The sequence below is a fragment of the Streptomyces kryoterrae genome (genome assembly GCF_054072135.1).
In genome coordinates this window covers 3,443,056-3,556,004 of sequence record NZ_CM133358.1, presented here as the reverse complement: position 1 = coordinate 3,556,004, position 112,949 = coordinate 3,443,056, and the positions used below count along the sequence as shown (strand labels likewise).

Annotated in this window: 101 protein-coding genes and 4 pseudogenes (2 of these 105 only partly in view); 65 read left to right on the top strand and 40 right to left on the bottom strand. The window is 69.6% G+C overall.

Annotated elements, in window-relative coordinates; all coding sequences use genetic code 11:
- The 3 genes in view from ACW4TU_RS15000 to ACW4TU_RS14990 are tightly spaced (at most 23 nt apart) and all read left to right on the top strand, a layout consistent with a single transcriptional unit that may run on beyond the window.
- Positions 1-558, top strand: partial view of a MarR family transcriptional regulator gene (locus tag ACW4TU_RS15000; RefSeq protein ID WP_457428314.1) — the 3' portion only. Its footprint begins 462 nt before the window's first position; 558 of the gene's 1,020 nt are visible here — the last part of the coding sequence; the start codon falls outside the window, past its left edge; its stop codon occupies positions 556-558.
- Between the two features lie 23 nt (positions 559-581).
- Positions 582-980 (top strand): roadblock/LC7 domain-containing protein, encoded by a 399-nt coding sequence (locus ACW4TU_RS14995; protein ID WP_457428313.1) that lies wholly within the window; start codon positions 582-584, stop codon positions 978-980.
- 8 nt (positions 981-988) lie between these two features.
- The gene (locus ACW4TU_RS14990; RefSeq protein ID WP_164315719.1) at positions 989-1,417 is read left to right on the top strand and encodes a hypothetical protein; all 429 of its coding nucleotides are present in this window, start codon (positions 989-991) and stop codon (positions 1,415-1,417) included.
- Positions 1,418-1,511: 94 nt separating this feature from the next.
- Here the strand turns inward: ACW4TU_RS14990 and ACW4TU_RS14985 are convergent, their stop codons facing one another.
- From ACW4TU_RS14985 to ACW4TU_RS14965, 5 genes are all read right to left on the bottom strand, one after another.
- Positions 1,512-3,842 carry an ABC transporter permease gene (locus ACW4TU_RS14985; protein ID WP_457428312.1) on the bottom strand — a complete coding sequence of 777 codons (2,331 nt, stop codon included), beginning with the start codon at positions 3,840-3,842 and terminating at the stop codon, positions 1,512-1,514.
- On the bottom strand, positions 3,839-4,540 hold the full coding sequence (locus ACW4TU_RS14980; RefSeq protein WP_457428311.1) for an ABC transporter ATP-binding protein: 702 nt from the start codon (positions 4,538-4,540) through the stop codon (positions 3,839-3,841). The genes ACW4TU_RS14985 and ACW4TU_RS14980 overlap by 4 nt, the downstream gene beginning before the upstream one ends.
- Positions 4,537-5,064 carry a PadR family transcriptional regulator gene (locus ACW4TU_RS14975; protein ID WP_457428310.1) on the bottom strand — a complete coding sequence of 176 codons (528 nt, stop codon included), beginning with the start codon at positions 5,062-5,064 and terminating at the stop codon, positions 4,537-4,539. Before ACW4TU_RS14975 ends, ACW4TU_RS14980 begins: the two co-directional genes overlap by 4 nt.
- Before the next feature lie 217 nt (positions 5,065-5,281).
- Positions 5,282-5,560 (bottom strand): type II toxin-antitoxin system antitoxin, encoded by a 279-nt coding sequence (locus ACW4TU_RS14970; protein WP_457428309.1) that lies wholly within the window; start codon positions 5,558-5,560, stop codon positions 5,282-5,284.
- Positions 5,557-6,492 (bottom strand): SPFH domain-containing protein, encoded by a 936-nt coding sequence (locus ACW4TU_RS14965; protein WP_457428308.1) that lies wholly within the window; start codon positions 6,490-6,492, stop codon positions 5,557-5,559. Before ACW4TU_RS14965 ends, ACW4TU_RS14970 begins: the two co-directional genes overlap by 4 nt.
- 256 nt (positions 6,493-6,748) lie before the next feature.
- On the opposite strand from ACW4TU_RS14965, the gene ACW4TU_RS14960 reads away from it, so the two are divergent.
- A complete protein-coding gene (locus ACW4TU_RS14960; protein ID WP_457428307.1) occupies positions 6,749-9,190 on the top strand; it encodes a transglycosylase domain-containing protein in 2,442 nt (813 codons plus the stop codon).
- A 106-nt stretch (positions 9,191-9,296) separates the two neighbouring features.
- Here the strand turns inward: ACW4TU_RS14960 and ACW4TU_RS14955 are convergent, their stop codons facing one another.
- The 3 genes from ACW4TU_RS14955 to ACW4TU_RS14945 form a co-directional block, all read right to left on the bottom strand.
- On the bottom strand, positions 9,297-11,630 hold the full coding sequence (locus ACW4TU_RS14955) for a SpoIIE family protein phosphatase (protein WP_457428306.1): 2,334 nt from the start codon (positions 11,628-11,630) through the stop codon (positions 9,297-9,299).
- A 280-nt stretch (positions 11,631-11,910) separates the two neighbouring features.
- On the bottom strand, positions 11,911-12,603 hold the full coding sequence (gene fomD / locus ACW4TU_RS14950) for a cytidylyl-2-hydroxypropylphosphonate hydrolase (protein ID WP_457428305.1): 693 nt from the start codon (positions 12,601-12,603) through the stop codon (positions 11,911-11,913).
- Positions 12,604-12,676: 73 nt separating this feature from the next.
- Positions 12,677-14,062: a class II fumarate hydratase gene (locus tag ACW4TU_RS14945; protein ID WP_457428304.1), complete on the bottom strand. Its 1,386-nt coding sequence runs from the start codon at positions 14,060-14,062 to the stop codon at positions 12,677-12,679.
- Between the two features lie 157 nt (positions 14,063-14,219).
- On the opposite strand from ACW4TU_RS14945, the gene ACW4TU_RS14940 reads away from it, so the two are divergent.
- On the top strand, positions 14,220-14,741 hold the full coding sequence (locus ACW4TU_RS14940) for a SigE family RNA polymerase sigma factor (RefSeq protein WP_457428303.1): 522 nt from the start codon (positions 14,220-14,222) through the stop codon (positions 14,739-14,741).
- Positions 14,738-15,235, top strand: a complete 498-nt coding sequence (locus ACW4TU_RS14935; RefSeq protein WP_457428302.1) for a hypothetical protein — start codon at positions 14,738-14,740, stop codon at positions 15,233-15,235. Before ACW4TU_RS14940 ends, ACW4TU_RS14935 begins: the two co-directional genes overlap by 4 nt.
- A gap of 64 nt (positions 15,236-15,299) precedes the next feature.
- On the opposite strand, the gene ACW4TU_RS14930 is transcribed toward ACW4TU_RS14935, so the two are convergent.
- Positions 15,300-16,967 (bottom strand): fumarate hydratase, encoded by a 1,668-nt coding sequence (locus tag ACW4TU_RS14930; protein WP_457428301.1) that lies wholly within the window; start codon positions 16,965-16,967, stop codon positions 15,300-15,302.
- Positions 16,968-17,217: 250 nt separating this feature from the next.
- Here ACW4TU_RS14930 and ACW4TU_RS14925 point away from each other — a divergent pair, with 250 nt between their 5' ends.
- Both ACW4TU_RS14925 and ACW4TU_RS14920 read left to right on the top strand, forming a co-directional pair.
- Positions 17,218-17,901 (top strand): DUF1707 SHOCT-like domain-containing protein, encoded by a 684-nt coding sequence (locus ACW4TU_RS14925; RefSeq protein WP_457428300.1) that lies wholly within the window; start codon positions 17,218-17,220, stop codon positions 17,899-17,901.
- Positions 17,902-18,189: 288 nt separating this feature from the next.
- Positions 18,190-18,561 (top strand): WhiB family transcriptional regulator, encoded by a 372-nt coding sequence (locus tag ACW4TU_RS14920; RefSeq protein WP_457428299.1) that lies wholly within the window; start codon positions 18,190-18,192, stop codon positions 18,559-18,561.
- A gap of 235 nt (positions 18,562-18,796) precedes the next feature.
- On the opposite strand, the gene glpX is transcribed toward ACW4TU_RS14920, so the two are convergent.
- The gene (gene glpX / locus ACW4TU_RS14915; protein WP_457428298.1) at positions 18,797-19,831 is read right to left on the bottom strand and encodes a class II fructose-bisphosphatase; all 1,035 of its coding nucleotides are present in this window, start codon (positions 19,829-19,831) and stop codon (positions 18,797-18,799) included.
- A 176-nt stretch (positions 19,832-20,007) separates the two neighbouring features.
- On the opposite strand from glpX, the gene ACW4TU_RS14910 reads away from it, so the two are divergent.
- A complete protein-coding gene (locus ACW4TU_RS14910) occupies positions 20,008-20,490 on the top strand; it encodes a DUF4245 domain-containing protein (protein WP_457430108.1) in 483 nt (160 codons plus the stop codon).
- Between the two features lie 91 nt (positions 20,491-20,581).
- On the opposite strand, the gene ACW4TU_RS14905 is transcribed toward ACW4TU_RS14910, so the two are convergent.
- The 3 genes from ACW4TU_RS14905 to xseA all read right to left on the bottom strand — a co-directional run bounded on the left by ACW4TU_RS14905 (position 20,582) and on the right by xseA (position 22,784).
- A complete protein-coding gene (locus ACW4TU_RS14905; RefSeq protein WP_457428297.1) occupies positions 20,582-21,172 on the bottom strand; it encodes a malonic semialdehyde reductase in 591 nt (196 codons plus the stop codon).
- Between the two features lie 148 nt (positions 21,173-21,320).
- On the bottom strand, positions 21,321-21,566 hold the full coding sequence (locus ACW4TU_RS14900) for an exodeoxyribonuclease VII small subunit (protein WP_457428296.1): 246 nt from the start codon (positions 21,564-21,566) through the stop codon (positions 21,321-21,323).
- A 9-nt stretch (positions 21,567-21,575) separates the two neighbouring features.
- Positions 21,576-22,784 (bottom strand): exodeoxyribonuclease VII large subunit, encoded by a 1,209-nt coding sequence (gene xseA, locus ACW4TU_RS14895; RefSeq protein WP_457428295.1) that lies wholly within the window; start codon positions 22,782-22,784, stop codon positions 21,576-21,578.
- A gap of 186 nt (positions 22,785-22,970) precedes the next feature.
- On the opposite strand from xseA, the gene ACW4TU_RS14890 reads away from it, so the two are divergent.
- Both ACW4TU_RS14890 and ppgK read left to right on the top strand, forming a co-directional pair.
- Positions 22,971-24,008: a 4-hydroxy-3-methylbut-2-enyl diphosphate reductase gene (locus ACW4TU_RS14890; RefSeq protein WP_457428294.1), complete on the top strand. Its 1,038-nt coding sequence runs from the start codon at positions 22,971-22,973 to the stop codon at positions 24,006-24,008.
- A gap of 29 nt (positions 24,009-24,037) precedes the next feature.
- Entirely contained in the window at positions 24,038-24,784 is a 747-nt protein-coding gene (ppgK, locus tag ACW4TU_RS14885) for a polyphosphate--glucose phosphotransferase (protein ID WP_457428293.1), read from the top strand.
- Between the two features lie 71 nt (positions 24,785-24,855).
- Here ppgK and ACW4TU_RS14880 read toward each other — a convergent pair whose 3' ends face one another.
- A complete protein-coding gene (locus tag ACW4TU_RS14880) occupies positions 24,856-25,248 on the bottom strand; it encodes a DUF6542 domain-containing protein (RefSeq protein ID WP_457428292.1) in 393 nt (130 codons plus the stop codon).
- Positions 25,249-25,634: 386 nt separating this feature from the next.
- Here ACW4TU_RS14880 and ychF point away from each other — a divergent pair, with 386 nt between their 5' ends.
- The 4 genes from ychF (at position 25,635) to ACW4TU_RS14860 (ending at position 32,075) form a co-directional block, all read left to right on the top strand.
- Entirely contained in the window at positions 25,635-26,723 is a 1,089-nt protein-coding gene (gene ychF / locus ACW4TU_RS14875; RefSeq protein WP_457428291.1) for a redox-regulated ATPase YchF, read from the top strand.
- Positions 26,724-27,000: 277 nt separating this feature from the next.
- Positions 27,001-27,390 carry an ATP-binding protein gene (locus ACW4TU_RS14870; RefSeq protein WP_457428290.1) on the top strand — a complete coding sequence of 130 codons (390 nt, stop codon included), beginning with the start codon at positions 27,001-27,003 and terminating at the stop codon, positions 27,388-27,390.
- A gap of 456 nt (positions 27,391-27,846) precedes the next feature.
- Complete coding sequence (locus ACW4TU_RS14865) at positions 27,847-30,006, top strand: DEAD/DEAH box helicase (RefSeq protein WP_457428289.1); 2,160 nt, start codon at positions 27,847-27,849, stop codon at positions 30,004-30,006.
- A gap of 656 nt (positions 30,007-30,662) precedes the next feature.
- Entirely contained in the window at positions 30,663-32,075 is a 1,413-nt protein-coding gene (locus ACW4TU_RS14860) for a DUF6351 family protein (protein ID WP_457428288.1), read from the top strand.
- 25 nt (positions 32,076-32,100) lie between these two features.
- Here the strand turns inward: ACW4TU_RS14860 and ACW4TU_RS14855 are convergent, their stop codons facing one another.
- Entirely contained in the window at positions 32,101-32,655 is a 555-nt protein-coding gene (locus ACW4TU_RS14855; RefSeq protein ID WP_457428287.1) for a hypothetical protein, read from the bottom strand.
- Positions 32,656-32,830: 175 nt separating this feature from the next.
- Here ACW4TU_RS14855 and ACW4TU_RS14850 point away from each other — a divergent pair.
- Positions 32,831-33,232, top strand: a pseudogene (locus ACW4TU_RS14850) (histone H1-like repetitive region-containing protein); the annotation flags it as partial.
- Between the two features lie 63 nt (positions 33,233-33,295).
- Here the strand turns inward: ACW4TU_RS14850 and ACW4TU_RS14845 are convergent.
- Positions 33,296-34,552 carry a cytochrome P450 gene (locus tag ACW4TU_RS14845; protein ID WP_457430106.1) on the bottom strand — a complete coding sequence of 419 codons (1,257 nt, stop codon included), beginning with the start codon at positions 34,550-34,552 and terminating at the stop codon, positions 33,296-33,298.
- 345 nt (positions 34,553-34,897) lie between these two features.
- Between ACW4TU_RS14845 and ACW4TU_RS14840 the strand changes: the two are divergent.
- Positions 34,898-35,040, top strand: a pseudogene (locus ACW4TU_RS14840) (hemerythrin domain-containing protein); the annotation flags it as partial.
- 112 nt (positions 35,041-35,152) lie between these two features.
- On the opposite strand, the pseudogene ACW4TU_RS14835 reads toward ACW4TU_RS14840, so the two are convergent.
- Positions 35,153-35,440, bottom strand: a pseudogene (locus tag ACW4TU_RS14835) (NAD(P)-dependent dehydrogenase); the annotation flags it as partial.
- Positions 35,441-35,764: 324 nt separating this feature from the next.
- Here ACW4TU_RS14835 and ACW4TU_RS14830 point away from each other — a divergent pair.
- The 3 genes from ACW4TU_RS14830 (at position 35,765) to ACW4TU_RS14820 (ending at position 37,291) form a co-directional block, all read left to right on the top strand.
- On the top strand, positions 35,765-35,995 hold the full coding sequence (locus tag ACW4TU_RS14830) for a DUF5133 domain-containing protein (protein WP_457428286.1): 231 nt from the start codon (positions 35,765-35,767) through the stop codon (positions 35,993-35,995).
- Positions 35,996-36,133: 138 nt separating this feature from the next.
- Positions 36,134-36,319, top strand: coding sequence for a hypothetical protein (locus ACW4TU_RS14825; RefSeq protein WP_457428285.1), 186 nt, complete (start codon positions 36,134-36,136; stop codon positions 36,317-36,319).
- A gap of 135 nt (positions 36,320-36,454) precedes the next feature.
- The gene (locus ACW4TU_RS14820) at positions 36,455-37,291 is read left to right on the top strand and encodes an oxidoreductase (RefSeq protein WP_457428284.1); all 837 of its coding nucleotides are present in this window, start codon (positions 36,455-36,457) and stop codon (positions 37,289-37,291) included.
- A 29-nt stretch (positions 37,292-37,320) separates the two neighbouring features.
- Here the strand turns inward: ACW4TU_RS14820 and ACW4TU_RS14815 are convergent, their stop codons facing one another.
- Positions 37,321-38,436, bottom strand: a complete 1,116-nt coding sequence (locus ACW4TU_RS14815) for a threonine synthase (protein WP_457428283.1) — start codon at positions 38,434-38,436, stop codon at positions 37,321-37,323.
- Between the two features lie 246 nt (positions 38,437-38,682).
- On the opposite strand from ACW4TU_RS14815, the gene ACW4TU_RS14810 reads away from it, so the two are divergent.
- The 6 genes from ACW4TU_RS14810 to ACW4TU_RS14785 all read left to right on the top strand — a co-directional run bounded on the left by ACW4TU_RS14810 (position 38,683) and on the right by ACW4TU_RS14785 (position 45,418).
- Positions 38,683-39,888 (top strand): DUF4190 domain-containing protein, encoded by a 1,206-nt coding sequence (locus ACW4TU_RS14810; protein ID WP_457428282.1) that lies wholly within the window; start codon positions 38,683-38,685, stop codon positions 39,886-39,888.
- A gap of 193 nt (positions 39,889-40,081) precedes the next feature.
- Complete coding sequence (locus tag ACW4TU_RS14805) at positions 40,082-40,834, top strand: GntR family transcriptional regulator (RefSeq protein ID WP_457428281.1); 753 nt, start codon at positions 40,082-40,084, stop codon at positions 40,832-40,834.
- 354 nt (positions 40,835-41,188) lie between these two features.
- A complete protein-coding gene (locus ACW4TU_RS14800; RefSeq protein ID WP_457428280.1) occupies positions 41,189-41,380 on the top strand; it encodes an SPOR domain-containing protein in 192 nt (63 codons plus the stop codon).
- A gap of 38 nt (positions 41,381-41,418) precedes the next feature.
- A complete protein-coding gene (locus ACW4TU_RS14795) occupies positions 41,419-41,859 on the top strand; it encodes a (deoxy)nucleoside triphosphate pyrophosphohydrolase (RefSeq protein WP_457428279.1) in 441 nt (146 codons plus the stop codon).
- 147 nt (positions 41,860-42,006) lie between these two features.
- Positions 42,007-42,438 carry an ATP-binding protein gene (locus ACW4TU_RS14790; RefSeq protein WP_457428278.1) on the top strand — a complete coding sequence of 144 codons (432 nt, stop codon included), beginning with the start codon at positions 42,007-42,009 and terminating at the stop codon, positions 42,436-42,438.
- 241 nt (positions 42,439-42,679) lie between these two features.
- Positions 42,680-45,418 (top strand): SpoIIE family protein phosphatase, encoded by a 2,739-nt coding sequence (locus ACW4TU_RS14785; protein ID WP_457428277.1) that lies wholly within the window; start codon positions 42,680-42,682, stop codon positions 45,416-45,418.
- A 51-nt stretch (positions 45,419-45,469) separates the two neighbouring features.
- Here the strand turns inward: ACW4TU_RS14785 and ACW4TU_RS14780 are convergent, their stop codons facing one another.
- Positions 45,470-47,038, bottom strand: coding sequence for a hypothetical protein (locus tag ACW4TU_RS14780; RefSeq protein WP_457428276.1), 1,569 nt, complete (start codon positions 47,036-47,038; stop codon positions 45,470-45,472).
- Between the two features lie 173 nt (positions 47,039-47,211).
- Between ACW4TU_RS14780 and ACW4TU_RS14775 the strand changes: the two genes are divergently transcribed.
- Positions 47,212-47,517: a hypothetical protein gene (locus ACW4TU_RS14775; protein WP_457428275.1), complete on the top strand. Its 306-nt coding sequence runs from the start codon at positions 47,212-47,214 to the stop codon at positions 47,515-47,517.
- A 62-nt stretch (positions 47,518-47,579) separates the two neighbouring features.
- Here ACW4TU_RS14775 and ACW4TU_RS14770 read toward each other — a convergent pair whose 3' ends face one another.
- From ACW4TU_RS14770 to ACW4TU_RS14755, 4 genes are all read right to left on the bottom strand, one after another.
- Positions 47,580-48,374, bottom strand: a complete 795-nt coding sequence (locus tag ACW4TU_RS14770) for a succinate dehydrogenase/fumarate reductase iron-sulfur subunit (protein ID WP_457428274.1) — start codon at positions 48,372-48,374, stop codon at positions 47,580-47,582.
- A complete protein-coding gene (locus ACW4TU_RS14765; protein WP_457428273.1) occupies positions 48,371-50,311 on the bottom strand; it encodes a fumarate reductase/succinate dehydrogenase flavoprotein subunit in 1,941 nt (646 codons plus the stop codon). Before ACW4TU_RS14765 ends, ACW4TU_RS14770 begins: the two co-directional genes overlap by 4 nt.
- Positions 50,312-50,331: 20 nt before the next feature.
- A complete protein-coding gene (locus ACW4TU_RS14760) occupies positions 50,332-51,090 on the bottom strand; it encodes a hypothetical protein (RefSeq protein ID WP_457430104.1) in 759 nt (252 codons plus the stop codon).
- 137 nt (positions 51,091-51,227) lie between these two features.
- Complete coding sequence (locus ACW4TU_RS14755) at positions 51,228-51,518, bottom strand: hypothetical protein (RefSeq protein WP_164315677.1); 291 nt, start codon at positions 51,516-51,518, stop codon at positions 51,228-51,230.
- Between the two features lie 420 nt (positions 51,519-51,938).
- Here ACW4TU_RS14755 and ACW4TU_RS14750 point away from each other — a divergent pair, with 420 nt between their 5' ends.
- From ACW4TU_RS14750 to ACW4TU_RS14720, 7 genes are all read left to right on the top strand, one after another.
- Positions 51,939-54,251, top strand: coding sequence for an ABC transporter family substrate-binding protein (locus ACW4TU_RS14750; RefSeq protein ID WP_457428272.1), 2,313 nt, complete (start codon positions 51,939-51,941; stop codon positions 54,249-54,251).
- A 146-nt stretch (positions 54,252-54,397) separates the two neighbouring features.
- Positions 54,398-56,305, top strand: coding sequence for a translational GTPase TypA (gene typA / locus ACW4TU_RS14745; RefSeq protein ID WP_457428271.1), 1,908 nt, complete (start codon positions 54,398-54,400; stop codon positions 56,303-56,305).
- A 723-nt stretch (positions 56,306-57,028) separates the two neighbouring features.
- Positions 57,029-58,663: a peptide ABC transporter substrate-binding protein gene (locus ACW4TU_RS14740; RefSeq protein ID WP_457428270.1), complete on the top strand. Its 1,635-nt coding sequence runs from the start codon at positions 57,029-57,031 to the stop codon at positions 58,661-58,663.
- Positions 58,664-58,808: 145 nt separating this feature from the next.
- Complete coding sequence (locus ACW4TU_RS14735) at positions 58,809-59,741, top strand: ABC transporter permease (RefSeq protein ID WP_457430102.1); 933 nt, start codon at positions 58,809-58,811, stop codon at positions 59,739-59,741.
- Complete coding sequence (locus ACW4TU_RS14730; RefSeq protein WP_457428269.1) at positions 59,734-60,675, top strand: ABC transporter permease; 942 nt, start codon at positions 59,734-59,736, stop codon at positions 60,673-60,675. Before ACW4TU_RS14735 ends, ACW4TU_RS14730 begins: the two co-directional genes overlap by 8 nt.
- 11 nt (positions 60,676-60,686) lie before the next feature.
- Positions 60,687-61,739: an ABC transporter ATP-binding protein gene (locus tag ACW4TU_RS14725; protein WP_457428268.1), complete on the top strand. Its 1,053-nt coding sequence runs from the start codon at positions 60,687-60,689 to the stop codon at positions 61,737-61,739.
- Positions 61,732-62,880, top strand: a complete 1,149-nt coding sequence (locus tag ACW4TU_RS14720) for an ABC transporter ATP-binding protein (RefSeq protein WP_457428267.1) — start codon at positions 61,732-61,734, stop codon at positions 62,878-62,880. Before ACW4TU_RS14725 ends, ACW4TU_RS14720 begins: the two co-directional genes overlap by 8 nt.
- A 95-nt stretch (positions 62,881-62,975) precedes the next feature.
- Here the strand turns inward: ACW4TU_RS14720 and ACW4TU_RS14715 are convergent, their stop codons facing one another.
- The 6 genes from ACW4TU_RS14715 to ACW4TU_RS14690 form a co-directional block, all read right to left on the bottom strand.
- On the bottom strand, positions 62,976-63,488 hold the full coding sequence (locus tag ACW4TU_RS14715) for a DinB family protein (RefSeq protein WP_457428266.1): 513 nt from the start codon (positions 63,486-63,488) through the stop codon (positions 62,976-62,978).
- 306 nt (positions 63,489-63,794) lie between these two features.
- Positions 63,795-64,820, bottom strand: coding sequence for an ABC transporter ATP-binding protein (locus tag ACW4TU_RS14710; protein WP_457430100.1), 1,026 nt, complete (start codon positions 64,818-64,820; stop codon positions 63,795-63,797).
- A 17-nt stretch (positions 64,821-64,837) separates the two neighbouring features.
- Positions 64,838-65,836 (bottom strand): ABC transporter ATP-binding protein, encoded by a 999-nt coding sequence (locus ACW4TU_RS14705; protein WP_457428265.1) that lies wholly within the window; start codon positions 65,834-65,836, stop codon positions 64,838-64,840.
- Positions 65,833-66,762: an ABC transporter permease gene (locus ACW4TU_RS14700; protein ID WP_457428264.1), complete on the bottom strand. Its 930-nt coding sequence runs from the start codon at positions 66,760-66,762 to the stop codon at positions 65,833-65,835. The genes ACW4TU_RS14705 and ACW4TU_RS14700 overlap by 4 nt, the downstream gene beginning before the upstream one ends.
- Positions 66,759-67,823, bottom strand: a complete 1,065-nt coding sequence (locus ACW4TU_RS14695) for an ABC transporter permease (RefSeq protein ID WP_457428263.1) — start codon at positions 67,821-67,823, stop codon at positions 66,759-66,761. Before ACW4TU_RS14695 ends, ACW4TU_RS14700 begins: the two co-directional genes overlap by 4 nt.
- A 32-nt stretch (positions 67,824-67,855) precedes the next feature.
- A complete protein-coding gene (locus tag ACW4TU_RS14690; RefSeq protein ID WP_457428262.1) occupies positions 67,856-69,709 on the bottom strand; it encodes an ABC transporter substrate-binding protein in 1,854 nt (617 codons plus the stop codon).
- A gap of 331 nt (positions 69,710-70,040) precedes the next feature.
- Between ACW4TU_RS14690 and ACW4TU_RS14685 the strand changes: the two genes are divergently transcribed.
- From ACW4TU_RS14685 to ACW4TU_RS14675, 3 genes are all read left to right on the top strand, one after another.
- The gene (locus ACW4TU_RS14685; RefSeq protein WP_457428261.1) at positions 70,041-71,102 is read left to right on the top strand and encodes an ABC transporter ATP-binding protein; all 1,062 of its coding nucleotides are present in this window, start codon (positions 70,041-70,043) and stop codon (positions 71,100-71,102) included.
- 13 nt (positions 71,103-71,115) lie between these two features.
- Positions 71,116-72,234, top strand: coding sequence for an ABC transporter ATP-binding protein (locus ACW4TU_RS14680; protein WP_457428260.1), 1,119 nt, complete (start codon positions 71,116-71,118; stop codon positions 72,232-72,234).
- 142 nt (positions 72,235-72,376) lie between these two features.
- The gene (locus ACW4TU_RS14675) at positions 72,377-72,754 is read left to right on the top strand and encodes a VOC family protein (protein ID WP_457428259.1); all 378 of its coding nucleotides are present in this window, start codon (positions 72,377-72,379) and stop codon (positions 72,752-72,754) included.
- 13 nt (positions 72,755-72,767) lie between these two features.
- Here ACW4TU_RS14675 and ACW4TU_RS14670 read toward each other — a convergent pair whose 3' ends face one another.
- From ACW4TU_RS14670 to ACW4TU_RS14650, 5 genes are all read right to left on the bottom strand, one after another.
- Positions 72,768-73,352, bottom strand: a complete 585-nt coding sequence (locus ACW4TU_RS14670; protein ID WP_457428258.1) for a Uma2 family endonuclease — start codon at positions 73,350-73,352, stop codon at positions 72,768-72,770.
- A 30-nt stretch (positions 73,353-73,382) separates the two neighbouring features.
- Positions 73,383-74,429: an ABC transporter ATP-binding protein gene (locus ACW4TU_RS14665; RefSeq protein ID WP_457428257.1), complete on the bottom strand. Its 1,047-nt coding sequence runs from the start codon at positions 74,427-74,429 to the stop codon at positions 73,383-73,385.
- 8 nt (positions 74,430-74,437) lie between these two features.
- The gene (locus ACW4TU_RS14660) at positions 74,438-75,421 is read right to left on the bottom strand and encodes an ABC transporter permease (RefSeq protein ID WP_457428256.1); all 984 of its coding nucleotides are present in this window, start codon (positions 75,419-75,421) and stop codon (positions 74,438-74,440) included.
- Positions 75,422-75,540: 119 nt separating this feature from the next.
- Entirely contained in the window at positions 75,541-77,316 is a 1,776-nt protein-coding gene (locus tag ACW4TU_RS14655; RefSeq protein ID WP_457428255.1) for an ABC transporter substrate-binding protein, read from the bottom strand.
- 66 nt (positions 77,317-77,382) lie between these two features.
- Entirely contained in the window at positions 77,383-78,411 is a 1,029-nt protein-coding gene (locus ACW4TU_RS14650) for an ABC transporter permease (RefSeq protein WP_457428254.1), read from the bottom strand.
- A gap of 280 nt (positions 78,412-78,691) precedes the next feature.
- Between ACW4TU_RS14650 and ACW4TU_RS14645 the strand changes: the two genes are divergently transcribed.
- From ACW4TU_RS14645 to ACW4TU_RS14625, 5 genes are read left to right on the top strand one after another with little or no spacing between them, the layout of a single operon-like run.
- Entirely contained in the window at positions 78,692-80,335 is a 1,644-nt protein-coding gene (locus ACW4TU_RS14645) for a peptide ABC transporter substrate-binding protein (protein ID WP_457428253.1), read from the top strand.
- Between the two features lie 54 nt (positions 80,336-80,389).
- Positions 80,390-81,313 carry an ABC transporter permease gene (locus tag ACW4TU_RS14640; RefSeq protein ID WP_457428252.1) on the top strand — a complete coding sequence of 308 codons (924 nt, stop codon included), beginning with the start codon at positions 80,390-80,392 and terminating at the stop codon, positions 81,311-81,313.
- Positions 81,306-82,301 carry an ABC transporter permease gene (locus ACW4TU_RS14635; RefSeq protein WP_457428251.1) on the top strand — a complete coding sequence of 332 codons (996 nt, stop codon included), beginning with the start codon at positions 81,306-81,308 and terminating at the stop codon, positions 82,299-82,301. Before ACW4TU_RS14640 ends, ACW4TU_RS14635 begins: the two co-directional genes overlap by 8 nt.
- An 8-nt stretch (positions 82,302-82,309) precedes the next feature.
- A complete protein-coding gene (locus ACW4TU_RS14630) occupies positions 82,310-83,302 on the top strand; it encodes an ABC transporter ATP-binding protein (protein ID WP_457428250.1) in 993 nt (330 codons plus the stop codon).
- On the top strand, positions 83,286-84,374 hold the full coding sequence (locus ACW4TU_RS14625) for an ABC transporter ATP-binding protein (protein ID WP_457428249.1): 1,089 nt from the start codon (positions 83,286-83,288) through the stop codon (positions 84,372-84,374). Before ACW4TU_RS14630 ends, ACW4TU_RS14625 begins: the two co-directional genes overlap by 17 nt.
- A 172-nt stretch (positions 84,375-84,546) precedes the next feature.
- On the opposite strand, the gene ACW4TU_RS14620 is transcribed toward ACW4TU_RS14625, so the two are convergent.
- Positions 84,547-86,664, bottom strand: coding sequence for a S9 family peptidase (locus ACW4TU_RS14620; RefSeq protein ID WP_457428248.1), 2,118 nt, complete (start codon positions 86,662-86,664; stop codon positions 84,547-84,549).
- 174 nt (positions 86,665-86,838) lie between these two features.
- Here ACW4TU_RS14620 and ACW4TU_RS14615 point away from each other — a divergent pair, with 174 nt between their 5' ends.
- The 8 genes from ACW4TU_RS14615 (at position 86,839) to ACW4TU_RS14580 (ending at position 93,310) form a co-directional block, all read left to right on the top strand.
- Entirely contained in the window at positions 86,839-87,033 is a 195-nt protein-coding gene (locus ACW4TU_RS14615) for a hypothetical protein (RefSeq protein WP_006375723.1), read from the top strand.
- Positions 87,034-87,667: 634 nt separating this feature from the next.
- Positions 87,668-87,997: a DUF6247 family protein gene (locus ACW4TU_RS14610; protein ID WP_457428247.1), complete on the top strand. Its 330-nt coding sequence runs from the start codon at positions 87,668-87,670 to the stop codon at positions 87,995-87,997.
- 164 nt (positions 87,998-88,161) lie between these two features.
- Positions 88,162-88,845 (top strand): hypothetical protein, encoded by a 684-nt coding sequence (locus ACW4TU_RS14605; RefSeq protein WP_457428246.1) that lies wholly within the window; start codon positions 88,162-88,164, stop codon positions 88,843-88,845.
- 20 nt (positions 88,846-88,865) lie between these two features.
- A complete protein-coding gene (locus ACW4TU_RS14600) occupies positions 88,866-89,876 on the top strand; it encodes a hypothetical protein (protein WP_457428245.1) in 1,011 nt (336 codons plus the stop codon).
- Positions 89,877-89,933: 57 nt separating this feature from the next.
- Positions 89,934-90,242: a hypothetical protein gene (locus tag ACW4TU_RS14595; RefSeq protein WP_457428244.1), complete on the top strand. Its 309-nt coding sequence runs from the start codon at positions 89,934-89,936 to the stop codon at positions 90,240-90,242.
- Between the two features lies 1 nt (position 90,243).
- A complete protein-coding gene (locus ACW4TU_RS14590; RefSeq protein ID WP_457428243.1) occupies positions 90,244-91,518 on the top strand; it encodes a WXG100 family type VII secretion target in 1,275 nt (424 codons plus the stop codon).
- A 77-nt stretch (positions 91,519-91,595) separates the two neighbouring features.
- Positions 91,596-92,519 (top strand): hypothetical protein, encoded by a 924-nt coding sequence (locus tag ACW4TU_RS14585; RefSeq protein ID WP_457428242.1) that lies wholly within the window; start codon positions 91,596-91,598, stop codon positions 92,517-92,519.
- Positions 92,520-92,563: 44 nt separating this feature from the next.
- Positions 92,564-93,310, top strand: coding sequence for a hypothetical protein (locus ACW4TU_RS14580; RefSeq protein ID WP_457428241.1), 747 nt, complete (start codon positions 92,564-92,566; stop codon positions 93,308-93,310).
- An 853-nt stretch (positions 93,311-94,163) separates the two neighbouring features.
- Here ACW4TU_RS14580 and ACW4TU_RS14575 read toward each other — a convergent pair.
- Together ACW4TU_RS14575 and ACW4TU_RS14570 are read right to left on the bottom strand one after the other, a co-directional pair.
- Positions 94,164-94,376, bottom strand: a complete 213-nt coding sequence (locus ACW4TU_RS14575; RefSeq protein WP_457428240.1) for a DUF397 domain-containing protein — start codon at positions 94,374-94,376, stop codon at positions 94,164-94,166.
- Entirely contained in the window at positions 94,373-95,248 is an 876-nt protein-coding gene (locus ACW4TU_RS14570) for a helix-turn-helix domain-containing protein (RefSeq protein WP_457428239.1), read from the bottom strand. Before ACW4TU_RS14570 ends, ACW4TU_RS14575 begins: the two co-directional genes overlap by 4 nt.
- Before the next feature lie 158 nt (positions 95,249-95,406).
- Between ACW4TU_RS14570 and ACW4TU_RS14565 the strand changes: the two genes are divergently transcribed.
- The gene (locus ACW4TU_RS14565; RefSeq protein ID WP_457428238.1) at positions 95,407-95,868 is read left to right on the top strand and encodes an ATP-binding protein; all 462 of its coding nucleotides are present in this window, start codon (positions 95,407-95,409) and stop codon (positions 95,866-95,868) included.
- Positions 95,869-96,134: 266 nt separating this feature from the next.
- Positions 96,135-99,656, top strand: a complete 3,522-nt coding sequence (locus tag ACW4TU_RS14560) for an NACHT and WD repeat domain-containing protein (protein WP_457428237.1) — start codon at positions 96,135-96,137, stop codon at positions 99,654-99,656.
- A gap of 8 nt (positions 99,657-99,664) precedes the next feature.
- On the opposite strand, the gene ACW4TU_RS14555 is transcribed toward ACW4TU_RS14560, so the two are convergent.
- Positions 99,665-99,964, bottom strand: coding sequence for an NIPSNAP family protein (locus ACW4TU_RS14555; protein ID WP_457428236.1), 300 nt, complete (start codon positions 99,962-99,964; stop codon positions 99,665-99,667).
- A gap of 350 nt (positions 99,965-100,314) precedes the next feature.
- Between ACW4TU_RS14555 and ACW4TU_RS14550 the strand changes: the two genes are divergently transcribed.
- The 11 genes and pseudogenes from ACW4TU_RS14550 to ACW4TU_RS14500 all read left to right on the top strand — a co-directional run bounded on the left by ACW4TU_RS14550 (position 100,315) and on the right by ACW4TU_RS14500 (position 109,923).
- Entirely contained in the window at positions 100,315-101,295 is a 981-nt protein-coding gene (locus tag ACW4TU_RS14550; RefSeq protein WP_457428235.1) for a helix-turn-helix domain-containing protein, read from the top strand.
- 5 nt (positions 101,296-101,300) lie between these two features.
- A pseudogene (locus ACW4TU_RS14545) lies at positions 101,301-101,700 on the top strand (hypothetical protein).
- Between the two features lie 122 nt (positions 101,701-101,822).
- A complete protein-coding gene (locus ACW4TU_RS14540; protein WP_164315643.1) occupies positions 101,823-102,026 on the top strand; it encodes a toxin-antitoxin system HicB family antitoxin in 204 nt (67 codons plus the stop codon).
- Positions 102,027-102,079: 53 nt separating this feature from the next.
- Positions 102,080-102,328 carry a hypothetical protein gene (locus tag ACW4TU_RS14535; protein WP_457428234.1) on the top strand — a complete coding sequence of 83 codons (249 nt, stop codon included), beginning with the start codon at positions 102,080-102,082 and terminating at the stop codon, positions 102,326-102,328.
- A 45-nt stretch (positions 102,329-102,373) separates the two neighbouring features.
- Positions 102,374-103,273, top strand: a complete 900-nt coding sequence (mshB, locus tag ACW4TU_RS14530; protein WP_457428233.1) for an N-acetyl-1-D-myo-inositol-2-amino-2-deoxy-alpha-D-glucopyranoside deacetylase — start codon at positions 102,374-102,376, stop codon at positions 103,271-103,273.
- Complete coding sequence (locus ACW4TU_RS14525; protein ID WP_457428232.1) at positions 103,270-103,725, top strand: DUF6113 family protein; 456 nt, start codon at positions 103,270-103,272, stop codon at positions 103,723-103,725. Before mshB ends, ACW4TU_RS14525 begins: the two co-directional genes overlap by 4 nt.
- 156 nt (positions 103,726-103,881) lie before the next feature.
- Positions 103,882-106,293 carry a hypothetical protein gene (locus ACW4TU_RS14520; protein ID WP_457428231.1) on the top strand — a complete coding sequence of 804 codons (2,412 nt, stop codon included), beginning with the start codon at positions 103,882-103,884 and terminating at the stop codon, positions 106,291-106,293.
- Positions 106,294-106,458: 165 nt separating this feature from the next.
- Positions 106,459-107,397, top strand: a complete 939-nt coding sequence (locus tag ACW4TU_RS14515) for an ABC transporter ATP-binding protein (RefSeq protein ID WP_457428230.1) — start codon at positions 106,459-106,461, stop codon at positions 107,395-107,397.
- Positions 107,394-108,134 (top strand): ABC transporter permease, encoded by a 741-nt coding sequence (locus ACW4TU_RS14510; RefSeq protein ID WP_457428229.1) that lies wholly within the window; start codon positions 107,394-107,396, stop codon positions 108,132-108,134. The genes ACW4TU_RS14515 and ACW4TU_RS14510 overlap by 4 nt, the downstream gene beginning before the upstream one ends.
- Positions 108,131-109,309 carry a sensor histidine kinase gene (locus ACW4TU_RS14505; protein WP_457428228.1) on the top strand — a complete coding sequence of 393 codons (1,179 nt, stop codon included), beginning with the start codon at positions 108,131-108,133 and terminating at the stop codon, positions 109,307-109,309. The genes ACW4TU_RS14510 and ACW4TU_RS14505 overlap by 4 nt, the downstream gene beginning before the upstream one ends.
- Entirely contained in the window at positions 109,306-109,923 is a 618-nt protein-coding gene (locus ACW4TU_RS14500; RefSeq protein ID WP_457428227.1) for a response regulator transcription factor, read from the top strand. The genes ACW4TU_RS14505 and ACW4TU_RS14500 overlap by 4 nt, the downstream gene beginning before the upstream one ends.
- A gap of 87 nt (positions 109,924-110,010) precedes the next feature.
- Here ACW4TU_RS14500 and ACW4TU_RS14495 read toward each other — a convergent pair whose 3' ends face one another.
- Both ACW4TU_RS14495 and ACW4TU_RS14490 read right to left on the bottom strand, forming a co-directional pair.
- Positions 110,011-110,874, bottom strand: coding sequence for a transglutaminase-like and tetratricopeptide repeat-containing protein (locus tag ACW4TU_RS14495; protein WP_457428226.1), 864 nt, complete (start codon positions 110,872-110,874; stop codon positions 110,011-110,013).
- A 17-nt stretch (positions 110,875-110,891) separates the two neighbouring features.
- Positions 110,892-111,887: a GNAT family N-acetyltransferase gene (locus ACW4TU_RS14490; protein WP_457428225.1), complete on the bottom strand. Its 996-nt coding sequence runs from the start codon at positions 111,885-111,887 to the stop codon at positions 110,892-110,894.
- Positions 111,888-112,028: 141 nt separating this feature from the next.
- Between ACW4TU_RS14490 and fdxA the strand changes: the two genes are divergently transcribed.
- Together fdxA and ACW4TU_RS14480 are read left to right on the top strand one after the other, a co-directional pair.
- The gene (gene fdxA, locus ACW4TU_RS14485) at positions 112,029-112,355 is read left to right on the top strand and encodes a ferredoxin (protein WP_006375731.1); all 327 of its coding nucleotides are present in this window, start codon (positions 112,029-112,031) and stop codon (positions 112,353-112,355) included.
- Between the two features lie 112 nt (positions 112,356-112,467).
- Positions 112,468-112,949 carry the beginning of a bifunctional succinyldiaminopimelate transaminase/glutamate-prephenate aminotransferase gene (locus ACW4TU_RS14480; RefSeq protein ID WP_457428224.1) on the top strand. The gene runs 613 nt beyond the window's last position, so the window shows 482 of its 1,095 coding nt (coding positions 1-482); the start codon lies at positions 112,468-112,470; its stop codon lies off the right edge, out of view.

Below are 112,949 nucleotides of genomic sequence, written 5' to 3'. Positions count from 1 at the left end.
CGCCTCCTCCAGGACGCCAACCGCAAACTGGCCGCCCTCGCCGCCCTGCCCCACCCGGTACGCCCGAACCGTGAGCGCCCGAGCCCGAACCCGAGTTCGGCGCCGGTCGCCGTGAGCGAGGGACAGCTCACCCCCGTACAGCAGGAGTTGCTGGCCCAGGCCGACGGGCGCCGGACCGCTCGTGACCTCGCGTTCCGTACCGGTCGGGGGGTGTACACCGTGACGGTCGAGCTGGCGCGGATGCTCGGTGCCGGGCTCCTGGAGTGCGCCGAGGGGGCCGCGCCGCTCCCGGTCGTACGGGTGCCGGAGGAGGGGCTGTGGAAGCGCAGGCCGCCCGCGCCGCCACCACCTCCCTCGCCCCCGTACGTCGACCCCGCGGTGGTCACCGCGCTGGCCGCCGTCCTCGCCGCCGACGCGCAACCGCAGGCTCCCGCTCCCGCACTGCCCCGCCGCGATCCCGGCGCCAGTGGCATCACCGAATCTCTCGCCCCGGAAAAGCGCGGGACGAGCTGGAAAGGGTTCTTCCGCATGCGGAACGGAACTCATGGCAATTCCTAGAAGCCCATAGGGGAGTTGAATACATGGACCACAAAGCGCTGGCCATGGAAATGCGCGACCTGCGCGAAAAAGTGGACGGAATCACCGACACGGCGATAGCCGCGACCGACGGACTGCTCATAGCGGCGGACACCGCCGCGTCGATCGACCCGGAAAGCCTCGCCGCCATAGCCGCCGCGGGACTCGGCCTCGCCCGCCGGGCCGCCCAGGCGACCGGCCGGGGCACCCTGCGCCGGACGGTCACCTACGGCAGCCAGGGCTGCGCCGCGTTCTACGCCGTCGGGGACACCGCGCTGATGGTCGTACTCGGCGACGAGGGCGTCGACCTGGACCGGCTGCACCGTGCCACCCAGCCGGCGCTGCGCCGTATCGGCTCGATCCTCACCGCGGCGGACCCCGCCGTGGCGACCGAAGGAGTGTGAAGGAAAGGATGGGGACGAAACGCATGACCACAGGCTTCTCCGACCAGGTCATGAGCCTGGTCAAAGCGCTCCGCACCGATGCCCCCGAGTGTGTCGCGTCGGGGGTGGTCGACATGTCCACCGGGATGCTGCTCTCGTACGAGACGATCGACAACCATCCGCCGGAGGTCCTCGACCTGTTGGCGGGCGCGACCCTCGACCTGTTCCAGGGCCGGACGGTCGTGATGATCGAGGACGTGTTCAAGGAACGGCGGGGCACCCCGAGCGACCAGCACTTCTTCCAGGAGATCCTCGTCAACAGCGAGAACCTCACTCACCTCTTCGTGCGGCTGAACGAGCAGCAGGACGTCGTCGCCGTGGTCGTCTGCCGCAAGGCGGTCAACGTCGGCATGCTCTTCGCCCAGGTACGGCGGGTGGTCAAGGAGTACAGCCTCTGACCGGCTGAACGCGGACGGGCCCGCTCCCCAGGAAACCGAGGTCCCGGGGAGCGGGCCCGTGCGGAGGGCGGGCGCCGGTTGTGCGCGGGAGGCGCTACTCCGTACGCAGGCCCTCCGGCCGCATCAGCCGCAGCAGCGGCGGCAGACTCAGCACCGTCACCAGCAGCACGACGCCCGCGCCGATGCCGGTCATCATCAGTACGGCCGCCCAGTCGACGTGGACCGACGTGTTTGTCATCTTCAGCAGGACGACGCCCAGGGTCAGCCCGACCCCCGACGACAGCACGAGCCCCAGTCCGATCGGGATCGCCGTCTGCCACAGCACCGACAGGCTCAGGGTGCGCCGCCGGGTACCGAAGGCGACCAGGGACGACAGCAGCTTCCGGCGCTCGCGCAGCTGCTCCAGCTGGGAGACCAGCAGGCTCACCCCGATCAGCAGCAGGACGCAGGTGGCGCCGACGAAGAGGCCGGTGCGGATCGAGTCGAACTGCTTGGTGCGGTCGCTCGACGTCCAGGTGTCGGGCACCGTGAGGGGGTCGATCCGCGCCGCCGTGTTGCGGACCCGGTCGGGGGCGTCCGCCACCTCGGGGTCGAGGCCGATGAAGATCCGTCCGACGGACTCCGCCACGGTCGACCTGGGCAGGGCGCCCGGCGTGGCCAGGAGACCGCCGCGCTCGACCCCGGACGGGTCCTCGCGCACACCCGCCTGCTTGAGGACCGCAGGCACCGTCCAGGCGACCGACCGATTCGCCGACTGCGTGTAGTCCGGGCTGATCCACAACTCCCGGCCCGCCTTGACCAGTCGGGGCGTCTCCGTGTCGTACTCGGCGCCCCGCACGGTGAAGACGTCGCCGTCGTGGCACGAGGGCAGACGGCCCACCTCACGCAGCGTCGCGCAGTCGCCGATGGTCATCTCGACGTAGCTTTCCGGGGACCTGGCCTTCTCGCCGACCGAGGCGAAGGACAGCACGGAGATCTTCCGTACCCCCTTGGTGCCGGCGAGCTCCTGGGCAGCCGAGGCCATCGAAACGTTGCCGGGAACGCTGAACTGCATCTGGGCCCGGTCGAGGTCCAGGTTCGACGCGGTCGTGTAGCGGCCGGAGACCCCTGCGAAGAACATCTGCAGCGCGATGGCGCCGGCCACCGCCACCGCGATGCCGTTCACCATGCGAGCCGCCGTACCACTGCTCAACTGGAGCCGCCGGACGGCCAGCTGCCAGGAGAGCCCGCCGGAGCCGAGCCGGGCGACGGCCGCCTCGACGACCCAGGGCAGGAGCGCGGTCACCCCGACGAGCAGCAGCGTGACACCGGTGATGACGAGAAGGTCGTTGAACTGCCCGGCCTCGTTGCCCTGCCCGATCATCGGGGAGAGCGCCGCGACCCCGCCCAGCGGCATCAGCAGCCGCCACCACAGCCGACGGCGCGGCGGCCGGGCCGTACGCACCACGCCGAGGGGTTCGATCACCACGCCGCGCAACGCGAACAGGGTGACCAGCACCGCGGACACCGGGACGGCGACCCCGACCAGGACGGCCAGCGCGGGCGCCGGATTCAGGTCGCTGGGGAAGACGCTCACGTCGAGGATCTTGACGGAGCCGGCGACCTGACGGCCGATCAGGAAGAAGACGGCGCCGAGGACGAGCCCGACCGCGGCGCCCGCGAAGGCCTCGCCCGCGGCGATCCGCCGGGTCATCATGCCGTCGGCCCCGACCAGCCGCAGCGCGGCCAGCCGCCGGTCGCGCCGCTCACCGCCGAACCGTACGGCCGTGGCGATGAAGACGCCGACCGGCATCAGCAGCACCACGAAGACGACGAGGGTGAGGAGGAGCAGAACGGGGTCCATCCCCTCGGACGTCGCATGCAGATCCCCGAACCGGTCGATCCGCGTCACCAGACCGCTGCCGAAGTGCGCCGCGAGCCCCTCGCCACCCCGGTAGTAGGAGAGCTCGGCAGGGCCGACGAGCCCCGACTCGCCGATGGTGCCGACGATCCGGTCCGGCAGCCGCTCCCGCAGCAGTCTGCCGTCGTGGGACTTCAGCAGCCGTTCGAGGGCGGGGGAGACGAACATCTCCCCGACCGCGGGAAACCCGTCGATCCCTGGCGGCAGGGGCGCCCGTACCCCCTCGGGGTCCAGAATCCGCCCGCGCAGGTCGTCCGAGCCGTAGGTCGTGTCGACGACCGCGACGACCAGCGTGTTGTCGGCCTTCGGCATCTGCTTGTCGACATACATGATGTTCGTCCGGGCGCTCTCGCGCTCGTGCCGGGCCGCCATGGCGTTCGGGAAGGCGGTCGTCAGCAGCAGCAGCGCCACCCCGAGCCCGACCCCGACGGCCGTCAGCAGGACCCGCCCCCAGCCCTCGCGCCCGCCCGTGAAGGCGAACCGGACCCCCAGGACCAGGTCCCTTGCCCACTGTCGAACGCTCATACGACGCGCTCCATGTCCCGCGACTTACCGTCCCGTACGACGATCTCGCGGTCCGAGTAGGCGGCCACCCGTGCCTCGTGCGTGACGAGCACGACGGCGGCGTTGGTCGACCGGGCCGCCTCGGTGAGCAGCTCCATCACGCGCTCGCCGTTGAGGGAGTCGAGGGCGCCGGTGGGCTCGTCGGCGAACAGCACCCGTGGGCTGGTGACCAACGCCCGTGCGACAGCCACCCGTTGCCCCTGGCCACCGGACACCTCGCCGGGCCGCTTGCCCTTGAGGTCGTCGACCTCCAGCCGCTCCATCCAGGACAGCGCGGTCCGCTCGGCCTCCTTGCGGGAGGTCCCGTTCAGACGGAGCGGGAGCGCCACGTTCTCGACGCAGGTGAGTTCCGGCACGAGCTGCCCGAACTGGAACACGAACCCGAACTCGGTGCGCCGCAGCTGACTCCGCTGCCCGTCGCTCATGCCGGCCATCTCGCGCCCGTTGTACGTGATGGACCCCGAGTCGGGCGGCACGATCCCGGCGAGACAGTGCAGCAGGGTCGACTTGCCGGACCCGGACGGGCCCATCACGGCGACGACCTCGCCGGGATGGATCGAGAACTCGGCGCCGTCGAGCGCGTTGGTCGGGCCGTACGCCTTGCGCAGTTCGCTCGCGACGAGCAGGGAACCGGGAGGAGCGGTCTTCGGAGTGGTCATCGGGACGTCACCGCCAGAGCGAGCTTGTCGAGACGCGCGGCGGTCAGTTCCAGCCAGCGCAGATCGGCTTCGAGATGGAACAGGGCGTGGTCGCAGACGAGCTGGTCGGCGAGGTCGCCCCGGCGCTTGCGGTCGGTGAGGATGCGCATCATCCGCAGGTGCTCGGCGCGCTGCGTGTCGAGGATGTCACCGGCGTTGCGGTGCGTGAGCAGCGCGAGGACGACCTTGGTGTAGAGGACCGACTGCAGATACGGCTCGGGCTTCTCGGGCGTCGCGAGCCACTGCCCGACGTCGGTGATCCCGGCGTCGGTGATCGCGTACCGCTTGCGCTCGGGCCCGTCGCCGGCCTCGATCCCGTCGACCTCGACGAGCCCGTGCTTCAGCAGCCGGGACATCGTCGAGTAGACCTGCCCGTAGTGCAGCGGGCGATCCTGACCGAACTTCTCGTCAAAGGCCCGCTTCAGGTCGTAACCGTGTCGGGGGCCGGACTCCAGGAGTCCCAGAAGGGTGTGACCGATGGACATGGGGAGGACTATACGCACGGGGTATACGTGGTGTGTATACATGCTGTGTATAGATCATGGGAGGGGGTCGGCCGACCGGGCGAGTGCGCAGGTGGGGGCCGATTGTCACGGTTCTGTCACCAGGCGCTTTCGTGGGACGGTCACCCCGGCGCCGGGTGAACCCTCTCGGCGCCGGACGGGGGCATCCAGCCCGTCCGGCGCTTGAGGGCGAGGCCCTTCAGGCCGACGGGGGTCTGGGGGCGGAGCCCCCGGGTGGCCGCCCGCGCCGAGGGATCGGCCCCGCTTCCCCGGGCAGCCTCCCCGCCTCCGCCAGCGCCCGCCGCAGCACGAACTCGATCTGCGCGTTGGCCGAGCGCAGCTCATCCCCGGCCCACCTTGCCAGTGCCTCGTACACGGCGGGGTCCAGCCGCAGCAGCACCTGCTTACGCTGCTGCTGCGGCCGGCGCGCGGGACGTTCGGGGTTCTCGGCGGCCGAACCCCCGGAGGGATCGCTCACTGGTACAGGGACCCCGTGTTCACGACCGGCTGCGCCGCACGGTCGCCGCACAGCACCACCAACAGGTTCGACACCATCGCCGCCTTCCGTTCGGAGTCCAGCTCCACGATGTCCTGCTCGGCGATCCGGGCGAGCGCGGCCTCGACCATCCCCACCGCGCCGTCGACGATCAGCCGCCGCGCCGCGACGACCGCCCCCGCCTGCTGCCGCTGGAGCATCGCCGAGGCGATCTCGGGAGCGTACGCGAGGTGGGTGAAGCGGGACTCGATGATGTGGACGCCGGCCGCCGCCACGCGCGCGTGCAGCTCGACGGCCAGCTTCTCGGTGATCTCCTCGGCGTTGCCGCGCAGCGAGAGCCCGTCCTCCTCGTGGGCGTCGTACGGGTACTCGATGGCGATGTGCCGGACGGCCGCCTCGGTCTGGGTGGCGACGAACTCGATGTAGTTGTCCACTTCGAACGTCGCCTGCGCGGTGTCCTTGACCTTCCAGACCACGACCGAGGCGAGCTCGATCGGGTTGCCGTAGGCGTCGTTGACCTTGAGGACGGCCGTTTCGTGGTTGCGGACCCGGGTGGAGATCTTCGTGCGCGAGGTGAAGGGGTTCACCCAGCGCAGCCCGTCCTGCCGGATCGTCCCCCGGTACCGCCCGAAGAGCTGGACCACCCGGGCCTCGCCGGGCGCCACGGTGTTGAGCCCGCGCAGCGAGATGAGGGCGGCGACGAGAACGACGGCACCCCCGACGGCGAAGCCCGGGTTCACCGAACCGGCCGCGAACAGGATGACGGCGGCCAGGAGTCCGACCAGTCCCAGCAGCAGGGCGAGCCCGCCCCCGATGCTGTGGGCCGCGAACTCCCGGACCTGTGGGTCGGGCATGTCGGGTAGATCGACGTCGACATCGGGATCGGTCGTCGGAGTGGAGTCGTGTGTGGTCATGGGTGGTGCCCCCCGTTTCGTGACTGTCCTGGCCGCCGCGGCCAGAACCTAGCAGCCTTCTAGCTAAGTGATATCACTTTAGCGCTTACGGCAACCTTCCGCACCCCCCAGTAGTCGGTTCCAGTGGGGCAGGTGCTGATTGTCACGTCCGGAAAAGGGGGGATCGAAAGCTCGTCGTCTTATCTGCCGGTGTTAGTTTTCTGAGCTGACCTGTGCCATGAACCTGTGCGAAGAAGGAAGCGGAGCGAAGCGACCCATGGGACGAGCGGACGAGAGACGAGCGCGGCAGCATCGCGGTGGCCGCCGCGCGGCGCCCAGGCGTTCCTCCAGGGATGCGTCGACCGACACCGGGACCGGAGCGGAAACCGGTACCGAGGGCGGGCTCGCGACCGCGACCGAGCCGGTGACCGAACCGGTGACCGGGGGCAGGGCGGCGAGCAGGGCGGCGGCGCGCGGCAAGAGTGCCAAGGGCGGCAAGAACGGTAAGAGTTTCCTCCGCCGGCTCTTCACCTGGAAGAAGATCCTCGGCGCGTTCTTCGGCTTCCTGCTGCTCGGCATGGGCGCCTTCATGGTGCTGTACCTGACGATCGACGTGCCCGCCGCGGGCAACGACGCCGCGAAGCTGCAGAGCAACGTCTTCAAGTACAGCGACGGCACCGCTCTCGCCCGTACCGGCACGGTCAACCGCGAGATCGTGGATCTGTCCGAGGTGCCCAAGAAGGTCCAGCTGACCTTCGTCGCCGCCGAGAACAAGTCCTTCTACAAGGACTCCGGCGTCGACCTCAAGGGCACCACCCGCGGTCTGATCAACACGCTGTCCGGCAAAGGCAAGCAGGGTGGTTCGACGATCACCCAGCAGTACGTCAAGAACTACTACCTGGAGCAGGACCAGACCATCACGCGCAAGCTGAAGGAACTGGTCATCTCGCTGAAGGTGGACCAACAGAGGTCCAAGGACTACATCCTTGCCGGCTACATCAACACCAACTACTACGGCCGCGACTCCTACGGCATCCAGGCCGCCGCCCAGGCCTACTACCGCGTCGACGCCAAGAAGCTCACGGTCGAACAGGGCGCGTACCTCGCCGCGTTGCTCCAGGCACCGAGCCAGTACGACTGGGCCGTCGCCTCCGACACCGGCAAGAAGCTGGTCACCGCCCGCTGGAACTACGTACTCGACAACATGGTCGGCGAGGGCTGGCTCGGCAAGTCCGAGCGTGACGCCATGAAGTTCCCGGTGCCGAAGGACCCGAAGGGCGCCCCGGGTCTGGAGGGCCAGACCGGCTACCTCGTCGAGGCCGCCAAGGACGAGCTGGCCAAGCAACTTGTCGCGCAGGGCACGGCCAACGACACCGACGACGCCAAAGCGCTGGTCAACGCGGGCGGTTGGACGATCACGCTCAACATCGACCGCAAGAAGCAGACCGAGCTGGAGCAGGCCGTCAAGGGCCAGCTCACCAGCAAGCTCGACGCGAAGAAGCGCAAGGTCGACGGCAACGTCCAGGCCGGTGCCGCGTCCGTCGACCCGAAGACCGGACGGGTGCTCGCGCTGTACGGCGGCACCGACTACTTCAAGCACTACATCAGCAACGCGACCCGGCGCGACTACCAGCCCGCGTCCACCTTCAAGCCGATCATCCTCGCGGCGGCCATGGAGGAGAAGGCGCGGACGCAGGACGGCGATCTGATCAACCCGAACACCATCTACGACGGCACGAGCGGCCGGCAGGTCGTGTCCGACGGCAAGAAGGTCGGCTTCGGTCCGCCGAACGAGGACAAGGCGGACTACGGGGACGTCACCGTCCAGACCGCGATGAACAAATCGATCAACTCGGTGTTCGCGCAGATGGGCGTCGATGTCGGGATGTCCGAGGTCATGAAGGTCGCGGACGAACTGGGCCTGGACACCAAGGGGTTGCAGGCGGTGCCCGCGCAGACCCTCGGCACGATGGGCGCGAGCCCGCTGGAGATGGCCGCCGTCTACGCCACCCTCGACAACCACGGCCGCAAGGTCACCCCGGCCGTCATCAAGTCGGCCGAACACAAGGACCGTACGGTCGAGTTCGACTCCCCGATCGGCGAGCAGATCATCAGCCGTGAGGCCGCCGACACGGTCACCTCCGTGCTGACGGGCGTGGTCGACGACGGTACCGCCAAGGCCTCGGTGGCCCAGGCGAAGAACCGCAAGGGCCAGCAGGTGGCCGGCAAGACGGGTACCTCCGACGAGAACAAGTCGGCCTGGTTCACCGCCTACACGCCCGGTCTCGTCACCTCGGTCGGTCTGTTCGGCGAGGACACGAAGGCCAACAGGCAGGTGTCCCTGACGGGCGCCACCGGCCTCATCCCGGGCAGCGGCCGGATCAACGGCGGTGGCTACCCGGCGAAGATCTGGGCGACGTACACCTTCGGCACGATGGGCAAGGTGACCAAGTTCGACCTGGACACCACGCTGGGCGCGGGCGTGAAGCCGACGGCGTCACCGACCCCGACCAAGTCGGATACGCCGACCCCGACACCGACTCCGACCAAGTCGGATACGCCGACTCCGACCCCGACACCGACTCCGACCCCGACACCGACTCCGACCCCGACTCCGACCCCGACCCCGACTCCGACCCCGACACCGACGACCTCGGCCCCGTCGACCCCGGCGGGCGGTATCTCCTTCAGTCCGCCCGAACCGGACGACGGCCAGTAGGTACGTACGGTACGCGGCGCACCTACGAGAGAGGGGGCTCCCGGTGATCACCGGGAGCCCCCTCTCTCATACGTACAGGCGTCAAACGTGACCGCTCACGTCCGGCTCAGGTCCGGTTCAGCTCGAACCAGACCACCTTCCCCGTGCTCAGCCGGGTCGCGCCCCAGCGCCGGGCCAGCCGGTTGACGAGATACAGTCCCCGGCCGCCCTCGTCCGTGGCCCGCGCCTGTCGCAGCCGCGGCAGCTGCGGCACGTCGTCGCCGACCTCGCAGCGCAGTACGTCGGTCCGCAGCAGCCGGAGCGTGATCGGCTTGGTCGCGTAGCGCACCGCGTTCGTCACGACCTCGCTGACCAGCAGCTCCACCGAGTCAGTCAGGTCCTCCAGGCCCCAGCGGGACAGCGCGCGCCGGGCGAGCCGCCGGGCCCGGCCGGGCGCCGCGTCCTCCGGGTCCAGATACCAGTACGCGACGTCGCTCGGCGCGATGCCGTCGAAGCGGGCGGCGAGCAGCGCGATGTCGTCGTCCCGGTCGCCCGGGCCGAGCATGTCGAGAACCTCGTCGCACAGGGCCTCAAGGGGCGGCGGATGGTCGGGGCCGGTCAGCTGGGCGGTCGCGGCGAGCTTCTCGCGCAGCTGCTCTATGCCGGTCCACACGTCCCGCAGCCGGGACTCGACGAGCCCGTCCGTGTAGAGGAAGAGGGTGGCGCCGGCGGGCGCGTCCAGCTCCACGGCCTCGAAGTCGACACCGCCGACCCCGATGGGCGCGCCGGAGGGCACCTTCAGCACCTCGGCCCGGCCGCCCAGGTGCAGCAGGACGGGCGGCGGGTGGCCGGCGTTGGCGATGGTGATCCGGTGCGACACCGGGTCGTACACCGCGTAGAGGCAGGTCGCCATGCGGTCGGTGCCGAGGCGCTGGGCCTGTTCGTCGAGGTGGTGCAGGACCTCCTGCGGGGGCAGGTCGAGCCCGGCGAGGGTCTGCGCGGTCGTCCGCAGCTGGCCCATGATGGCCGCGCTGGTCATGGAGTGCCCCATGACGTCGCCGACGACGAGCGCGACCCGGCTGCCGGGCAGCGGGATGGCGTCGTACCAGTCACCGCCGACGCGCGCGGTCTCGGCGGCGGGCAGGTACCGGGACGCCAGCCGCACACCCGTAGGCCGCGGCAGGGTCTCCGGCAGCATCGTGCGCTGCAGCTCGTCGGCGATGTAGGCCTCGCGGCCGTACAGCACCGCCTTGTCGATGCCGAGGGCGCTGTGGGTGGCGAGCTGGGCGGCGACCAGCAGATCGTCCGTCTCGAACGGGATCCGCTCCGGGCGGCGCAGGAACAGCGCGGCCCCGATGACCCGCCGTCGGCCGCGCAGCGGGGCGAGGATCGCGCGCTGGCCGTCCGGTACTTCCAGTTCGCAGCCCTCGCCGAGCAGTTCGGGCAGGGCCGCGCGGGCGGCGGGCGCGTCCGCGAAGACGGGCCGGACGCCGCGCAGCACCTCGGCGAGCGCGCCACCGGGACGTACTTCGCACAGTTCGGCGCTGACCGGGGACAGCTCGGGCGGTGGCGGCTGGGGGACGGCGGAGGTGGCCAGGAAGCCGTTCTCGGTGTCCCGGTCCTGCGGCAGCCGGTCACTGCGGCGCAGGCGCAGCACCAGCGGGCCGGTGGGCCGCTCGTCGCCGACCGGCAGCGGGTCGCGCAGATAGACGAGGATCGTGTCGGAGAACGTCGGCACGGTCGCCCGGCACAGCCCCATCACGATCTCGTCGAGGTCGATGCCCCGCGCGATACGCCGGGTGGCGGCACCGACGAACCGCAGCCGGTCGCCGTCCCGCCGCATCGGCAGGGGAGTGCCGACGGGGTTGCCCTGACCGGAACGCCGGTCCTTGCCCACGAGGACGCTCACGGCCGGGTCGGCGCTGTTGCCGTCGGCGGGCCCGTTCACGCTCGCGTGGTGCTCCGTCGCGTGGTTCTCCGCGCCCGGGCGGGCCGTTTCGGCGCCCGGCTGGACCGGGATGCCGTCCGGCGCCGGACGCGGGCGGTGCGCGTCGGGCTCGGTCGAGGACGGCTGCTCGGGCTGCGAGTGCTCGGGCCCGGGGGTGGCGGGGGGACCGGCGGGGTTGGGGCCGGTGGAGCCGGACGTACCGGTGCCAGTACCCGAGCTGGATGCCATCGCGACTGTTCCCGCCTCTGTTCCCGCTGTGCCCGCGTCGTGCGCGGCTCTACCGGCGCCACCGACGGTCTCGGGGCTCTCGGAGCCTGTCACGGAGCCGGGGGCGGTCTCCAGTCCACCGGCGGCCCCTCCCTGCCCTGTCGTCTGCTTCGGCAGAGGCTGAGCCGCCGCCTCCGGGGAACGCGGAAGCGCCCCGCGGGTGTCCGCGGGGATGTCCGGCCGGCCGGTGCCCGGCCGACTGCGCTCGTGCGAGGTGGGTTGCTCCGTCACGCGTGTCGAATCCATCCGTCCGGGGCTGCGCGCTGTACACGCAGTTGGTCCCGCCGACTTCCCGATACCCGGAATACGTGCCCCAGGAACGGAAAACCGGCGTGGTCAGAGGTTGTTCCTGGTGCACCGGCAGGCCCTGGTCGGCCTGGACCGGTGCTGCCCTCGTACCCCTCGATCACGTCCTGCCGCCCCTCGGTGACGTATGGTCAGGCCCGGCGCATGTTCCGGCAGTTACGGTTGTGCGCCCTTGCGGAGGACGATCCTACGGTTGTGTACCGGGGGCGCATCAAGGGTCTCACGACGACATGTGCGCGGGTGTACGGTCCCAGTCCTCCGGCAGTGACGGTACAGCCCATGACGGATCCGGGCGCCAGTGCTGCCAGCCATCCGCGAACGGCGCACCCCAGTCCTGGATGACCTCCACCGCCGAACGCCCCGCTTCCCTTACCCGCGCGGCCAGTTGGGCGTCCATCAGCCCGGCCTGCTGGGCCTGCGCGAACTCGTCCTCGTCGCGCCATTCCCAAGTCCGGTCGGGATTCACGGTGATGTCGAGGAAATGGTCCTCGGAGTCGACCCCGCCGGCCCAACGGGCGAGTGGTTCCTCCAGGTTCACGTACCAGTTCTTGAACCGCCAGCCCGGCTCCCAGAAAAGCCACACCGACCAGGGCTCGGCGGGCCGCGCCAGCTTCAGCACCCCGGTGCCGAACCAGCGGTCGCGCTGCACGGTCCGGGGCTTGGTGTACCGCGACTCCAGCGGCTCCACATGCACGGGCGTACCGTCGGCGAGCACGGGCTTGACACACTCGGTACCCGGCGCCATCCACACGGCGAGCACCTCGGGATCGTCCCGTACGACGGTGACGGGACGCACGATGTGGAAACGCTCGCCGGAGTTCTCGCGATACCGCCAGAGGATCTGACTCCCGGCGGACCAGTACGCCGCCGATCCGCCCGCTTCCACTTGTCTCACCGCTCCGTCGTCTGTCATGGAGAGATATTAGGTGCCCCGGGCATACGACGCTGCGGTGCGCGTCACGGTTCTCGCCAGTGGCCGGATGACGTTACGGGCGCGTCATCCGCAGGACATCAAGCGCCGTGTCGAGCTGCTCGACGGTGAGATCACCGCGCTCCACATACCCCGATTCCAGGACGACTTGGCGAATCGTCTTCTTCTCGGCGAGCGACTTCTTGGCCACCTTGGCCGCTTCCTCGTAGCCGATGTACTTGTTCAGCGGCGTGACCACGGAGGGCGAGGACTCCGCGTACTCACGGGCCCGCTCCCGATGGGCGACGATCCCGTCGACGGTCCGATCGGCGAGCAGCCGCGAGACGTTGGCGAGCAGCCGCACGGACTCGAGAACGTTCTTGGCGATCACCGGCAGCATGACGTTGAGCTCGAAGTTCCCGGCGGCACCGGCGGTGGTGACGGTGACGTCATTGCCGATGACCTGCGCGGACACCATCAGCACGGCCTCGGGAAGCACGGGATTGACCTTGCCGGGCATGATGGACGACCCCGGCTGAAGATCGGGCAGGCTGATCTCGGCGAGCCCGGTCCTGGGCCCGGAGGCCATCCACCGCAGATCGTTGGAGATCTTCGTCAACCCCACGGCGATGGTCCGCAGCTGCCCACTGGTCTCGACGATCCCGTCCCGGGCGCCCTGTGCCTCAAAATGATCGCGAGCCTCGGTGAGGGGCAGCCCGGTGGAGCGGGCGACCTCCTCGATCACGGCGGCGGAGAACCCGGGAGGCGTGTTGATCCCGGTCCCCACGGCGGTGCCACCGAGCGGCAGCTCGGCGAGCCGGGGCAGGGAGGCACGCAGCCGCTCCACGCCGTACCGCACCTGGGCGGCGTACCCCCCGAACTCCTGCCCGAGCGTCACGGGCGTGGCGTCCATGAGGTGCGTACGCCCCGACTTCACGACGTCGGCGAACTCCTCGGCCTTGCGGGTGAGGGCGTCGGCGAGGTGGTCGAGGGCGGGGATCAGATCGCGGGTGACGGCGGCGGTGGCGGCGATGTGGATGGAGGAGGGGAACACGTCGTTGGACGACTGCGAGGCGTTGACATGATCATTGGGGTGTACGTCCCTGCCCAGCCGCTCACTGGCGAGGCTCGCGATGACCTCGTTGGCGTTCATGTTGGACGAGGTGCCGGACCCGGTCTGGAACACGTCGACGGGAAAGTGCTCGTCCCAGTCACCGGCGGCGACCTCGCCGGCGGCCTCCTGAATGGCGTCGGCGATGTCCTTGTCGACCACACCGAGCTGGGCGTTGACCTTCGCGGCGGCGCCCTTGATACGGGCGAGGGCCTCGATGTGCGCGCGTTCAAGGTGTTGTCCGGAGATGGGGAAGTTCTCCACCGCGCGCTGGGTCTGGGCCCGCCACTTCGCTTCGGCGGGGACGCGTACTTCGCCCATGGAGTCGTGCTCGATGCGGTAGTCACTCATGCCCTGTACAGCGAACGGGAGGGCCGGGATGTTCCGCGACGCGGCCGTTCGGCTGCCACCGTACGGCCCCGACGTCTGTGACCCAGGTCACGGAACGACGGTGCAGCAGACGAGGCGGTATCCACGTCGAGGACGGGTGACAGGAAGGGAGGAGCGTGTGGAGTCGGACTTTCAGGCTTTCGTGGCCGCGAGATCGACGGCGCTGTTCCGCGGCGCCCTCGTCCTCACGGGCAACCGTGAGGCGGCGGAGGACCTGGTCCAGGAGACCCTGGAGCGGGCCTGCCGCAAGTGGCGCGTCATCGCCGCGAAGGATGCTCCGGACGCCTACGTACGGCGGATCATGGTGAACCTGGCCAATGACCGCTGGCGGAGGTTCCGCCGCCTGGTCACGACCTCCGACCCGGCAAGCGGCGACCGCGCCGCCCCGGGGGACGAGTTCGGACAGGTGGACAGCCGGGACCAGTTGGTGCGCGCTCTGCAGCAACTGCCCATGCGGATGCGCACGGTCGTGGTGCTGCGGTACTTCCACGACCTCTCCGACACCGAGATCGCGGCCGACCTGGAGATATCGCCCAGTACGGTGCGCTCCCAGCTCGCCCGGGGGATCGAGAAGCTCAGAGGTCAGATCCCCACCCCCTCCGCCCCTTCGCCACAACGGCACACGGAAGGAATCCGATGACCTCGTACGGCGACGCACGGCCTTCCGGCCGCACACTCTTCGAAGAGGAACTGATGAACGCCATGAACCAGTACGCGAACTCCGCCGAGGCGCCCGACTTCGACGCGCCCCGGATCGAGCGCCGCACCCGGCGCCGCCGGACCGTCGGCATCGCCGCCGTCGCCGCCGCCCTCATCGCGGCCGGCGGGGGGACGGCCCTGGCCACCTCGGTCGTCGGCAGCAGCAGCTCGACCCCGGCGGCGACGAGCACGGCCAACAAGAGCGACGCCACCACCATGCTGTACGGCGAGAACCCGACCATCCCGATCGACTTCGCCGGCTGGAGCCTGGACGGGGCCAAGAACTACGTGGAGAAGACGCAGACGAAGCTCGGCACCGTCACCGAGAAGGCAGTGAAGGGCTGCAAGCCGAACTCGGTGCTCGGCGTCTCCCCGCACGCCCCGGCGATCGTCCACAACGGCGACACGGTCAGCTTCACCGTCTGCGCCGGCTGACCAGGTCCTGAGCTGATACGACGCCCGCCCCTGCGTCAATCAGGGGCGGGCGCCCGTCACAGGATCACACCAGACCCGGCCCCCGCACCGGAATCGACGTGAACGTCGGCTGCGGGGCGGGGTTTTGGAAGAAGTCGTTGCCCTTGTCGTCGACGACGACGAACGCCGGGAAGTCCTCGACCTCGATCTTCCACACCGCCTCCATGCCGAGCTCCTCGTACTCGACGACCTCGACCTTCTTGATGCAGTCCTGGGCGAGCCGGGCCGCCGGGCCGCCGATCGAGCCCAGGTAGAAGCCGCCGTGGGCGTCGCACGCGTCGGTGACCTGCTTGCTGCGGTTGCCCTTGGCGAGCATCACCTTGGAGCCGCCCGCCGCCTGGAACTGCTCGACGTAGGAGTCCATGCGCCCGGCGGTGGTCGGTCCGAACGACCCCGACGCGTACCCCGCAGGGGTCTTCGCCGGCCCGGCGTAGTACACCGGGTGGTCCTTCAGGTACTGGGGCATCTCCTCACCCGCGTCCAGCCGCTCCTTGATCTTGGCGTGCGCGATGTCACGCGCCACGACCAGCGGCCCGGACAGCGACAACCGCGTCTTCACCGGGTACTTGGTCAGCTCGGCCAGGATGGCGTCCATCGGCTGGTTGAGATCGACCCTGACCACGTCCGACGCCTCGTCGAGGTGTTCGTCCGTCGTCTCCGGCAGGAACCGCGCCGGGTCGGTCTCCAGCTGCTCCAGGAAGACACCCTCCGCCGTGATCTTCGCGACGGCCTGCCGGTCGGCGGAGCAGGACACGGCGATGGCGACGGGGCAGGAGGCGCCGTGCCTCGGCAGCCGCACCACACGCACGTCGTGGCAGAAGTACTTGCCGCCGAACTGCGCCCCGATCCCGATCCGCTGCGTCAGCTCGAAGACCTTCTCCTCCAGCTCCTTGTCCCGGAAACCGTGCCCGAGCGGCGATCCCTCGGCCGGGATCTCGTCGAGGTAGTGCGCGGAGGCGTACTTGGCGGTCTTGAGCGCGTACTCGGCGCTCGTGCCGCCGACCACGATCGCCAGGTGGTACGGCGGACAGGCGGCCGTGCCCAGCGAACGGATCTTCTCCTCCAGGAACTTCATCATGGAGGCCTCGTTCAGGACGGCCTTCGTCTCCTGGTAGAGGAACGACTTGTTGGCCGAGCCACCGCCCTTGGCCATGAACAGGAACTTGTAGGCGCCCCCGTCGGTGGCGTACAGCTCGATCTGGGCCGGCAGGTTGGAGCCGGTGTTCCTCTCCTCCCACATGGTGAGCGGAGCCATCTGCGAGTAGCGCAGGTTCAGGTTCAGATACGCGTCGTAGATGCCCTGGGACAGGGCCGCCTCGTCGCCGCCCGTCGTGAGCACGTTCTGTCCGCGCTTGCCCATGACGATCGCCGTGCCGGTGTCCTGGCACATGGGGAGGACGCCCGCCGCCGCGATGTTGGCGTTCTTCAGCAGGTCCAGGGCCACGAACTTGTCGTTGTTCGACGCCTCGGGGTCGTCGATGATCCGCCGCAGCTGCGCCAGGTGGGCCGGCCGCAGATAGTGCTGGATGTCATGGATGGCCTCGGCGGCGAGCTTGCGCAGCGCCTCCGGCTCGACCTTGAGGAACGTCCGCCCGTCCGCCTCGAAGGTGGAGACACCCTCGGAGGTCACCAGCCGGTACGGGGTGGTGTCCTCTCCCATGGGGAGCAGATCCGTGTACGCGAACTCAGGCATCTCGCCCATTCCTCACTCGACGAAGACAGCGGCCAGCCTTCATCGGCGGGCGCCCACCAGCGTAGGACCTGCCGGAGGCGAGAAGCTTGTTAGGTAGGACTCAGTTGAGAAGGAGGCAGCTCGAACGAGGCTGCCCGTCCGACTGTCCGTCCACGCGCCGGTCCGTCCACCGCCCGCCTGTCCACATGTCCGTCCACATGTCTGTCCACACCCCTAGTCGCGATCTATCGCGTTTGGGTACGCTGCTTCCGTGGACCTTCAGAAGCAGACCGAACTCCGTGCCTCGGACGCCGACCGTGACCGCGTCGCGGACCTCCTGCGTGAAGCGCTGGCCGAGGGCCGCCTCACGCCCGACGAGCACTCCGAGCGCGTCGAGGGGGTGCTGAGCGCCAAGACGGTCGGCGAACTGGAGGTCTTCGTACGGGACCTGCCCGCCGGCCACCAGTCCCACGTGCCCCGGGCCGCGGCGTGGGGATACGCGCCCGCGCCCAACCGCCCCACCCCGGGCGCGATCCCGCTCGACCCCGACGACAACGTGGTGGCGGTCTTCAGTGCCGCCGTCCGCAAGGGCCGCTGGCGCGCGGGACGCCGTATGCACGCGTACGCGATCTTCGGCAGCGTCGAGATCGACCTCAGTGAGGCGATATTCGAGTACCAGCAGGTCGTGATCAAGGCGATCTCGGTCTTCGGCAACGTCGAGATCCGCGTCCCGGAGAACGTCTCGTTGCGCGGCACCGGTGGCGGTGTGCTCGGCAACTTCGAGGTGAGCACGCTGGATTCGGGCGATCCCGACGCTCCCGTGGTCTATGTGGACGGGCTGGCGATACTCGGCAACGTCGAGGCGAAACCCAAGCGGGGCAAGATGATCGCGGACATCCTCGACCGCGTCTCCCACAAGGTCGACAGGAGTTTGCGCAAGCACCTGGACCGTTGACGGTTGTGAATTCGGTCGCATCCGAAGCGATTCGGTCAGGTCACGACGCCTCGACAGTGTCCTGGAACCTCAGCGGTTGGGAACTCAGTGCATAGGCGCGCGCACAGCGGGTAGGGCTTGCTGCATCGTCTCTTGGAGGGTGCCGTGGGCTTCACGCGGAGCCCGGTACGCCCGGCAAGCGCGCGCCTTGCGATCGCACGCCCCGGACGCTCCGGACCCGTCGCCCCGGTCCACGTGGGCCCCACGGCTCCCTCCAGCTCGCGAAGAAGCCGTCGTCAGGAGTAGACCGTGCTGCATCCGCCGCATTCGTCCCTGCAGGTCGCTGCCGTTCCGCCTCAGCGGGTGCCAGTGCGAGAGAGGGACCAGGACGCCCCGTGGCATACCGAGGCGGTGTGCCGGCGCGACGAGGCGGGTCTCTTCTTCGCCCCTTCGAAGGAACCGACCGCGGCCCGGCTCTCCCGGGAGCAGGCGGCCAAGCGGGTGTGCGGCGGCTGTCCGGTCATGGTCGAGTGCCGTGAGCACGCGCTGCTGCAACCCGAGCCGTACGGCGTCTGGGGCGGCCTCACCGCGGCCGAACGCCGTGTGGTCCTTGCCAGGCGCCGCCGCCGCGAAATGGAACTCAAGAAGGCCGCCCGCGGCACGATAGCGGCGGCGGGCTGACCTCCCCGGGCCAAGCCGGTCATGGGAAGGGGTCGCCCTCTCCGCACAGAGGGCGACCCCTTCGCACACGTATGGGCTCTTTAGCGCGGGGCCGCGAGCGCGAGGTTTCAGGAGGGCGCTCGCTGGACGCGCCCGACAGGGGCGCGGGGTGTGACATTGTGCGGCTCCGCCGCGTGGGCGCGACAAGTCACAACGAACCCGCACCCACCCACAGCCCGAAGCCCTCTACGCCGGACTACTTGGCGCGACTGAAGTCGATCGCGCTGTACGCCCGCAGCTTGCTCAGCCGGTGCTCGGACGAGATCTGCCGGACCGTCCCCGACTTCGACCGCATCACGATCGACTCCGTCGTCGCCGTCTCCGACCGGTAACGGACCCCGCGCAGCAGCTCGCCGTCGGTGATCCCGGTCGCGACGAAGAACACGTTCTCGCCGGAGACCAGGTCGTCGGTCGTGAGCACGCGGTCGAGATCATGTCCCGCGTCCACCGCCCGCTGCCGCTCCTCGTCGTCCTTCGGCCACAGCTTGCCCTGGATGGTGCCGCCGAGGCACTTCACGGCGCAGGCCGAGATGATGCCCTCGGGCGTACCGCCGATGCCCAGCAGCAGATCGACGCCGGTGCCCTCGCGCAGGGCGAGGATCGACCCGGCGACATCGCCGTCGGAGATCAGCTTCATGCGCGCGCCGGTCTCCCGGATCTCCTTGATGATGCCGACGTGGCGCGGCCGGTCGAGGATGACGACGGTGACGTCCTCGGGCGTGACCCGCTTCGCCTTGGCGACCCGGCGGATGTTCACCGAGACCGGCGCGTTGATGTCGACGAAGTCGGCGGCGTCCGGCCCGGTGACCAGCTTGTCCATGTAGAAGACGGCGGACGGGTCGAACATCGACCCGCGGTCGGCCGCCGCGAGGACCGCGATGGCGTTCGTCATGCCGTTGGCGGTCAGCGTCGTACCGTCGATCGGGTCGACGGCGATGTCGCACTCGGGCCCGGTCCCGTCGCCGACGCGCTCCCCGTTGAAGAGCATGGGCGCCTCGTCCTTCTCGCCCTCACCGATGACGACGACGCCGTTCATCGAGACGGTCGAGACGAGGGTCCGCATGGCGCGCACCGCGGCACCGTCGGCGCCGTTCTTGTCACCGCGGCCGACCCAGCGGCCCGCGGCCATCGCGGCGGCCTCGGTCACCCGGACGAGTTCAAGGGCGAGGTTGCGGTCGGGAGCTTCGGAGGGGACTTCGAGTTCGGACGGCAGATGATGATGCTCGGTCATCGAGACGCACCTTTCTGATACGGCGACGGCCGGATGAGGGTGTTGGCCACGACTCTATCGTTAGGCAGACAAAATGAGCAGGGGGCCCCACGGATGAGCGGACCGGTGCACCTGCGACGATGGGGAGCGTGGCAGGTTCGAACGGCAAGAACGGCAAGCAGAAGACGGCCCGGGACATGATCCTTTCCCTGGCCCTCATCAGTCTCGCGGCGGGAGTGATCTATCTCTTCATCCCGCACGACGACTCCGCTCCCGACCTCAAACGGGTCGACTACCGCGTCGAGTTGCTGACGGCTCGCCGCGCCGCGAGCTACCCGGTGGCCGCGCCCCAGGGCCTGTCGGCCGACTGGAAGGCGACCTCGGTGCGTTTCTCCGGCGAGGACTTCGACAGGTGGCATCTCGGCTTCCACGACTCCGAGGGTGAATACGTGGCGGTGGAGCAGTCCGCTCAGAAGCCGTCCGTCTTCATCGACGACGCCACCCAGGACGCCCGGGAGACGAAGGTCACCCAGCGCATAGGGGACGCGACCTGGACGCGGTACGAGGGCGAGAGGTACGATGCGCTGGTGCTGCGCGAGAAGGGTTCCACGACGGTGGTGGCGGGCACGGCGTCGTTCGACCGCCTGACGAAGATGGCCCAGGCCCTGAGGACCACGTAGCACCAGCCGGCGAGCCAGGCACGCGGGCGTGAGTCATGAGTGAGGCCCCCGGCACGAGCCGGGGGCCTCACTCATGAACGCGTCGTATACCTCAGACGGTGGTGACGACGTCGTCGTACGCCAGCCGCGGGGAGCGCGGGTACCAGGCGTCGGCGCCCGGGTTGCCGATGTTGACGACGGCCAGCGGGGTGTGGTCGTCGTCCAGGAACTCCTTCTGGATGCCCGCGAAGTCGGCACCGGTCATCGGGCCGGCGGCGAGGCCGGCGGCCCGCACGCCGATGATGAAGTACGCGGCCTGCAGGGCGGCGTTCAGCCCGGCGGCACTCTCACGGGCGGAACGCTCGCTGAAGAAGAGGTCCTTGGCCTGGGGGAAGGCCGGGAAGAGGGTCGGCAGCTCCTCGTGGAACTCGTTGTCCGCGGAGAGGATCGCGACCAGAGGCGCGGCGGCGGTCTTCGCCTGGTTGCCCTCGGCCAGGTGCTGCACGAGGCGCTCGCGGGCCTCGGCGGAGCGGACCAGGGTGATGCGCAGCGGGCTCTGGTTGAAGGCCGTGGGGCCGTACTTGACCAGGTCGTAGATCGCCTGCACCTGCTCGTCCGACACCGGCTCGTCGGTGAAGGTGTTCGCGGTACGGGCCTCGCGGAACAGCAGGTCCTGGGCGGCGGGGTCAAGAACGAGGGACATGGCAACCTTCTGTAGACGAGCGTCGGATCCGGCGGGATCGGCTGACGACATCGACAGTACTCAGTGAAAGTTCAAGTTTCAACAAAAGGCGGCGGATGGTGATCTGCTTCACAGGAAACGAGGGGCGGGACGGCCGCCGGATCACGGATCAGCCGGAGCCGGAGTCGTCCTCGTCGCTCCCCGCCTCGGACGGTTCCTCGGCCAGGGCCGCGTCGAGCCGCTTGCGCGCCCCCTCCAGCCACTGCCGGCACACCTTGGCCAGCTCCTCGCCGCGCTCCCAGAGGGCGAGGGACTCCTCCAGCGTCGTACCGCCCACCTCCAGTCGCCGTACGACGTCGATCAGCTCGTCCCGCGCCTGCTCATAGCCGAGCGCCTCACTCACGTTGCTGGTCATGCGCCCACCCTAGACATCGACTCGGACAGTGAACTCACCCTCGGCGACCCGCGCCCGCAACGTCTCGTCGGCCGCCACCTCACCCGGATCCCGGACCACGTGCCCGTCGGCCTGCTGCAGCACCGCGTACCCGCGCCGCAGGGTCGCGGCGGGGGAGAGGCCCACCACGCGCGCGTGCGTGTGGGACAGCTCGGAGTCGGCACGGTCGAGGAGATGGCCGAGGGTGCGCCGAGCCCGTTCGACCAGGGAGACGACGTGGTCGGCCCGTTCGTCGATCATCCGGTGCGGATCCTCCATGGAGGGCCGGGCGAGGGCGTGCGCGAGCCCGCGCTCCTCCCGCTCGACGAAGGCGTGGACGGACCGCCGGGCCCGGTCGAGCAGCAACCGCACCCGCTCATACTCCTCGCCCACATCCGGTACGACCTTCTTGGCGGCGTCGGTGGGAGTGGAGGCCCGCAGATCCGCCACGTAGTCGAGCAGCGGGTGGTCGGGCTCGTGCCCGATGGCGGAGACGACGGGCGTACGGCAGGCGGCGACCGCCCGTACGAGCTGCTCGTCGGAGAAGGGCAGCAGATCCTCCACGCTTCCGCCGCCCCGGGCCACGACGATCACATCCACCTCGTCGAGGTCGTCCAGCTCCTTCACGGCCTGGACGACCTGGGGTACGGCGTGCACGCCCTGCACGGCGACGTTGCGCACCTCGAAGCGGACGGCGGGCCAGCGGCGGCGGGCGTTCTCCAGAACGTCCCGCTCGGCGGCGGAGGCCCGCCCGCACACGAGCCCGACGAGGTGCGGCAGAAAGGGCAGCGCCTTCTTCCGCTCGGCGGCGAACAGCCCCTCGTTGCCCAGGGCCTTCTTCAACTGCTCCAGCCGGACGAGCAGTTCCCCGACCCCGACAGGCCGTATCTCGGTGGCCCGCAGTGACAACTGCCCCCGGGGCGCGTACCACTCGGGCTTGGCGAGTACGACGACGCGGGCGCCCTCGCTCACCACATCGGCGACGGTGTCGAACACCTGGCGATAGCAGGTGACGGCGACCGAGATGTCGTGCGAGGGATCACGCAACGTCAGAAACACCACGCCGGCACCGGGCCGCCGCGACAACTGGGTGATCTGCCCCTCGACCCAGATGGCACCGAGCCGGTCGATCCACCCCCCGATGAGCCGCGACACCTCACCGACGGGCAGCGGAGCGTCAGCGGACGTATTGAGACCCATGCGCCGAGACTAACGGCCATGACTGACAGCGCCGGCCGGCATCTCCAGCCCGTCCGGCGTTTGAGGACGAGCGCGTCAGCGCGAAAGGGGGGTCCGGGGGCGCAGCCCCCAGGGACGGGACGGGACGGGTAGAGGCGGCGGGGGCGAAAACAGCACAATCCTCAACGCACCCCGCGCGGCCTTACGATGGTTCCCATGACCGCTTCGCCTGGCCGCCGTGTCCTGCTCGCCGCCCCTCGGGGCTACTGCGCGGGCGTGGACCGCGCCGTGATCGCCGTCGAGAAGGCCCTCGAACAGTACGGGGCCCCCATCTATGTCCGGCACGAGATCGTGCACAACAAATACGTCGTGCAGACCCTCGAGAGGAAGGGCGCGATCTTCGTCGAGCGCACCGCGGAGGTCCCCGAGGGGTCCATCGTCATGTTCTCCGCGCACGGCGTCGCCCCGGTCGTGCACGACGAGGCCGCCGCGGGCAGGCTCGCGACCATCGACGCGACCTGCCCCCTCGTCACCAAGGTCCACAAGGAAGCGGTCCGCTTCGCGAGCGAGGACTACGACATCCTCCTGATCGGTCACGAGGGCCACGAGGAGGTCATCGGCACCTCCGGCGAGGCCCCGGACCACATCACGCTGGTCGACGGCCCGAAGGACGTCAGCAAGGTCGAGGTCCGCGACCCGTCGAGGGTCGTGTGGCTGTCCCAGACCACCCTCTCCGTGGACGAGACGATGGAGACCGTCGACGCCCTCAAGGAGAAGTTCCCGCAGCTGATCTCCCCGCCGAGCGACGACATCTGCTACGCCACCCAGAACCGCCAGCTCGCGGTGAAGCAGATGGGCGAGGAGGCGGAGCTGGTGATCGTCGTCGGCTCCAAGAACTCCTCGAACTCGGTCCGGCTGGTCGAGGTCGCGAAGCTCGCCGGCTCCCGCGCGGCGTACCTCGTGGACTTCGCCGACGAGATCGACGAGGCCTGGCTGGACGGCGTGTCGACGGTCGGCGTCACCTCGGGCGCGTCGGTCCCCGAGATCCTGGTCGAGCAGGTCCTGGAGTGGCTTGCGCAGCGCGGCTTCGAGGACGTGGAGCTCGTCAAGGCGGCCGAGGAGTCCATCACGTTCTCGCTGCCGAAGGAGCTGCGCCGAGACCTGCGCGCGGAGGCGGCGGAGTTGGTGGCCCAGCGCACGGGTACCACCGCTGCCGAGGCCGCTACGACCCCCTCGGGCGGATGACTGTCAGTCCTACGCCGTAACGTAGAGCCATGCACATCTTCGGCGTGGACATCGGCGGGTCAGGGATCAAGGGCGCCCCTGTGGACCTGGACAGGGGCGACCTCGTGGAGGAGCGCTTCAAGGTGCTGACCCCGCACCCGGCCACACCCGACGCGGTGGCGGACGGCGTGAAGGAGGTCGTCGACCACTTCGGCTGGACGGGTCCGGTCGGCATCACCTTCCCGGGCGTGGTCACCGGCGGCTCGACGATCCGCACGGCGGCGAACGTCGACAAGAACTGGATCGACAAGGACGCGCGCGCGTTGCTGAGCGACCGGCTGGGCGGCCTCCCGGTGACGGTCCTGAACGACGCGGACGCGGCGGGCGTCGCCGAGATGCGGTTCGGCGCGGGCCGCGACCGCAGAGGCACGGTCGCCCTCCTCACCTTCGGCACGGGCATCGGCAGCGCCCTCTTCGTCGAGGGCGTCCTGGTCCCGAACACGGAACTGGGCCACCTTGAGCTGCACGGCCACGACGCGGAGACCAGGGCGTCCACCAAGGCCAAGGACGACAACGAACTGACCTGGGAGCACTGGGCCCACCGCGTCCAGAAGTACCTGGCCCATGTGGAGATGCTGTTCTCCCCGGAGCTGTTCATCATCGGCGGCGGCGTCAGCCGCAAGTCCCAGAAGTTCCTGCCGCTGATCGAGGGCATCAAGGCGGAGATCGTCCCGGCAGAGCTGCAGAACAACGCGGGGATCGTGGGCGCGGCGATGCGGGCGTCCAAGGAGGCGTAACCGGGGGAGGGGAGACGGGGGACGGGCGGCGCCATGGGAGCCCTGGTGGGGCAGCCGGCGAACCCGGCGCCTCACACGGGCATACGGGTCCGTCCCGGCCGCCGGTTCATCAGGCGGACCTTCCGGACGGTCGCGATGACGCCCGCGACCAGCGTCCCCCCGTACAGCCATCCGGCCTCGGTGGCGAGCGCGGTGACGATGCCCATCAGGTGGGAGAAGATCCCGCCGTCACCGTCGGCCACGGGCAGCAGGCCCACGGTGAAGGCGATGGGCACGACGACGGGCGCCGTCACCAGGTCCGCGCCCCGCACCCAGGCCGCGGTCAGCGCGCACACCGGCAGGAACAGCACGCCGTACGCCGTCGCGGACGCCCCGAACAACAACTGGTCGAGGCAGCCGAGCGCGAACATCAGCGCGGCGCAGAACAGCCCGCCGCCGAGACCGGTGAGCCGGGGGTTGGGCATCCGCCGCAGAGCCTGCACGAACGGCGGGGCGGACCGCCGGGCAGTGGCCGGGGGGCGCCGGGACCCGGCCGCCGGCTGCCCTGTGACACGGCCGCCGCGCGGGTCCGGCGAGGCGCCGCGGCCCGGCCGGGCGGGGCCGGAGTGCGGGGGACGGTGTCGGATCCTGTGTTGCTCCACTGGACCAACCTAGGTCGGCCCGTGCACGGAACAGCCCCTCAGACACGCCGAACAGATACCGAACCCACGCCCGACAAGCGCCCATGACACGCCGACGGACCGACCTTGGCCAAGCGTTCGATACGCCGCCGGGCGGGGGTGACGGCAGCCCTTAGACTGAGGGATCGTCTCCACCCTCCTCACCCTCCTCTCGTACGGGAAGTCGCAACGTGTCGCTCACGATCGGAATCGTCGGTCTGCCGAATGTCGGCAAGTCGACCATGTTCAACGCCCTGACCAAGAACGACGTGCTGGCGGCCAACTACCCGTTCGCCACGATCGAGCCGAACGTCGGCGTGGTCGGTGTCCCGGACGCGCGCCTCGCGAAGCTGGCCGAGATCTTCTCCTCCCAGAAGATCCTTCCGGCGACCGTCGACTTCGTCGACATCGCGGGCATCGTGAAGGGTGCCTCGGAGGGCGAGGGCCTGGGCAACAAGTTCCTCGCGAACATCCGTGAGTCCGACGCGATCTGCCAGGTCATCCGTGCCTTCCAGGACGAGAACGTCGTGCACGTCGACGGCAAGGTCTCGCCGAAGGACGACATCGAGACGATCAACACCGAGCTGATCCTCGCGGACCTCCAGACCATCGAGAAGGTCCTGCCGCGCCTCCAGCGGGAGTCGCGCATCAAGAAGGACATCGGGCCGAAGGTCGCCGCGGTCGAGGCGGCGAAGGAGATCCTGGAGAGGGGCGACACCCTGTTCTCCGCAGGCATCGTCCAGGGTTCCGGCAACGAGGAACTCCTCCACGACCTGCACCTCCTCACCACCAAGCCCTTCCTCTACGTCTTCAACGTCGACGAGGACGAACTGGTCGACGAGGACTTCAAGGCCGAGCAGCGCGCCCTGGTCGCCCCCGCCGAGGCGATCTTCCTCAACGCCAAGCTGGAGGCGGACCTCGCCGAGCTCGACGAGGAGGAAGCGATGGAGCTCCTGGAGTCGGTGGGCGTCGAGGAGCCAGGCATGGCGACCCTGGCCCGGGTCGGCTTCGACACCCTGGGCCTGCAGACGTACCTGACGGCCGGCCCGAAGGAATCCCGCGCCTGGACCATCAAGAAGGGCGCCACCGCCCCCGAGGCCGCCGGAGTCATCCACACCGACTTCCAGAAGGGCTTCATCAAGGCGGAGGTCATCTCCTTCGAGGACCTGGTGGAAATGGGCTCGGTGGCCGAGGCCCGCGCCAAGGGCAAGGCCCGTATGGAGGGCAAGGAGTACGTGATGCAGGACGGGGACGTGGTGGAGTTCCGGTTCAACGTCTGAGCGGATGGAACAACACCACGTTGGTGGCTTTGGCAAACATGCAGCTCAAACGGGGTCCGACTCTTCGGAGTTGGGCCCCTGGGTTTTTCCCGTGCTGGGATAGCGGTGGGATGCCACCCTCTACCGGGCCCACCGCAGGGACGAAATGCGCGCCGCCCACGCCGAGTTCACCCGGCGTCTGCGCGAGGCCGGCTGGGAACCCGGTGACACACGGCCCCCGGAAGACACCGGGAGCTGACCAGGCGCCGCCTACGCGAGAGCCCCGCCGTCCGTCACCGTGAACGCCGTCCTGCACGGCCACGTCTCCGGCCGGGACTTCCACCTCCGCGTCCACGTGGCGCGACGCTCCGGGACAGTCCGCGTCGGAGTCACCGACACCCGCAGTGAACGCCTTCCGCCCCGGCCGGGCGTGGCTCGTCCCGTTCCGGGCGCCGAGGAAGGCGGTCGGGGGCTCCTCCTGGTCGCTCACCTCGCCGCCCGCTGGGACTGGCACCTGCGAACCGACGGTCCGGGCAAGACGATCTGGGCGGAGTACGAGCTCCCCGGGCGTGACCACGCGCGCGGGTGTGCGGTGGCGACGCCCGGCCGGGAACGCCTGCGGCCGGGAGTCGCGGAGCACCTCGCCGCGCTCCCCGATGTCACGGTTCTCGGTTCGGACCTGCCCTGACGACGACCTTCGCGCCGGCCGAGCCCGCCACTCGTGCCCGCGACGAGCTCATCGTCACCTGGAGCGGGAAGGCCAGCCGTTTCCTCCCGCCCGACGCGGACGAGACCGCACACCAGGCAGCCGATCTTCTCAGGCGGGACGGACCGCCGTCGGGGTCGTCGGGATCCGCCGCGGCCTGACCACGGGTGCTGTCACCCGACGTTGTCCATCAGCTGAACGATACGTCCGGCTGGTAGCGGCTCGACCCTCCCGTCACGCGAGGGAGTTGCTTCTCGCTGGTTCCTGGAACGCCGCCGCCGGGCCGGGCAGGCCCTGATCACTTGTCGGGTGTGAACAGCTCCAGGCGGGGTCCGATCGATCCGCAGCGCCCCGTGAACGTCCGTCGGGAGCGGCTGGAGTGGTGGAGTGGTGGAGTGGTGGGAGGATGCGGCGAGGGCGGGCAGAGGGGCGGGATACGTGGGGCGGGGCGAGCGGGAGACGGTCGCGGGGGGAGCGCGGCTGTACGAGGCGGCGCAGGGTGTGGTCGGTGATCACAAGAAGGCGGTGGAGGCGGCTCGGGCGGCGCTGAAGCCGATCCACGACGCGGCGGTGAAGCGGGAGCTCGACGCCATCCCTGTCGTCCGGCTGCAGGACGTCACCGAAGGGCGGCTGCGGCTGGGGAGCGTCGAGAAGAGCGGACTGCGCACACTGGGCAGTGTTCTCGAAGCGGGCCCGTACCGGCTGCGACAGATTCCCGGTGTCGGGCAGCGCACCGTCGACCAGATGATCGCCGCCGCCCGCCGGCTCTCCGAGGCCGTGCACCAGACCGTTGCCGTCCACATCGACGTGGACCGGCCGGAACCACGCACCACCGCGCTCGTCATGGCCCTGCACGTACTGGTGGAGGCCGGCCCGGACGCCCGCCGTGCGGTCGACAGGGCCGCCGTCCTGTCGGAGCGGCTCGGTCCGTTGCTCGCCGACGCGGGGCCCGCCGCAGGACGGATCCGGATGCTTCTGGCGGGCCAGGAGAAGAAGGCCCGCGCGTTGGCGGCGGTCACCGAGATCAGGTCGCTGGTGGACGAGGCGGAACGGGCGGGCCTGCCCGGGCTGTTCGCCCAGGCATCGGTGGACCTGCTCCGGGGGCCCTCGTCCGACATCGCGGCCTGGGTGGACTTCGAACTCCGCTCGGCCGAGTACTACAGCCTGCTCGCCGAGGTCTCCGGGCGGCTGCCGGACACGGGCGCCGCCGAGGGCTTCCTGCCGGACGAGATCGCCGAGCGGGTACGGACCCAACACCTCGACGACGCGCACCGGCGGGTCTCCCTGCGCGGTTACCAGGCGTTCGGCGCGCGGTTCGCGCTCGCGCAACGCAAGGTGATACTCGGCGACGAGATGGGCCTCGGGAAGACCATCCAGGCGATCGCCGTGCTGGCACACCTGGCCGCCGAGGGGCAGACCCACTTCATGGTGGTCTGCCCGGCAAGCGTCCTGGTCAACTGGACACGGGAGGTCGAGGCCCGCAGCGCCCTGCGGGTCATGGTGCTCCACGGCCCCGATCGGCACTACGCGTTCGCCGACTGGAAGGGGCGGGGCGGGGTCGCGGTGACCACGTTCGACGCGCTGCGCGGGTTTCCCGTACCGGGCGGCGGAGAGGTCGGTCTGCTCGTCGTCGACGAAGCGCACTTCGTGAAGAACCCGAAGGCCAAGCGGTCCCAGGTGGTCGCCTCGTGGACGGAGCGCTGCGGGCGCGCCCTGTTCATGACCGGAACCCCGATGGAGAACCGGGTCGTCGAGTTCCGCGACCTGGTCCGGATGCTCGACGCCGACGTAGCTGATTCCCTGGGTGAACGGGACGCGTTGGCCGGATCGGTCGCCTTCCGCAAGGCCGTGGCCCCGGTCTATCTGCGGCGCAACCAGGAGGACGTACTGACAGAACTCCCGAGTCTGCAGCAGACCGACGAGTGGGAGGAGCTGAGCGCGTCGGACGAGGAGGCTTACCGCGACGCCGTGCGCGCCGGCAACTTCATGGCGATGCGCAGGGCCGCGTACCTGCGCCCCGAGAAGTCGGCGAAGCTGGAGCGGCTCCGGGAGATCGTTCAGGAGGCCGGTGAGAACGGGCAGAAGACGGTGGTCTTCTCCTATTTCAAGGACGTACTGGGAGTGGTGGAGGAAGCACTCGCGGCCCAAAACGCCGACGGCACTCCGGTGTTCGGCCCGCTCACCGGAAGCGTCCCGGCCGGGCGGCGGCAGCAGATCGTCGACGACTTCACCGGTGTCCCGGGCCCCGCGGTGCTCCTGGCGCAGATCCAGGCGGCGGGCATCGGCCTCAACATGCAGGCCGCCTCCGTGGTCGTCATCTGCGAACCCCAGATCAAGCCGACCATCGAACACCAGGCGGTGGCCCGGGCCCACCGGATGGGGCAGGTCAGGCCGGTTCGCGTGCACCGGCTCCTCGCCACCGGGGGAGTGGACGAACGCATGGTGAAGATGCTGGAGGCCAAGACACGTCTGTTCGACGCGTACGCCCGTCGCAGTGCCGTCGCCGAGGCCACCCCGGACGCGGTCGACGTGTCGGACACCGAGCTGGCGCGCCGGATCGTCGAGGAGGAACAGGAGCGTCTGGGTATGACCGGGTGAGTCGTGGGGCCCGATGACTCGCGACTCGCCCGGCAGCGCGGTGCTCGACGAGTGCCCTGGCTGGTCGAGCGGGATCAGGAATTCGGTTGGGCCACCGGTCCGCGAGTCCCTGTCGCGTCTGATGCCCGATGACGAGTGGCCCGAGACCGAAGCGATCGGCTGTCGTACGAGACGCTCGCGCTCCGGGACGAGGGCCGGCGACCGGTGGCGCACATCCCGGCCGACGAGGCCACGGCGACCGCCCTCGATCGCCCTCGACCGCCCTCGACCGCCTCGACGGCCGTAGGCCGGGAGCGCTGCGGGCGGTGAGCGGCTGACCTGCGCGGACGGGACCCCGTAGCGCGCTGCGGTCCCGTCCGGCAGGCAGCCCCCGGCAGCCCGCCGCCTACCTCGGCGAGGCCGCCTGCCCCCACCCGCCCCGTCGGCCTTCGGCCTCGCCAGGGGCGTCGTCGCCGCACGCAAGGCGATTCCGGGCCTCTCGGGCGAGTTCGGTACCGACTCGCCCACTCGCACCAGCAAAGTTGTGCATTATCTTGACGGCCGCAAGAAATAAGCCCTACATTCCTCCACGTCTTCGTTCAGTGCACTGAGTACTGAGCACCTGTTCGGTCCCGCTCCGTAAACCGTCCCCCCACCCCCCCACCAGGAGCCGCTCCATGCCCGCAGGCACCCGCCCCCGCACTCGCCGCACCGGTTCGCGTATCGCCCTGGCAGTCCTGGCCACGCTGACCTCGGTGGCGCTCACCACCCTCCCCTCCTCGGCCGCCCAGCCGGCCGCCGCTGTCACCGGCCACCTCACCGGCACCCTCGCCGACGGCGCCACCTGGATCGCCGACGTCCCCGACGACTGGAACGGCACCCTGGTGGTGTTCAGCCACGGCTTCGGCCCCACCATCGCCAGGAACGCCCCCACCGAGGCCGTACGCGTCGAACTGCTCGCCCAGGGCTATGCGCTGGCCGGGTCGTCGTACGACCCGAACGGCTCGATGTGGGCCCTGAACAGCGCCGCACGGGACCAGTTCGCCACCCTCGACGCCGTCGCCGCCAAGATCGGCGAGCCGACGCGCACCCTGGCCATCGGCAGTTCGATGGGCGGCCTCGTCAACGCGCAGCTGGCCCGGGACGGCGGCGGGATCATCGACGGCGCGCTCGGTCAGTGCGGCCTGGTCGCGGGCGCCACCGACCTGGACAACTACCAACTGGACGCCGAGTACACGATCGCCCGTCTGCTGCTGCCCGAACAGGACGTGAAACTCGTACGGTTCGGCACCAACGCCGAGGCCGCCGCCACCGCCGGCCTGCTCACCAAGGCGGTCACCGCCGCCCAGGCCACCCCGCAGGGCCGCGCCCGGATCGCGCTGGCCGCCGCCTTCCTCAACCTGCCCGCCTGGGCGCCCGGCAAGGACCGGCCCGCCGCGACCGACTGGGCGGGCCAGCAGGAGCAGCAGTACGCGTGGTTCGCGCAGGGCATCCTGTCGTTCGTCGAGGGCGGCCGGTACGCCATCGAGCAGTCCGTCGGCGGCAACAACTCCTGGAACCGGGGCGTCGACTACGGCCGTCTGCTCGCCGGTTCCGTACACGCACCCCAGGTCCGCGCCCTCTATCAGGCGGCCGGCCTCGATCTCCGCGCCGACCTGCGCACGCTCACCGAGGGTGCCACGATCACCGCCGATCCCGCGGCCGTCCGTACCGCGCGACGAACGTCCTCCGCCGGTCAGGGACTTGAGGTGCCCCTGCTCGACATCCACACCACCGCCGACAACCTCGTTCCGGTGGAGCAGGAGACACGCTTCGCCGCGCGGGTGCGCGCCTCGGGCGACGGTGCGCTGCTGCGGCAGGCCTACGTCGAGCGGCAGGGCCACTGCACGTTCACCACCGCCGAGACCGTGGCCGCCCTGCACGCCCTCGAACACCGCGTCGACACCGGCCGCTGGGACGACGTCGCCACCCCGGCCGCGCTCCAGCGCTCGGCCACCGCGCTCGGTCTGGACGGGGCGGCTTACGTCCCGTACCGCCCGGCGCCGCTGACGGTCGGCCGTGACGGGCCGGCGCGCACGGCTCGGCACTGACGGCGAGGGCCGGGGCGCCGATCGCTCAGGAGCCTGACGACCCCTGGGACGCGGTCAGGGCCTCGGCCCGGGGCGGCTGGAAGGTCTCGTCGACCTGGCGCAGGCGCAGCTGTTCCAGGGTGTCCAGTTGCCGGTCGGCGCGGCCGAGGAGGCCGTCGAGGTGTACGGGGTCGAGGCGGTCGTCGGTGTCGGCCAGGCGGCGCAGCGTCCGCCAGACGGCGGCCTTGCCCTCCACGCCCAGCCGCAGCAGCTCCAGTTCCAGCACGGGGGCGAGCGGAGAACGCCGGACGATCCGGCCGTTGGGCTTGAGGCGACCCGCACGCTCGGCCAGCCGGCCCGCGACGATCTTGTAGCGGCGTACGGGGATGTCGAGCGACCGCATGATCCGCAACAGGTCGGCACGGTCCTCGGCGATCTCGTCGGAGATCGGCCCCACGGCGTCGGCGAGTGCCGGGTCCCGCTCGGCCTCGGACTCGGCCAGCGACCGGGACCGGTCCGTGCCGACGGTGGCTCCGGCGAGATGGTCGTTGAGGTAGATGCCGAGCAGATCCGTGTCCGTTCGGTTCGGGCGGTCGTACATGGGAGCACTTCCCTTGGGGTCGAAAGCACGCCGGCGTGACGTGCGACGCCCGCCGAGTACCCCGGGACGTGCGGTCACACTGCCGTGAATCGGTCACCGGCGGCTGGGGTGACTCGCCGAAGGCGGGCGCGGCCGTGACCGCCGGCCGCCGACTGAACCGGGGCACGGCCGCCGACTGACCGACAGAGGCCCGCCGCGGGCAGGGCGCGTCGTACAGCGGCCAGCTGTACGACGCGCCGCGCGTGATGGTGCCGCGCGTGATGGTGCCGCGCGTGATGGTGCCGCGCGTGATGGTGCCGCGCGTGATGGTGCCGCGCGTGATGGTGCCGCGCGTGATGGTGCCGCGCGTGATGGTGCCGCGCGTGATGGTGCCGCGCGTGATGGTGCCGCGCGTGATGGTGCCGCGCGTGATGGTGCCGCGCGTGATGGTGCCGCGCGTGATGGTGCCGCGCGTGATGGTGCCGCGCGTGATGGTGCCGCGCGTGATGGTGCCGCGCGTGATGGTGCCGCGCGTGATGGTGCCGCGCGTGATGGTGCCGCGCGTGATGGTGCCGCGCGTGATGGTGCCGCGCGTGACGGTGCCGCGCGTGACGGTGCCGCGCGTGACGGTGCCGCGCGTGACGGCGTTCCTCCGACGTCGTCAGCCCGCGAGCCGTGCCGGTACGTGGACCTCCTCGATGATGAACCCGCTGCGCACCCGGGCCGGCACGCGGTTCAGCGGGATCCTCAGATCCTGTGCGGGCACGGCGTACTCCAGCCGGGCCAGGCGTGGCCCGAGCGCCCGCAGCAGCGCGATCGTGAGGTCCTCGCCGGGGCAGCGGTGCCCGGTGACACGGTCGCCGCCGCCCTGCGGGATCAGTTCGTCGGGCTGGGGCGGCCGCTCCAGGAAGCGCCCCGGGTCGAAGGTGTACGGATCGGTCCAGAGGCCGGGATCGTGGTTCTGCCCGTACAGGTCGAGCAGGACCAGCGCCCCGGACGGGATCGGTTCTCCCTGCCACACCAGATCGGTGACGGCCCGGCCGCCGAGGAAGGGGGCGAACGGGTAGAAGCGCCGCACCTCGTGGGCGAAGGCCACGGCGTACGTGGTGTCGTCCTCGGCCAGTCGCTCCCGGATGCCGGGCGCGCGGTGCAGCGCGTGAGCGGCGTAGGCGACGAACCAGCACACCGCGACGGTCGGACGGATGACGTTGAGCAGTTCGACGGCGGCCGTGTGCGGGTCGAGGTGCTCGCCGTCGGCGTCCCGGTGCAGGACCACCACGTCCAGCGCCGAGCCGGCCTGCGCGGTGACGGTTCCCCGGCGTACGTCCTCGACCAGACCGCTCAGCCACGCCTCACTGCGGGCCCGCGCGCGCCGGGCCCGCAAGTGGCGCGGGCCCGCAGTGGCGAAACCGTCGACCATGGCGACCAGGTCCCCGGCCACCTGGTCGGCGTCGGCGAGGGGGAGGCCGGCCCACCGGCAGACACCCCGGGTGAGGATGCGGCTCGCCTCGTCGAAGAGGACGACCGACTCACGGCCGGACCACGACACCACGGCCTGGTCCCACTCCTCGGTGACGTCCTCCACCACCCCGGCGACCGCCTGCGCCCCGGTGAGCAGGGAGAGGAACATGCCCTTGCGGATGCGGTGGGCCTGTCCGTCCAGGGTGTGCACGGCTCCCTGGCCGAACAGGGTGTGCACCACGGGGCCGGGGAGCGCCGTAGCCCGTTCCACATGCTGTTCGTCGTAGAAGAACCGCACCGCCTCCGGCCCGTGCAGGGCGATGGCGTGCTGTCCCATCAACCGGGTGCGCACGACGGGACTCGCGGTACGGCGCCGGCGGTCCGGCAGCCAGGCGTACCCCTTGGCGAGGAGGGCGAGCGAACTGTCGGCGAGCGGGGGACGACGACTCTGATGCATGGGTCCCTGGGTGCCCCTCGGCCCCCGCCGGAAACGCGGCCCGCACCCCTGTTTGCCTTCGTGGCCCTCGGCGTCCAGGACGTCGCGTTTGCCGGTGTCCTCACGCTGGTCGAGCTTCGCCAACTCCGGGTGATGCAGGTCGAAGGCGGGGGATTCGGAGCGGATGCGCGGCAGGGAGCTGAAGTTGTGGCGCGGGGATCGGCGTGGTCGGTGCGCAGCTTGTAACCGGCGGAGCGGCGGAGGCAGGAGCAGATCCACGGCGGTGAGGAGCCGCCCAGCGAGCGGGTGATGGTCCAGCACCAGGAGATGTTCGGCCGCGAGTACCGCTCGCAGACCGAGGCGGAGCTCAAGGCGGCCGAGGCCATGGCCCCACCCGCCCCCACCCGGGTACCGAGTCGGCGAAGAGGACCATGGCACTCGGCCCGGTGGCCGCACTGGTCGACCGCACCAGGGACGCGGTCCGCAAGGCCACGGGCAAGGACGGCTGAGCCCCCTCCCCTGGCCGCCGACCACGACGGCGGGCCCGTCCCGGCAAGCCGCTCCACGGCGCCGGGACGGGCCCGACGCATCGGGTGGGTCGGCCGGGCCGGAGGGACTTGGGCCCGCTTCCTCGACGAGGCGCACGGTCTCGGCGGCGTCCCGGTCCTCCTCCGGCAGGTGGGTGAACAGCACGTCGGCACCTTCGCGGGCGTAGGCGAGGGCCACGGCGCGGCCGATGCCGGAAGCGCCGCAGGTCACCGCCTTGCGGTCGTGAAGGAGTCCGCTGATCTCGTAGGAGTCCTCGCCGTGGTCGGGAGGCGGGTCCGTCGGGCCGGTCCACCCGGGATGCCGCTGGGCCTGCTGCGGGAAGTCGGGGCGGGGATGCTTGGCAACGGGGTTCTCGGGCACGGGGACTGCTCCTCGGCCGTGGACGGGCGGGATGCGGCGCGGTCGGCCCACTTGTGGCGGGGCGCGTCGAGCGACTCCTCGGAGTGCCCCGCCGGGGTGGTCCACACGGACGGGTCCGGCATCACCACGAGGCACGCGACAGGTGCGTGGTGACAGCACCTTGCCTGGCGGGGGCCTGTTTGAGCCGTGAAAGCTGGGGCACCTGGTTCGCAGGTGCCTGGGATCACAGGCCCACCGCGGGAGCGGCCGCTGAGGCCGCCCCCGGGTGCGCGTCGCCCGGACCCCTCTCGCCGCAACCCCCCGCCTCGTCAAGGGAGAGCTCTCATGTTGATGGCCCACCCCACCGTCCTCGCCGACCTGCTCGAGCAGTACGAAATCCTGCGGGCCGGGCACGACCAGGAGGACAACGCCCAGCTGCTCCATCGGCTGAACGACGTCTCCTACACCCTGTGCGTCGCCACCGGCACCCGTGACATCGCCGACGCCCTGAAGGTCGCCCGCCACCAGCTCCAGGGCGCCCGGTCCGAGAGCCATGCCGTCGGAGCCGACACCTGACGCGGCGCGCGAGGTGCGCGGGCCGTCGGGCCGTGGGCATGTTTCCCACGGCCGGGGACGGGGACCCGGGGACGCAACCGGGCAAACCGGTGCCAGAAGATCGACGTGGACCCCCAACGGGCCGGACGCAGAAGGAAGATGAAGCACGTGAGTGCCGAGGCGAGGAAGACGAGGACCACTGTCCGCAGGGCCGAGACCGGCTGGGCGAGGGCCCGCCGACTGCGCGGACGCGGCGTGCGTACCTGCGTGCGGGCCACGTTCGACGGGGACGCCGGGGAGTCCTGGCGAGGAGCCGAGGGAAACGTCGTCAGGGGCGAGGACTGAAGCCGGCCGGTGCCCGTTTCGGCCGTGTGGCGGTGTGCGCCCCCTGCGGGTGCCGCTGTCCGTCTAGGCTGCTGCCGGTGCATCTGAGCGGGTTGGAGCAGTGAGCGGACAGTGGTCTACGGGAGGGCTGACCTCATGAGCAGGGTCTGGTTCATCACCGGTGCGAGCAGCGGCTTCGGGCGGGCCGTCGCCGAGGCGGCGGTCGCCGCGGGAGACGTGGTCGTCTGTGCCGCACGCCGGACGGGCGCGCTGGACGGCTTTGTGGCCGCCCACCCCAAACAGGTCCAGGCGCTGCGCCTGGACGTCACCGACCTCGCCGCGGTCAGGACCGCCGTGGAGGACGTCGTCGCGTGGCACGGGCGGATCGACGTACTCGTCAACAACGCGGGGCGCACACACGTCGGCGCCGTCGAGGAGACCACCGACGCCGAACTGCGCAGCCTGTTCGACCTCCATGTGTTCGGACCCGCCGCACTCGTACGGGCCGTGCTGCCGCATATGCGACAGCGGGGCTCGGGTGCGATCGTGCAGATGAGCAGCGTGGGCGGACAGCTCTCCGCGCCGGGCTTCGGGGCGTACAGCGCGACGAAGTTCGCGCTCGAAGGCATGTCCGAGGCGCTCGCGGCGGAGGTCCGGCAGTTCGGGATCAAGGTGCTGATCGTCGAACCCGGGGCCTTCAGGACCGAGTTGTTCGACAGCGGCCGGGCGGGCGCCAGCCGGGATTTCGGCGTCTACGTCCGCACGGTCGGCGCGACCCGCCGGATGGTCACCGAGGGCGACGGCACCCAGCCCGGCGACCCGGCGAAGGCGGCGGCCCTGATCCTCGCCGCCCTCGACGCCCCGGACACACCGCTGCGACTGCCCCTCGGCGACGACGCGGTCACCGGCGTACTCGAACATCTCGAGCAGGTACGGGGTGATGTCACCGGGTGGGAGAAGCGGGCGCGGGCGACGGGGTTCGACAGCGCCTGAGCCGGGTCGGGCCGGCTGCGGGGCCGGCGTCAGACCGGCGGCGCCAGGCCTGTCTTGAGTCCCGCCCCGCACAACGGCACCACCGCTGTTCGCGCGCCGAGTGCTCCCTCCCGTACCGCCGCCCAGCAGGCCACGCCGGTCGACTCCACGTACAGCCCCTGGGACGCCAAGTCCCTTTGCGCGTGCCGGATCTGATCCTCCGTCACCGTCAGGAACGTACCGCCCGAGTCGCGTACCGCCCGCAGGATCTGGCGGGCCCGGGGCGGGTTGGGGATCGCGATGCCCTCAGCGAGGGTGGGTGAGGCCGGGGGCGGGGCGATGCCGGTCAGGTCGGGGGCGCCCTCCGTCCAGGCGTGCGCCAGCGGGGCGACCGCCGCGGCCTGCACGGCGTACAGCGCGGGGCGCCGGTCGATGAGGCCCGCCGAGTGCAGTTCGGCGACGGCCAGTGCCGCGCCCAGCAGCAGGGTGCCGTTGCCGACCGGCACGACGACGACGTCCGGGAGGCGGCCTCCCATGTCCTCCCACAGCTCGTGGACGTACGTCTTCGTGCCGTGCAGGAAGTACGGGTTGTAGACGTGGGAGGCGTAGAACGTGCCCGGGGCGTCCGCCGCCTCGCGGGCCGCTGCCGCCGTGGCCTCCCGGTCCCCGTCGACCAGGTTCACATGGGCCCCGTGCGCCTCGATCTGCTCCAGCTTCTTCGCGGAGGTGCCCTCGGGGACGTACACCGTGCAGGGCAACCGGGCGCGGGCGCAGTACGCGGCGATCGCCGTACCCGCGTTGCCGCTGCTGTCGGCGATGACCTGACGCGGGTTCAGCCGGAGGGCCAGTTCGGCCAGGAGCACCGCGCCCCGGTCCTTGAAGGAGAGGGTCGGCATCAGGAAGTCGAGCTTGGCCGAGATGCCGTCGCGCAGTTCCACGAGGGGGGTGCGGCCCTCGCCGAGGGTGGTGGCGGGGGTGGAGAGAGGGAGCGTCTCCGCGTAGCGCCAGAGGGAGTCGACCCTGCCCACGAGGGACTTGAGGGGCGCCGGGGTGGGCGCGAAGTCGAGGTCCAGGGGGCCTCGGCAGAGGGGACAGCACCAGGTGAGGGTCCCGCCGGGGACGCGGGTGCCGTCCGTGGGGCAGTAACAGTCCGGCAGTGGGGTCATGCACGCAGAGTAGTTGCGTACGGGGGTTCCCACCCGCCCGCCCATTTGCTGCACCTCTTCAGCCCGCGCCCGGGCACTCCCAGCCCGTCCGGCGGTTGAGGACGAGGCCCGTTCAGGGCCGGAGCGGGGGGTCTGGGGGCGGCAGCCCCCAGGGACGGGACGGGTAGGGGCGGCGGGGGCGAAACTCCCTTACCATGCGCGAAGTCGCACGCCAGTTCACATCACCCGACGAGGAGCCCGGCACTCGTGGCCATACCCCCGCCCCCCGGACCCGACCAGCCACCGGCGCCGCAGCCGTACCCCTCGTATCCGGGCCAACCCCAGCCCCAGGGTCCGTACCCCCAGGGCCCCTACGCCCCCTGGCCCCAGGCCTACTCCCCGTACAACCGCCCGACCCCCGTCAACGGCCTCGCCATCGCCTCCCTCGTCCTCGGCATCCTCTGCTTCCTGCCCGCCCTCGGCCTCGTTCTCGGGATCGTCGCGCTCGTGCAGATCCGGAAGAAGGGCGAGCGCGGGAAGGGCATGGCGATCGCCGGATCCGTGCTGTCGACGGTCGGTCTCGCCCTGTGGGCGCTGCTGCTCGGCACCGGCGGCCTGTCCGACGCCTGGGACGGCTTCAAGGACGCCGCCAAGGAGAACAACAGCAGCTTCTCCCTCGTCAAGGGCGACTGCTTCGACTCGCCGGACGGTTCCCTGGAGGGCTTCACCTACGACGTCGACAAGGTCCCCTGCGCCGGCACGCACGACGGCGAGGTGTTCGCCGCCTTCAAGCTGCCGGCCGGTGCCTTCCCCGGCGACGACCGCGTCACCGAGGTCGCCGACGACAAGTGCTACGCCCTCGAGGACCAGTACGCGATGGACGCCTGGGCCCTGCCCGACGAAGCCGACGTCTACTACCTCACCCCGACCAGCCAGAGCTGGCGCCTCGGTGACCGCGAGGTCACCTGCGTCTTCGGCAGTGTCGACCCGAACGGCACCCTCAGCGGCTCGCTGCGCAAGGACGAGACGACGCTCGACTCCGACCAACTGGCGTACCTGAAGGCGGCCCACGTCCTCAACGCGGCGATGGACACGGCGCCCGACGAGGAGTACGTCGACGACGACCTGCCCGGCCACAAGGCGTGGGCACGGCGGGTGACGGACGCCCTCGACGAGCAGACGCGCCTGCTCACCGAACACCGGTTCGCCGCTGCCGCCTCACCCAGTGTCGCCGCCCTGGTGAAGGACCTGCGCAGCGCGCGCAAGGAGTGGGCGAAGGCCGCCGAGGCCACCGACGCCGACACCTTCTACGACCACTACGACACCGGCAGCGCGCTGCTCGACGTCGACCGTACGGTCACCCCGCGCAAGGCGCTGGGGCTCGCGACGACCCCGCCCTCGTACGACCCGGAGGGCGGCAGCGGCGGAGACGGCGGTGGCGGGGACGAAGGGGGCACCCGCATCGAGGCGTGAGCGCGGGTGTGACGGCTGCCGGAACGGGGAGAACCTGCCTGCGTCGCGCCTGCGCGGATGTCCGCGTCCGGCCCGTCCAATGCCCTCCGGCGACGTAAGTCATCACATCGAGTGATTCTCTGGCCTTTGCTTGCATGTCACAACCCATGGTTGCCACGCTGTCGCTGTCTGTACAACCTGATGGGAGCGGCCCGTGACATTCGGTGAGCAGCCGGCCTACCTGCGTGTCGCGGGTGATCTACGAAACAAGATCGTCGACGGTTCACTGCCACCGCACACCCGCCTCCCCTCCCAGGCCAGGATCAGGGAGGAGTACGGCGTCTCGGACACGGTCGCGCTGGAGGCCCGCAAGGTGCTCATGGCCGAGGGCCTCGTCGAAGGCCGCTCCGGGTCGGGCACGTATGTCCGCGAGCGGCCCGTGCCGCGCCGGATCGCCCGCTCCGGCTTCCGTCCGGACGGCGGCGCGACACCGTTCCGCCAGGAACAGTCCGACGCGGAGGCGCGCGGCACCTGGGAGTCCAGCAGCGCGCAGACCGGGGCGAGCGGCGCCGTCGCCGAGCGGCTCTCCCTCCTCCCCGGCGACCGCGTGATGCGCACGAAGTACGTCTTCCGGGACGCCGGCGAGGTGATGATGCTGTCCACCTCCTGGGAGCCCCTCGCTGTCACCGGCCGTACGCCGGTGATGCTGCCCGAGGAGGGCCCGCTCGGCGGGATGGGGGTCGTCGAACGCATGGCGGCCATCGACGTGATCGTGGACAACGTCACGGAGGAGGTCGGCGCCCGCCCCGGCCTCGCCGAGGAACTGCAGGCCCTCGGCGGTGTCCCCGGGCATGTGGTGCTCGTCGTGCAGCGCACGTACTACGCCTCGGGGCGCCCGGTCGAGACGGCCGATGTCGTGATCCCCGCGGACCGCTACCAGGTGGCGTACCACCTGCCGGTGAAGTAACCCCGCCGCTCCCGGATCCCGTGAAGCAGCCCACACCCAGGGGCGGTTGACCTCCCGAACGCTCCCCCTGCACCGCCGCCCCGCCAACCGACGCCGTCCGCCGGGCCGTTGGATTCTGGCCGTTTTCGCAGGTCGTCCCGAGGGGCGCGGTGGGCCACTGACCGGACACACCGTGCTCTTTCGACGGCGCGTTCGACGTCGTGCGCCCCGCGTCGCTGGCCGGTTGGTGTATCTCTTTGTGAAAAGCCGTGTTCGCTGCGTAAAGGTAAGGCGTAGGCTCGGGCATATGCGGATTGCGGTTTCCTTGGTGGGCGGGGCGCGGCGCAAGCCGGGGGCGGGAAGTGGAGGGGCTCCATGAGCGACGGGACGATCACTCTTCCCTGGCTCGTCATACGGCAGGACGACAACGGCAATCGCTACCGCGTGGGCCGGTACGCGACCCGTGCGGAGGCCCAGAAGATCGCCGACAGCCTCGACGACCGCGGCCACAAACAGCTCTACTGGGTCGAGCGGATCGGGCAGAACGGAACCCGGGGATCCGGGTGACCCGGGCCGGGTGATCCGGCTCCCGTAGGCTCCGGCCCATGACGGAACGGACGGAACCGGCGGCGGGTTCGGAGCGTGTGGCCAAGGGGCTGGTCGTGGTCGTGGGCGCCGCCCTGCTGCGCGACGGACGCCTTCTCGCCGCCCGCCGCAGCGCACCCCCCGAGCTGGCGGGCCGCTGGGAGCTGCCCGGCGGCAAGGTCGAACCGGGTGAGGCGCCGGAGGACGCCCTCGTGCGCGAACTCCGTGAGGAACTGGGCATCGACGCGGACCCCGTCGAGCGCGTCCCGGGGGAGTGGCCCCTGAGGGTGCCGTACGTCCTGCGGGTCTGGACCGCGCGGCTCGCGGCGGGCTCGGCCGAGCCGAAGCCCCTCCAGGATCATGACGAACTGCGCTGGCTGACCCCGGCCGAGATCTGGGACGTGGACTGGCTGGATCAGGACGTGCCGGCGGTGCGGGAAGTGCTCGCCCGGCTCGGGTGACGCTCGCGGGGTTGACGGGCGGCTCGTGGGACCTGTGGGGCGCCTGGTGCGCGCGCCCCGTACGCCGTTCGTGCCACAGTGCGCCTCTGGGGGCGGTAACCGGTATCGAATACCGGGTATGTGCCTATTAATCCCATGAAACCGGACATGGGTGGGTCGCTTGCCTGGGAAGTGATCGGCGTGATCGACACCGAAGGCGACTGTGCCGAGTGGAGCTTTCCCGCGGAGCCCGGCGCCGTCCGCGGAGCCCGTACGGTCGTCCGTGGCCAACTGTGCGACTGGGGGCTCGACGCCCTCGGTGACATCGCCGCGCTGCTGGTCAGCGAGCTGGTGACCAACTCCCTGAGACATGCCGCGGGGCCCATCGGCGTACGGCTGGTGCGGCCCGCCGAGAGTGTGGCCACACTCCTGGTCGAGGTCTCCGACCCGCTGCCCGACCCGCCCCGCGAGCGTGCCGCAGGCCCCGAGGAGGAGGGTGGGCGGGGACTCCAACTGGTGGCCCACTCGTCCAGTCGCTGGGGTACCCGCCCCGCCGACGCGGGCAAGACGGTGTGGTTCGAACTGTCGGTACCGGGATGAACGCCCGTGCCCGGACCGTTGACCATGTGGTTCAGGCCACTGGCAGTTGTCATCAATAGAGGTTCGACCCGTGGTCCCCTGGTTAGAAGACTGGGAGTGTTGTCGCGGGCCGGTCCGAAAAGCATCGGGATTGTCCCGTGATCGTGAACACCGTGTTGTGGGGCGCCGTAGTGCTGGATACTGCGGGCAGCCGCCCCCGGTGACCGGTGCCGGACGCGGTGAGCTGGAGGGGACGGTTCGCGTGAGCGAGATACCAGCGAAGGCCACGGAGTCCAAGGACCCGTCGGGCGGCGCGAGTGCGGCGGGTGCGGGTGATGCCGCGACCGGTGTGTCACGCCGTGCGCCGGGCGCCGGGGGCCCCGTCGGCGGTGACGCGATACGCGATGCGACACGTGAAACCACGCGTGACACCATGGGCGATCCGGTGCACGACACGACACGTGACACCGCGCAGGACCACGCGCGTGATGTGACAGGTGACCCCATGTGGCAGAGCAGCCCTCCCGGCTCGATCTACGACTACATCAAGGTGGCGTCCTTCTCCATCGGTCCCGACGGCCTCGTCGACCAGTGGAGCCTGCGCGCCGAGAAGATCTTCGGGATCTCCGCCGCACGGGCCGTGGGGATGGACCCCATCGAGGCCTTCATCGACCCCGATCTGCGCGAGCGCGGCCAGCGGAAGATGGCGGAGATCCTCGACGGCCGGGAGTGGACCGGCGTGGTCCCGTTCCGCGTCCGCGATCCCGAACCGGGTGAGGAGGGCCGCCGGGAGGGGCTCGCCGAGGTCTATGTGATGCCGACGCGGACGGAGGAGGGCGAGAGGGCCGCCGTATGCATCGTCGTCGATGTCCGCACGCTGAGGCAGATCGAGACCGACCTCGCCGCCTCGCAGGCGATTTTCGGACAATCTCCGTTCGGCTTCCTGCTGATCGACACCGATCTCCGCGTCCGGCGCGCCAACCAGCGCTTCGCCTCCATCTACGGCGGCGATGTCGACGACCACCGGGGCCGCGGTGTGTACGACTACCTGCGCTCTCCCGAGGCCGAGCGGGTCTCGGCGACGCTCCGTCGGGTCCTGGAGACCGGTGACTCGATAACGGACATGCACATCACGGGCGTCGTGCCCGGCTCCGACGAGCGCCGGCACTGGTCGATCAACCTGTACCGCGTGCACAGTGGCACCGGCCGCCCCATCGGTGTCGCCTGGCTCGGCACCGACATCACCGCCCGCCGCGCCGCCGCCCGCGAGGCCGCCGCCGCACGGCGCAATCTCGCCCTTCTGAACGAGGCCGGCTCCCGCATCGGGAACTCCCTGGACCTGGAGACGACAGCGCGCGAGCTTCTCGACGTCGTCGTCCCCGGTTTCTGCGACCTCGCGACCGTCGACCTCTACCAGGGGCTGCTGGCAGGCGACGAGACCCCGCCGGGGCTCGCCGACGGCAGCGCCGAACTCCGTCGTGTCGCCTTCGCCAGCGCCGTCTCCGACGCGCCCTTCGCCGGCGGCCAGGAACCCGTGAGCGTCGGCGCCGTGCACCACTTCCCGTTCAACTCGCCCTGCGCGGACGCCCTGCGCACCGCCCGCCCGCAGTTCGTCCCCGCCGAGGACAACGGCGCCATCCAGTCCACGCTTGCCGTCCCGATGGTCGCCCACGACACCGTCGTCGGCCTCGCGCAGTTCTCCCGTACGAAGGGCAGTGAGCCGTTCGGTGAGCGGGACCGGGCGCTGGCCTGGGAGTTGGCCGCGCGGGCCGCCGTCTGCATCGACAACGCCCGGCTCTACCGGCGTGAGCACGAGCGGGCGCTGATCCTCCAGCGCTCCCTGCTGCCCCCGGGCGACCCGGAGGCCTCCGGCCTCGACATCGCCTGCCGCTATCTGCCCGGAAACGCGGCCACCGAGGTCGGCGGTGACTGGTTCGACGTCATCGAACTTCCCGGCAACCGGACCGCCCTGGTGGTCGGCGACGTGATGGGACGCGGGCTGCGCGCCGCCGTCGCCATGGGCGAACTCCGTACCGCCGTCCGCACCCTGGCGCTTCTCGACCTCGAACCGGCGGAGGTCCTCTCGGCGTTGGACGAGATCGCGCGCGGCCTCGGCACCCCCGGCGGCGTCCAGCAGGCCACTCGCGCCGCCCGCCAGCCCAAGGACGCCGACCTCGCAGAGGTGTACCTCGCGACCTGTATCTACGCGGTCTACGACTCGGTGACCCGCAGGTGCACCTTCGCCAACGCCGGCCATCTGCCGCCCGTGCTCGTCGAACCGGGCGAGGACGCGCTGATGCTGGACGTGCCGCCGGGCATGCCGCTCGGTGTCGGCGGCGAGCCGTTCGAGGAGGTGGAGGTCGAACTGGCCGAAGGTTCGCTGTTGGCGCTCTACACGGATGGACTGGTCGAATCGCGCGACCACCCCCTCGACGAGGGCCTGCAGGCGTTCGTCGGCGCCCTCCGCGACCCCTCCCAGCAACTGGAGGACGTCTGCGACCACGTCCTCAGCACCCTCGACACCCACCACGGCGAGGACGACATCGCCCTGCTGATGGCGCGTGTCCAGGGGCTGCCCGCCGATTCCGTCGGCGACTGGACCCTGCCGCGCGAACCGCGCAGCGTGGGCCGCGCCCGCGAGTACACCCGCACCCAGCTCACCGCCTGGGGCCTCGAAGCCCTCATCGACACCACTGAGCTGCTGGTCAGCGAGCTGGTCACCAACGCCCTGCGCTACGGCGAGGGCGAGATCCGCCTCCGCCTCCTCCTCGACCGCATGCTGGTGTGCGAGGTGTGGGACGCCGGCCTCGTCCAGCCGCGCCGCCGCCGCGCCCGCGACACCGACGAGGGCGGACGCGGACTCCAGCTGGTCGGCCTGCTCAGCGCGGCCTGGGGCTCCCGCCGGACCCCGCGCGGCAAGACGGTGTGGTTCGAACTCCCGCTGCCGGACGCGGGAACGGTCCTCGCGGACCCGGCGGAGGCGCTCCTCAGCCTGTTCTGACGAGAGCCTGTTCCGACGAGCCCGTTCCGGCGGGCGACGCCCCTCCTTTCCTTACGGAATTCCCGGCGAGTTCTTACGAGGCGACGCGAGGCCCCGTCGCGCACGCGTTGCGGGACCGCCGAACGAACCCGGCGCGCCGCCGGTCAGCGCCTCGGCCGCCGCGTCCGGCAGATCCCCGAGCAGGATCCCGCCGAGGACCGCCCCGGCGACCCCGTTCGTGTGCTCGGGCCGCCCGCCGTACGGATTCCCGTGCGCGCGCACATCCCGCTCGGCCAGTTCGCGGGCCCGCAGCGCGAAGACGTCGGCCTCCGCCGGATCCCGGTCCAGCAGCCGGCGCGCCTCGGCCAGCCGGGTCCGGGCCTCGGCGCCCACCGCGCCCCGGTGCGTGCCCACGAAGCCGTCGGCGGCGTCGGTGGCCAGGCGTGCGACGAGCCGCACGGCACCGGGCACCGTCCCGAGGGGCGCGGCCACCACCGCGACCCGGCGCAGGGCGTCCAGCGGGTCGTAGGGCCCGGCGGCGGCCTCCTCCCGTACGGCGGCCAGCGCGGCCCCCGCGCGACTGACATGCCCCTTCAGCGCACCGTCGGGCACCCCCGCCCGCACGCCCTCGGCCAGCCGCTCCCGCGCCTCCACGACCGCGGCCTCCACCTCGTCCAGCGCGTCAGGAACCGCCTGCGCGGCGGCGGCCAGTGCGGACACGAGGCGGTCGACGCCGTCCACGAACACCTCGGCCTGGGCGATCGCGCCCTCTGCGGCGCGCAGATGCAGCACCGCCCTGTCCGGTTCGCCCAGGTCGGCGGACTGACGGGCCCGGTTGAGCCCGGTCGTGGCGAACACCAGCCGGTCCTTCGCCTGTTCGACCTGACCGGCGACGGACAGGGCGGCGGCGGGCGCGTACCGCTCGCCCAGGTCGGCGAGAGTGGCCTCGGCGGCCCCCGTACGGCCGGTCAGTTCCCGGAAGCGCACCTCGGCGTGTCTGAGCGCGCCGCTCAGGTCCTGTTCCAGGACGCGCAGCCGGTCGAAGCCGGCGGCCTCCGCGTCCAGTCGCCGCCCCGCGTCCACACACCGGGCGACGATCTCGTCGAGGGCGCTCCGGGAGGCGTCCGTCGGGTTGTCGTCGTACGCCTGGCGCAGCTGGAAGGCGGCCGACAGCTCGGCCTCGGCGTACCGCACGGCCTCCGTGAACGGCGCGACCGTCTCAGCCCCGATCAGCCCCTCCACGAAGCCGAGTTCCTCACGGCTGGTGCGCACACAGTCGTCGGCCGCGACCAGCGACTTGCGGGCCTGCCGGTCGAGTTCGGGCGTCGTGGGCCGTGCGGCAGGAGGCAGGGCGGCCGGAGTCGTACGGGTCCTGGTACGGCGTCTGCGGCGGCCGTAGCCGTACGCGGCCACCGCGACCGCCGCGCCCGCCACCACGAGGGGCAGGACCAGATCGCCGGTGGAGGACTTCTCCTCCGGGGCCGCGTCGGCCGAGGCATCGGAGCCGTCGGGCACGGCCGGTGCGCTGCCGACCACCGGCACGGGCACCTCGTACCCCTCGTACCTCTCGTGGTCCGCCGTCACCCCGGGCAGCACCAGCCACATCAATCCGATCACCCCGCCCAGCGCGGTGTGCGCCACGCGCACGGGTATGTGGGAGGCGGCTCGCCGCGGCCGGCCCCTCGTAGGAAAGGGCGTCACGTTTGTGAGCGTATGGGGGTGATCGCGGCTGCGCGACCGGGGCGGGGCAGGGGTGGCGGGAGGGAAAGAATGGGTAAGGTCCCCGCAGACGTGTTCGAAGGGGGGCGGGGGATGTGAACGAGTACCTGCTGGGGACGGCCGCGCTGTTGCTGGGCGGTCAGGTCGTGAGCGGTGCGGTGGCGGCCCGAACCGGCTGGCTGCTGCCATGGCTGCGAAACCGGACCGTGCGACCCGAGCTGTGGGGCTACGGAACGATGCTTTTCGGCCTGGGCATGCTGCTGATGATGTCGTACGGCGCGCTGCACGTGTTCGTCGGACACCGGGTCCTCGGCGACATCGCGCCCGTCGCCGCCATACTGATGATCATTGCGGGCGCCTACCTCCAGGTGCTGGGTGCGCGGGAGCGCGTCGACGGGTGACCGGCGCGGCATGCAAGAAGCTCACCCGCGCCGGCCTCTCCGGAGCTCATGGCCGCCTGGACTCATGAACTCTCCGACCGCCTCCTGATCTTCGAGCCCAGCCACACCAGCGGGTCGTACTTGCGGTCGACCGCCCGTTCCTTCAAGGGAATCAGGGCGTTGTCCGTGATGTGGATGCCCTCCGGGCACACCTCGCTGCAGCACTTGGTGATGTTGCAGTAGCCGAGGCCGTGCTCGTCCTGGGCGGTGCGCTTGCGGTCCAGGCCGGACTCCGCCGCCGCGTCCAGGGGGTGCATGTCGAGTTCCGCGACCCGCATCAGGAAGCGGGGGCCGGCGAACGCCGGCTTGTTCTCCTCGTGGTCGCGGACCACATGGCAGGTGTCCTGGCACAGGAAGCACTCGATGCACTTGCGGAACTCCTGCGAGCGGTCCACGTCCTCCTGCATCATCCGGTACTCACCGGGGCCCACTCCGTCCGGCGGCACGAAGGACGGCACCTCGCGGGCCTTGGTGTAGTTGAACCCGACGTCGGTGACGAGGTCCCGGACAACGGGGAAGGCCCGCAAGGGAGTTACGGTGATCGTCTCCTCGCGGGTGAACACCGACATCCGGGTCATGCACAGCAGCCGGGGACGCCCGTTGATCTCCGCCGAGCACGAACCGCACTTGCCCGCCTTGCAGTTCCAGCGGACGGCGAGGTCGGGGGCCTGGGTCGCCTGGAGCCGGTGGATGATGTCGAGGACGACCTCGCCCTCGTTCACCTCGACCGCGAAGTCCCTGAGCCCGCCGCCCTTCACATCGCCGCGCCACACCTTGAAGCGGGCCTCGTAGCTGCTGCTCACTGCGCTGCTGCTCACTCGTACAGCTCCTCGTCGGTGAGGTACTTGACCAGCTCCTCTTTCTCGAAGAGGGCGAGCAGGTCGGGGCGGACGGGTTCGGTGGTCTCGCGGGTGAGGGCGATCAGACCGTTCACCTGGTCCGTGGCCGCCAACCCGGCCGCGGGATCGGAGAGTTGGCACAGCAGGTTCACGTTGCGCCACCCGCGGTCCATCACCGGATGGTCCTCACGGGTGTGGCCGCCGCGCGACTCGGTGCGCTCCAGCGCCGCCAGGGCCACACATTCGCTGACCAGCAGCATGTTCCGCAGGTCGAGGGCGAGATGCCAGCCCGGGTTGAACTGGCGGTGCCCCTCGACGCCGGCGCGGTGGGCCCGTACCCGCAACTCGGCCAGTTTCTCCAGCGCCTGCTCCATCTCGCCCTCGCGGCGGATGATGCCGACCAGGTCGTTCATGGTCTGCTGGAGCTCCTGGTGAAGGGTGTACGGGTTCTCCGCCGGGCGGCTGTTCTGCCCGCCCGGGGTCGGTTCCTCCGCCGAGAAGGGGCGCAGGGCCTCCGCCGCCGCCGTGTCGATCTGGTCGTCGTCCACGGGTGGGCGGTCGGCGACCGAGTTCGCGTACTCGGCCGCGTGCAGGCCCGCGCGACGGCCGAACACCAGCAGGTCGGAGAGGGAGTTGCCGCCGAGCCGGTTGGAGCCGTGCATCCCGCCCGCGACCTCGCCGGCCGCGAAGAGGCCCGGTACGCCGCGTGCGGCGGCCGTGTCCGACTCGACCGCGATACCGCCCATCACGTAGTGACAGGTGGGCCCGACCTCCATCGCCTCGGCGGTGATGTCGACGTCCGCCAGCTCCTTGAACTGGTGGTACATGGACGGCAGTCGGCGCCGGATCACCTCGGCCGGCATCCGTGTCGAGACGTCCAGGAAGACACCGCCGTGCGGGGAGCCGCGCCCCGCCTTGACCTCGGAGTTGATGGCGCGGGCCACCTCGTCCCGGGGGAGCAGTTCGGGGGGACGGAGGTTGTTGTCGGGGTCCTCGTACCAGCGGTCGCCCTCGGCCTCGGACTGGGCGTACTTCTCCTTGAAGACGTCCGGGATGTAGTCGAACATGAACCGCTTGCCCTCGGAGTTGCGCAGCACCCCGCCGTCGCCGCGCACCGACTCCGTGACGAGGATGCCCTTGACGGACGGCGGCCAGACCATGCCCGTCGGATGGAACTGCACGAACTCCATGTTGAGCAGCGGCGCCCCGGCGAGCAGCGCCAGCGCGTGGCCGTCGCCCGTGTACTCCCACGAGTTCGACGTCACCTTGAAGGACTTGCCGATACCGCCGGTCGCGATGACGACGGAAGGGGCCTCGATGACGAAGAAACGGCCCGTCTCACGCTCGTAGGCGAAGACACCTGAAACGCGGTCGCCGTTTTTCAGCACACGGGTGACCGTGCACTCCTGGAAGACCTTCAGCCGGGACTCGTAGTCGCCGGTCTCCTTCCTGTCCTCCTGCTGGAGGGAGACGATCTTCTGCTGGAGGGTGCGGATGAGTTCGAGACCGGTGCGGTCGCCGACGTGCGCGAGGCGCGGGTACTCGTGGCCGCCGAAGTTGCGCTGGGAGATCCGGCCGTCGCGGGTCCGGTCGAAGAGGGCGCCCCAGGTCTCCAGCTCCCAGACCCGGTCCGGTGCTTCCTGTGCGTGCAGCTCCGCCATCCGCCACTGGTTGAGGAACTTGCCGCCGCGCATGGTGTCGCGGAAGTGGACCTGCCAGTTGTCGTGGCTGTTGACGTTCCCCATGGCGGCGGCGATCCCGCCCTCGGCCATCACGGTGTGCGCCTTACCGAAGAGGGACTTGCAGATCACCGCCGTACGGGCGCCACGCTCCCGCGCCTCGATGGCGGCGCGCAGCCCGGCGCCGCCCGCGCCGACTACGACGACGTCCCATTCCTGCCGGTCGACCACGGACATCAGAAGCTGTTCCCTTTTTTCTAGAAGATGGTCGGATCATCGAAGGCGCCGGAGGCGACCAGGTACACGTAGAAGTCGGCGAGGCCCACGCTCAGCAACGACGCCCAGGCGAGCTGCATGTGACGGGCGTTCAGTTTCCCGACCCACTGCCAGGCGCGGTACCGCACGGGGTGCTTGGAGAAGTGCTTGAGCTTGCCGCCGACGATGTGCCGGCAGGAGTGGCAGGAGAGCGTGTACGCCCAGATCAGCGTGATGTTGAGCAGGAAGACGAGGCTGCCGAGGCCCATGTGGCCCCAGTGGTAGTGCTCGTCGCGGAAGGACAGCACCGTGTCGTAGGTGAGGATGCAGGCGACCAGCAGAGCCGCGTAGAAGAAGTAGCGGTGGATGTTCTGCAGGACGAGGGGGAAGCGCGTCTCACCCGTGTACTTCTTGTGCGGCTCGGCCACCGCGCAGGCGGGCGGGGACGCCCAGAAGCCGCGGTAGTAGGCCTTGCGGTAGTAGTAGCAGGTCAGACGGAAGCCCAGCGGGAAGATCAGGATGATGATCGCGGGTGAGACGCCCCACCAGCCGCCGAACAGATCGGCGTTGGGGCCGTGCCGCATGGGCGCGCAGTTGTCCGCCAGACAGGGTGAGTAGAACGGCGAGACGTACGGGGCCGCGTAGTAGTCGGCGTTCGCGAACGCCCGCCAGGTCGAGTACACGATGAACGCCAGCAGACCGGCGGCCGTGGCGGCGGGCGCCAGCCACCAGCGGTCGGTCCGCAGATGCGGGGCGTCGATGGCGGCGCGTGTACGGGTCCGTACGCCGCCGCGTCGCGGATGGGAGTCCGTATCGGAACGGGGATCGGGGTCGGAGTGGGGATCGGTACCGCTGTCGGTACCGGTTTCAGTGGCCAAGGAGAACTCCGGTCGGATTCTCAGGGGGCGTGACGGTCGTGGGCGCCGAGTCCTTCGTCGTCCGAGTCCGTCCACAGACTGTTGTCGTACGGGGTGTCGGGGATCGTCACGAGGTCGGGGCGCCGGGGCTGGGCGAGCGCGGGGGCGGCCTCGCGGAGCAGCGCGAGGCTCTCGCGCAGGTGGTTGGCGTCGCTGCGGAGGCGGCGCATTTCCAGGCCGCCCTTGCCGATCTGCTGTTCCAGGCGGCCCATCGAACGCAACAGGTCGTCCAGGCAGCGCTGTACTGACGTCAGTTCGTCGTGCACGGACATGACGTGACCTCACTTCCGGGCGGTCGGGCCCTGGGTGGAGACGTTCATGCGCCTGAGAGTGTTGCGCGTCACACCTGCCGGTGGGAAGCGGTGTGCAGGGATTGGCTGAGGGAGGGGGCGTGCGGGGGTGCGTCGGGGTGCGCGTCCCTGGGGGCGCCGCCCCCATCCCCCGCTTCGGCCCTGAAGGGGCCTCGTCCTCAAACGCCGGACGGGCTAGGGGGTGCGGGCCGGTGCCAGAGGCTCAAGGTCAGCTGGAGATCGGGCCGAAACGGGTGGGTGGGTGCGTGGGAAAGGTTTGTTGCTCCAAACGGTTGGGCTTCGTGCCCCGCGCCGCCGTGTCGCCCGCCGCCGCCGAACCCTTTCCTCTTCAGTGGCCGTACATCTGATCAGCCAATTAACGCGCCACCGGAGGTAGACCTGATGTCCCACCACGGCGTCGGACTGCGCGCGGTAACGCGCTCGGTCGCCTTCCTCACCGCCGGCGTGCTCGCCGTGCCTCTGCTCACCGCGTGCGGCGGTGACCAGGACGAAGAGAGCAAGCCGCTCGCCGGGCAGGACGTCGCGCCCGCCGCCCGCGACCGGCTCGCCGACGGCGGCACGCTGCGCTGGGCCGTGGACTCCGTACCGGAGACGCTCAACACCTTCCAGGCGGACGCCGACGCGACGACCACCCGGATCGCGCAGGCCGTGCTGCCGTCGATGTACCGGCTCGACGTGAACGGGCGGCCCCAGCGCAACGCCGACTTCCTGGAGTCCGCCAAGGTCGTCGAGACCGAGCCCAAGCAGGTCGTCCTCTACAAGCTGCACCAGCAGGCGGTCTGGAGCGACGGCCGGGAGATCGGCGCCGCCGACTTCGCCGCCCAGTGGCGTGCCCTGTCCGGCAAGGACTCGGCGTACTGGACCGCCCGCAACGCCGGGTACGACCGTATCGAGAAGGTGCAGCGCGGCGCGAACGACCTTGAGGTCAAGGTCACCTTCAGCCGGCCCTACGCCGACTGGAAGTCGCTCTTCTCGCCCCTGTATCCCAAAGAGGTCATGGGCACCCCCGACTCCTTCAACGACGGGGCGCGGCGCAAGCTCAAGGTCACCGCCGGCCCCTTCGGTCTCAAGAAGGTCGCCAAGGCGGAGGGCGACGTGGTGCTCGTACGCAACCCGCGCTGGTGGGGGCGCGCCCCCCGGCTCGACGGGATCGTGCTGCACGCCGTACCGCGCGACAAGCGCACCGAGGCGCTCGCCGGCGGCAAGGTGGACGTCGCCGAGATCGACCCCGCCGAGGCCGAGCGCATCGTTCTCGCCGCGCGCGGCAAGTCCACCCCCCTCCAGGGCCCCGGCGCCGCGCTCACCCCGGCCCGCGCCCTGCGTTCCTGGGCCCTCGCGCACGGTTCCGACGACGAGGCCGCCGGGGCGGAGAGCAGCGCCCGGCGCAAACAGCGCGACGCGGCCACCAAGTACGCCGAGCAGCAGCGGTCGCTCAGCGCGTTCGAGGTGCGCAAGTCCCTCGAACCGGCCTACACCCAGCTCGCCCTCAACGGCGCCGGCGGGCCCCTCGCCGACGAACGCGTCCGCCGCGCGGTCGCCCGCGCACTGGACCGCGAGGAGATCGCCGGCCTCGTACTCAAGCCGCTGGGGCTGCCCGCCGTACCCGTCGGCAGTCATCTCGCGCTCTCCGGGCAGGCCGCGTACGCCGACAACAGCGGCGCGCTCGGCGGCCAGGACACCGACGAGGCGGAGGCGCTCCTCGCCGACGCCGGGTGGGTGCAGGGCGGCCCGCTCGGGAAGCCGAAGAAGAAGGACGGCGAGAAGGTCGCCGGGGGTGAGGGCGAGAAGGCCGGCGGCAGGTCCGCCGCGCCGAAAGTCTCCCCGAAGGCCTCCCCGAAAGCCTCCTCGAAGGCGTCGTCCAAGGCGTCACCCAAGGCCAGTAAGGGCAGTGATGACGACGACGGCACCTATGTCGTCGGCGACGACGACAAGCCGTACGGCGAGCCCGTCCGCGAGGACCATCAGAACCCCCGGGATCACCGTGACCACCGGGACGGTTCGGGTAAGAAGGACCTCGCCCAGGACGGCAAGCAGTCCCTCCACAAGCACCCGGAGCAGGGCGGTGCGCCCGGTGCCTACGCGCCCAAGGGCACCCCTGCTCCCGCCGGAGCCGCCGCCGGGGCGCTCGCCAAGGACGGCAAGCCGCTGACCTTGAGGTTCGTACTCCCCTCGGGGCCGGGCTCCGCCACGCTGCGGGCCGTGGGCGAGCGGATCGCGCGGATGCTGGACCGGGTCGGTATCCGTACCGCGATCACCAAGGTGTCCGACGACAGCTACTTCAGGGACCACATCGCCAGCGGGCAGTACGACCTGGCGCTCTACTCGTGGCCCGCGTCCGCCTTCCCCGCCACCGACGCGCGGCCCATCTACGCCAAGCCGGTGCCCGCCGCCGACGGGTCGCTGAACGTCGAGCAGAACTACACCCGCGTCGGCACCGACCAGGTGGACCAGCTGTTCGACCAGGCCATCGCCACCCTGGACGAGGGCAGGTCGGCCTCCCTGGTGCGGAAGGCCGACGCCCGGATCTGGGCGGCCGGCGGATCCATTCCGCTCTTCCAGCGGCCCCAGCTCACGGCCGTGCGGAAGAACGTCGCCAACCTGGGCGCCTTCGGTTTCCAGACCCCCGTCTACGAGGACATGGGCTTCCTGAAGAAGGGCGTCACATCGGGCAGCAGGCCGTCATCCCGACCGTGACGGTCGCCTCATCGGTACGTCCCGGCGAGCCCCTGCCGCGCCGGGCCCGTACCATGGGGTAAGGCCGTGGCATGTTCAGCCCGGCAGGGCCCGCGTGACGCAGTCGTACGCGCAGGCCGTCCTCAACTCCGGGAGTACGCCGCACTATGGCCACGCGCCACGACATCCGCAACGTCGCCATCGTCGCCCACGTCGACCACGGGAAGACGACACTGGTCGACGCCATGCTGAAGCAGGCCGGTGCCTTCGCCGCGCACGCCGCCGAGTCGCTCGACGACCGCATGATGGACTCGAACGACCTGGAACGTGAGAAGGGCATCACGATCCTCGCCAAGAACACGGCGGTGAAGTACCACCCGAAGGACGGGGGGGACGTCATCACCATCAACATCATCGACACCCCTGGCCACGCCGACTTCGGTGGTGAGGTCGAGCGCGGTCTGTCGATGGTGGACGCCGTGGTTCTGCTCGTCGACGCCTCCGAGGGGCCGTTGCCGCAGACCCGTTTCGTGCTGCGCAAGGCGCTCCAGCAGCGCCTGCCGGTCATCCTCTGTATCAACAAGACCGACCGCCCGGACTCCCGGATCGACGAGGTCGTCAACGAGACGTACGACCTCTTCCTGGACCTGGACGCCGACGAGGAGCAGATCGAGTTCCCCATCGTCTACGCGTGTGCGCGTGACGGTGTCGCCTCGCTGACCAAGCCGGAGGACGGTACCGTCCCGGCCGACAGCAACAGCCTGGAGCCGTTCTTCTCCACGATCCTGTCGCACGTCCCGGCCCCGTCCTACGACGAGGCGGCCCCGCTCCAGGCGCACGTCACCAACCTGGACGCCGACAACTTCCTCGGCCGTATCGCGCTGCTCCGCGTCGAGCAGGGCGAGCTGCGCAAGGGCCAGACCGTCACGTGGATCAAGCGCGACGGCACGATGTCCAACGTCCGCATCACCGAGCTGATGATGACCGAGGCGCTCACCCGCAGGCCCGCTGAGATGGCCGGCCCGGGTGACATCTGTGCCGTCGCCGGTATCCCGGACATCATGATCGGCGAGACCCTCGCCGACCCCGAGAACCCGATCGCGCTGCCGCTCATCACGGTCGACGAGCCGGCGATCTCCATGACGATCGGTACGAACACCTCGCCGATGGTCGGCCGCGGCGCCACCGGCAAGGGCGCGGACAACAAGGCCGCCGTCAAGGACCGCAAGGTCACCGCCCGGCAGGTCAAGGACCGTCTCGACCGCGAGCTGATCGGTAACGTCTCGCTGCGGGTCCTCGACACCGAGCGTCCCGACGCCTGGGAGGTCCAGGGCCGTGGTGAGCTGGCGCTCGCCATCCTGGTCGAGCAGATGCGCCGTGAGGGCTTCGAGCTGACCATCGGCAAGCCGCAGGTCGTCACCCAGGTGATCGACGGCAAGGTCCACGAGCCCGTCGAGCGCATGACGATCGACGTGCCCGAGGAGCACATGGGCGCGGTCACGCAGCTCATGGGCGTCCGCAAGGGCCGGATGGACAACATGTCGAACCACGGCTCCGGCTGGGTCCGGCTGGAGTTTGTCGTCCCCTCCCGCGGTCTCATCGGCTTCCGGACCGAGTTCCTGACCGGTACGCGCGGCACGGGCATCGCCCACTCCATCCACGAGGGCCACGAGCCGTGGTTCGGCACCCTGACGACCCGTAACAACGGCTCGCTGGTCGCCGACCGCGCGGGTGCTGTCACCGCGTTCGCGATGACGAACCTCCAGGAGCGTGGTGTGCTGTTCACCGATCCCGGCACCGAGGTGTACGAGGGCATGATCGTCGGAGAGAACTCGCGCTCCGACGACATGGACGTGAACATCACCAAGGAGAAGAAGCTCACCAACATGCGCTCGGCCGCCGCCGACTCGTTCGAGGCGATCGTGCCGCCGCGCAAGCTCTCCCTGGAGCAGTCCCTGGAGTTCTGCCGCGACGACGAGTGCGTCGAGGTGACTCCGGAGGCCGTGCGTATCCGCAAGGTCGTGCTGGACCAGAAGGAGCGCGGTCGCACCGCGAGCCGCGCCAAGCACGGCTAGGACGGCCGGCAGGGCCAGTACGGGCGGGCGCGGCTGACGCCGGGCCTTCGTCGAACGCACCGGGTATGCCCGCTTCACGGCGGGGGTGCCCGGTGTCGTCGTTGGGGCATAGGGGGAAAACCCTTCAATTGGAGACGCGGGCTCTCACACGCGTGCCGCCCGCACTACCCTGCTGCTGGATGGGGATCGACCGGCGGTCGTGGGACATGTGTCTGTGCGCCCGCTGTGCCGTCGCCGGCCTACCGGCGGAGGGCCCGTGGGGCTTCGGCCGCCGAGAGACCCTGTCGCGGCAGTGCGCTGATGACGGGTCAGATGTCACTCCCCGCGTTCAAGGCCTGTGGGCGCCGCCCAAGGAAGCGCGTATGGCGGCCACGGCGTACGCAACTCATTTTCCGCTCCACCATGTCCGGAATGCGGACAGTTGTTTCCGATAGATGTGTAACAAGTCCGTTTCGCAGGGGTCTTTCGGCAAACTGTTTGTCCGGATTTTGGAAGAAGTATGTGGCAGGTGTGATCGAACCGAGACCTTGTGGGTGTGGTTCGGGTATGTCGCATGGCAGATAGTTAGGCGCGTAGAGCTCGGGTCAACGGGTCACGCACAGCAAACTGTGCGGACTCGCGAGCGTGGGGGGCATTGGCTTTCTCGGTACCGGCAACGGTGGCGGTGGTGTGTCGTCTGCTCTCTTTTTCGCGGTGAACCAATGGACTTATGAGGAGGAACCCATGCGCGGTGCCAGAAGCGCCAAGTGGGTCGCGATAGCTGCGGTTGTGGCACTGAGTGCGACCGCCTGCGGTGGTGGCAGTGACGACAACAAGAGCGACAGCGGCAGCAAGTCCGCGATCGACGCGAACGGTACGTTCACGGTCGAGTCCGGCGAGCCGGAGAACCCGCTGCAGCCGGCCAACACCATGGAGTCCTACGGCAGCATCGTGATCAACTCGTTGTTCACCGGCCTGGTGGACTACGACTCGAGCGGCAAGATCGTCTACATGAACGCCGAGTCGGTGGACACCAAGGACAGCAAGACCTTCACGGTCAAGCTCAAGTCCGGCTGGAAGTTCCACGACGGCACCCCGGTCACCGCCGAGTCCTACGTCAAGGCCTGGAACTGGGCCGCCGCGCCGGCGAACAAGCAGACCAACAGCTTCTGGTTCTCGGACATCAAGGGCTACGACGCGGTCGCCCCCGAGTCGGGCACCCCCAAGGCCACCGAGCTGTCCGGCCTGAAGGTCGTGGACGACACCACCTTCACCATCGAGCTGACCAAGGCGATCCCGTACTTCGTCTACAAGCTCGGCTACCAGGTCTTCTCCCCGCTGCCCGAGTCCTTCTACAAGGACCCCAAGGCCGCTGGTGAGAAGCCGGTCGGCAACGGTCCCTACCAGTTCGTCAGCTGGGACCACAAGAAGGCCATCACGGTCAAGAAGTACGCCGGGTACACGGGCTCGAACGCGGCGAAGAACGGCGGCGTGGTCTTCAAGAACTACTCCACCCCCGAGACGGCCTACGAGGACCTGAAGTCCGGCAACCTGGACGTCATCACCCAGGTCGCCCCGAAGGACCTGCCGGTCTACAAGCAGGACCTCGGCGACCGTGCCGTGGACCAGGCCTACTCGGCGATCCAGACCATCGCCCCGGCCTTCTACTCGAAGCAGTTCAAGAACATCAACCCGAAGGTCATCCAGGGCCTGTCGAGGGCGATCGACCGCGACACCATCACCAAGACCGTGCTCCAGGGCACCCGTGAGCCCGCCACCGGCTGGGTCGCGAAGGGTGTTCTCGGCTACGAGCCGGACGCCGCGGGTGACGCCACCAAGTACGACCCGGCCGCGGCCAAGGCGCTCATCAAGGAGGGCGGCGGCGTTCCGGGCAACGCCATCACCATCCAGTTCAACGCCGACGGCGGTCACAAGGAGTGGGTGGAGGCGGTCTGCAACTCGATCACCAACGCCACCGGTGTCAAGTGCTCCGGCGACTCGAAGCCCGACTTCCAGGCCGACCTCCAGGCCCGTAAGGCCAAGCAGGTCAAGTCCCTGTACCGCTCGGGCTGGGTGCTCGACTTCCCGATGAACGCCAACTTCATCCGGGACCTGTACGGCACCAAGTCGGACGGCAACCAGAGCGGCTTCTCCAACAAGACGATCGACACGGAGATCGCCGCCGCCGACAGCGCCGCCACGCTGGACGACTCGGTGAAGGCGTACCAGGAGATCGAGAAGCAGCTCCCGAACTACATGCCGAGCATTCCGCTCTGGTACTACAAGGTCAACGCGGGCTACTCGGAGAAGGTCTCGGGCGTCCAGTTCGGTCAGGACGGCGACCCCATCCTGACCGGCGTCCAGGTCAAGAAGAAGTAACCGAAGACAGCCCGTTGTCCGGGGCGCTCACATCGAGTCCCGGACAGCAGTGGCAGCGGTCGGGGGGCCCTTTCCACACGCATCGCGAAGCGGTGCGCGGGGGAAGGGCCCGTCTGCTGCCACTGTGACTTTTTTTGGAGGCATGATGGGGCGCTACGTCGCACGACGACTGCTCCAGATGATCCCGGTGTTCTTCGGAACGACCCTGCTGATCTTCCTGATGGTCTACGCCCTGCCCGGTGACCCCGTCCAAGGGCTGTTCGGCGACAAGGGCGGCAGCCCGCAGGTGATCGCCGCGCTGCGGCACGAGTACGGCCTGGATCAGAACATCTTTGTGCAGTACTTCAATTACATGAAGGGCATCATCCTGCACGCCGACTTCGGCACGCAGATAGCCAGCGGACGCCCCGTCACCGACGTGCTCGGCGACGCTTTCCCGGTGACCCTGCGCCTGGGTGGTTTCGCCTTCGCCATCGAGATCGTCGTCGGGATCAGCCTCGGTGTCTTCGCCGGCCTGCACGCCGGACGCGCCGCCGACACCGCGGTGCTGCTGATCACCCTGCTGCTGATCTCGGTCCCGGTGTTCGTCCTCGGCTTCATCCTCAAGTGGATCTTCGCCGACGAACTCCAGTGGCTGGAGCCGAATGTCAACGACGCCACGAACTATGGTCAGTTGCTGATGCCGGCGATTGTGCTGGCCACGGCGTCACTCGCCTACGTCTCCCGGCTGACCCGTACGTCGATCGCCGAGAACATGCGCGCCGACTACGTCCGTACGGCCATCGCCAAGGGCCTGCCCCGGCGCCGCGTGGTGACCGTCCACCTGATGCGCAACTCGATGATCCCCGTGGTCACCTACCTGGGCACGGACATCGGCGGCCTGCTCGGCGGTGCCGTCATCACCGAGGGCATCTTCAACATCCAGGGCATCGGCGGCACGATCTACCAGTCGCTCGTCCGCCGGGAAGGCACCACCCTCGTGGGTCTGGTGACCATCCTGGTGCTCGTCTACCTCGTCGCCAGCCTCCTTGTCGACCTGCTTTACGCGGTCCTTGACCCGAGGATTCGCTATGCCTGACCTGACCAAAACCGATGTCGCCGCACCGGACGACCTGAGCGCGCCCGCCCCCGAACCGCAGCCAATCAAGGCCGAGAAGGCCCGCAGTCTGTGGGGCGACGCCTGGCAGGACCTGCGGCGCAACAAGATCTTCATCGTCTCGTCGGTGCTGATCCTGTTCCTGCTGACGATCACGTTCTTCCCCGGCCTGTTCACCAGCGCCGACCCGGCCTACGGCGACCTGGCCAAGCACTACCTGCAGAAGCCACAGCTCGGAAAGGTCTTCTCGCCCGAGTGGCTGGGCTACGACCAGCAGGGCCGCAGCGTCTACGCCCGGCTCATCTACGGTGCCCGGGCCTCCATAGCGGTCGGCTTCGGCACCACGGTCCTCGTCACGGTCGTGGGCGGTCTGGTCGGCATGATCGCCGGCTACTTCGGCGGCATCATCGACTCGATCCTGTCCCGGCTCGTGGACGTGTTCTTCGGTATCCCGTTCCTGCTGGGAACCATGGTCGTCCTCAACTCCTTCCCGGACCGCACGGCGTGGGTCGTCATCGGCGCCCTGGGCTTCTTCGGCTGGACCCAGCTGGCCCGCGTCATGCGCGGCGCGGTGATCACCACCAAGCAGTCCGACTACGTCCAGGCGGCGAAGGCGCTGGGTGCCAGTACCCCGCGCATCCTGTTCCGGCACATCCTGCCCAACACCCTGGCCCCGGTGATCGTCGTCGCGACCATCTCGCTCGGCGTCTACATCGGCGCGGAGGCCACCCTGTCCTTCCTGGGCCTCGGCCTGAACGGCGTCTCCTGGGGCAACGACATCTCGGACGGCGGCGCCCAGATCCGGGTGGCCCAGTGGATCATGCTCTACCCGTCGATCATGCTCACCATCACGGTGCTGGCATTCATCATGCTCGGCGAAGCGGTCCGCAACGCCCTTGACCCGAAGACACGCTGAGGGAGGCGTACATGACCACCATCGAAGAAGTCGCTCCGGTACCGGGGCCCCGTGACGGCGAGAACGCCGCCCTGCTCGAAGTGCGTGACCTGCACGTCGAGTTCGTCACCCGTGAGGGAGTCGTACGAGCCGTCAACGGTGTCAACTACAACGTGCACGCGGGCGAGACGCTCGCCGTGCTCGGTGAGTCCGGCTCCGGCAAGTCGGTGACCGCACAGGCGATCATGGGCATCCTCGACATGCCGCCGGCGAGGATCCCCCAGGGGGAGATCCTCTTCCAGGGGCAGGACATGCTCAAGATGTCCGCCGAGGCGCGCCGCCGCATCCGCGGTCAGCGCATCGCCATGATCTTCCAGGACGCGCTCAGCTCGCTCAACCCGGTGCTCAGCGTCGGTTACCAGCTGGGCGAGATGTTCCGCGTCCACCACGGCATGTCCAAGAAGGACGCCAAGGTCAAGGCGATCGAGCTGATGGACCGGGTGAAGATCCCGGCCGCCGCCGCCCGTGTGAACGACTACGCGCACCAGTTCTCCGGGGGCATGCGCCAGCGCATCATGATCGCCATGGCGCTGGCCCTGGAGCCGGATCTGATCATCGCGGACGAGCCCACCACGGCCCTCGACGTGACGGTCCAGGCACAGGTCATGGACCTGCTCGCCGACCTGCAGCGCGAGTACAACATGGGTCTCATCCTGATCACCCACGACCTGGGCGTGGTCGCCGACGTCGCGGACAAGATCGCGGTGATGTACGCGGGCCGGATCGTGGAGCGTGCCCCGGTCCACGAGCTGTACAAGCGTCCGGCGCACCCGTACACCCGCGGCCTGCTGGACTCGATCCCGCGCCTGGACCAGAAGGGCCAGGAGCTGTACGCGATCAAGGGGCTGCCGCCCAACCTGCTGCGCGTTCCGGCCGGTTGCGCCTTCAACCCGCGCTGTCCCAAGGCCGAGGACATCTGCCGTACGCAGGTCCCGGACCTGCTGCAGGTCACCGAGCGGGACGGCACCGAGCTGGCCGGCCGCGGTTCGGCGTGCCACTTCTGGAAGGAGACGATCCATGGCTGAGCTCAGCAAGAACGAGGAGCCGCAGGACGTCACGCCGAACGTCTCCGAGGTCGAGGTGGTCGACGCCCGGTCCGGCGAGGAGTCGGTCGCCGCGATCGAGGCGCCCGTCGAGCGGGGCGAGCCGATCCTCCAGGTGCGCAACCTGGTGAAGCACTTCCCGCTCACCATGGGTGTGCTGTTCAAGAAGCAGGTCGGCGCCGTCAAGGCGGTCGACGGCATCTCCTTCGACCTGTACCAGGGCGAGACCCTGGGCATCGTGGGTGAGTCCGGCTGTGGCAAGTCCACCGTGGCCAAGCTCCTGATGAACCTGGAGCGGGCGACGGCCGGCGAGGTCTTCTACAAGGGCCAGGACATCACCAAGCTGTCCGGGCGCGCGCTGAAGGCCGTACGCCGCAACATCCAGATGGTCTTCCAGGACCCGTACACCTCGCTCAACCCGCGTATGACGGTCGGCGACATCATCGGGGAGCCCTTCGACATCCACCCCGAGGTGGCCCCCAAGGGCGACCGGCGCCGCAAGGTGCAGGAGCTGCTGGACGTCGTCGGTCTCAACCCGGAGTACATCAACCGGTACCCGCACCAGTTCTCCGGCGGTCAGCGTCAGCGCATCGGCATCGCGCGCGGTCTGGCTCTCAACCCGGAGATCATCATCTGCGACGAGCCGGTGTCGGCCCTCGACGTGTCCGTCCAGGCGCAGGTCATCAACCTGATGGAGCGACTGCAGGACGAGTTCAACCTCTCCTACATCTTCATCGCGCACGACCTGTCGATCGTCCGGCACATCTCGGACCGCGTCGGGGTCATGTACCTCGGCAAGATGGCCGAGATCGGCACCGACGAGCAGATCTACGACCATCCGACGCACCCCTACACCCAGGCGCTGCTGTCGGCGGTCCCGGTGCCGGACCCGGAGGTCCGTGAGAGCCGTGAGCGGATCATCCTGACCGGCGACGTGCCGTCCCCGGCCAACCCGCCGTCCGGCTGCAGCTTCCGGACCCGCTGCTGGAAGGCGCAGGACAAGTGCGCCGAGGAGACGCCGCTGCTGGCGGTCCCCGAGCGCTTCAGGGGCTCGGACTCCGAGGCCGCCCACGAGTCGGCGTGCCACTTCGCCGAGGAGAAGGACGTCGTCCACGCGGCCTGACGTCCCGCTGGTCTCCGCCGGTTCCCGGCACCCCCCGTGGGTGCCGGGAACCGGCTTTTCACCATGGGCCGCCGCTGTCCCGCGCGACCCACCGGTCAGTGCCCCGTCACACCGTCGGTCAGTTCGCGGACGATGTCGATGTGGCCGTTGTGGCGGGCGGTCTCCTCGATCAGGTGGAGGATCACCCAGCGGAGGTTCACCTGGCGGCCGTCGCGGATGGGCTTGCCGGCCCTGTCTTCGAGGTCGTGGGTCGCGACCAACTCCCGGTAGCGGGCGCTCTGTTCCTCGTACTCGGCGAGGAGCTGAGCGAGCGGGGTCTCCACGGCCAGCCGCATCTCCGGGTCCGGGTCGTCGTCGGTGGCGTCGACGAGCGGGCCGACGAGCTCCTCGTCCAGGAAGATCACCTGGAACCACCAGAACTCGACCCACCGCAGGTGGCTGATCAGCCCGCACAGGGTCATCAACGGCGATCCCGGCAGCGGCGCCTTCACGGCGTCCTCGGGGGAGACGCCCTCACACTTGGCGACGGCGGTGGCACGTACGTAGTCGAGGAAGGTGGACAACTGAGTGCGCTCGTCCCACGCGGGGGGCGTATCGGTTCGTGTCATCGACGGTGAGCATCCCGGATCGGCGGTCGACTGTCGAACGAATAAGCCGCCTTCCGGTGCGGCCGTGACGGGCCCGTCGGTCGTGTCACGCCGGAGGGGCAGGCGATCACGTGCGGCGGACTCCGCCATCCGCCATCCGCGACCTGGCTCGCGACGATCTCCGGAGAGACCGCGATCCGCGAGGCGCCCGGCTGAGGCGAGTCGAACCCCCGGTCCGGCGGAGCCACCGGTCACCGGCCCGCGGACTCCGGCGCCCTGATCGGCCGCACCATCAGGCGGGAGTCCATCGTGCCGTCGTTCACGACGTCAGCGGGCGGCTCCCGCTCGTGCCCAGTGGCACGCCACCCGTTCCCCGCTGCCACCGCCCAGCACCCCCGGATCCCGGTTCCGGCAGTCGTCCGCGACGCCCGCGCGTTCCGCCTCCCCGTTCGCCAGGATCTGACAGCGGACATGGAAGCGGCAGCCGGTGGGGACACGGGAGGGGTCGGGGGGTTCGCCGGTGAGTACCACCGGGTCGCCCGGCGCCTCCGGGAGGACCGACAACAGAGCCTGGGTGTACGGGTGCTGAGGCGCCGAGAGGACCTGTTCCACGTCCCCCGTCTCCACGATCCGGCCCAGGTACATCACCGCGACCCGGTCGGCGATGTTCCACGCCAGTCCCAGATCGTGGGTCACCACCAGGGCGGACAGGCCCAGTTCGGCCCGCAGGCGCAGCAGCAGGGCCAGGATCTCGCCGCGCACGGAGGCGTCCAGCGAGGCCACCGGCTCGTCGGCGACGATGAGTTCGGGCTCCAGGACCAGGGCACCGGCGATGACCACACGCTGGCGCTGGCCTCCGGACAACTCGTGCGGGTAACTGAGGAAGAAGCGCTCGGGTGGTCGCAGTCCCGCCCGGGACAGGGCGCCCGCGACCGCCGCCCGCTCGTCTCCGGCGTATCCGTGGATGCGCAGCCCCTCGGCCACGGCGTCGTACACCGTGTGCCGCGGGTTCAGTGATCCGGTCGGGTCCTGCAGCACCAGCTGGACGCGTCCGCGGTACGCCTTCAGGGCCCGCGAGGAGTAGTCGAGCGGCTTCCCGCCGAAGCTGACGCGTCCCGCGGTCGGCCGTACCAGGCCGAGGAGCGAGCGGGCCAGCGTCGTCTTGCCGCAGCCGGACTCACCGACCAGCGCGATGATCTCGCCCGGCCGGATGTCGAGGTCGACACCGTCGACGGCACGGGCGGTCGGAGCGCCGTGCCGGCCGGGGAAGGCGACGTGGAGGCCCTCGGCCGCCAGCAGCGGCGGGGTGGCGTCCGGGGCGGCGGAGGCCGGCGCGTGCCGGTCCGCGGTCAGGGGCCGCTGGTCCTCGGTCACGGCGCGTCGCTCCTCATGTCTTCCCCCTGGGGTGTCTCTCCGCGGGCACCCGCCACATGCACGCACGCGGCCCGTCTGCCCGGGCTCGCCTCCCGCAACTCCTGGTCCTGTACGGCGCAGGACTCCAGCGCCACCGGGCAGCGCGGGTGGAAGGCGCAGCCGGAAGGCAGCGCGGCCGGATCCGGCGGATCGCCCGGCAGGCCGCGCGGCGCGAACCGCGACGCAGGGTCGCCGATGCGGGGGAACGCCGCCGACAGGGCCGCCGCGTACGGGTGCCGGGCGCCCGTGGGCACCTCCCGGGCCGGGCCCTCCTCGACCACCCGGCCCGCGTACATCACGGCAAGGCGGTCGCAGGTGTCGGCGAGGACCGCCAGGTCATGACTGATCATGATCAGGCCCAGGTCCTGCTCGGTGACGAGCTGTTCGATCAACCGCAGGATCTGCGCCTGGATCATCACGTCCAGGGCCGTCGTGGGCTCGTCGGCGATGATCAACTGAGGGTCGCAGGCCAGCGCCATGGCGATCATGACGCGCTGGCGCTGGCCGCCGGAGAGTTCGTGCGGATACGCCGAGGCCCGCGCCGCCGGCAGACCCACGTGCTCCAGCAGTTCACCCGCCCTCCTCCGGGCCGCGGCCGTGGTCGCCCCGCGGTGCAGCAGGATCGGCTCCGCGATCTGGTCGCCCACGCGGTGCACGGCGTTGAGCGAGTGCATCGCCCCCTGGAAGACGATGGAGGCGCCTGCCCAGCGGACCGCCCTCACCCGCCCCCACCGCATCGTCAGGATGTCCTCGCCGTCCAGCAGGATCTCCCCGCCGATCCGGGTCCCGGCCGGCAGCAGCCTGAGCAGCGCGAGCGCCAGCGTCGTCTTGCCGCAGCCCGACTCGCCCGCGATGCCGAGCTTCTGGCCGGCCGCCAGCGACAGGTCCACCCCGCGTACGGCGGCCGCCCCGCCCGTGTAGGTCACACTGAGGTCCCGCACCTCCAGGAGCGTCAACGGGCCACCCCCAGCCTGGGGTTGAGTACGGACTCCACCGCGCGCCCGCACAGCGTGAACGCCAGCGCGACCACGGCGATCGCGATGCCCGGCGGCACCAGGTACCACCAGTCGCCGGAGCTGACCGCGCCCGCCTCGCGTGCCTCCTGGAGCAGGCCGCCCCAGGACACGACCGTCGGATCGCCGAGCCCGAGGAAGGCAAGGGTCGCCTCGGCGAGGATGGAGGAGGAGATGATCAGGGTGGCCTGTGCCAGCACCAAGGGCATCACGTTGGGCAGCACATGCCGGGACATGACGTGCCGGTGTCCGCCGCCGAGAGCCTTGGCGCGTTCGATGTACGGCCGTGACTCCACCGCCAGCGTCTGCGCCCGCACCAGCCGGGCCGTGGTCGGCCAGGACGTCACGCCGATCGCCAGCACGATCGTGCCCAGCGAGCGGGACATGACGGTGGCCAGCGCGATGGCGAGCACCAGCGTCGGCATCACCAGGAACCAGTCCGTGACCCGCATCAGCACGGTGGCGTACCACCCACGGAAGTGCCCGGCGGTGATCCCGACCAGAGTGCCGATCACCACCGAGAGCAGAGCCGCGAGCAGCCCGATGAGCAGCGAGACCCGCGTGCCCCAGACCAGCAGACCCAGCAGATCGCGTCCGAACCGGTCGGTGCCCAGCGGGAATGCACCGCTCGGACTCTCCATCGGCTGTCCCGGCGCCTGAGTCACGCTCGCGACGTCCGAGCCGACCGTCAGCGGCGCGGTCAGCGCGGCCAGCGCGAAGAGAGCGAGCAGGGCGAGGCCCAGGAGGCCGGCGCGGTGATCGCGGTACCGCTGCCAGAACCGGACGACGGAGGCGCGGCGCCGCTGCCGGGCGAGCTGCCGCGGACCGGCCGGAGCCCGCGCCGCCGGGGGAGTCGTTTCGGCGGTCATCGGCCCACCCTGGGATCGAGGAGCGGATAGAGCAGGTCGGCCAGCGTGTTCATCACGATCACCGCAGCGGCGAAGACGAAGAACAACCCCTGTACCAACGGGAGGTCGGGCACGCTCAGCGCCTGGTAGAAGAGGCCGCCGAGCCCCGGCCAGGAGAAGACGGTCTCGACGAGGATCACTCCCGCGACGGTCCGGCCGAGGTTGACGAAGATCAGCGTCATGGTCGGCAGCATGGCGTTCGGCACGGCATGCCGGCGCCGGACCAGGTCGTCCCTGAGGCCCTTGGCACGGGCGGTCGTCAGATAGTCGCCGCCCATCTCGTCGAGCAGCGCCGAGCGCGTGACGAGCAGGGTCTGCCCGTACTCGACCGCGACCAGCGTCACCACCGGCAGGGCGAGATGGTGGGCGACATCGAGGACGTACGCGAAGCCGGTCTCACCACCCGACTCCATGCCGCCGGTCGGGAAGAGTCCGGGGATCGGGCCGATGCCCACCGAGAAGACGATGATGAGCAGCAGCCCGAGCCAGAACGACGGAATCGAGTAGAGGGCGAGCGCCAGACCGGTGTTGAACCGGTCGCCCGGTCCGCCGCTCCGCCACGCCGCGCGGGTGCCCAGCAGGACGCCGAGCGCCGTGTACAGGACGAACGCGGTGACGGTGAGGAGCAGTGTGTTCGGAAGCGCCTCGGTGATCTTGTCGATGACCGGTGCCCGGAACTGGTACGACGTGCCGAGGTCGCCGGTGAGGGCCTTGCCGCAGTAGTCCGTGAACTGCTGCCACAGCGGCAGATCGAGGCCGAACTCCCTCCGGTAGGAGGCCAGTTGAGCGGCCGACACCTGACGGCCGCCCGTCATGGTCTTGACCGGGTCGCCGGGGATCAGCCGGAAGAGGAAGAAACTGGTGACGAGGACGGCGAGCAGGGAGACGACGGCGCCGCCCAGCTTGCCCGCCCCGTACCGCAGATAGGCGGCCCGGTCGCGGCGGGGACCGCGGTCCGACGGGGCGGCGGAGGCCGCCCCGTCGGACTTCGCGACCGGCGCCGATACTCCGTCAGCGGTCATCAACAGCCTTTCGGCGCGAGGTCGTTCATCGGCTACTCGCGATCCTCTGCACCGGCCCGGCGGCGCACCACGAAGAACACCACGGCGCCGAGGACGACCACGAGGGCGCCGACGGTGCCCGCGATCACGCCCGTCGAGCTGGAGCCGCCGGACGAGCTGTCGCCGGAGGCGGGAACCGCCGACCACCAGCTCCAGTAGCCGTCCTGGCCGTAGATGTTGCCCGCCTTCTCCGGCATGGTGGTGATCGACTTGATCTGGTCCGTGCGGTAGGCCTCGACCGCGTTCGGGTACGCCATGACGTTCATGTACCCGAGGTCGTACAGCCGTGACTCCATCTGCTTGACGATGTTCGCCCGTTCGGCCGGGTCGTACTCGGCGAGCTGCCGTGCGTAGAGGCCGTCGTACTTCTTGTCGCAGATGAAGTTGTCGGTCGCGCCCACGTCCTTGGGCGTGGCGGGCAGGGCCCCGCAGGTGTGGATCGACAGGACGAAGTCCGGGTCGGGGTTGACGGACCAGCCGTCGAAGGCGAGGTCGTAGGTGCCCGCGAGCCAGGGATCGCTCACGTTGTCCAGGCAGTCGAGCGTCACCCCGATGCCGAGGTCGCCCCACCACTCCTGGAGGTACTGGCCGACGGCCTTGTCGTTGGGGTCGGTGGCGTGACACAGGATGCGATAGGTGATCGGCTTGCCGTCCTTGCCGACCCGTTTGCCGTCGCCGTTCTTCCGGTAGCCGGCCTCGTCGAGGAGTCGGCCCGCCTTCGCGGGGTCGTAGACGAGTTTCTGGCTTGCCGACGGTTTCCAGAAATACGTCGAGAAGCGCGGCGGGATGTAGCCCTCGCCCTCGACCGCGTGGCCCTGGAAGACCCTGTCGATGAGGGTCGTACGGTCCACGGCCGTGAACAGCGCGTGCCGTACCCGCTCGTCGAGCAGCGAGGGGTCTCCGTCACCGAACTTCTGGCCGTTCGCGGCCTTCGCGCCCGGGTTGACAGCCAGGGCGTAGAAGCGGCGGCCGGGTGCTTCGTTGACGTGGATGTTCTTCACGCCCTTGAGGGACCTGGCCTGAGCGGGCGTCAGGGCGGGGGCCCCGGCGACGAAGGAGACCTCGCCCTTGCGCAGGGCGGCGACGGCGGCGTCCTGGTCCTTGTAGTACCGGAAGACCAGCTCGTCGAATTTCGGGGCTCCGCGCCAGAAGCTCTTGTTGGCCTTGAGGCGGACGTAGCTGTCGGCCTTGTAGTCGGTGAGGACGAACGGCCCGTTGCCGACGACGGGGAAGCTCTTGTCGTTGTTGAACTTGGAGAAGTCACCGACCTTCTCCCAGACGTGCTTGGGCACGATCGGCACGTCGAGGGCGGCCATCGTGGCCTGCGGCTTCTTCAGCCGGATGACGAGCTGGGTCGGGCTCGGAGCCGTCACCTTCTCGAAGTTGCCGACATAGCTGCCGTTCGAGGTGGCGGCCCCCTCGTCGGTCATCATCTTGTTGAACGTCCACGCCGCGTCCTCGGCGGTGGTCCGCTGTCCGTCCGACCACTTGGAGTCGGAGCGGATCGTGTACGTCCAGGTGAGTTTGTCGGCGGACGATGTCCACTTGGTGGCGAGCCCCGGAATCGGGTGGGCGTCCTTGGGGTCGTAGTTGGTCAGGAACTCGTACATCAGCCGGTGGATGCTGGTGCTGACCAGCCTGGACGCCAGGAACGGGCTCAGGGAGTCGACGCTCTGGGCGACGGCGACGGTGAGGACCTTGTCGCCCTCCGCCGCCGACGCGTGCTGGGGAGCGAGGCCGAGCGGAGCGGAGACGGCGGCCGAGAGCGCCAGGGTGGTGGCGAGGAGCCGGAGCCGACCGCTCCTCGGGCTTCTGTTCCCTCTGCTACGCCGGACGTGAGCATTCATAGAACCTGGCCTCGTGTCATCGCTCGCACAGGGACGGCTGAGTGGGGGGTGCCGGGCCCGGCTCGACCGATTGGGGCCAAGTGGGGTTGATCAGGTGTCTATCAGTGGTGCTCTGTGCCGTCAACGGTGCCTCCACCGTGTCTGGCCTGCGGAAATGCCAAGTTGACCTGGCAGTGGGACCGCTATTGGTTCACACCGGTGACGCCTCCCTGGTGGGAGCCCGGTGGCCTCGCCCTACTGACTTCACGGTCAGGCCCGGAACGTTCTTACCCACATCGTGTATCCCTACATCGACCCGTAGGTCCGGCTCTCCCAGGAAGAACGAACCACCGTGACCACACTGACCAAGCCCGAGGGCGCACCGGCCCCGACCGGTCCGGACAGCTTCCTCTCGGTCCGCGATCTCAAGGTGCGGTTCTCCACGGAGGACGGCATCGTCAAGGCGGTCGACGGGCTCTCCTTCGACGTCGAGCGCGGCAAGACCCTTGGCATCGTGGGCGAGTCCGGATCGGGCAAGTCCGTCACGAACCTGACGATCCTCGGTCTGCACAACCCGATGAGCACGACCGTCGACGGTGAGATCGTCCTCGACGGCAAGGAGCTCGTCACCGCCACGGAGAAGGAGCTGGAGCAGCTCCGCGGCAACAAGATGGCGATGATCTTCCAGGACCCGCTGACCGCGCTCTCCCCGTACTACACGGTGGGCCGCCAGCTGTCCGAGCCGTACATGAAGCACCGCGGGGCCTCCAGGAAGGAGGCCAAGGACCGTGCGGTCCAGATGCTGGAGAAGGTCGGCATCCCGCAGCCCAAGACACGCTTCGACGACTATCCGCACCAGTTCTCCGGCGGTATGCGCCAGCGCGCGATGATCGCCATGGCGCTGATGTGCGACCCCGACCTGCTGATCGCCGACGAGCCCACCACCGCGCTGGATGTGACGGTGCAGGCCCAGATCCTGGACCTGCTGGCGGACCTCCAGCAGGAGTTCGGCTCCGCGATCATCTTCATCACGCACGACCTCGGCGTCATCTCGAACATGGCCGACGACCTGCTGGTGATGTACGCGGGCCGGGCCGTGGAGCGCGGCAGCGTCAAGGAGGTCCTCCGCACACCGAAGCACCCGTACACCTGGGGCCTGCTCACCTCCATGCCGCGCCTGGACGGAGACATCAACGAGGCGCTGACGCCGATCCCCGGCTCGCCGCCCTCGCTGCTCAACCCGCCCTCGGGCTGCCCCTTCCACCCGCGCTGCGCCTTCACCGGCGAGGTGTCGGGCAGCCGCTGCACCGACGTACGGCCGTCGCTGGCGGACGGGCGCGCCTCCGCGTGCCATCTGTCGGCGGAGCAGAAGCAGACCATCTTCATCGACAAGATCCAGCCCCGGCTGCGCTAGGGAGCACCGAGACATGAGTGACAACCTCACCCTCCCCACACAGCAGGGTTCCACCGGTACGTCGACCGAGGAACTGCTCAGGGTCGAGGGCCTCACGAAGCACTTCCCGATCTACGGCGGCTTCCCGGTCAAACGGAAGGTCGGCGCCGTACAGGCGGTCGACGGCATCGATCTGACCATCGGTGTCGCCGAGAGCGTCGGCATGGTGGGCGAGTCCGGCTGTGGCAAGTCGACCGCGGGCCGGCTCCTCACCCGGCTGCTGGAGCCGACCGGCGGCAGGATCACGTACTCCGGCCAGGACATCACGCACGCCTCGCGCAGGCAGCTGGCGCCGGTCCGTTCCGAGATCCAGATGATCTTCCAGGACCCGTACAGCTCGCTGAACCCGCGGCAGACCGTCGGAACGATCATCAAGTCGCCGATGGAGGTCAACGGGATCGAGCCGGCGGGCGGCCGGGAGAAGCGGGTCCGGGAGCTGCTGGAGCTGGTCGGGCTCAACCCCGAGCACTACAACCGCTTCCCGCACGAGTTCTCCGGCGGTCAGCGTCAGCGCATCGGGGTGGCCCGCGCGCTCGCCCTGAAGCCGAAGCTGATCGTGGCGGACGAGCCGGTCTCCGCGCTGGACGTCTCCATCCAGGCCCAGGTGGTGAACCTCCTCAAGAAGGTCCAGGAGGAGATGGGCATCGCGTTCCTGTTCATCGCCCACGACCTGGCCATCGTGCGGCACTTCTCGCAGCGGGTCGCGGTGATGTACCTCGGCAAGATCGTCGAGGTGGGCGACCGGGACTCGATCTACAACCGCCCGCGGCACCCGTACACGCACGCTCTCCTGTCCGCCGTCCCCGAGGTGGCGATGGACGACGAGACGGAGGCCCGCGAGCGCATCCGCCTCGCCGGTGACGTCCCCTCGCCGATCCACCCGCCGTCCGGCTGCTGTTTCCGTACGCGCTGCTGGAAGGCCCAGGACAGGTGCGCGAGCGAGGAGCCCCCGCTGGTCCAGATCTCCGGCAACCGTGAGCGCCACCTGACGGCCTGCCACTTCCCGGAGGACCCGACGACGGAGGCTCGCGACGAGGACGTCGTCCTGGACCCGGCGCTGAAGGCGCTGGAGGCGGACGCCACCCAGGACTGAGGTTCCGGCACCCGAGGTCGGCCGGGGGTGAGGAGCAGCAGCTCCTCGCCCCCGGCTGTTATTCGGTTTTATTCGGTCGACATGCGAGCGCCGGGTCGGGGACGCTCACACGCGGTATCCCTCACATGGCCTGGAGGCCTCGTTGTCCTTCCCCACGATCCACAACATCACCTTCGACACCACCGGTGACCCCTACGATCTCGGCCTGTTCTGGAGCGCGGTGTTCGGCCGCCCGCTGGCCGACGACGACAAGCCCGGCGACCCGGAGGCGGTGCTCCAGGACCCGGACGGCGGGCCCACGCTGCTGTTCATCCAGGTGCCGGAGGGCAAGTCGGTGAAGAACCGCCTGCATCTCGACCTGCGACCGCACGGCCGCACCCGGGACGAGGAGGTCGAGCGGGTGGTCTCCCTCGGGGCCCGGGTCGTCGCGGACCACCGCAGGCCCGACGGCGGCGGGTGGGTGCTCATGGCCGACCCCGAGGGCAACGAGTTCTGCGTGGAGCGCGGGGAACTGGGCTGACCGTCGGTGGCGTTCAGCTCGGGTCGTTCCCGGCCTTCCCATAGCGGCGGAACGCGTGGGTCTGCACGGTCCAGGGGCCGACCGGCACCGAGTCGCCGAAGATGTAGGGGTCTTTCTGCTGGTAGCGGCCCTTGCACGGGTCGGAGTGCACCTCGATGGTGCCCGTGCGGGGATCGACGATCATGTAGTGGGCGATGCCCATCGCGGGGTACTCGGTCAGCTTCTCGCCGTAGTCGTTGTTCGGGTTGGACGGCGAGACGATTTCGATGACCGCCAGCACCTGGGTCGCGTCGACGGCGAGTCCCTCCTCGTCGAGGACGTCCTCGGGGATGACGACGGCATCCGGGCGACGCATGCGGCTTATGGCCGGGTGCTCGATCTCGGGGCCGGTCGCGCAGATGTAACCGGGGTGCGTGGTGAGGAGCTGCTCGTCCAGCTGCTTGCAGATACGGCGGATCGTGCCCTCGTGTCGCTTCGACGGGCTCATCATGGCCAGGAAGGGGCCCGAAGGGCCGATCTCGACGTTCCAGGTGCCTTCGAGCTCTTCGGCGTAGACCGTGAGCTCCTCGGCGATCGCGCGCATCTTCGCGTAGTCCATACCCAAAGAGTAGCGATCAGGTCCTTCGTGTCATCTCGTGTCCGCACCCACGTAGTCCAGGTAGTACTCCCCGCGCTGCACCGGCGTCAGATGGCAGGCCGCGCCGTGGGCGGGTGCACGGGGGAGGAGCGGGCGCCGGCTCGCGCAGCGGTCCTCCGGGACCTGTTCCGTGAACGCGCAGCGTGGTGCGAAGCGGCAGCCCGGGAGGGGGCCGAGGAGCGACGGGGGCGTGCCCGGGATCGGGGACAGCGGCACGTCCACCGGGGCGCGCAGCGACGGCATCGCGCCCAACAGGCCCCAGGTGTACGGGTGTTCAGGCGTCCTCAGGACCTCGGCCCGGGTGCCCCGCTCCACCGCCCGGCCCGCGTACATCACCAGGATGTCGTCCGCCATACGGGAGATGACGCCGAGGTCGTGCGTGATGAAGACGATCGAGGTGCCGAACTCCTGCTGGAGGTCCCCCAGCAGGTCCATGATCTGGGCCTGGACCGTGACGTCCAGGGAGGTCGTCGGCTCGTCGGCGATCAGGAGTTCGGGGTCGCACACCAACGCCATGGCGATCATCGCCCGTTGGCGCATGCCGCCGGAGAACTGGTGGGGGTAGTCGTCGGCACGGAGCGCCGGCTGCGGGATGCCCACGCGCCTCAGCATCTCCACCGCACGGGCCCTGGACTCCCTCCGGGACGCACCCGTGTGCTTGGCGTACGTCTCCGCGATCTGCCGGCCCACCGTGTGGAACGGCGACAGGGACGCCAGCGCGTCCTGGAAGATCATCGCCATCCGGCTGCCGCGGAGCTTCTCCAGCTCCCGCTCCCGCGCGGTCAGCAACTCCGTGCCGTCCAGCACGATCTTCCCGGTCAGCGTCGTGCGCGTACGGTCGTGCAGGCCCAGGATCGCCAGATTCGTCACCGACTTGCCCGAGCCGGACTCGCCGACGATGCCCAGGGTCCGGCCGCGCTCGACATCGAAGGACAGCCCGTCCACCGCCCGCACCACACCGTCGTCGGTGGCGAAGTGCACCTTCAGGTCCCGTACGGAGAGGAAGGCGTCTCTCGGCGGATCGGGCGGTGAGGTCATCAGGTCCCCTACGCCAGCCTGATCCGCGGGTCGATCAGCGCGTACACCGCGTCCACCACGATGTTCGCCACGACGATCGCCGCCGCGGCCACCAGGACCACCCCCAGCAGCAGCGGCAGGTCGTTGTCCCGTACCGCCTTGATCGACAGGGCGCCGATGCCGTGCAGGCCGAAGGTCTCCTCGGTGATGATCGCGCCGCCGAGCAGATAGCCGATGTCGAGGCCCAGGATCGTGACGATCGGGCCCATCGCGCCCCGCCAGGCGAACCGGAAGAACACCGTGCGGCGGGACAGGCCCTTGGCGCGGGCCGTACGGACGTAGTCCTCGGCGAGGGTCTCCACGAGCTGGGAGCGGGTCATCCGGGTGTAGTTGGCGGTGAAGATGATCGCGAGCACGAACCAGGGCAGCAGCAGGCCCTTGAACCAGGCCACCGGGTCCTGGGTGAAGCCGACGCTGTCCTGGGGCCGGGGGAGGATGCCCCACTGGTCGGAGAGGTAGTACATGGCCACCACGCCGACGATGTAGATCTGCAGGGACGAGCCGATCAGCGAGAGGGACGACGCGATCTTGTCCAGGGCCCGGCCCTGCTTCACCGCCGCGAGCATGCCCGTACCGACACCGAGGACCACGAAGACCACCGCGCTGCCCAGCGTGAGGGAGAGCGTGGTGGGGAAGCGGTTGGTGATCAGACCGAGGACCGGCTCGTGGTTGGTGAAGGAGTAGCCGAGGCAGGGCGCCGCGCAGTGCCCGAGGCCGGTGTAGTCGCGGCCCACGAACACGCCCGCCAGCCAGTGCCAGTACTGCACCGGCAGCGGGTCGTCGATGCCCAGGTTGCGCCGGACGAGCGCGAGCGTCTCCGGGGTGCAGAGCTTGCCGCAGGCGCTGCGGGCCGGGTCGCGCGGGGCGACGTAGAAGAGGACGAAGGTGATCGCGCTGATGACGAGGAGGATCATCAGCGCGCTGAGCGTCCGGCGGAGGATGAAGCGGAACATGGCGATCGGATTCCCTGGCGGAACCCCCGGCACCGGTCCCTGGTGGGCGGGACCGGTGCCGGAGTGGTCGGGTGTGCGGGGGAGGGGGCGACGGTGAAGTCCGGCGCGGTGCCGCGCCCCTACTTCGCGTACAGCTTGTAAAGGACGAACGACGAGTTCAGGGGGTCGTACTCGGTGCCCCCCACCTTGCTGCCGTACAGGTAGAAGCGGCGCTGGTACGTCTCGGGGATGATCGGCGCCTCCTTCTCCATGAGCTCCTTGTCCAGCGCGGCCCAGGCGGCGTCGGCCTTCGTCGGGTCGGTGATCGCGGCGGCCTTGTCGATCGCCGCGTCGACCCAGTTCACCTTCAGCTGGGAGACGTTGTTGCCGCCGTTGGCGATGACCCGGCCGTCGAAGAGCGGCTGGAGCATCGTGTAGCCGGTGGGCCAGTCGGGGGACCAGCCGAACCACATCACGTCGAAGGAGTTGTCGATCTGCTGGATCTGGTCGTAGTAGCTGGTCCCCTCCACCGGCTTGACGACCGGGTCGAAGCCCGCCTCCTTCAGGGCGTTGGCGATGACGACCTTCGTCTTCTCGAAGGCGTCGTTGGAGCCCTGCGGGTAGGTGTAGACGATCTTCTGGCCGAGCTTGCCGGCCTCCTTCAGCAGCGCCTTGGCCTTCGCGGTGTCGCCCTGCGGCTTCGTCAGCTTGCCGTAGGCGTCGAACTTCACCCGGCCCGCCATGTCCGGGCCGAGGATCGTGGTCGCGTAGTCGCCGGCGGACGGGCCGCCGTAGATGGTCCGGATCTGCTGCAACGGCCAGGCGTAGTTGAGCGCCTGACGGACCTTCAGATCGGTGATCCGCTTGCAGTTGATGGCGTAGTAGTACAGGCCCGTCAGCAGTCCGTCGACGGTACGGCTCTTCAGCGCGGGCGTCGTCAGCACCTTCTGGATGCGCTCGGCCGGCACCCCGCTGTACGCCATCACCGCGTACTGGTCGGTCCCGGAGTCCGCGATCAGCCGGTCGGTGCTCTGGAGGGCCTCGGGGCCGAACTCGAAGGTGAAGGAGTCCGGGTAGGCGTTGCGGATCGGGTCGGTCGCCGGGTCCCAGTGGGTGTTGCGGACCATCGTCAGCGACTTGTCGACGGAGTGCTGGGAGAGCCGGTAGGGCCCGCAGGAGAACGGGTCCTTGTCGTACTTCTCCTTGGTGTCGTGCTTGGCGGACACCGCTCCGTACGACTGCATGGCCAGCGTCCAGTTGAGGTCCGGGCGGGCCGTCCTGAGGTGGAAGGTGATCGTCTTCTTCGCGGTGTCCGTGACGACCGAGTCGAGGTGCTTGCCGCTGTACGGGCCCTTGTAGACCGAGCGGAAGTCGTTGGTGCCGGTCAGCGCGGCCTGGAGGTAGGTGGCGCCCTCGGTGGTGAAGGTGGCGAAGCCGCGCTCGATACCGTGCCGTACGTCCTCGACGGTCAGCTCGCTGCCGTCCTCCCACTTCAGCCCGTCCTTCAGGGTGAAGGTCCAGGTCTTGCCGCCGTCCGCCATGGTGCCGGTGTCGGTGGCGAGGTCGCCGACGAGCTTCATCGCCCCGCCGTCGATGCGGTAGCCGGTCAGACAGCGGATGTAGAGGTTGCCGACCTCGGAGTTCCACGAGTAGTAGATGCGCTGCGGGTCGAGGTGCGAGAAGTCCTGCGGGCTGATCGGCCGGATCGTGCCGCCCTTCTTCGCCCCCGGGATCTCCGGCGCGGGCCCCGTGGAGTCCGCCTTGGTGCCGATGCTGACCGTCGCGAACCTGCTCGTCCCGGCCGCGCCGCCCCCGGACGTACCGCCGCCGCCTCCGCTGCTGCACGCGGACAGGACCATGGAGCCGCCGGCGGCTACCGAGGTGGCGATGACGAAGTTTCTGCGGGAGAGAGACATGGGCTTTCCTGCCTGAATCAGGGAGATGGGGTGTTTCCCGTGCGGGGGAGGAGCCGGCGCTGCTGTTCAGCGCCTGGTTTTCGGGTCCAGTGCGTCGCGCACGGAGTCGCCGAGGAGGTTGAAGGCGATCACGAAGATCACCATCGACAGGCCGGGGAAGAGCATGTAGGTGATGTCGTTCTGGTAGACCTGCGCCCCGCGCTGGATCATCACGCCCCAGTCGGGCGTGGGGTCGCTGAGCCCGACCCCGAGGAAGGCGAGCGCCGCCTCGGTGGTGACGTACATGGGCAGCGCGAGGGTGGCCTGGATGAGGATCGGGGTCCACAGGTTGGGCAGCAGTTCCCGGAAGACGATCCGGGCCGGGGAGGCGCCGGTGACCTTGGCGGACTCGACGAACTCCCGTTCGCGCAGGGCGAGTACCTCACCGCGCAGCAGCCGGGCGAGGGGTGCCCAGCCGAACGCGGTCATCACGGAGATGAGGCTGACGACGGTCAGCCAGGTCGGGGTGTTCTCCTCCGGCGACACGAAGATCGAGATCATCACCGGCCAGAAGGCGATGAAGAACAGGGTGGAGGGGAACGCCAGCAGGATGTCGATGACCCGGCCGACGAAGCCGTCGATCCGCCCGCCCAGATAGCCGGCCGTGAGACCGACGGCGATACCGAACAGGGTGACCAGCGCGGTCGTCACCGTGGCGATGAGCAGCGAGTTGCGGATGCCGTAGAGCAGCAGGGTGAAGACGTCCCGGCCGAGCTGCGGCTCGACCCCGAACCAGAAGCCGCCGCTGATACCGCCGTTGGGCCGGATCGGGAACCCGAACTCGTTGAGCAGACCGGCGCCGTTCTGGCCGTACGTCGTGTACGGGTCCTTGCCGTAGACCTCGGCGATCAGCGGGGCGCCGATACCCGCCAGGAAGAACAGCGCGACCACGACGGCCGAGACGACCCCGGTGCGGTCGCGCCGGAAGCGCAGCCAGGCGATCCGCCCCGGCGAGCGGCCGGCGCCGCCGCGGGCCGGCGCGGATGGCCCCGGCCCTGCGACACCGGAATCGGCCGCCACCTGGGGTGCGGTGACGGAAGGCGTAGGCGAGGTCATGGTGCTCCAGGCCCGGAGTGGTGAGGGGTCCCGCGTACGGCGGAACAGCGGGCTGAACGTGACTTTTCAGCGCCGGTTCAGTCGGCGTCAATGCTTCGTTGACGCCTTTGATCTGGACTTTTGCCCTTTGACCCAGGGGTGGTCCGTCACTTGGGCCGGCTTTGGACGGCCATGACCAAAGCGGGAGGCAAACCCGGACGGGCCGAGTAGACGTGCGGTATGGGTGTTGTGCACCGATATTTGCCGGTAACGGTACGGCGCACTGAACTGGAGGCACTCCATGCGTGGAGCCACGCACGCCCGATGGGCCGCATGCGCGGTGGCGGTAGCCCTCACGGCGACCGCCTGCGGGGGCGGTGACGACAGCGGCGGCGGCAGCGGCAGCGGTGACGGCTCCGGCATCCTCAGCTCGTCCTGGGGCGACCCGCAGAACCCGCTGGAGCCCGCCAACACCAACGAGGTGCAGGGCGGCAAGGTCCTCGACATGATCTTCCGGGGGCTGAAGCGGTACGACCCCAAGACCGGCAAGGCCAACAACATGATGGCCGAGAATATCGAGACGACCGACTCGCAGAACTTCACCGTCACCATCAAGGACGGCTGGAAGTTCAGCAACGGCGAGGCCGTCACCGCCAAGTCGTTCGTCGACGCCTGGAACTACGGCGCCAGCCTGAAGAACAACCAGAAGAACGCCTACTTCTTCGGCTACATCGACGGCTACGACAAGGCGCACCCCGAGGACGGCGGCAAACAGACCGCCGACACCCTCTCCGGGCTCGCGGTGACCGGCACCGACACCTTCACCGTCAAGCTCAACCAGAAGTTCTCGACCTTCCCCGACACCCTCGGCTACGCGGCCTTCTCACCGCTGCCCCAGGCCTTCTTCAAGGACCACGCGGCCTGGGTGAGCAAGCCCGTCGGCAACGGCCCGTACGCGATCGACTCGTACACCAAGGGCTCCCAGATGTCCCTGCGCGCGTGGGACGCCTACTCCGGCACGGACAAGGCCGAGAACGGCGGCGTCGACCTCAAGGTCTACACCGACAACAACACCGCCTACACCGACCTGCTGGCCGGCAACCTCGACCTCGTCGACGACGTGCCCGCCGCACAGCTGGGGAACGCCAAGAGCGACCTCGGCGACCGGTACATCAACACCCCCGCCGGCATCATCCAGACCCTCGCCTTCCCGTTCTACGACAAGGCCTGGGACAAGCCGGGCATGGAGAAGGTCCGCACCGGGCTGTCCCGCGCCATCAACCGCGAGCAGATCACCGACACGATCTTCCAGAAGACCCGCACCCCCGCCACCGACTGGACCTCACCCGTCCTCGGCGTGGCGGGCGGCTTCAAGGAAGGCCTGTGCGGCGACGCCTGCCAGTACGACCCCAAGGCGGCCAAGAAGCTCATCGAGGAGGGCGGTGGCCTGCCCGGCGGCCAGGTCAAGATCTCGTACAACGCGGACAGCGGCTCGCACAAGCAGTGGGTCGACGCGGTCTGCAACAGCGTCAACAACGCGCTCGGCAACGACAAGGCCTGCGTCGGCAACCCCGTCGGCACCTTCGCCGACTACCGCAACCAGATCACCCAGTCGAAGATGTCGGGCCCCTTCCGGGCCGGCTGGCAGATGGACTACCCGCTCATCCAGAACTTCCTCCAGCCGCTCTACTACACCAACGCCTCCTCCAACGACGGCAAGTGGACCAGCAAGGAGTTCGACAAGCTCGTCGACCAGGCCAACGCGGAGACCGACCAGGCCAAGGCCGTCAAGCTGTTCCAGCAGGCCGAGGGCGTCCTGCGGGACGACATGGGCGCCATCCCGCTCTGGTACCAGAACGGCAGCGCCGGCTACTCGGAGCGCCTCTCGAACGTGGCCCTGAGCCCGTTCAGCCTGCCCGTCTACAACGAGATCAAGGTCAGCTGAGCCGCCGGGGGCGGGTTTCCCGGAGCGCCCGCCCCCACTATCTCCGGAGCCCTCATGGGACGGTACGTAATCCGGCGTCTGCTGCAGATGATCCCGGTCTTCATCGGCGCCACACTGTTGATCTTCCTGATGGTGAACGTGATGGGCGACCCCGTCGCGGGCCTCTGCGGCGACCGCCAGTGCGACCCGGCCACGGCCGCCCAGCTCCGCAAGGAGTTCGGCCTCGACAAGCCCGTGTGGCAGCAGTACCTGACCTACATGGGCAACGTCTTCACCGGCGACTTCGGCACCGCCTTCAACGGCCAGAAGGTCACCGAGCTGATGTCGACGGCGTTCCCCGTCACCATCCGGCTCACCGTCGTGGCGGTCGTCCTCGAGGTCGTCATCGGCATCACCCTGGGCGTGATCACGGGCCTGCGCCGAGGAAGGCCCGTCGACAGCGGCGTCCTCCTGGTCACCCTGGTCGTCATCTCGGTGCCGACCTTCGTCACCGGTCTGCTGCTCCAGCTGCTGCTGGGCGTCGAGTGGGGCTGGATCAAACCCTCGGTGTCGACGGACGCCCCCTTCGACGAACTGATCGTGCCGGGCCTGGTCCTGGCCTCGGTCTCGCTGGCCTACGTGACCCGCCTGACCCGCACGTCCATCGCCGAGAACAGACGCTCCGACTACGTCCGTACAGCGGTCGCCAAGGGCCTGCCCAGACGCCGGGTGATCACCCGCCACCTCCTGCGCAACTCGCTCATCCCCGTGGTCACCTTCATCGGCACGGACATCGGCGCGCTGATGGGCGGGGCGATCGTCACCGAGCGGATCTTCAACATCCACGGCGTCGGCTTCCAGCTCTACCAGGGCATCCTCCGCCAGAACACCCAGACCGTCGTCGGCTTCGTGACCGTCCTCGTCCTCGTCTTCCTGGTCGCCAACCTGCTCGTCGACCTCCTGTACGCCGTACTCGACCCGAGGATCCGCTATGCCTGAACCCCAGTCCACGGGCGACAGAGGCGCACCCGGGGGCGCCATCGCCGCGACCGGGATGGGCGGCGCCATGGACCTCGCCACGAGCGAGGCGGAGACCCTGGAGAAGGGCCCGGGAGGCGGACGCGCCACGGACCCCTCCGACAAGCCCCGCTCCCTCTGGTCGGACGCCTGGCTCGACCTGCGCCGCAACCCCGTCTTCATCGTCTCCGCGCTCGTCATCCTCTTCCTGGTCGTCATCTCCCTCTGGCCCTCGCTGATCGCCTCCGGCAACCCGCTGAAGTGCGACCTCGCCAACGCCCAGAAGAGCTCAGGCCCCGGCCATCCCTTCGGATACGACGGCCAGGGCTGCGACGTCTACACGCGCACGGTCTACGGCGCCCGTACGTCCGTCACGGTCGGCGTCTGCGCCACGCTCGGGGTCGCGGTCCTCGGGTCCGTCCTCGGCGGGCTCGCCGGGTTCTTCGGCGGGGTCTGGGACTCGGTGCTGTCCCGCATCACCGACGTCTTCTTCGCGATCCCGGTCGTCCTCGGCGGTCTGGTCCTGCTCTCCGTGGTGACCAGCTCGACGGTCTGGCCGGTCATCGGGTTCATGGTGCTGCTCGGCTGGCCGCAGCTCTCCCGTATCGCCCGCGGCTCGGTCATCACGGTCAAACAGAACGACTACGTCCAGGCCGCCCGCGCGCTGGGCGCCTCCAACTCCCGCATGATGCTGCGCCACATCGCGCCCAACGCCGTGGCGCCCGTGATCGTCGTCGCGACCATCGCGCTCGGTACGTACATCGCCCTGGAGGCCACGCTGTCGTACCTGGGCGTCGGTCTGAAGCCGCCCACGGTCTCCTGGGGCATCGACATCAGCGCGGCCTCCCCGTACATCCGCAACGCCCCGCACGCCCTCCTGTGGCCCTCCGGAGCGCTCGCGGTCACCGTGCTCGCGTTCATCATGCTCGGCGACGCGGTGCGCGACGCCCTCGACCCGAAGCTGAGGTGACCGGCGTCATGCTCCTCGAAGTACGCGACCTCCACGTGGAGTTCAAAACCCGGGACGGGGTCGCCAAGGCCGTCAACGGCGTCACCTACGCCGTGGACGAGGGCGAGACCCTCGCCGTGCTCGGTGAGTCCGGCTCCGGCAAGTCGGTGACGGCCCAGGCGGTCATGGGCATCCTCGACACCCCGCCCGGGAAGATCACCGGCGGCGAGATCCTCTTCCAGGGCAAGGACCTGCTCACCTTCAAGGAGGAGGAGCGCCGCAAGGTCCGGGGCGCCCGGATGGCGATGATCTTCCAGGACGCCCTGTCCTCCCTCAACCCGGTCCTCTCCGTCGGCGACCAGCTCGGCGAGATGTTCACGGTCCACCGCGGACTGTCCCGGAAGGACGCCCGTACCAAGGCGATCGAGCTGATGGAACGCGTCCGCATCCCGGCCGCCGCCCAGCGCGTGCGGGACTATCCGCACCAGTTCTCCGGAGGCATGCGCCAGCGCATCATGATCGCCATGGCGCTGGCCCTGGAACCGGCCCTGATCATCGCCGACGAGCCGACGACGGCCCTCGACGTGACCGTCCAGGCCCAGGTCATGGATCTCCTGGCCGAGTTGCAGCGCGAACTGAACATGGGCCTGATCCTCATCACCCACGACCTCGGAGTCGTCGCCGACGTCGCCGACAGGATCGCGGTCATGTACGCGGGCCGGATCATCGAGTCGGCGCCGGTCCACGACATCTACAAGGCGCCCGCCCACCCGTACACCAAGGGCCTGCTGGAGTCGATCCCGCGCCTCGACCAGAAGGGCCGCGAGCTGTACGCCATCAAGGGCCTCCCGCCGAACCTGATGCACATCCCGCCGGGCTGCGCCTTCAACCCGCGCTGCCCGATGGCCCAGGACATCTGCCGCACGGAGGTACCCCCGTTGGCCGAGGTGGACTCGGCGGACGGGGTCCGCAGAAGCGCCTGCTTCTTCTGGAGGGAGACGCTCGATGCCCACAGCCTCTGAGGCCGTCGCGACCGCCGAGCCGATCCTTGAGGTCAGCGGACTCGTCAAGCACTACCCGCTCACCCAGGGCATCCTCCTGAAGAAGCAGGTGGGAGCCGTCCGGGCGGTAGACGGAGTCGACTTCGCGCTCGGCGCCGGCGAAACCCTGGGCATCGTCGGCGAGTCCGGCTGCGGCAAGTCGACGGTCGCCAGGATGCTGGTCAACCTGGAGAAACCGACGGCAGGGACGATTCTGTACAAGGGCGAGGACATCACCAAGCTGTCCGGGCGCGCGCTGAAGGCCGTACGCCGCAACATCCAGATGGTCTTCCAGGACCCGTACACCTCCCTCAACCCCCGTATGACGGTCGGCGACATCATCGGGGAGCCCTACGAGATCCACCCCGAGGTCGCGCCCAAGGGCGACCGGCGCCGCAAGGTGCAGGACCTGCTGGACGTCGTCGGTCTCAACCCCGAGTACATCAACCGCTATCCCCACCAGTTCTCCGGCGGCCAGCGCCAACGCATCGGAATCGCACGGGGGTTGGCGCTGCGCCCCGAGATCATCGTGGCCGACGAACCGGTGTCCGCGCTCGACGTCTCGGTGCAGGCACAGGTGATCAACCTCCTGGACCGGCTCCAGAGCGAGTTCGCCCTCTCGTACGTCTTCATCGCCCACGACCTGTCGATCGTGCGGCACATCTCGGACCGGGTCGGGGTGATGTACCTCGGCCGGATCGTGGAGACGGGCCGCGACGCCGAGATCTACGACCACCCGACGCACCCCTACACCCAGGCACTCCTCTCCGCCGTGCCCGTCCCCGACCCCGAGGCCCGCGAACACCGGGAGCGCATCATCCTCACCGGTGACGTGCCCTCCCCGGCCAACCCGCCCTCCGGCTGCCGCTTCCGCACCCGCTGCTGGAAGGCGCGGGAACGGTGCGCCATGGAGGTACCGCTGCTGGCGGTGCCCGCGGAGTTCCGGCTGACGACAGGTCCGGCGGCGCATGCCTCGGCCTGCCATTTCGCGGAGGAGAAGCACGTCGTGCCCACGGCGGAACCGCCGGACGATCTTGTCAACGGGGTGAAATAAGTGCATAAACATGCACGAACCGCGTTAACACGCAGGCAACTTGGCCGACCCGGTCTCGATATATGGACGGTCCACTCTGAGGAACGTACGGCCGTGCGGGTGCCGTAAACGGGCCGGGGCTCGCCATGTAGCCCCGGCCCGTTGCCGTGCCCGCACGAGACCCGCGTGAGACCTACGCCATCCCCAACGCCCGCTTCAGGAAGTCCACCTGAAGCAGCAGCAGGTTCTCCGCGACCTGTTCCTGCGGGGTCATGTGTGTGACGCCCGACAGCGGGAGCACCTCGTGCGGGCGGCCCGCGGCCAGCAGGGCCGAGGACAGTCGCAGGGCGTGCGCGAAGACCACGTTGTCGTCGGCGGTGCCGTGGACGACCATCAGTGGCCGGTGCGGCTCGGCGGGGGACGACAGACCGTCGTCGGTGACGAGCGAACTGTTCGCGTACGCCTCCGGGGCCGCGGCCGGGTCACCGAGGTACCGCTCCGTGTAGTGCGTGTCGTACAGCCGCCAGTCCGTCACCGGGGCGCCCGCGATGCCCGCGTGGAAGACGTCCGGGCGCCGCAGTACCGCCAGCCCCGCGAGCCAGCCGCCGTACGACCAGCCCCGGATCGCCACCCGGGAGAGATCGAGCGGGTGGCGCTCGGCGAGGTCGAGCAGGGCGTCGACCTGGTCGTCCAGCGACACCGTGAAGTCACCGTGGACGGCTTTCTCCCAGGCGGGCGACCGCCCCGGCGTACCCCGCCCGTCGGCCACGACCACCGCGAACCCCTGGTCGGCGAACCACTGCGAGGTGAGGTGCGCGTTGTGCGCGGCGACCACCCGGGGGCCGTGCGGACCACCGTAGGGGTCCATGAGGACAGGGAGGGGAGTGACGCCGTCGTAGTCGGTCGGCATAAGCAGGGCGCATGGAATTCGGCGTGCGCCCCCCTCGGTGAGGGTCACGCGCGGGGACAAACCGGGGTCTTCGGCATACGAGGTGACGGTCGCCACCCGCTTCCCGTCCCGCAGCACCTGCACCTGGGCCCCCGGCCGGTCCGGCACCGCCGACACGAGCACGGTCACGCCCCCGGCGCGAACCGCCGAGTGCACGCCGGGCTCTTGCGAGACGCGCTCCAGCCCGAGCTCATTCACCCGATAGACGTGCACTTCACCGATCTCGGAACCGATCGCCGCCTCGCCTGCCGACGCCGACACGAGCACGTCGTCGGCCGACACGTCCAGCACCGCCCGGATGTGCAACTGGGCTCCGGTCAGGGGCCGTTCACCGACCGCCAACACCCTGGCGCCACCCTCGTCGGCGATGCGCACGAGCTGTCCGGAGGGGCTCCAGCAGGGCACGCCGGGGAATAGATCCAGCCAATGTGGATCTTCTTCCGCGTGCACCATCCGGGTCGCCCCGTTGTCCGGGTCCACGGCCAGGAAAAGCTGCCCGCGCTGGTCCCGCGACTGCACCAGAATCAGCGGCGCACCCGCCCCTGACCAGTGCACACGCGCCAGATAGGGGTACTTCTTCCGATCCCAGACAACCTCGGTGCGCACCCCTCCGAGGGTGAGTACGAAGAGCCGCACCTCCGCGTTCAGGGTGCCCGCCGCCGGATACGCGACCCGCTGCGGCTCCCGTTCCGGATGGGCCGGATCGGCGATCCACCAGCGGTTGACGGGCGCGTCGTCGGCCCGCGCGACCAGCAGCCGGTCGGACTCCGGGGACCACCAGAACCCGCGCGAACGGTCCATCTCCTCGGCCGCGATGAACTCGGCCAGCCCGTACGTCACCGTCTCCGACTCGGGCTCGGCGAGCGCGTGGGCCCGCTCGCCGACGAGGTCCGTGAGCCACAGGGCGCCGTCCGTGACGTACGCGACGAGGCGCCCGTCGGGGGAGGGGCGCGGGTCGAGAACGGGCCCCGCAGCGGCGATCTCGCGCACTGTCCCGGCCTGCAGCTCGGCCACGAAAAGCCGCCCGGACAAGGCGAAGGCGGCCAGTTCGACGGCCGAGTCGGTGGCGTAGCCGACGATCCCGGCACTGCCCTCCCGGCTGCGCTCCCGACGCGCCCGCTCCTCGGCGGACAGCCTCTCGCCGGCCCCGCCGAGGAGCACGAACGGGTCGGCGGCCACGCGCTCCCCGCCGTCCGGGAGATCAAGCACCCACAACTTGTTGGCCCGATCAGTACCCGCGGAGGACCGCAGGTAGGCGACCCGCGAACCATCGGGCGCCACGGTGAACGCGCGAGGCGCGCCAAGCGTGAATCGCTGGGTGCGGGCGTGCCGGCGGGGGAAGGACACAGGCTCGGTCGTCATGCCCCGACCATATTGGCCATGCGCCCCCTTGTGCGGCAGTGCGCCGACCGATGCGCGCGGGCGAATAGTTATGATCACTGGCGGCGAGTGGGTATGAACCTGCTGGCCACTGTATGGATTTACTGCCCCCATAGTCCGACCCCCGGTCCCTGGGCCCTTTGGAGGTGAGCCGCCGTGGCGCTCTCGATTTCGGCGGTAGTGCTGCTGGCGATCATCGTCTTCTTGCTGATCAAGAAGTCGGGACTCAAGGGAGGGCATGCCGTTGTGTGCATGCTGCTGGGGTTCTACATGGCCTCATCGACCTTCGCCCCGACGATCAGCGACCTGACGACAAGCATCGCGGGCATGATCGGCGACCTGAAGTTCTGAACCCGGTCTGCTGGGCAGTGCCTGGGCGGGCTGTCGGTGGGTTCGTCTGGATGCTGGTGGGCTCCGGTGGGTGCGTGACCGGAGCCTCCCTACGGGCGCCTGTACCGTTACCGGCCGCGCCTGGCGGTCTACGAGGCGCAGACGGGACCTCACCGTTCTGAGCAACCCGAACGCGGCCAACGTCAGCGCTGGGTGGTTCGGCGAGGTTCTGGCGAAGGAGTTCATCAGCCGGGCTTGTGTGCTCGTCGGCTGGAGCCGGGGCACCTTCGACTGCGCCGACGGAGATTGCCGCCCGCGGTGATGGCCGAGGAGATCGTCCGCGATGTCCAGTCCGCCGTGAACGAGTCCCCGGTCATCTCACGCACCCAGGGCGCCGAGGCCGTCGTGCTGGAGGCAACGGTTGAGTAGGCAGGGCCTGGCCTCCGACCACGAGCAGGATATGGGGGCGGCGAGTTCTCGCGTGATGGTCGCGAGCATCACTGAAACATGGTGTGCCGTTCAGGGGCTGGGTGTGCCGGGCGCCCGGCCCCTGAACAGTTCGTCCTCCGCACGCTGGGGTGGCTAGGGTCGTGACGAGCAGCGTCGAAGGGAACAGCGCGTGAGTGGCCAGCACACAGAGGCAGGGTCACCGCTCATGCCGCAGCCGCCGACAACTCGTGATGCGTTGCGCAAGGCCGTCGAGCAGATCGCCCTCGGTCGGCTTCCAGAGTTCGACCGTGACCTTGGTGAAGCCCTCGACCAGGCCATCCAGCTCTCGTCCACCACACCCATGCGGCTGTTCCTGGAGAAGTGGGCAACGATCGTCACCGTCGAGCGTCATCCTGAGCTGGCGCGCATGATGCGCGAGGCCGAGCAGACCATTGCTGATCCGAGCGCCCCCGAGGCCGCTTTCCGGCAGGCCCAGGCCGCAGTCACTCGCATACTCGACACGGCATCCGAGGAGGCCGGAGTCGCTCTGCGGTGAACCAACCCCGGCCGGTGCACCGGGAAGTCCGGGGCCGTCGCCCGTTTGAACACGATCAGGGAACGGAGCGCTCCTTCAAGCTTTCCATGTGTCCTGAATTAGCCACGTTTTCGGGGAAGTTCGCGCTGGCGAAACTGGGAACCTCACCGATACCGTCGGTCGTCTTGACTGAACATCTGTCTCACGGGGAGCTCACCTTGAAGCGCCGCTCTTTGCCCGTTGCTGCCGCGCTTGCCGCGACCGCAGCCCTCCTGCTGACGGCCTGCGGCAGCGGGGACGACAAGCCCAGCGACAACGACAAGATCGCCGGAGCCGACGTCGGTGATACGAAGGCATCGGCTTCACCGAGCCCGAGCGACACGGTCGACCGTCCCGAGATCGCGCTGCCGAGCGATCTCACCGACACCTTTGAAAGCTGGAAGACCGGCGACACGACCGAGGACACGATTCTCACGGACGTCGCCCAGCGGATCGACGCAACCAACTACGCCATCACTCAGGCCAGTACCAATGTGCCGGCGCTCAGCTTTTACTACAGCGGTGCCGCACTGGCCGATGCCAAGGACTGGGTCGAGTCCATCGTGAAGGACGGCTACACCATCACCGGCGAGAACAGGTACTACAACGCCAAGATCAATGTCTTCGATTCCTCGTCGGCGGGTGTCGTCTACTGCGAGGACCAGGGCAAGGCGTATGCGAAGGATCGGACGTCCAAGAAGGTCTACAAGACTGAGGTGACCGACAAGTCGTACGTGCTCTACACGTCGCGTGTGGAGAAGAACAAGCAGGGCGTGTGGCAGACAACCAAGCTGACTTCGCAAAGGGGTCACAAGTCGTGCACGCCGTGACCTCTCGCAGGCGATACGCCGTGGCAAGCCTCCTTGCGGGAGCCCTCGCCCTCGCGGTGCCGGGAACAGCCGTCGCGGACTGGCCGCCGAGTAAAGGTACCCAGGGCGACACCGAGCAGACCGCGAGCTCCAACGCAGGCACGCTGGTCTCCAAGGTGACCTATTCCGGTTCCGTGCGGTCGAGAGGCAGCGGCGCCGCTGTCCAGCCCGTCACGGACTGGACGCCGCCGGCCTGTTGGTACGAACCCCGTTCCGTCGACGATTTCAGGACCTACGTCGAGGGGTTCTACGAGGAGACGATCAACGCTCCTGGCCAAGCCAACTACGCCAAGGCCGCGGTCGGTCAGTTCCGGGACATCTACAAGGACGGCGAGTACAAGGACTACAACGAGGGGGAGGCCGACAAGGGCAACTGGTGGGTCGCGGTCCAGAACCCCGACCGTGAGGACGACCCCGCCAGCTGGGAGTGCAGCAAGGCTCCCTTCTGGGTGGAGAACAACGCCGACCCGGGTGTCGCTCAAGCAGTCACCCCTCAGGTACTGGCCGAGGCCGCCTACAACGCGATCCAGCTCCCCGACACCAAGGTCACCCTCGCGCCCGAGAACGTAACCAAGGTCAACCTCGCCACTTGGGCCTGGCTCGACACGGCCATGTTCAAAGAGGTCTCCGTGACCGCAGCCCTGAACGTTGCCGGCCTCAACATCCAGGCGACGGCCACCGCGAAGCCTCTCTCCCTCAGACTCGAACCCGGTACCACCGACGCCACGACCTACCCGGCCTCCGGCGAGTGCGTCATCAACCCCGGCGGCTCCATCGGCGAGCCCTACGCCCAGGGCAAGTCCAACCAGACACCGCCGTGCGGAATCAAGTACCTCCGCTCTTCGGGGAACGGCACGTTCAACCTCCGAGCGACCATCACCTGGGACATCGCCTGGACCGGCACCGGCGGCACGGGCGGCGACCTGCCCGACGGCACGTTTGGTGGGGAACAGGTGATCACCGTCCAGGAAATCCAAGCCGTCAACCGCTGACGGGCGAAGACCTGCCCGTCCTGGCCTGCCAGTGCCCTGGAAAGACTGGAACACGACATGAGTGACCTGCGCCTCGAAGACACGATCTTCGAGGACCTGAAGAAGACCTTCTCCACCATCAGCGATCGCATGGAGACAGCCCGCCGCAGCCTGCGTGCCACCGACGCCTCGGTTCTCGGGGAGAGCAAACTCGTCGAGGACCTGCGGGACTTCGCCGACGACTGGGGCTACGGCATCAAGCAGCTCGGCAAGCACACCCAGGGCGCGGTCAAGATGATCGACCACATCGATGAGACGTTCAGCAAACTCGATCTGGACCTCGCCGAGTCGCTCAAGTCCGCCAGGGCCAATAAGAAGGGCAAGTGACGTGAAGGACCGTCTTTCGTCCTTGCCGAACATCGGCCGGGACCCCACCCCCGGCAGCGTCGAGGACACCCGGGACCTGGCCAGGCAGCTCGGCAAACTGGCCGGAGAGCTGGGTACGTCTCTGCGGGAGCTGGAGCAGATCGAGGCCGGTGAGTGGAAGGGCAAGACCGCGATTGCCTTCACCGAGTACATAGGCGAGGACGTCACCCCGCTCATACGCAAGAGCCACGACTCCTTCGACAAGGCCTCACGCGCGCTGCATCGCTGGGCGGGCGAGCTCCAGGACTTCCAGGACGAGACGGCCCGACTGGAGAGGACCGCCGGGGAGAAGATCGACGCCAAGGCGAAAGCCAAGGAAGGCACCGACGAGTACGGCAAGGCGTCCGGTGATGTGGACGGGGTCCTCGACAAGCTCCACGACCTTGAGGACCGCTACAGTCTGGCCGCCGCGAAGATCAGTAAGGAACTCGACAAGGCTGCCGACATCGCGCCCGACGAGCCCGGCTTCTGGGACAAGCTCACCAAGGGCGTCGCGGACGCCTGGGACGCCACGGGTGACTGGATCAAGGAGCATGCTGACCAGATCAAGCTGATCGGCGACCTGCTGAGCGACCTGACCGCGATCCTGGCCCTGCTGACCATCATTACGCTGCCGTTCCCGCCCCTCGCGGCGATCTTTGCCACGGCTGCGATCGTCACCAGCGGGCTCGCGCTCGCGGCCCACGGCATTGCCAAGGCGGGCGGTGCGGATGTGAGCTGGATGCAGATCGGGCTCGACGCGGTGGGGCTCCTGCCGGGGGTCGGGGCCTTCAGCAAGGGGGTCAAGGTGGTTGGTAAAACCCGGTTGGCGGCCAGCACAGCTGGGCTCAGCAAAGCCGCTGCGCTCGGCGAGGGGTTCAAGGCAACGCGGGTTGCTGCCTCAAGGGTGCTGGTGGCCACCGGCGAAAAGGCCGCGTCTGTCAAGGGCGGGGTCCCACTGTTGCCCGGCAAGGTAGTGCTCGGCGGTACGGCCGCCCATGTGTACGAGGTCGCGCACGGGACCAGCAGCGTGTTGTCCCGTATGGGAGGGATCGTCAACCAGGGCTATCACTCCGGCCAGTGGGTGGGCTCCAGGGGAGCCAGTCTCCTTCCGGGTGTGAACATCAACCCCTTGGGAGCGGGCATCGCGATGGACGCCGGGCTCAAGATCTTCCCCAAGATCACGAGCATCCACCAGCACGTGGGAGAGGCCCTCTTCCCTGGAGACCAGTTCGAGAAGTCGGCTACGGGCAACTGAACTGCCGACGCGCGATGTCAGAGTGAACGCGCAGAGCAAATCTCCCGGATCCGCCGCTCAGGAAGATGCGTACAGTCATGGACATCTGGCAGCCCGAACCAGGCGAGACGCTTCTCGCCCGCGCGCTTGTCACCTTCGCCACCGGCGCCGCCACCCGCGTCAGCGGCATGCGGTGGTTCCGCGACACAGAGCGCAACGACATCCAGCACGAACTGCTCGGCTGGCCCGAGGGTCCCGTGTACACGGCACGTTCGACGGGCGGTGTGGTCGGACGCAACACCGTCAAAGGTACGGCCATCGCGCTGGGCCTCGGCGTCCTGGCCGCGCTCAGTTTCGGCGGAGCCAACGTCACCAGCGGCGGGGGCGACAACTACATGAAGACTGGCTCTGACACCCCGGACGACCAGGACAACGAGGTACTGGACTTCCCGGTCATGTGGGCAGCGCCAGGCACCATCGCCCGCACCCTGCCCTGGCAGCTGGACCCCGCACGCTCCCCCGAGAAGCATTACCGCACCCATGGGATCGTCACGGACCGACGACTGGTCATCGTTGGCTTCCCGTATTCCAAGAAGAACGACAAGCTCATCGAGGACGAAGTCCTCTGGGAAATCCCCCTGGACAAGATCCGCCAGGTAACGCCAAGACGTTACAAACATGGGACAGATGCCGAGATCGTCTTCAATGACGGCTCGTGGTGCAGACTGCGCTCCCCGGCGCGAGAGAAATTCACCAGGTACCTCCTCCCTCATGAACTCATCCGCCTGGACGCGCTCACACCGGGGCAGCGCAACGCTGTCGATGATTTCGTTGCAGAATCCGACGTGCCGGACGCGGCTCCCCCGGTGGTCAGTCTCCATCCCTGTGGTCACTACCGGGTTGAGTTCGTCGTCCCGAGTAAGGTCGATTCGTTTTTCGGTCTCACCGAAAGCACATTGATCATGGACGCACAGGGCACCGAGGCGGCTAAGTTCGAGGACCTCCACCCAGACGACTTCTGAAATCCGGCTCTTCCTCTGAACCCTCCAAGGACGACCTCACCGCCATGACCACAGCCCCAACCGACTCGACGAGCACGCTCCCGCCCACCCCAGCTGGTGAAGAGCCCCCGCCCCTCTCGTTCAACGTCCCGGAAGGCTTCTTCGCCCTCCCTCTCGCCGACACCCCTGAAGAGCGTGCCGAGCGTGCCCAGACCTTCGTACGAGCGCTCTACTCCGGCGGCGACGACAGTATTTGGGAGCCCGCCGCCCCCTACTACGCAGCCATAGCCGAGCTCATGGCCGGCACCGGGGTCTCTTACGCCGCGATGGGCCTGTTCTCCACGGCGGACGACGAAGAAGGCGGAGACGAAAACGAAGATGTCGCCCGGCACAGCCTTTCCGACGGTGCCGTCCAATGCGCGTTCACCGTGGCTGCCATCCCGACGGACCAAGCCGCTGCCGACACGGACATCGTGGCCCAGGGGATCCTCGCGACTCTCTCCCGGGACTCGTACAACGACGCTCGCTGGCTCGACCTGCCATGCGGTCCGGCAGTGTTCTGCGTCACCCTGCGCGAACTCAAGCTGAGGCCGGACGTGACGGCGAGTGGCGAGGTCGCGGATCTCCTCACCGGGCAGATCCAGGTCCATGTCCCTTTCTCCACCGGCCCGTTCACCGCGATCTTCACCCTCTACACGGCATCCACGGAGTATTGGGCCGAGTTCTGCGACATGATGGCGGCCATTCTCCAGACCGTCTCCTTTGTCGAACCGGTGGCAGACGCGGATGCTTTGCCTGAGACAGTCGACTGAGCTGTACTTCGGCCGCCGGATTCCGGCATTGCCGTGACCGTCGTGTTCACATGGCGAGCCGGTCTGCAAGGCGCGAACTGCCGTGCCGTGCGGGACTTTCCCTTGCCCCTCTTGCGCAACTTACTCATTCGCTCACGCTCACGCGCCTGGCGCTCCTTGGTCCGAGCTTTCTGGATGCGGTACATGCCCCATCCCAGAAGCGCTGAGGTGGCAAGGCAGGCGACGAGGGCACTTCCCGTCCCGGGGATGTACTGGCAACCGTCCCTGTATGACGGGCAGTTCTTACCGGGCAGAGAGGCGAGAACGTACATCAATATGGCGAATGCCGTTCCACCGCAGACCGCGATACCAACCCGACGACCTACCCGCCGCAGTTGCGACCCCTTGGGGGCCAGTCCGGAGAGCCAAGAGGTGCCGAGAAAGCCGAGGGCCACGCACACCCCGGCGGCAACCCCGAACGCCCATGATCCACCGGCCAGTTGAGCACCACTGGCGCTGTTGCCCGGGCGAACCACTTCCACACGCCGAGCGTGATGACAGCCAAACCACCGAGGCTGATCACGGCCCCGGCAAGTGCGAAGCCCTCCCAAGCCCTGAACCCTCTGCCGTGCTCACTTACCATCGTTCATACCCCGTACAGTGTTTCGGCCAACGCGTCGAACGGTTCTACAAGTTGGTCCGCCGGCGGGGACACAAGAATCGGAAGGGTGGCGTCCCCACGCGGGCGCTTCTGTAGCAATCGCACTCCGGCCCCGGAAAGCGCAGTCCGCATCCGCCTCAATGGACCCGATGCTCTCTGAGGGCGTCCCGGCGGAGCGCATCGGCCCGCCCACCACATGAGGTGCGAGGCCGGTCAGCCTTGGGACGCGTACGGGATGAAGTCTGCCCAGGTGGTTGGAGCGAAGCCCAGCCGGGGGCTGCCTTCTATGTTTTTGGAGTCCCGGACGTGGATGGTGCCGGGAGTGGTGGCGATCTCGACGCAGGAGTCGCCTTCGCTGCCGCTGCTGTAGCTGCTCTTGAACCACGCCAGGCCGTAGGCGCCCTCGGTTGAGGTGTTGCGGTTCATGTATCCCCCAGCAGTTGTTCGATGAAGGCCGCTGATTCACGTGGGGTGAGAGCCTGGCCTCGGATGATGCCATACCGCAGTTCAAGGATACGGAGCTGCTTCGCGTCGGAGACCGGTCGGCCGTTGGCCACCACTGGCGAACGACCCACTGCCGTACCGTCCGCGAACTTCAACACCTCAATGCTGCCGTCCACACCGGCGTGTTCCTCGCGATCCATCGGCATCACCTGAAGCTCGACGCCGCGCAACTGCCCTGTCTCCAGAAGATGTTCGAGCTGGCTGCGGAGCATCTCCTTTCCCCCGAGCGGGCGTCGCAGCGTCCACTCCTCCACGACGAAGCCGAGTTCAGGCGCCGGATCCCGTTCGAAGACGGACTTGCGGGCCACCCGCGCCGCGAAGAACCGCTCCACCTCGCTCGCGGTGTACGCGGGGCGCCGCATCATGAGCAGCGCCCGTGCGTACTCCGGTGTCTGCAACAACCCGTGGATATTCAGCGGGTCGTAGAGCTGAAGCTCGACCGCCTTGGACTCCAGCTTCGCGATGGCCCGCACCTTCTTCGGGTACTGAACCTTCTCCAGGTCCTCGTTCATGGCGGAGATCAACCCGTCCGCCCCCAGCAGCTCGTCCGCCTCCACCAGATACTCGGGCCGGGGGATCCGCTTCCCGCCCTCGACCTTGTAGACCATGTCCTCGCCGTACCCCAGCGCCCTGCCGAAGTCGGCCGCCCGCATCCCCGCCGCCTCCCGGCGCAGCTTCAGCTGACGTCCGACGGTCTCCACGACCGCCACACCCCACTCGTCGTCCGGGTCCACCTCCCAACCCGGCTCGTCCGCCTCGCTCTTGAGCTGCCCCGCGTCACTGTCCACGCTCATGCCGCGCCCCTCCGTCGTACCGCGCTGTACGTTGCCCCCGCCCTACCCGTACGTACCGTCCCGACAGCCCGGACACGACCGGACAAGCTCCGGACAGTCACCGTACGCAACGGCGGAGTCACCGCTCACGGTAGGCGTGTGCGGCCACTCTGAGTGACGTGAACCAACAAATCGCCGCCCCCGCGCCCCAACCCGGTCACGCCTTCCGCAACTTCAGCGTGCGCCTGTCACCCACACCCCGTGGCGCTCGTCTGGCCCGGCTGCTCACCGCCGAGCAACTCCGCTCCTGGGGACTCCCGGTGGACCCGGCCCGCCAGATCGTCGCCGAGCTGGCGGCGAACGCGGTCACCCACGGACGTGTCCCGGGCCGGGACTTCCGGCTCACGGTCTACGTCATCGGCGCCACTCTGCGCATCGAGGTGACCGACACGTGTGGTGACCGACCGCCGTGTCCTCAACCTCCCTCCGACGACGCGGAGTCCGGGCGGGGCCTCGCCCTGGTGGAGGCGCTTGCCGACCGTTGGGGGTGGGAGCCAGTGCTGCGCCCACGTAAAACGGTGTGGGCCGAGGTCGTACTCCCACCGGATGTGGTGGCCTCGAAACGCGAACACCTGACGTAGGACGCGCCCTGGCGTTTCCCGGCTCGCGCAGGATCCGGCACACCGCGGCCTGCCTGGCCGAAACCCGTACGCACTGTTGAACGCGCCTGCGAAGCCCCTGAAGATGGTCATGAGCGCCCCGCCCCACGGGACAAGGGGGAGCGGGCGGATGACGCGGTGCCGGCGTTTCGAGGTCGGTGGAACGGGGGCTTAGCGGTGTTGGCGGGCAGCGACGCGGTCATGAGCGGTGCCGGGTGAGGAACCGCTTTCAGGTTGCGCTCCAGATCATGTTGGCGCTCGTTGCCTGTTTACTGGGGATCGCCACCAACTACGCGACCAGCACCGATGAGGCTCCCTGGGTACTGGAGGCGATTCAGCGGTTCTCCGTTCCGGCTATCGGGCTGCTGATCGTGGCGTTGGTGGTTGGTCAGGTCGTCGTCTACCGGCTGGAGAATCCCGCGCCGCCCCGGACCGTGTGGCCGCGTCAGCGGGTTCCGTACCCGGGCCTCGACGCATTCGATGAGGACGAGGCAGCCGTCTACTTCGGCAGGGAAGTACAGGCCGCCGAACTGGCACGAAGGTTGAACACGACCGCGACCCGCCCCGGGGACCGGTTCCTGGTGCTGGTTGGGGCGTCCGGGAGCGGAAAGTCTTCGCTGGTCAGGGCCGGGGTGATGCCCCGACTTCGGGAACGCCGCTGGACCGTCGTACCGGCCTTCGCTCCCGGCCCCAACCCGCTGGGTGCCCTCGCAGGTGCTCTGGCGGCCGTCGCCGACGGGCAGGAACCGGCGAGTGCCGTACTGCGCAGGCTGCGCCAGGGGCCGGACGCTCTGCGTGCCGAGCTGTCGCGGCTGCGTGGCGGCCGGTTCCGGCGGATACTCCTCGTCGTCGACCAGTTCGAGGAGATCGTCACCCTGGCGAGTGAGCGTGAACGCGCCCAGTTCCTTGAAGCACTACGTATCTGCGTGGAACAGGACTCGGCGGTCCGCGTACTGGTCACTCTCCGGGTAGACCTCCTCGGTCGGCTCCTAGGCACCAGACACGCGGAACTCCTCCAACATCCTGTCGCCATCGGCACATTGGGCAGAAGACAGCTCGCCGACGTCGTGGAGCGACCTGGGGCTCTGGTCGGCCTCAACTTCGAGCCCGGAGTCGTCGATTCCATCGTGAGTGAGACTGGGACGGACGACGCCCTACCGCTGCTCGCCTACCTCCTCCAGGAGTTGTACTTCGCCGCCGGCCCTGGCGGGACTGTCACCGAGGAGTTGTACCGGCGGCTCGGCGGAGTGCCTGGTGCACTGGCGCGCCAGGCCGACAACACCGTGACCGGGCTCGGTTCGGGCGTGGGTATCGGCTCAGTCCTCCGTGTCCTGCTCAGGTTCGTCACCGTCGAGGGCCAGGACGTGGCTCGCCGCCACGTGCCGCTGTCCGAACTCGATGAACGGGACCGGTATGTGGTCGATGCCTTCGTCGAGGCGCGGTTGCTGCGTACCGACGTCCCAGGCGGCGGCTCCGCAACCGCCAGGGAGCCCTATGCGCAGGTGACACACGAAGCCTTGTTCCGCCAGTGGGCCCCGCTGCGGCAGGAGGTCGAGGCGTGGGCCGAACGGCTTCGCGAGCGCGCCGAACTGGAGCGATGGGCGGCCGACTGGGAGCGGGCCGGACGCAGCGACGACTATCTCCTCACCGGGGAGCGACTCACGGTGGCCCGGCGCTGGCTCGAAGCGCTGGAGGAATCCGGGCAGGCGTCCGCGCCCACCCGCGCTCTCGTCGAGTCTTCACAGCGCCGCGACCTGACCTTCCTGAGCCGGGTCTCCGAAAGTATCGGCCGCCAGGTACTTCTCAGCGCGGAGAGTGAACCAGAGCGCTCCCTGCTGCTCTCGCTCGCCGCGCTCGGCGAGTGCATGCCCACGCCCTCAGCCAGGCGCGGGCTGATGGCCGCGTTGACGGCGAGCCACACCCGCTCCCGGCTCGACGGACACACCGACACTGTTCGGCACATCGCCTGGTCCCCCGATGGGCGCATGCTGGCCACGGCATCGAGGGATGGTACGGCGCGCGTTCACGACGCGCGGTCCGGACGCAGCCTGCTGGTGCTGCCATGCGACGGGGTCATGGTCGAGTCCGTCGCCTGGTCAGCGGACTCGGCGAGGGTCGCAACGGCCGGCCGTGACCGTGTCGTACGTATCTGGGACGCCACGTCGGGGGAGCCGGTTCGGCTGCTCACCGGCGCTGGGGACATCAACCGACAAGTGGCCTGGTCACCGGGCGGGCGGCATGTCGCGGCGAGTTCCAAGGACCGGACCGTACGAGTCTGGGAGGCCGATAGCGGACGGCTCGTGCACGAGCTGAACGGGCACGGCGAGGACGTATGGGGTGTGGCGTGGTCGCCGGACGGCAACCGCCTCGCCTCCGCCTCACACGACCAGACCGCGATCGTGTGGGACCTGACGACCGGACGAGCGGCCGTGACACTCACCGGGCACTCCGACTTTGTCGAAGGCATCGCCTGGTCACCGGACGGTCGGCAGATCGCCACCGGCTCCGGGGACCACACCGTCCGTATCTGGGACGCCGAGAGCGGCAACCTGTGCCTGCTGGTACGGGGACACACCGACTACGTGTGGAACCTGGCCTGGTCGCCGGACGGGCGGATGCTGGCCAGTGCATCCTCCGACCGCACCGTGCGCATCGTCGGCACCGAGGACGCCAAGGTCCTAGCCGTCCTGCGTGGCCACGCCGACACCGTGTGGGGCGTCGCATGGTCGCCCTGCGGGACCATGCTCGCCACCAGCTCCACCGACGGCACCGGCATGGTGTGGGACTTGCGCCCGCACGGCGCCGAGGCCGTACTGGCCGACGGACACCGCGCCCCGGTCAACCAGGCCGTGTGGTCCGGGGACGGTGCCCTCTTCGCCACGGCTTCGGACGACGGCACCGTACGGGTGTGGGACGCGGCTACCGGTGCTTCGGCGGGACCGGTGACGGAGTTGGAGGCCCGGGTGTGGGCCGTCGCCTGGGCCCCGCACGGGCAACGGCTTGCGTTCAGCACCAACGACGGCCTGTTCCGAATGACTGACGGGCGCGGCGGCACAGTGTTCGAACGACAGGGTGAGGTCGTGGAGGGGTGTGCCTGGTCTCCGAACGGCGGACGCATCGCCACCGGCGGCCACGACGGCACGGTGCGTGTCCTGTCCGCGCCGGACGGGACCGAGCTGTTGGAACTGACGGAACACCAGGACTGGGTGGGGCGCGTGGCCTGGTCGCCGAGCGGACGCCTGCTCGCCAGCTGTTCCGACGACCGAACATGCCGACTGTGGGACATCGGGGAGGGGCGGCAGTTCACAGTGCTGCGCGGCCACGACAACTACGTGGAGGACGCGGCCTGGTCCCCGGACGAGACGAGGATCGCCACCGCTTCCGGCGACTGGACGGCAGCCGTGTGGGACGTCGTCACCGGGCGGCGCATCGAGGTGCTGAAGGGACATGAGGGACGACTTCGTGCTGTTGCCTGGTCACCGGACGGCCGACACATTGCCACGGGCGCCGACGACCGCACCGTACGGGTCTGGTCCGCTGCCACCTTCGAGGAGATCGCCGTCGTCGGTGTGCACCAGGACAAGGTGACCTCCGTGGCCTGGTCCCCGGACGGCACGAGGTTGCTCACGGGATCGGCCGACGGGACGGCGCGCGTGTGGCGGGCCGAGCCGGACTACGACCGGCTGGAGGCGGTCGCCCGGGGAAGGGTCTTCCGTACCCTCACCCGCGAGGAACGGCGGCATCATCTGCTGCCGCTCGACCCCGCGTGACCGGGTGATCAGTAGGCCGGTTCGACCGTGCGCTCTTCGGTGTGGACAAGGTAGTCGTCCGGATCCAGGCTCATGGCTTCGCGTTTGGGCGACGCCCAGTACAGCGCGTTGCGTTCGGCGAATGTCTCCGGGCCCTCGTACGAGATCAGCCATAAGAACTGGCTGTGCTCCCGGTCCACCCAGGCCCCTCCGATCGTGAATCCCAACTCCAGTCGCAGCGGCACGATTTCCTTCCGCCACCGCTCCACCCACTCGTCGAGCCGACCGTCCCGAACGGTGTACGTACGCAACTGTGTGGTCTTCGGCATGCCAGACATCTTCTCCTACCGGAACGTGATCCCGCTCCGGATCCTGGCCGCGTAGGTTCCGGTGCGACCGGCGCTCTTTTCAAAGGAACATCTGGAGAGAAAGAAACCCAACCAAACCCCACCCCTCCCGCCCGTCGGGACGCCACCGCGGCCTGGGCTGCCGCTGGCGCGCAAACTCACTCGGGCGAGTGAACATCAGCAACTCGACTGGATGCGGGACCGGTTGCCTGCCCTACGCTCAGCGCAGCAACATCAGCGACTTCACAGACAACCGCAGACATGCGACGGCCCTCGCCGGGAAGGCAATCCCGAGGCGAGGGCCTGACCACCGAGGAAGAGGCAACTTCCCGATGGATAGGAAAAACCTTAGCGTGCCCTCGCACGCCCAAGCTCGTACCCCGGGCAAGAACCACCCCCGTAGGCGCCCCAGTTCCGGCGTCTCCGGCGTCGTCCACGACAACGTCCGCCACACCACCCGCTTCACGGTGATCGGCAACCACCTCGCCCAGCACCCCGAGCTGTCGCTGCTCGCGATCGGGCTGGGCACCCACATCCAGTCGCTGCCCGCAGGGGCCCTCGTCGACATCAAGACCCTCGCCAGGAAGTTCCCGGAGGGCCCGGCCCGTATCGCCGCCGGCCTGCGCGAACTGGAAACCCACGGCTACCTCAGCCGAACCCGCGAACGCACCCCCGGCGGCAACATCGTCACCCGCACGGTCTCCTGCAACCAGCCCCGACACCGCACCGAGGGGCACGCTGACCGCCGTACCGAGCCCGAGTCGCAGCCGGGGCAACCCACCCACCACGCGCCCGCCCCCGACCTCGAGCAGAAGGCCCCCGAACCCACCCGCCCCGCGCACCCCACCACCCCCGCCCCGCCCAAGAAGCGCACCCCACGCAAACCCCTCCCCGCCGTACCGCAGCCCGCGTACAAGGGACCAGGCCTCCTCCAGGCCGCCACCGACCTCCTCGCCGGCTTCCGGAACCACCCCGGCATGCTCCTGTCCGCCTGTGACACGGCTCACCTCGCGCCCGGCGTCGCCGCCTGGCTGGAGCGGGACGTCAGCCCCACCGCCGTACGGCACGCCCTGACCAGCGAGCTCCCACCCGAAGGCCTGCGCCGCCCGGCCGCCTTCATGGCCCACCGCCTCACCGCCCAGCTGCCGCCCCCGGCGCCGTATCGCGCGCCGACGGCGCACACAGCCGTCCGGCACCCCCTCCAGACCTGCGACGGCTGTGAGCGCGCCTTCCGGTCGCCCGAGCCCGGTCGTTGCCGCGACTGCCGATCCGATCTCCTGGTGGCCGCCCGGTATGAAGGTCACGAGGAGTGAGTGCGATGACCACCGGGCCGGATGGCGCGCAGCGGCGCACTTCCCACGTGTACCGGATCATGCGGGACTTCGTTCGGGCGATGGACGACAGCTTCCCGGGCAAGTTCGAGATCACCCAGGAAGGGATCGTCCACGACTTGCTGCGGTCCAACGGTCTCCACGAATGACTGGGTCGGCAAGATGCGCGACTACCCCCTGATCGGCATCCCGGTCTACGCGATCTTCGATCCCCGCACCGGCACCGGCGCCGTCCTCACCGACATCCAGCCCACCCCCGGCGGCCCCCGCTACGCGACCCGCAAGGACTTCGTCTACGGCGAGGACGTCACCATCGCCGACTGGACGATTTCGACGTCCGGTTTACCGCGCTACCGGAGCGAGGACTCCCCGGGGCGCGAGTCCTGAACGTACAGAAGTCCGCTGCGCAGCAGTAGACCGAGGCCTGACCCCGGCCGCTGCCGCGACTGCCGATCCGATCTCGTCGGAAGCGCCTTCGCGGTGCACGGTGCGACGACTACAGTGGTGGCATGAGTGTATTCACAGTTCGCATACCAGATGATCTCGACGTCGAAGTGCGCAAGGCGGCGGCTGACGCGGGGCTTTCGCTGAACGCCTACATGGTTCGCACCCTGCGCGAGCAGACACTCCGGGAGGCGCTGGCGGCTGTGGACAGTGAGGGTGCGCTGCTCGTCGACACCGGCGACGACGATCCGGCGGAGGACATCCGTTGAAGCGAGGCTCTGTCTGGGAGGTTCCGGTCGGCGAGGCCACTCGTACGGTCGTGGTGCTCTCCATCGACGAGGTGAATGCGAAGTTTCAGGCAGCCGTGTGTCTGCTCCTGCATCCAGCAGGCGCCTACCCGGACACATTGGTCTCTGTACCGATCACCGATCCGGTGCAAGCGGTCGCAGTTCCCGTGAACATCACCCAGTACGCCGCCCGGCGCTTCGAGAACGCCAAGCAACTGGGCGCGGTGACGCCCGAGACGATGGAGCGCGTCGAGCGTGCCGTTCGCTCCGTCCTCGGCCTGTAGGCACTGGGCACAATGGGAGGCACCGCCGCCTCGTACGCTTGCCCCATGACGGAACTGCCCGCTCGGCGTCTTCTTCTGGTGCACGCGCATCCGGACGACGAGTCGATCAACAACGGCGCGACCATGGCCAGGTACGCGGCCGAGGGGGCCCGGGTGACTCTGGTCACCTGCACCCTCGGTGAGCGTGGCGAGGTCATTCCGCCCGAGCTCGCGCATCTCACCGGCGTCGCCCTCGGTGAACACCGGCTGCGTGAGCTGGACGCGGCGATGCGTGCCCTCGGTGTCGCCGACCACCGGCTGCTCGGCGGAGCCGGCCGGTACGGGGACTCCGGGATGATGGGGCTCCCCGACAACGACGACCCCGGCTGCTTCTGGCAGGCGGACGTCGACGAGGCGGCCGGGTACCTCGTCGAGGTGATCCTCGACGTCCGCCCGCAGGTCGTCGTGACGTACGACCCTGACGGCGGGTACGGCCACCCCGACCACATCCAGGCCCACCGCGTCGCCATGCGCGCCGTGGAGCTGGCCGCCGAGGCCGGCTGGAGCGTCCCCAGGGTGTACTGGAACCGGGTGCCGCGTCCTGTCGCCGAGGAGGGCTTCGCACGTCTGCGGGAGGCGCTGCCCGGGCTGCCCTTCGCCAAGGCCGGTGTCATCGACGACGTACCGGGTGTCGTGGACGAGGAGCGCATCACCACGGTCGTCTGCGGGACCGCGTACGCCGCCGCCAAGGCCGCCGCGATGCGCGCCCACGCCACGCAGATCGAGGTGGCCGAACCCTGGTTCGCCCTGTCCAACCAGCAGGCCCAGCCGCTCTTCACCGACGAGTACTACGAGTTGGTGCGTGGTGAGGGTATTGAGCGTGGCGAGGGTGTTGAGCGTATTTCTGTACGTGAGACCGATCTGTTCGACGGGATCGCAGTGACTGCGGAGGGTGGTGCGCGATGAGTGCGAATGGGAAGTCCCCCGCGGGCGAAGCGCGTGGGAAGGCCGCGGGCGGGGGCGGTTTGCTGGCGCAGCCGCTCGTCGGGCCCTCTCCGGGGCGCGCGGCGGGCTACCTGGGGCTCTTCGTCCTCGGAGCCGTCGTAGGGGCCGCGGGTGCGCTCCTGCAGGCCGCCTGGTTCCCGGGCGGGCTGCTGCTCGCGCTGGGCGGGGCGGCCGGGCTGTTCCTCGGCGGGGCGCGTGCCGTCGGCACTCGCGCCGGGGCGGTCGCGCCCGCGGCCGGCTGGATGATCGCCGTCATCCTGCTCACCGCCAGCCGCCCGGAGGGGGACTTCCTGTTCGCCGCGGGAGTCGGCTCGTACCTCTTCCTCCTCGGCGGGATGGCGGTCGCTGTGATGTCTGCCACGCTCGCCCTGACGCGGCAACCGGACGGTCCCGCTGTCCGACTTGGCAAGTGACGTACTACTTCGCCGCCGCAACCGCGTGGGGGTCCGGTGACGGTTTCTCCGGCGGTCGTGGGATACGCGCCAGACGTGGCCAGTATGGTGGTGCGCGCCGCCGAGCTGCCCGCGTGAGGTCGCGTCGGGCGGCGGAGCCAACCGGGAGAACCTGCCTTGAGTCGTGAAACTGACAGTCCGTCCTCCGGGCCCAACGGGCGCGGAGGTGCCGCCTACCCCTCGGGGACACCGCCGTACGGCACGCCCATGGCGTCCGACGGCGGTGCGGACGCGGGCCGTTCGGCCGCGGAGCCGGACGGGCCCAAGACCGAGACCACGCTGACGACCCGGATCCGGATCAACATCCCCGGATCCCGGCCGATTCCGCCGGTCGTCCTCCGGACGCCTGTCGCGGACACCGAGTCCGCCGAGGACACCGGGACCCATGCGCGGCCCGGGACGGGAGGCGACGGCAGAACGCCGGGCGCATCCATGTCCAACGGCGCCGCCGAGCCGTCCGCCGAATCCCCGGGCCAGCCCGGGGAGAAGACCAGCGACTGGTTCGCGCCGCGCAAGTCCGGTGCGACCAAGGGCGGTCCGGACGGCGGTGCGAGCAACGGGGCCGGTCTGCCCGGCGCTTCGGGCCCCGCGCCCGCAGGCGCCCGTCCGGGCGTCCCCAACGGCACCGGACCGGCGGGTGCTTCGCCTCCCCGCGTTCCGGGCGGCGTCGGTTCCTCGGGCTCGCGCCCCGGTCTGGGCGTCATGGGCGCCGCGGGCAACGCGGGCGGCCCACGCGCCGCAGGCGGCAGCAGCGGCGGTACGAAGGGTGCCGGGCTCGGCGGTGCCACCGGCGCCGGTCCCGTGGCACCGGGGCACGGCGGCGGCACCGGTTCCTTCGACGTGTCCGCGCTGGCGGCCGGAGCGGCCCCGTCGTCGCCGGGCACGTCTGCCTACCCGTCGGCCGGCAACCCCCGTAACCAGGGTGGTCCTGGTCCTGGTCCTGGTGCTGTGGCCGGGGCTCCCGACGGCCGTGGCGAGCCGCGCCGCGACGACCTGCCGTACTTCTCCGACAACGGGCAGAACGGTCAGGGTGGCCCCAACGGCCACGGTGGCCAGAACGGCTTCGGCGCCCAGAGCAACGGGTTCGGCCCGCAGAACGACTTCACGGCGCCCAACGACTTCGCGGCCCCCAACGACTTCGGTGACTTCGGCGGCGGTCCGAACGGCCAGAACGGCTTCCGCGGGCCCGGCGGACGCGGCCCCGCGGGTCCGACCGGCGGTCCCGTCACCGGCGACGGCCCGGTCGTCCCGCCCTTCGTCGGCGACGGCTCCCTGGCCCCCGGTGTCTCCGGCACGGGCGGGCTCACCGCCGGGCTCAGCGACGACACCGCGATCCTGACCCCGCAGAAACACGTCCCCGACCCGGGCGCCGACGGCTACGGCGGTTACGGCGGCTCCGTGGACAACGTCTCCAGCTCCACCCTCACCAGCGGCATGCCCGTCGTCCCGACCGACCGGAACTCCCCGTTCGCGCCGGGCACGCACCCCGACGGACCGCTTCCGCACACCCCGCCCAAGCTGCCCGAGCCGGTGTCGCCGAGCACGCCCGCCGCTGCCGCGCCCAAGGGCAAGAAGGCGAAGAAGAAGGGCCGCAGCAAGCTGACGCTGCTGTTCGTCGCCGCCTTCCTCATCGCCGGTGGCGCGTACGGCGCCGGATTGCTGATGAACCACTCCGACGTGCCCAAGGGCACCACCGTGTTCGGCGTCGACATCGGCGGCGGCACCCGTGACGACGCCGTCAAGAAGCTCGACGAGGCCTTCGACGACCGGATGACGCAGGCGCTGAAGCTGTCGGTCGACGGCAAGACGGTCGAGCTCAAGCCGGACCAGGCGGGACTCCAGTTCGACACCCAGGCCACGGTCCGGGCGGCGGCCGTCAGCGACTACAACCCGGTGTCGGTGATCGGCTCGCTCTTCGGGCAGCACCGGGTCGTCGAACCCGTCATGCCGGTCGACGAGGAGAAGCTCGCCGCCGCGCTCCAGCGGGTGGCCGGCGGGGCCGGCTCGGCGAGCGACGGCACGATCAAGTTCGTGTCCGGCAAGGCCGTCGCCGTCTACGGCAAGGCGGGCAAGGGCATCGACGCCGCCGCGGCGGCCGAGTCGGTCGAGAACGCCTACCGCAGCCAGGTGGAGAGCGGCACGAGCACGCCGGTTCAGGTCCCCACCAAGACGCAGGAGCCGACGATCTCGAACGCCGAGGTCGACCGGATGATGAAGAAGTTCGCCATCCCGGCGATGTCCGCCAACGTCACCGTCCGCGCGGACACCGCCACGGCGGGGCTGGAGCTCAGCCCGAAGAACTCCCTGTGGAAGTTCCTCCAGGTGAAGGCGGTCAACGGCACACTCGTCGAGGCGTACGACAAGGAAGCGCTCAAGGAGTTGTACGGCGGTTTCTTCAGCCAGGTCCTGATCCCCCGCGGCAACGGGAACAAGACTCCCGTCACCGTCGAGGACGTCATCGGCGCGCTGCGCCCGGCCCTGGTCAGCACGACCGACCGGGTCGGCGTCATCGACACCAACCCGTCGTAGGCGCTCGGCAGCACGGCAACGCAGGTCAGGAGGGGCGCCCAGGAACACCGGGCGCCCCTCCTGGCGTAGGGGAAAGTCACCCCCGTACGCCGTCCCGTCCATGACATCTGTCATCCGCGAGTCAGGATCACCTGCACTGCCGGGCGGGCCGGGCCCGCGGCCACGATGGACCCCATGGAAACCACCACCGTGGTCGCGTTCGACCAGGTCACGAAGAGCTACGGCGAGGTCCGGGCCGTCGACGGGCTCTCGCTCACCCTCCGGCCCGGCGAGACCGTGGCCCTCCTGGGTCCCAACGGCGCCGGCAAGTCGACCACGCTCGACCTGCTCCTCGGTCTCAAGCAGCCCGACAGCGGCACGGTCAGCGTCCTCGGCATGAGCCCCCGGGACGCCATCGTCGGCGGGCACGTCGGCGCCATGCTCCAGAGCGGCGGCCTGATGGACGAGGTCACCGTCCGCGAACTCGTGTCGCTGGTCTGCGCCCTGCACCCGCGGCCCTTCCCGGTCGGCGAGGTCCTCTCCCGGGCCGGGATCACCCAGCTCGCCGACCGCAAGGTCAACAAGCTGTCCGGCGGCCAGGAGCAGCGCGTCCGGTTCGCGCTCGCCACGGCCGGGGACAGCGCCCTGATCGTCCTGGACGAGCCCACGACCGGCATGGACGTCACCGCCCGCCAGGCCTTCTGGGCGACCATGCGCGAGCAGGCGGACCAGGGCCGTACGGTCCTGTTCGCCACCCACTACCTGGAGGAGGCGGACGCGATAGCCGACCGCGTCCTCGTCCTGCACCGGGGCCGACTGCTGGCCGACGGCACGGCCGCCGAGATCAAGGCGAAGGCGGGCGCGCGCCGGATCTCCTTCGACCTGGAGACCGGGGAGACCGGGGAGACCGGGGCGGCGGAGGCGGTACTGCGCACCCTGCCCTTCCTCACCTCCCTCGACATATCCGGTCAGACGGTCCGCATCCAGTCCTCCGACGCCGACGCGACCGTCCACGCCGTGTACGGACTCGGCCTCTACCCGCGCAACCTCGAAGTCGCCGGCCTGGGCCTTGAACAGGCGTTCGTCACCCTCACCGCCGCAGCCGAGGAGGCACGCACCGCATGAACGACCTCATCCGACTCGAGATCACCCGGGCCCTGCGCAACCGCAAGTTCCTGTTCTTCTCGGTGGTCTACCCCTCCGCGCTGTTCCTGCTGATCGCGGGCAGCGCGGACAGCACCACGAAGGTGACAGGCACCGATCTCAGCCTCCCGACCTTCTTCATGGTCTCCATGGCCTCCTTCGGCGCCCTCACGGCCGTCCTGATGGGCAACAGCGAGCGCATCGCCAAGGAGCGCGAGAGCGGCTGGGTACGGCAGTTGCGGCTGACCCCGCTGCCCGGCCGGGGCTACGTCCTGGCGAAGACCGCGAGCGCGGCCGTGATCAGCCTCCCGTCGATCGTGATCGTCTTCGTGGTCGCGGCGGCGGTGAAGGACGTACGCCTGGACGCCTGGAAGTGGCTGGCGCTCACCGGGGCGATCTGGGTGGGCAGCCTGGTCTTCGCGGCCCTGGGGGTCGCCATCGGCTATCTGGCGAGCGGGGACGCGGTCCGCCCGATCACGATGATCGTCTACTTCGGTCTGTCCATGCTCGGCGGCCTGTGGATGCCGACGACGACCTTCCCCGACTGGCTCCAGGACATCGCCAAGTGGCTGCCCACGCACGCGTACGCTGCCCTGGGGCGGTCCATCGAGCTGGGCGACGCCCCGCAGGCGAAGGATGTGGCGATCCTGGCCGTCTCGTTCGTCCTCTTCGCGGGCGGCGCGGCCTGGCTGTACCGGAAGGACACGCTGAAGGCGTGAGCAGCGTCGGCATCGGGCAGCGCCCGACGACCCCCAAGCGGCGGGTCATGAAGTCCCTGTGGATCGGCGTCTGGCTGGTCTACCTGGGCGCCCCGGTCAGCGACCTCCTCCACGGCGGCCACAGCACGGGCGTACGGATCCTCGGCTGGCTGGGCCTGGCGGTCTTCGTCGCCTGGTACGCGGCGCTCGTCTTCCGTACGGGCCGCGGCGAGACGACCCGCCTGGTGGTGGTCTCCCTGGCGCTCCTCGCGGCCCAGTCGACCGTCCTGGCCCTCAGCCTGGGCCGCGAGTGGCTCGTCCTGTTCGTGTACGTGTCCACCTCGTCCGGCGCCTCCCTGCCGATCCGCATGTCCCGCTGGGCGATCGCCGCCACGGCGGCCCTGATGACGGCGGTCGCGCTGACCGTCCCCGGCGGCCACTCCTACCTGGCCTCGCTCCTCGTCCCGGCCCTGCTCGGCGGCGCCGCCATGGCGGGCGTACGACAACTCGTGCGTACGACCATCGAGTTGCGCGAGGCCCGGGCCACGGTCGCCCAACTGGCGGCGAACGAGGAACGTCTGCGCCTGGCGAGGGACCTGCACGACCTGCTGGGCCACTCCCTCTCCCTGATCACCCTGAAGAGCGAGCTGGCCGGCCGGATGCTTCCCGACCACCCCGATAGGGCGGCCCAGCAGGTGGCCGACATCGAACAGGTGAGCCGCCAGGCCCTGGTCGACGTGCGCGAGGCGGTGAGCGGCTACCGGCGCCCCCGGCTGGCCGGTGAACTGGCGGGCGCGCAGGTCGCGTTGACGGCGGCGGGTATCACGGCCGCCCTGCCCCCGGACCTGGACCCGGTCCCGGCCGACGCCGACGAGGAGGCCGAGTCCGCCCTCGCCTGGGCGCTGCGCGAGGCGGTGACGAACGTCGTACGGCACAGCGGGGCCCGGCGCTGCACGGTGGAGGTACTGAGCCGGCAGACCCTGGGCGGCCCGGTGCTCGAACTGTCGGTCGAGGACGACGGATCGGGGGACGGCTCCGCCGGCACCCCCGGCAACGGTCTCACCGGCCTCGCGGAACGCCTGGAGAAGGCGGGCGGCTCACTGGAGACGTCCCGTACGAGACACGGCTTCCGCCTGGTGGCCAGGGTGCCGACGGACACCGCGTCCACTCCGGCGGACGTAGGATCCGGTTCATGAGCCGCATGATCAAGGTCCTGTTGGCGGAGGACCAGTCGATGGTCCGTGAGGCGCTGGCCGCATTGCTCGGTCTGGAGCCCGACATCGAGGTCGTGGTCCAAGTGGCTCGCGGCGACGAGGTGTTGCCGGCCGCCCGGGCCCACGCCGACCTGGACGTGGCCCTCCTGGACATCGAGATGCCGGGCGCCACGGGCATCGAGGCGGCGGCGCAGCTCCACCGGGAGTTCCCGTCCCTGAAGCTGGTCGTCCTCACGACCTTCGGCCGCCCCGGCTACCTCCGCACCGCCATGGAGGCCGGCGCGGACGCCTTCCTCGTCAAGGACGCCCCGGCCGCCCAACTCGCGGAAGCGGTACGCAAGGTACTGGCGGGGGAGCGAGTCATCGACCCGACGCTGGCGGCAGCGGCATTGGCGGACGGCGCCAACCCGTTGACGGACCGCGAACGCGAGGTCCTGCGCGCGGCAGCGGACGGCGCGACCAACGCCGAGCTGGCGACCACCCTGCACCTCTCCCAGGGCACGGTCCGCAACTACCTCTCCACGGCCATCCAGAAACTGACGGCACGGAACAGAACCGAGGCGGTGCGGATAGCGAGAGAGAAGGGCTGGTTGTAGGGAGGCCTGGGGGCAACTCCCCAGGGGCGCGGGGCTGTATCCATCTGCGGCTCGCCGCGTGGGCGCGACCAGCCGCAACGCTCAACCTCAGTTGAGGCGCGCCCGAGCCGCTCGGGCCTGACCCCGCATCCGCTCGGCCGCCGGCCCGTCAAACGTGGAAACCACCTCCGCGTACCCCTCGAGCTCAGCCGCCCCGGCCAGGAACTCCCCCCGCCGCACCAGCAACTGAGCCCGCTCGTACCGCAACCGAGCCGGATGCGAAGGCAACAGCAACGCCAACTCCACCGCCCACAGGGACACTTCCGACCGCTCCGGCCGCGCCGCCCCCCACGCCCGGACGTTGTTCAGCACCCGCAACACCACATCCAGCGGATCCGCGGGCGCCAGCATCGACGGATCCAGCGCCTCTCCCGTCGCCCCGGCCACCAGCAACTCCGCGTCGCCGCCGCTCAACACCCGCCCGCCGTCGAAGGGATCGGCGAGCACCTGCTCGTCGACCGGACCGAACCCCACGACGAAGTGCCCGGGCAGCGCGACCCCGTACACCGGCGCCCCGGCCCGCCGCGCGACCTCCATCCACACCACGGACAGCAGAATCGGCAACCCCCGCCGCCGCACCAGCACTTCGTGCAGCAGTGAGGACTCCAGCCGCTGATAGTCGGCGGGGCTGCCACGGAACCCGTGGCGCTCGCCCAGGAGTTCGTGCATCGCGGTCGCCCAGGCGTGCGGCCCGCCCGGCCGGAACGGCAACTGCCCGGCCAGCCGGTCGAGTTCCATCTGCACGCCGTCGATGCCGGCCTCGTCGAGCGCCCGGTCCGCGACCGCGCCCATCAGCAGACACAGCGTCGTCAGATCGGGCCGCTCGGACCGGGCCTCGTCGGCGAACAGCCGCCGCAACTCGGCGGACCGTCCGGGCTCCGGAGGATTTGGCAGGGGATGAGGGAAACGCATGGCAGGCCCGTGCCCTCTCACGCCGATCGATAGTGGTGGTAGGAGTGATGCACTCCGAACCCCATCCTGGCGTACAGCGCACGCGCCCCCGAGTTGTCGGCCTCCACCTGGAGCCAGGCGGCCGACGCACCCTCCTCCAGCGCCCGGCCGGCCAACGCGGCCATGACAGCGGTCGCCAGCCCTCGCCGCCGCTGGGCGGGGTCCACCTCGACGGCGCCGAACCCGGCCCACCGCCCGTCCACGACACACCGCCCGATGGCGGCCGGGGGCTCGCCCTCAGCGCCCGGCACGGTCGCGAACCACACCGACGGCCCTCCCCCGAGCACCGCCAGCGCCACATCACTCACACCCTTGCGCTGATACCGGGCCAGCCAGGCCTCGTCGGCCTCCCGCGACAGCACCACACCAACCGTGTCCTGGTCGGCGACGGGCGCCAGCCCTCCGACCCACAGCCCGGCCGTCACCTCACGCGTCCACCCGCGCTCCTCCAGCTGCGCGCACAGCAGCTCCTGCGTGCCCTCGGCGCCGGTGGCGGTCTGGACGTAGGCGGGCAGGCCGCGCTCGCCGTACCAGCGCCGTACGACGGTCAGCGCCTCGTCGAGCGGGCGGCCGGGGTCGCCGAGCGGCAGCACCGAGTTGGCCCGCCGGGTGAACCCGGAGGCCGCCCGCAGCTCCCAGGCGCCCAGCCGCTCGCTCTCCACGGGCTGCCAGGACCGCGCGGAGACCCGCGCCAGCTCCTCGTACGAGGCGGCGGGACCGCGCCGACGGGCGGGGGCCGCCGGGACGACCTTGCCCGCCACCAGGGACGCTTCCGCGACCCGGACACGCTCGCCGTTCCGCCGTGTGATCAGAAGCACACCGGCGTCTTCGTCCCATGATGTGAGAACACCGACCGTGTCGGTGAACCTCTCATTACCGGAAGGTTCTTCGTTCAGCCGTCGAACAGAGACACGTTTGCCCACGTCAGCAGCGGTGATGCGGACCTCAAGACGGCCGGCCGCGGAGATTTCCACAGGTCAGTTCACCCCTCCTGTATGGATCATGCCGTGGAACGGAGATACTAGGTGCGGGCATCGACGACGCCGCGCTCCCGCGCGCCAGGTGGCGGAGCCTGAAGACGGCTCGCCAGCGCCCTATCGAGGAGGAACGACAGCGTGACCTACGTCATCGCGCAGCCTTGTGTCGACGTCAAGGACAAGGCGTGCATCGAGGAGTGCCCGGTCGACTGCATCTACGAGGGCTCCCGGTCCTTGTACATCCACCCGGACGAATGCGTCGACTGCGGAGCCTGTGAGCCGGTCTGCCCGGTCGAGGCGATCTTCTACGAGGACGACACTCCGGAGGAGTGGAAGGACTACTACAAGGCGAACGTCGAGTACTTCGACGAGCTCGGCTCGCCCGGTGGTGCCAGCAAGCTGGGACTGATCGAGCGCGATCACCCCTTCATCGCCGCGCTGCCGCCGCAGAACCAGACCGGCTGAGAGCGGCCCGCAGAGCCTGCGCCGCCCCGGTCCCGTACGGCCCGATCACCTCGATCGTGTCGCCGTACGGGACCGAGGCGTTTGCCGTCCGTACGAAAGCGAGCCAGTAACCGTGTCCTCCGCAGTCTCCGACCGCCTCCCCACCTTCCCCTGGGACAAGCTGGAGCCGTACAAGAAGACGGCCGCCACGCACCCGGACGGCATCGTCGACCTGTCGGTCGGCACGCCGGTCGACCCGGTCCCCGAGCTGATCCAGAAAGCGCTGGTCGCCGCCGCCGACTCGCCGGGGTATCCGACGGTCTGGGGCACACCGGAACTGCGCGACGCGCTCACCTCCTGGGTCGAACGACGACTCGGCGCCCGGGGCATCACCCACCGCCACGTCCTGCCGATCGTCGGCTCCAAGGAACTGGTCGCCTGGCTCCCCACGCAGCTGGGCCTGGGCCCGGGAGACAAGGTCGCGTACCCCCGCCTCGCCTACCCGACGTACGAGGTGGGCGCCCGCCTGGCCCGCGCGGAGTACGAGGTCTACGACGACCCGACGGAGCTGGATCCCACCGACCTGAAGCTCCTCTGGCTCAACTCGCCCTCGAA

What these genes read in the sequence shown, in the direction of transcription:
- ACW4TU_RS14995 (WP_457428313.1), top strand. Translation starts at nt 582, where the DNA reads ATGGACCACAAAGCGCTGGCCATGGAAATGCGCGACCTGCGCGAAAAA.
- ACW4TU_RS14990 (WP_164315719.1), top strand. Translation starts at nt 989, where the DNA reads ATGGGGACGAAACGCATGACCACAGGCTTCTCCGACCAGGTCATGAGC.
- ACW4TU_RS14985 (WP_457428312.1), bottom strand. Translation starts at nt 3,842, where the DNA reads ATGAGCGTTCGACAGTGGGCAAGGGACCTGGTCCTGGGGGTCCGGTTC.
- ACW4TU_RS14980 (WP_457428311.1), bottom strand. Translation starts at nt 4,540, where the DNA reads ATGACCACTCCGAAGACCGCTCCTCCCGGTTCCCTGCTCGTCGCGAGC.
- ACW4TU_RS14975 (WP_457428310.1), bottom strand. Translation starts at nt 5,064, where the DNA reads ATGTCCATCGGTCACACCCTTCTGGGACTCCTGGAGTCCGGCCCCCGA.
- ACW4TU_RS14965 (WP_457428308.1), bottom strand. Translation starts at nt 6,492, where the DNA reads ATGACCACACACGACTCCACTCCGACGACCGATCCCGATGTCGACGTC.
- ACW4TU_RS14960 (WP_457428307.1), top strand. Translation starts at nt 6,749, where the DNA reads ATGGGACGAGCGGACGAGAGACGAGCGCGGCAGCATCGCGGTGGCCGC.
- ACW4TU_RS14955 (WP_457428306.1), bottom strand. Translation starts at nt 11,630, where the DNA reads ATGGATTCGACACGCGTGACGGAGCAACCCACCTCGCACGAGCGCAGT.
- fomD (WP_457428305.1), bottom strand. Translation starts at nt 12,603, where the DNA reads ATGACAGACGACGGAGCGGTGAGACAAGTGGAAGCGGGCGGATCGGCG.
- ACW4TU_RS14945 (WP_457428304.1), bottom strand. Translation starts at nt 14,062, where the DNA reads ATGAGTGACTACCGCATCGAGCACGACTCCATGGGCGAAGTACGCGTC.
- ACW4TU_RS14935 (WP_457428302.1), top strand. Translation starts at nt 14,738, where the DNA reads ATGACCTCGTACGGCGACGCACGGCCTTCCGGCCGCACACTCTTCGAA.
- ACW4TU_RS14930 (WP_457428301.1), bottom strand. Translation starts at nt 16,967, where the DNA reads ATGCCTGAGTTCGCGTACACGGATCTGCTCCCCATGGGAGAGGACACC.
- glpX (WP_457428298.1), bottom strand. Translation starts at nt 19,831, where the DNA reads ATGACCGAGCATCATCATCTGCCGTCCGAACTCGAAGTCCCCTCCGAA.
- ACW4TU_RS14910 (WP_457430108.1), top strand. Translation starts at nt 20,008, where the DNA reads ATGATCCTTTCCCTGGCCCTCATCAGTCTCGCGGCGGGAGTGATCTAT.
- ACW4TU_RS14905 (WP_457428297.1), bottom strand. Translation starts at nt 21,172, where the DNA reads ATGTCCCTCGTTCTTGACCCCGCCGCCCAGGACCTGCTGTTCCGCGAG.
- ACW4TU_RS14900 (WP_457428296.1), bottom strand. Translation starts at nt 21,566, where the DNA reads ATGACCAGCAACGTGAGTGAGGCGCTCGGCTATGAGCAGGCGCGGGAC.
- xseA (WP_457428295.1), bottom strand. Translation starts at nt 22,784, where the DNA reads ATGGGTCTCAATACGTCCGCTGACGCTCCGCTGCCCGTCGGTGAGGTG.
- ACW4TU_RS14890 (WP_457428294.1), top strand. Translation starts at nt 22,971, where the DNA reads ATGGTTCCCATGACCGCTTCGCCTGGCCGCCGTGTCCTGCTCGCCGCC.
- ppgK (WP_457428293.1), top strand. Translation starts at nt 24,038, where the DNA reads ATGCACATCTTCGGCGTGGACATCGGCGGGTCAGGGATCAAGGGCGCC.
- ACW4TU_RS14880 (WP_457428292.1), bottom strand. Translation starts at nt 25,248, where the DNA reads ATGCCCAACCCCCGGCTCACCGGTCTCGGCGGCGGGCTGTTCTGCGCC.
- ACW4TU_RS14860 (WP_457428288.1), top strand. Translation starts at nt 30,663, where the DNA reads ATGCCCGCAGGCACCCGCCCCCGCACTCGCCGCACCGGTTCGCGTATC.
- ACW4TU_RS14855 (WP_457428287.1), bottom strand. Translation starts at nt 32,655, where the DNA reads ATGTACGACCGCCCGAACCGAACGGACACGGATCTGCTCGGCATCTAC.
- ACW4TU_RS14845 (WP_457430106.1), bottom strand. Translation starts at nt 34,552, where the DNA reads ATGCATCAGAGTCGTCGTCCCCCGCTCGCCGACAGTTCGCTCGCCCTC.
- ACW4TU_RS14830 (WP_457428286.1), top strand. Translation starts at nt 35,765, where the DNA reads ATGTTGATGGCCCACCCCACCGTCCTCGCCGACCTGCTCGAGCAGTAC.
- ACW4TU_RS14825 (WP_457428285.1), top strand. Translation starts at nt 36,134, where the DNA reads ATGAAGCACGTGAGTGCCGAGGCGAGGAAGACGAGGACCACTGTCCGC.
- ACW4TU_RS14820 (WP_457428284.1), top strand. Translation starts at nt 36,455, where the DNA reads ATGAGCAGGGTCTGGTTCATCACCGGTGCGAGCAGCGGCTTCGGGCGG.
- ACW4TU_RS14815 (WP_457428283.1), bottom strand. Translation starts at nt 38,436, where the DNA reads ATGACCCCACTGCCGGACTGTTACTGCCCCACGGACGGCACCCGCGTC.
- ACW4TU_RS14800 (WP_457428280.1), top strand. Translation starts at nt 41,189, where the DNA reads ATGAGCGACGGGACGATCACTCTTCCCTGGCTCGTCATACGGCAGGAC.
- ACW4TU_RS14795 (WP_457428279.1), top strand. Translation starts at nt 41,419, where the DNA reads ATGACGGAACGGACGGAACCGGCGGCGGGTTCGGAGCGTGTGGCCAAG.
- ACW4TU_RS14790 (WP_457428278.1), top strand. Translation starts at nt 42,007, where the DNA reads ATGGGTGGGTCGCTTGCCTGGGAAGTGATCGGCGTGATCGACACCGAA.
- ACW4TU_RS14765 (WP_457428273.1), bottom strand. Translation starts at nt 50,311, where the DNA reads ATGTCCGTGGTCGACCGGCAGGAATGGGACGTCGTCGTAGTCGGCGCG.
- ACW4TU_RS14755 (WP_164315677.1), bottom strand. Translation starts at nt 51,518, where the DNA reads ATGTCCGTGCACGACGAACTGACGTCAGTACAGCGCTGCCTGGACGAC.
- ACW4TU_RS14750 (WP_457428272.1), top strand. Translation starts at nt 51,939, where the DNA reads ATGTCCCACCACGGCGTCGGACTGCGCGCGGTAACGCGCTCGGTCGCC.
- typA (WP_457428271.1), top strand. Translation starts at nt 54,398, where the DNA reads ATGGCCACGCGCCACGACATCCGCAACGTCGCCATCGTCGCCCACGTC.
- ACW4TU_RS14740 (WP_457428270.1), top strand. Translation starts at nt 57,029, where the DNA reads ATGCGCGGTGCCAGAAGCGCCAAGTGGGTCGCGATAGCTGCGGTTGTG.
- ACW4TU_RS14735 (WP_457430102.1), top strand. Translation starts at nt 58,809, where the DNA reads ATGGGGCGCTACGTCGCACGACGACTGCTCCAGATGATCCCGGTGTTC.
- ACW4TU_RS14730 (WP_457428269.1), top strand. Translation starts at nt 59,734, where the DNA reads ATGCCTGACCTGACCAAAACCGATGTCGCCGCACCGGACGACCTGAGC.
- ACW4TU_RS14725 (WP_457428268.1), top strand. Translation starts at nt 60,687, where the DNA reads ATGACCACCATCGAAGAAGTCGCTCCGGTACCGGGGCCCCGTGACGGC.
- ACW4TU_RS14720 (WP_457428267.1), top strand. Translation starts at nt 61,732, where the DNA reads ATGGCTGAGCTCAGCAAGAACGAGGAGCCGCAGGACGTCACGCCGAAC.
- ACW4TU_RS14715 (WP_457428266.1), bottom strand. Translation starts at nt 63,488, where the DNA reads ATGACACGAACCGATACGCCCCCCGCGTGGGACGAGCGCACTCAGTTG.
- ACW4TU_RS14700 (WP_457428264.1), bottom strand. Translation starts at nt 66,762, where the DNA reads ATGACCGCCGAAACGACTCCCCCGGCGGCGCGGGCTCCGGCCGGTCCG.
- ACW4TU_RS14695 (WP_457428263.1), bottom strand. Translation starts at nt 67,823, where the DNA reads ATGACCGCTGACGGAGTATCGGCGCCGGTCGCGAAGTCCGACGGGGCG.
- ACW4TU_RS14690 (WP_457428262.1), bottom strand. Translation starts at nt 69,709, where the DNA reads ATGAATGCTCACGTCCGGCGTAGCAGAGGGAACAGAAGCCCGAGGAGC.
- ACW4TU_RS14680 (WP_457428260.1), top strand. Translation starts at nt 71,116, where the DNA reads ATGAGTGACAACCTCACCCTCCCCACACAGCAGGGTTCCACCGGTACG.
- ACW4TU_RS14670 (WP_457428258.1), bottom strand. Translation starts at nt 73,352, where the DNA reads ATGGACTACGCGAAGATGCGCGCGATCGCCGAGGAGCTCACGGTCTAC.
- ACW4TU_RS14665 (WP_457428257.1), bottom strand. Translation starts at nt 74,429, where the DNA reads ATGACCTCACCGCCCGATCCGCCGAGAGACGCCTTCCTCTCCGTACGG.
- ACW4TU_RS14660 (WP_457428256.1), bottom strand. Translation starts at nt 75,421, where the DNA reads ATGTTCCGCTTCATCCTCCGCCGGACGCTCAGCGCGCTGATGATCCTC.
- ACW4TU_RS14655 (WP_457428255.1), bottom strand. Translation starts at nt 77,316, where the DNA reads ATGTCTCTCTCCCGCAGAAACTTCGTCATCGCCACCTCGGTAGCCGCC.
- ACW4TU_RS14650 (WP_457428254.1), bottom strand. Translation starts at nt 78,411, where the DNA reads ATGACCTCGCCTACGCCTTCCGTCACCGCACCCCAGGTGGCGGCCGAT.
- ACW4TU_RS14645 (WP_457428253.1), top strand. Translation starts at nt 78,692, where the DNA reads ATGCGTGGAGCCACGCACGCCCGATGGGCCGCATGCGCGGTGGCGGTA.
- ACW4TU_RS14640 (WP_457428252.1), top strand. Translation starts at nt 80,390, where the DNA reads ATGGGACGGTACGTAATCCGGCGTCTGCTGCAGATGATCCCGGTCTTC.
- ACW4TU_RS14635 (WP_457428251.1), top strand. Translation starts at nt 81,306, where the DNA reads ATGCCTGAACCCCAGTCCACGGGCGACAGAGGCGCACCCGGGGGCGCC.
- ACW4TU_RS14630 (WP_457428250.1), top strand. Translation starts at nt 82,310, where the DNA reads ATGCTCCTCGAAGTACGCGACCTCCACGTGGAGTTCAAAACCCGGGAC.
- ACW4TU_RS14625 (WP_457428249.1), top strand. Translation starts at nt 83,286, where the DNA reads ATGCCCACAGCCTCTGAGGCCGTCGCGACCGCCGAGCCGATCCTTGAG.
- ACW4TU_RS14620 (WP_457428248.1), bottom strand. Translation starts at nt 86,664, where the DNA reads ATGACGACCGAGCCTGTGTCCTTCCCCCGCCGGCACGCCCGCACCCAG.
- ACW4TU_RS14610 (WP_457428247.1), top strand. Translation starts at nt 87,668, where the DNA reads ATGCCGCAGCCGCCGACAACTCGTGATGCGTTGCGCAAGGCCGTCGAG.
- ACW4TU_RS14595 (WP_457428244.1), top strand. Translation starts at nt 89,934, where the DNA reads ATGAGTGACCTGCGCCTCGAAGACACGATCTTCGAGGACCTGAAGAAG.
- ACW4TU_RS14585 (WP_457428242.1), top strand. Translation starts at nt 91,596, where the DNA reads ATGGACATCTGGCAGCCCGAACCAGGCGAGACGCTTCTCGCCCGCGCG.
- ACW4TU_RS14580 (WP_457428241.1), top strand. Translation starts at nt 92,564, where the DNA reads ATGACCACAGCCCCAACCGACTCGACGAGCACGCTCCCGCCCACCCCA.
- ACW4TU_RS14575 (WP_457428240.1), bottom strand. Translation starts at nt 94,376, where the DNA reads ATGAACCGCAACACCTCAACCGAGGGCGCCTACGGCCTGGCGTGGTTC.
- ACW4TU_RS14570 (WP_457428239.1), bottom strand. Translation starts at nt 95,248, where the DNA reads ATGAGCGTGGACAGTGACGCGGGGCAGCTCAAGAGCGAGGCGGACGAG.
- ACW4TU_RS14560 (WP_457428237.1), top strand. Translation starts at nt 96,135, where the DNA reads ATGTTGGCGCTCGTTGCCTGTTTACTGGGGATCGCCACCAACTACGCG.
- ACW4TU_RS14555 (WP_457428236.1), bottom strand. Translation starts at nt 99,964, where the DNA reads ATGCCGAAGACCACACAGTTGCGTACGTACACCGTTCGGGACGGTCGG.
- ACW4TU_RS14550 (WP_457428235.1), top strand. Translation starts at nt 100,315, where the DNA reads ATGGATAGGAAAAACCTTAGCGTGCCCTCGCACGCCCAAGCTCGTACC.
- ACW4TU_RS14540 (WP_164315643.1), top strand. Translation starts at nt 101,823, where the DNA reads ATGAGTGTATTCACAGTTCGCATACCAGATGATCTCGACGTCGAAGTG.
- mshB (WP_457428233.1), top strand. Translation starts at nt 102,374, where the DNA reads ATGACGGAACTGCCCGCTCGGCGTCTTCTTCTGGTGCACGCGCATCCG.
- ACW4TU_RS14525 (WP_457428232.1), top strand. Translation starts at nt 103,270, where the DNA reads ATGAGTGCGAATGGGAAGTCCCCCGCGGGCGAAGCGCGTGGGAAGGCC.
- ACW4TU_RS14515 (WP_457428230.1), top strand. Translation starts at nt 106,459, where the DNA reads ATGGACCCCATGGAAACCACCACCGTGGTCGCGTTCGACCAGGTCACG.
- ACW4TU_RS14510 (WP_457428229.1), top strand. Translation starts at nt 107,394, where the DNA reads ATGAACGACCTCATCCGACTCGAGATCACCCGGGCCCTGCGCAACCGC.
- ACW4TU_RS14500 (WP_457428227.1), top strand. Translation starts at nt 109,306, where the DNA reads ATGAGCCGCATGATCAAGGTCCTGTTGGCGGAGGACCAGTCGATGGTC.
- ACW4TU_RS14495 (WP_457428226.1), bottom strand. Translation starts at nt 110,874, where the DNA reads ATGCGTTTCCCTCATCCCCTGCCAAATCCTCCGGAGCCCGGACGGTCC.